Source organism: Maribacter sp. HTCC2170, from assembly GCF_000153165.2.
Taxonomy (GTDB): Bacteria; Bacteroidota; Bacteroidia; order Flavobacteriales; family Flavobacteriaceae; genus Maribacter_A.
In genome coordinates this window covers 2036095-2151437 of sequence record NC_014472.1, presented here as the reverse complement: position 1 = coordinate 2151437, position 115343 = coordinate 2036095, and the positions used below count along the sequence as shown (strand labels likewise).

Genomic DNA, 115343 nt, shown 5'->3' with positions numbered 1-115343 from the left:
CCAATCGTAGCTGTGTCTGTTTTAACCGATGAATGTGACCCTGAGGATCTACAACCAGTTAATATTCAGGAGATTATTGAAATCGCCGGAAAGACCGAACCAAAGATGATTAAACTTTTCAAAGAATTAATAAAAGAAATATGAGCTATTTAGAAGCCACTAACGACCTATATAAAGAAGCTGCATTAACTCCTGATGTGGGTTTATGTTGTACAACAAATCCCATATGGCAATTCCCAGGTCTATCAATTCCAAAAATCATGCAAGAAATGAATTACGGTTGTGGCAGTACAGTATCTGCCCAAGACCTTGTGAACAACCCCAAAGTATTGTATGTGGGTGTTGGAGGCGGTATGGAACTATTGCAATTTTCCTATTTCTCAAGACAAAAAGGTGGGGTAACCGGTGTAGACGTAGTTGATGAAATGCTGGAAGCTTCAAAACAGAACTTTAAACTGGCGGAAGAAGAAAATGATTGGTTCAAGAGTGAATTTGTTAATCTTGTAAAAGGTGATGCATTGAATTTACCCGTTGAGGATGAAAGTATAGATGTGGCCGCACAAAATTGTTTATTCAACATTTTTAAGACTGAGGACCTTAAGAAAGCAATAAGCGAGATGTACCGTGTACTTAAGCCTCATGGTAGATTGGTGATGAGTGACCCAACTTGTGAGCAACCCATGAACGAAACTTTAAGAAATGATGATAGTCTTAGGGCCTTATGTCTTAGTGGAAGTATCCCCATTAAAGACTATGTAAAGGCATTGACCGATGCTGGTTTTGGTACAATTGAAATAAGGTCAAGAAAATCATATAGGGTTTTATCTCCCAATCATTATCCGACCGATGAATTGGTTTTTATTGAATCTATTGAGATTGCCGCAATAAAAGACCCTATGCCGAAAGACGGCCCATGTATTTTCACAGGCAAAACAGCAATCTATTATGGTGATGAAGAGTATTTTGACGATAATGCCGGTCACGTTCTCATGCAGAACCAGCCTTTGGCAATATGTGATAAAACTGCAAGACAATTAGCCCAGGCCAGCGACCAAATTCACATTAGTGAAAGTACTTGGCATTATAATGGCGGGGGCTGTTGTTAAATTACAATACATAAAACCAAAATATTGTAAGCATAGGCATAAGCATACGTCAAAAGAACGGTCTAACCTTAAGTTCATTTAATGAGTTTAGTTTTTGTTCTTTTAATTCTGGGTGCTTGTTTTTTGGCTTATAGCAACGGTGCCAACGACAACTTCAAAGGAGTGGCCACTCTGTTCGGAAGTGGTATTACCAATTACAAAAAAGCAATAAGTTGGGCTACAATAACCACCTTTTTAGGATCGGTTGTAGCCATATTTTTGGCAGAGGAACTTGTTAAAAATTTCTCAGGTAAGGGCCTTGTACCCAACGAACTTATCCTTGAACCAAATTTTGCGATTGCAATTGCATTGGGTGCTGCCATAACCGTTTACCTCGCCACAAAAATTGGTATGCCCATATCTACTACACACAGTTTGGTGGGAGCTTTATTTGGAGCAGGTATCATGGCTGTTGGGAGTGATTTCAATTTTTTAAAATTGGGTAAGACCTTTCTAATACCTTTAGTTGTTAGTCCGCTAATGGCTGCTGTTCTTAGTCTTATTGCTTATTTGTTTTTTAGATACTTGCGTAAAGTTTTAGACATTACGAAAAATGATGGTTTTACCATTCAAAAGGTTGAAAATTCCCTTGTATCCATTTCAGACAATAAAATGCGTATGGATTCCCACGATGTAATGACAGCTTCTTTAAACAATGAAATAAGCACTAGCTATAATGGCGTTTTGCTTGGAGTTTCTTCACAAAGGATTCTTGACACCTTGCACTATTTGAGTTCCGGGGTCGTCAGCTTCGCAAGAGGGCTTAATGACACTCCAAAAATAGTAGGCCTATTACTAGTAATAAACACGATAGACATTAAATGGGGCATGATCGCTGTGGCAATGGTCATGGCTGTCGGCGGATTAGTGAACGCCAAAAAAGTGGGAATTACAATGAGTAAAAAAATAACCCCCATGAATCCCGGTCAAGGATTCACTGCCAATATGATAACTGGTTTACTGGTTACAACTGCAAGTATTCATGGATTACCAGTTTCAACAACACATGTTTCCGTTGGTTCTATTTTTGGTATTGGTTCTGTTACCAAAAAATCTGATTTTAAAATGATTTCCAAGATAGTTTTATCTTGGATTCTGACCTTACCAATAGCTGCCTTAAGCAGTGCACTTGTTTTTAAGTTATTGGAGGCTTTTGTTTAACCTTATATGATTATGAATATCAATCTATATTTAACATTTCTATATTCCTTTTTTCTCTTGTTATTGGGTTGCCCACCACAATCACATGAACCGATTAAAGTCTCAGGTAATTTAGTACAATCATTGAATCATGATGCTTGGGACCAACTTGTAAAAAAGCATGTAGATGATAAGGGCAATGTTGATTATAAACGTTTTAAAGAAGATGCTGAGCAATTGAATGGTTATATTGATTTTCTTTCCAAGAATCCTATTTCGAGAACCGCAAAAAAAGAAGAGCGATTGGCTTATTACATAAACCTATATAATGCTGGAACAGTACAGTTGATTCTTGAACACTATCCTTTGGAGAGCATTAAAAATATTTTTAGGCCTTGGGGCAAGGACAGGCTTGTGATTGGAGATAACAAGTATTCTTTAGGTGAAATTGAGCATGACATTCTTAGGAAAATGAATGAGCCACGAATCCATTTTGCCATAAATTGCGCTTCCTTTTCCTGTCCAAAACTATTAAACGAAGCCTATACGGCTTCTAAAATGGAGAAGCAATTGCAAAGGGCCACTTTTGAATTCATAAATGATGTTTCAAAAAACAAGATTTCCCAGAACACTGTTTCGTTATCGAAAATCTTCAAATGGTACAAAGGCGATTTCACCAAAAAAAACTCGTTAATTGATTATATTGAAAAGTATTCCGATATTGAATTCTCTGATGACCTGGATATTGAATACCTAACCTACGACTGGCGCTTGAATGAAAAATAATGTTGACTTAAGTATAATCATTCCTACTTTGAATGAGGCCATTAATATTGGCCAACTTATAGATACCTTAAGGGCAAACCTCAGCAACTCAATAAATACAGAACTTTTAATAATTGATGGTGGCAGTAATGATGCTACAGTACATATTGCCCAACAGAAAGCAGTACAAGTTTTTAATGGTGTTCAAGGACGAGCAAGGCAAATGAACCTAGGAGCAGAAAAGGCGAAAGGTAAAATTCTATATTTTCTTCATGCAGACACTACTCCCCCTGTCGACTTTGATAAGTATATTTTGAATGCCATTTCAACAAAATATGAAGCTGGTTGTTTTCAAATGAAATTTGACAGTAAAAGTTGGTTTTTGAATTTCTTTGCTTGGTTTACCAGATATAATTATAAGCTTTGTAGAGGTGGAGATCAGTCCTTGTTCATTACCAAAAAGCTGTTTAATAAAACCAAAGGTTTTAACGAGGACTACATTATTTTCGAAGACAATGAATTTATTGGTCGTTTATACCAACAAACCAGTTTTAATATTCTTCCACAATACGTACGGACATCAGCTAGAAAATATGATGAACTAGGAACTATAAAACTTCAATACCATTTTGGGATTATACACTTAAAGAACTATTTAGGCGCAGGACCAGATAAGCTATATGATTATTACAAAAGAAAAATAGTTGTTTAACGAATACGCCCTATCTCACCACTTTCAAAATCCATAATAACACCCTCAGAAATCCACTTGGCGAGTGCTTGGCGATTATCTGGGACTAATATTCGTTTCTGATCCTTACTGTTTCTAATATTCCCAATTTCTATATAAGCCATCGCGGGATGGGTTTTTCTTACTAGATAAAGTTCAGTTCTATCTCCAAAAGTTCCTGTATAAGTTCGGTTGGGTTGGTACTTCCTATATTTCTGCTGAAAAGTTTTATGAATGCTTTCAGCTAATTTTTTTCCGTTCTTGCTTTTCGCATGATGGTAAAAGAACACATCAATGTTCTGGCCTATACTACGACTATCAACATGAGTTACTATCAGTCTCTGGAATTGTCCCCTATGCTTTTTATGCAACTCATTGACAATATCAACACGTTGTTTTAAACGTGCAAGGTGATTCAATGGAATTCTCTCTCCACCATAGGCAACTTCATCATGATCTATTTTTAAAATGCGTTCATCACGTATCCCGTCATTTTCATCTCTAATGATTATATAAACGGTTGCTTCATGGGCCAATAACTCTTTAGCCAAACGTAATGTAATGTCATAGGCATATTCATCTTCCGCAATTGATTTATTTTCATAATTCGCCATAGCTCCAGGATCAGGACCACCATGTCCCGAAACCAGATAATATACTGCATTGTTTAATTTTGAACTTTTAGGTTTTACATAAGCATGCTTCTTCCCAAAAATAGCATAGGCCGTTCCCATGTCCAATTTGCTCTCTACAGAAACAGGTTCATCAATTTTTAAAATGGAATCATAACTCGGCAGTAGGTAAGCTCTACCTTCATACAAATGAACACTGTCCCTCAAATTCCCCTGATTAAGGGTGATAAAATCATCAAATTTCTCATACGGATTCACTCCTTGCTTTCGCAAAAGAGAGTAAATACCATCCCCTTTTTCTGCTTTTACAGAGATATAGGAATCTTGCGCAGTAGCCATAAAAAAAGCCAAAAACACTACAATAAACAATACACCTTTATATTTCAATACACCCATTTAATTCTCTTCAAAATCTAACTTGGAATAATCCAATAATATACCATTGGTCAAAAGGTTGGCAATATTTTTCTTATTTGAAGACACTTTTAAACTCTTAGTGTCAGAATTTGATTTTTTTCCCATCTCGACAAACGTCAGTGTTGGCAAAAGATTCTTTGCAAATGAAACACTCTCAAAGTCTTTAAAAACACCAACATACTCGTCCAAGGATTTTTGTTTAATTCTATTTTTTCCAATTACCATCAATAAGTTATCTGCCAATTCACGGCCCTCCTTACTTTTGGCGTTATGATATACAGTTACATTGGTATTAGAACTAGATGCCAAGCCTTTGGTATTCAACACCAATACTCTTTGGTAATGACCTTTGTGCTTCAAAAACTTTTTGTTGATTACACTTGTCAGATCCAATAAGTCTAACGAATCACTCCTTTTAAAGTTCATCAAATAAACCCTTGCGTTACGTTGAAGCAATTTTCTTGCCATTCTTTCGGCAATTTCATTTTGCACATTATTTGAGTCACCGGAATTCGTGATTAAATAATAAACAGTATTGCGCATTGTACTATCAATCCGCTTCAAGGAGGCCAACTCATTTTTAAAAATAGCTTCTTCATTTTCATCTGGAAATTGAAGCCGAACCCCCGAATTTTTGAATGAATCAGGTGCAAACGGAATTTTATATTCCTGGCCAACGATGAGATGACTTCCATTTTTGATATTATCTTCATTCAATTTTATAAACTCCTCGTAATACTTAGCTATTTCTATTCCCTCATTTCGTAAAAGTGAGAAAATACCGTCTCCGCTTTTTGCAATGACAGTGCTTTGAACTTCCTGGGAAATTAAGGTTAAGACTGAAAAACAGGTAAATAAAAGTGCTGAAATAATTTTATTGAAAGTCACGAGCCGATGGTTTATACAAATTTTATCAAAAATACTGTCCAATTCCAAATACTATTCCATTAGATCCGTTTTTAGTTACCCCATAACCATAGTCTATCCTGAAAATAGCATTGAAAATACGTTTATGCATAAACCTTAGACCAACTCCTGGATAAACTCTAAGATTGCCCTCATCAGTAAAATCACTAAAATCTCCTCCTGCCAAACGCCATGACCCTCCATCTATAAAAACATTACTCTGAAGTACGAACCAGTCTTTATCTATTAAAGTGTGCCTATATTCAGTATTAAATACAATTGCTGCGGTTCCCCTATCGATTGTATTACCAACTCCCCTAATATTCAAGTTATTATCAACAGAAAATGGAGCGAATGGCGTTTCAAAATTACTTGCCAGACCCAATCTAAATCTATTTGCCCAATTACCTCTATTCCCAATTCTTTTATAAAAAACAAAATCGTTGAAACCTATCAAGAATTTTCTAAGGTTTTCATCCGAGCTCCCTACGTATTGAAAATTCAACGTACTTCTAAATCCGTTCAGATACTGATAATGATATTGAATATCTTCAAAATTATAGATCAGTTTAAACAAATGCTTTTTTACATTCAAACTTTGCGGTATATCTTCTTGGGTTGCACCAGCCAAATATTTATATTTTTCGTTGAACAGACTAAATCCCAATTCGAGCCTATTCTTGAAATCAATTTCGTAAAGACCCATTAACTCAAGTCCTTGATTTCCATATTTGTAATCAGCAGTGGTATTATTGAAAAAAATGGGTTCCTGGGTTTCAAAATCATTGTAACTCAATGATAAACCAAGCTTGTTTGAGAATAAATATGGTGCTCTTAAATTTAATCCATAAGAGCTAAATACATCAAATTGATAAAATGCGCCAATATTAATATTCTTGCCCAATAAATTAAACTCTTGTAATCCAATTCTAAATGCGAAATCATCATTTGAAGAACTAAAAAGATTCGCATAAGGAATCAATGTAAAATTTTCCTCAATATTTATTACTATATCTACTTCCCCATTATTTGCTTCAGAAACTTGATACTTGGCGTTTGAAACCGCCGGCAGTCTTTTCAATCGTGTTACATCTTTTTCTAGTCCCAAAGAGTCAAGAATTTGACCTGATTTTGTATTAATCAATCTCTTAATAAAGGATGTTTTTAACCTTTTGGTCCCGTTGATTTCTATAGTGCTCACCTTAGTTTCCTGCGCAGAGCCAATAGCAATAAACAATAAAAGGATAAATGACAAAAGTGTCTTTGACATAATGGAAGCAATATGCTTAAGGTTTCAAAGATACATATTGAGTATTACAAAATAGTCACAAAATGAACCTCTTACCTGATTTCAAAATCAACTATTGAAAACTGATTTACCCAGTTATCTTCACTAACACCCATTAATGTGAAATTATATGAATCACCTGTTTTCAGTATTGGCGGCACAGTTTTGGTAATGTTCAATACCACATTATCCAGCTCATAATATGTAAACATTTTATCGTAAGTATAAGTGCCAGAAAGTAAATTATCATCAACATCCGATACCACTTGAAAATAAATTTTAGTGTCAGAATACACCCCATCTTGCCAAGAAAACAATGGCATTTCAGAGGCGGTGCCTATACTTATATTTTCAGGCAAGTATTCTGTTGGTTTAGAAATTTGCTTTAGTCGTATTGGATTCGACAAATGGGTTTTTCCTGCTTCCTCATAGGTAACAATCGCCCATTTTTCTGTTTCAGCCTCAATTTCAAATTTCATTAAATACCCATTAAAAATCTCTTTCAATGGATAGGCTTTCTTAATGTAGTTTTCCAAGTCATTTTTGTCACTTAAAGAGGTTTCAGTTTCAAAATATTGAAAATTCATGGCTCCAGTCCTTGGGTAAAAAAATACACTAACTTTTTGGTCATTCAAATTACTGGCAGCACAGGCAATAACATTGTCGAACACCAATTCTTTTTCATTCAAAAAATCATTCAACACATCTGTATCATTCACTTTGTCGGCAGAACACCCCACAAAAACCATAGACAATAAAATGAGGTAAAATCTTGTCATTCTAATACATTTTATAGAACTCTTTGATAACTTCCTGAGCTGGTTTATTCTGAGGGGTAAACCTATTATCCTTCAACCCACCTGCCTTGTCGTGATGAATGAACCATTTCCAGACATACCCTCCTGCAAACCATTTTTCGTTCCAAAATTCCTCGAAAATGGCTTTCTTGGCATTTACCTGACCTTCAAAATTTACCTGCTCTTCATTGCGATCTACCAACCATGGTTTCTTCGCAGTATAGTCCATACTACGATAACCGTATTCTGTGAATATAACTGGCTTATTTTTTTCTTTAGAAAGTGAGTTTATTTTCTCTTTATGTCTTTTCCAGCCTTTTTTTAATTGCTCAACAGAAGGTGTACGCTCCTCCGATAAGGGAAAATAAGCATCAATACCTATATAATCCAACTGTTCCCAAAAAGTAGTTCTTGGAAACTCGTCCCAATTGGCTGCATAGGTTATCTGGCCATAATAAACCGTTCTTACTTTTTCGATAAGTTTTGCCCAATAGTCAGGTCGGTTTTTAACGAATTTCTCCAGCTCGGTCCCAACACATAAAAGGTCTGTTTTCGTTTCTTGGGCCAATTGTGCATAGGCCATAATAAAATCTTCATAGGAAGCTTCGAGTTTTAGCCAATCTTTTTCTGACTGCATTTCCAAGGTTCCTGTAAACTCTCCACGCCATATCCAAATTTGAGGCTTCAACATTACCTTCACTCCATTTTTATGCAACATTTCAATATACTGGCGTGCACCACCTTTGGTTTCACCAAACCATTGTCTATCAGTATCAAAAATAATATCAGGAGAATTGATTTCACGAATAAAACCAAATGGCATTACAGCAGCGTGATTGGCATTCACTTTTAAAATTTCATCTATATGATGTTGACCAACTTTATCGCGGGAAGCAACAAAACTGACGCCATTTATTTTTTCAAACTTTTGGCTAGCACAGGAAAACTGTAAAAAACAGAAAAGCAATACACCCAATGTCCTCATTCAACTGATATTAAGTAATTAAATGTACTGTTTTTGTGTGAAAAGCTAGAAAATAGCTCTTAAACCGAGGTTAAAGGTTTGCCCCAATCCCGTATTACTTCCTCTAAGGAAATTGGTATAGAGCAGTTCCAAATTCAATGCACTTGTCAATTGAAATTTTGCTCCACCGCCCATTGCCGTATAATCTTGATCAAAATTATTGCCCAGGTCCAAGCGCTGAGAATGTTGTATCAGCCCTAATACAGTAAACTTGGAACTTGGAAAATAACTTAAGAACAATCCAGGTGCCAATATCAGGCTGTTATTTGCAAAACTCTCCCCTGCCTCACCAAAATGCAGCTCCGAATTCAACTCAGTAAACAATTGCCATTTATCACCAGGAAAAGTATGGTCGTAAAAAAACCGATTCTGCCAAGTATATCCTTTTTGGTCAAGAAATACGCCATTCTCAGTCTCATTATCCACTAGTGGAATAAAAAATGAGCTCTGAATGGAAAAGTTACCCACCTCTGGAATAGGAACAAACTTAACCGATGGTGCTATGGATGTAATTCCCGAACGGGCAGAACCTTCCTCCCCATCAAATTTAAATACATCAAGAGCCTTACGGTCTTTTATCACATTACTTCGCATTTCGACAATAGCTCCGATATTCCATCTTTTACCATCACCTACACCTGTATACACTTCCAATGTCGAAGTAAAAAACGTCGCCCTAGGAATTCTTCCATCTTCAAAAGTACTTCTAGTTTCAGTATACAGATTATTGAACCATTTTAAATCCCATTGCCCTTCACCTATTAATTTTGACGGGGTATACTGCTGAATATTGCTTTTTTGTGGTTGAGCTTGATCATTATCCTGAGCGTATCCAATGAACGCCAAAAGTAGTGCGAGTATGTGTATTGATTTCTTCATAAAAGTTATATTGATTTTATTTCTTATTTGATTTCGTTCAATGCCCAATTATATGGATAGTAAGACACCTTAGATTTTTCAGGTAATTTTTTGGTTCTAAATTGATTAATGTAATCTAATAAACTCTTTCCTTCTTTAGTAAAATCACCTTTATACCATTCGAAAATCTGTGAGATCTTCACTTTGTTTTTGTTTATCCGAATGAAATTTGGATCATTTAAGGCGTATTTCGTCTGTTCTTCCAATTGGGAATTCAAAGTATTTGGCAGGTAAGCCTTATTTATAATAGGTGGGCAACCCAAGCCAGCGCATACCAGTACAAAATGAAACCTAGGCTCATTAGGGAAAACAGCCCTTAACATTTTATGTTCAATATCATTAAGGGTGATTTGCTCCCCTCCTATATCATGTGACGTCACATCAAAGAAACCCGCTTTGTCCAGAGGTGATTTCACCGGGTAATTATCTATTATACTTTTAATTACTAAGAGGTTGTATCCATTAATCCAAAATGTCTGGTATTCATCTGCATCTTCCTTCGAAACCCTAATCTCCTTGGCCAACAACAAAATTGCATTCAACTCCGAAGGGTTATCCAATATTGATTTATAGTTTACCCTTCCATTTTCAACATTGGTTTTGAAAAAGCTATTCGAGTCCGAAAAAAAAGATTCTTTATCTTGACCAAAGGCAGTGGCCACAGCGAGTAAAAACGTAATTCGAACCAAAATTTTCCTATACATATATATCCAATTATAAATGATTTGCCAAACCTAGGTCGAGTTACCCTAGAATAGCTTACAATTCCTTCACAGTCCAAATTACTACAAAAGATATCACATATTTATAACGGATTAAATTTTATCTAAATGTTAAGTTCCTATATTTAGTAACGACATAAGTCAAGACAATCAACTAAAATCCTATGGAGCACATCGTTATCATTGGCAATGGAATTGCTGGAGTAACCGCAGCAAGGCATATTCGCAAACTCTCAGATAAACGCATTACCATTATTTCTGCCGAGACGGAATACTTTTTTTCTCGCACAGCATTGATGTACGTTTATATGGGACATATGAAGTTCGAACACACTCAGCCTTATGAAAATTGGTTTTGGAAAAAAAATAGGTTTGAGCTCGTAAAGGGGTATGTGGAAAATGTAAATCATCAAGAAAAAATTCTAACGTTGAGAGCGGGACAGCGCATTTCTTATGATAAATTGATTATTGCCACGGGCTCTAAACCCAACAAATTTGGCTGGCCTGGCCAAAATCTAGATGGCGTTCAGGGATTGTACTCCAAACAAGATTTAGAAGGAGTAGAAAAATACGCTCCAAACAACAAAATTTGCAAAAGAGCCGTAATCGTTGGTGGCGGATTAATTGGAATTGAGTTGGCCGAAATACTTCGTAGCCGTGATATTCCTGTTACTTTCCTGGTTAGGGAAAACAGTTTTTGGAATGGTGTCTTACCTGCCGGTGAATCGGAAATGATCAATGAACATATTAGGGAGCATCACATTGATTTGCATTTGGCAACGAATTTGACAGAAATATTATCAGATGAGAATGGTAAAGCAAAAGCGGTTACTACAGAAAAAGGTGATACAATTGAATGTGATTTTGTTGGACTAACCGCTGGTGTTTCGCCCAATATTGATTTTCTAAAAGAAAGCGGAATCACCTTAGGACGAGGAGTAAAAGTAAATCGTCATCTAGAAACGAATATCCCAGACATTTATGCCATAGGTGACTGTGCTGAACAACATGACGCCATTGGTAATCGAAGACCCATAGAAGCCGTTTGGTATACAGGTAGAATGATGGGCGAAACTGTGGCCCAGACAATCTGCAACAATAAAACAGAATATAAACCAGGGCATTGGTTTAATTCTGCCAAGTTTTTGGATATTGAATACCAAACCTATGGATGGGTATTTAGTGAGCGGGGCATGAAAGAATATGAAACCCATTTTCATTGGCGTCATTCAAAAGAAAAAATATGCGTTACAGTTTCCTATCATAAAGACACAAAAGCTTTTTTGGGAATCAATACGTTTGGCATTCGCATGCGTCATGAGATTTTTGACCGTTGGCTTACCGAAAACAGAACCGTTGAATACGTGATGGAACATTTAAAGGATGCGAATTTCGATCCCGAGCTTTATGCTCAATACGAGAAGGATATAGTAAACAGATTCAACACTGAAACGGGCACCAATATCACGCCGAAAAAGAAAAGTTGGAAACGAATATTCAGTAACGCTTACCCTATACTAGAATGAAAACAATTCAAAACATTGGCATAGCCATATTTTTAGTCGGTTTGGGCATTTTCACTGCACTACCTTTTTTAGGAAATTTTAAACTAGATCAAGGCACTTTTGATGAAATGATATCCAATCAAGGAATCAAAAGTGAAATTTTCATTGAGGATTTGCAAAGTAAATTTGTAGATGAAGATTTTACAGGGTTTCAGTCCTTGGCTCCATTAGTAAAGAAATCTAAAGAAAAAGCAAACGCGGTACATACCAAAAACAAAGAATGGGGTAAAAAAGTATATACTAGTAGTTCCGACTTGGCAACCTCAATTCGAAAGAAATCAGGGTATGGATTTATCCCCGAGAACAAAGGTTTGATGTGGTTTTTGACTTTTGGATTAGGCATTTTTGGAGCACTCATGTTCATACTTCCTCAGGTGATAACACTTGGTGAAAAAGGAATTAAAAACGACCATATTTATCACCAGAGCTCTACCAATAGAGGTTGGATCGCATGGTTGGTTTTTATATTTCTTGTCAGTTTTTATTTGATTCTATATTTCAAATCTGAGTTTGCAGTTAATTGGACTTATTTGGTAGACCCAATAAGTGAAAGCTTAAGTGGAAATTCTGCCGGCCATTGGTTCGTATACGGATTTATGTATTGTGTGGTAATGACAGTAATGGCCATTCGCATGTATATCAAATACCGTCATAATATGTACCAAATGGTACGGACCACTTCGGTTTTGTTCTTTCAGATTGTATTCGCATTTCTTATTCCTGAGATTATGGTTCGCTTGCAACTTTCATATTCGAAAGGGTATGATTTTAAAAATGCGTTCCCACTGGATTATGATTTCTTTTTCAATTGGAATTTAAAAGAACTTATGGCTAGTGGTGGTTTAGGTATATTTATTCTTGTTTGGGGAATTTTATTAACAGTGGTCATTGTGCCCGTAATGGTATATTTCTTTGGAAAAAGATGGTACTGTTCTTGGGTATGCGGATGCGGGGGATTGGCCGAAACTTTGGGCGACCCATATCGTCAGCATTCCAGTAAATCATTGTTTTCATGGAAAGTAGAAAGATGGTTGATTCATGGGGTTCTCGTGTTTGCCTTAGTAATGACAGGTTTTACGCTATATGGATTCTTTGCAGAAACAGGCACAGTACTTGGCATAAAAGTCCAAAGTATTATGGACACCTATAGTTTCTTAATTGGGGCCATTTTTGCAGGTGTTATTGGAACAGGTTTCTACCCAATTTTCGGAAATCGTGTGTGGTGTCGTTTTGGTTGCCCTCTTGCTGCTTATTTAGGATTCGTTCAACGTTTTAAATCAAGATTTAGAATCACTACAAATGGCGGTCAATGTATTTCTTGTGGAAATTGCTCAACTTATTGTGAACAAGGTATCGATGTTCGTGCGTATGCCCAAAAAGGAGAGAATATTGTACGTTCTAGTTGTGTGGGTTGCGGTGTTTGTTCAGCGGTTTGTCCAAGGGGAGTTCTAAAATTGGAAAATGGCCCGGAAAAGGGAAGGATAAACCCGACTCAAGTGTTATTAGGTAATGATGTTGACCTTATGGAATTGGTGAACAAAAAATAGAAAATGTCGATTAAATCCCTTCCAATTTTAATTTTGCTCTTTTGGGGTATTGGCTCGAACAATGAAGCTAAATATCATAAAGAATACTACGAATCTGGCAGAACAAAGTCTGAGGGTTGGCTAGAAAATGGAATAAAAAATGGTTATTGGAAGTTCTATCATAAAAACGGAAAAATTGCTGAACAGGGCCATTTCAAAAAAGATGTAAGAGAAAGGTATTGGCATTTTTACAATCCTAATAAAATGCGAATAAAAGAAGGTGGTTATTCCAATGGGGAAATGGCCAATTGGTGGATATTCTATGATACTCAAGGAAGAGTCAATCATAAGTGTCAACTATACAACGGAAAGAAAAATGGGTACTGTTTAAAATATAAAAATGAAAAGTTGATCTCGGCAGAAAAGTATGAAAATGGCACAAAAGTCAAAGAATGGTTTAGCTTTGTCGGTTTTCGACGGGAAAATAAACTATCCGATTTAAAATAATGGCGCAAATCAAAGTTATCATTCCGGCCTTTAACGAAGCTGATTCAATTGCGCATGTGGTGAATGAAATTCCTACATTTGTCAATGAAATCATTGTTGTAAACAACAATTCCACTGATGCCACTGTTGAAAATGCGAAAAGAGCCGGAGCCACAGTTTTAACTGAAAACAAAAAAGGATACGGATATGCATGTCTCTGTGGCATGAACTACATTGCCCAGCAATCTGAACAACCCGATATTATCGTATTTATTGATGGTGATTATTCAGATTATCCTGAAGATTTGACCAAAGTCATTCAACCTATCCTTGATGATAACATCGACCTTGTTATTGGAGCAAGGATAAAGGAACTCAGAGAAGAAGGAAGCATGACACCTCAGCAGATTTTCGGCAATTGGCTGTCCACATTTCTTATGAAATTACTCTTTAAGGCAACATTTACCGACTTAGGCCCGTTTAGGGCTATAAAGTATGACAAGTTATTAACACTTGAAATGGAAGATAAGACTTATGGCTGGACAGTGGAAATGCAGCTTAAGGCGTTGAAAAATAAACTGACATATACCGAAGTACCAGTACGTTACAAAAAAAGAATTGGATTTTCAAAAGTGTCAGGTACAGTAAAAGGTAGTATATTTGCGGGCATTAAAATCCTAGGTTGGATTTTCAAATACAGTTTTAAATAATTATGGGTCTTATAATCTCTTATATAATCATTGCCATTTATAGCATTGCACTGCTGTTGATTTTCTTCTACAGCCTTGCGCAATTGAACCTATTGGTGAATTATTTGGGCAATAAAAGACAAAATCAAAGCGCCCCAAAATTTAATTTATTAGACCCAAAGGAAATCCCTTTTGTGACCATTCAACTTCCCGTGTACAACGAGGAATATGTAATGGAGCGTTTATTGGAAAATATCGCTAAAATTGAATACCCAAAAAGTAAATTGGAAATCCAGGTATTGGATGATTCTACAGACGATACTGTTCATGATACTGCAAAAAGAGTAAAGGCCCTACAAGAAACAGGTCTTGATATTCAACATATTAGAAGAGAAAATCGTCAAGGATTTAAGGCCGGAGCGCTAAAAGAAGGATTATTGACTGCCAAAGGTGATTTCATTGCCATTTTTGATGCTGATTTTTTACCCGATTCGGATTGGTTGAAAAAGACCGTCATATATTTTAAAGATGAGGAAATTGGTGTGGTTCAAACTCGTTGGGGCCATATTAATAGAGATTATTCCACATTAACCAAAATACAGGCATTTGCACTTGATGCTCACTTTACTTTGGAACAGGTTGGACGAAATGCCAAAGGCCACTTCATCAACTTTAATGGTACTGCCGGCATCTGGCGTAAAGATTGTATCCTCGATGCAGGTAACTGGGAAGGAGATACTTTGACCGAAGATTTGGATTTAAGTTATAGAGCACAATTGAAAAACTGGAAATTCAAATATTTGGAAGATGTTGAAACACCGGCGGAATTACCTGTTGTAATCAGTGCTGCTCGTTCACAACAATTTCGATGGAATAAAGGTGGTGCCGAGAACTTTAGAAAATCTGTTTGGAGCGTAGTCAGTGCAAAAAACATTTCTTTTAAAACAAAATTTCATGGTGTAATGCATTTGTTGAACAGCTCAATGTTCCTTTGTGTTTTCCTGGTCTCTTTACTGAGTATTCCGGCGATGTACATTAAGGCAATCTATCCGCAATTAGACTGGGTGTTCCATGTGCTGAGCTTCTTTGTTTTAAGTACAATAATTCTATTTGTGTGCTACTGGTTCACTTACAAAAGTATTCAGGGCAGCAGCTTTGACAATTTTGTAGATTATATAAAACTCTTCTTTACTTTCTTCTCTGTCGCCTTAGGATTCTCTTTACACAATTCAATCGCTGTATTGGAAGGGCATATGGGCAAGAGAAGTGAATTCGTAAGAACTCCAAAATTCAACCTCAACAATATCACAGATAGCTGGAAAGGCAATAAATACCTTTCGAAAAAATTATCTCGTAACATGATATTGGAATTCGCTCTTATGGGCTACTTTCTTTTCGGAATGTATAGTGCAGTTCCGTTAAACGATTTTGGTTTATTCCCATTCCACTTCATGTTGTTCGCTGGTTTTGGCTTTGTTTTTTACAAATCGCTTACTGCAAGAGCGTAAACCTTTTTATTGTTAGAGACTCGGTTTAAATAAAATAGCTTTTTTATTTCGCTTTTTTTCGGTTATTTGTAGTACTCCTAACAGCCGAGACCAATGCCCAATCAAATCATAACTTATTGGAAACTACACAAGGTTTCAATATTATTGGTGATTATAAGTCTTGGGTTCTACTACACATTTGCCTATTATCTTGAACGAACCGATTTTATAAGGCTAATCTCACTTTTCGGAGCATTGTTTTTTTTGTGCTACAAACTCATTCAATTTGAAAAATGGAACTTCAAATTCCTTTTGTTTGTAGGTATACTTTTTAGATTAGTTTTCTTAATTCATGAACCACATTTGTCGCAAGACTTTTATCGGTTTATTTGGGACGGCGAATTAGTCAGTAATTTTATCAACCCTTATCTCTTTACGCCCAATGGATTTCTCAAAGATGGAGTGCCCAGTATTCCTTTACTAAATGAAACCTTTGCAGGAATGGGTGATTTAAGTGCAAGGAATTATAGCAATTACCCCCCTTTGAATCAGGTCATATTTGCATTAAGCACCACTTTTGGTTATAACACCATCCTAGGCTCAGTAGTATCAATGCGCCTTTTTATAATTCTTGCTGATATTGGTATATTCTATTTCGGAAGAAAACTATTAAAAAATCTTAACCTCTCCCCACATCTTATATTTTGGTATTTTCTTAACCCGCTTGTAATTTTAGAACTAACAGGAAACCTGCACTTTGAAGGTGTTATGCTTTCATTTTTTACCATTTCATTGTATTTCCTATCCATTCAAAAGTGGAAATTAGCCGCTGTTCTTATGGCATGTTCAATCTCGATTAAATTAGTTCCTTTGATGTTTCTACCTTTATTTTATAAACATCTAGGGCTTAAAAAAAGTTTACTCTTTTATTCAATAGTTACAACCGTTTCAGTACTGCTATTTGCTCCCTTTTTCTCTTCCGAATTTATTTCGAATTACACTGGTACGATTGCTCTCTGGTTCTCAAACTTTGAGTTTAACGCGGGCATATACAATGCCATTAAATTCATAGCTATAAAGCTTGAGGCAAAACCATGGGAGTTGATAAAAACCTATGGGAAAATCACACCATTCATAATAATCTCCCTTGTTGTTTTATTCACTTTTCTTCGGAAAAATCAAAAATTACCAGTTTTGATAACCTCAATGCTTTGGGTCCTAACAGCATACTTTTTACTTGCCGCCACAGTTCATCCTTGGTACATTGTATTTCTGGTATTGCTAACCATATTCACGGAATACAGGTATTCTTTAGCTTGGTCGTTAGTAGTGGTTTTGAGCTATTATGCATATTCCCAAGATAGTTTCGTTGAACATCTTGGCATCCTATCTATTGAGTATTTAGTTGTATTCGGATTTATATTTTTCGAAATATTCAGGTTAAAGAGTATAAAACAGCTATTTCGCAAAAATTAAGACCCAAACTTTGCTATTTCATTTTAATTTGTACATTTGATTCATAATGAAAAACGAACTATATATATCTACAACTAATTGGGCAGTAGCTCCCAATCGTTCGTTTGCACCCACACGTCGCCGCCCGTAAGGGTGTCATATAGTATGGAAATAGGTGAGTCCATTTCCGCAAAAACAATCAAGTCTTTTCTTATAATTTTATAAATCGAAGTAACAATGGAAATTGTTATTGCCAACGAATCCCATTTTAAATACGCAGATATCATCTGTGATACCATTGCCGAATCTGCTAAGGTTCGAGGAACAGGTATTGCCAAAAGAACACCTGATTATATCCTTAACAAACTTGAAAAAGGTAATGCGGTCATCGCTTTGGATGAGGGTAATTTTGTAGGGTTCTGCTATATTGAAATTTGGGGACATAATAACTACGTTGCCAACTCAGGTCTTATAGTACATCCCAATTATAGACATAAAGGAATGGCGAAGAAAATCAAAAAAGCCATTTTTGACCTTTCCATTAAAAAATTTCCTGAAGCCAAAATATTTGGAATTACCACAGGATTGGCTGTAATGAAAATCAATTATGAATTAGGGTATCAGCCAGTAACGTTTTCAGAATTAACTGATGACCCTCAATTTTGGAAAGGTTGCCAAACTTGTAAGAACTTTGATATTCTTACCCGAACCGAGCAAAAAATGTGTCTTTGTACAGGCATGTTGTATGACCCGAAGAAAAAGGAAAAAGACACAGAAAAAGAAAAAATAAATAGTAAATCGTATAAACGATTAAAAAGCATCAAGGAACAATTATTTCTAAAAAGAAAGAAAAAATGAATAAAGTAGTCTTGGCATATAGTGGAGGTTTGGATACTTCGTACTGTGCAAAATATTTATCTAAAGAAAAGGGATATGAAGTACATGCAGTTAGTGTGAACACTGGTGGGTTCTCAAAAGAAGAAATATCCGAAATTAATTCTAAAGCCATAGAATTGGGAGCAACCACCTATACCTCAATTGATGCTGTTCAAATCTTTTATGACAAAGTCGTGAAATACTTGATTTTTGGTAATGTGTTAAAAAACAACACCTACCCACTATCGGTAAGTGCTGAAAGAATTGTGCAGGCAATTGAAATCGTGAATCATGCAAAAAAAATGGGTGCAGATTATATCGCTCACGGTAGTACGGGAGCAGGAAACGACCAAGTACGTTTTGATATGATTTTTCAAATAATCGCTCCAGAAATTGAAATCATCACCCCTATCAGGGACAACAAACTTTCTAGGGAATATGAGATAGAATATCTTCAAAAAAATGGAGTGGACTATCCTTGGGAAAAAGCAAAATACTCTATTAACAAAGGGCTATGGGGAACATCTGTTGGCGGTGATGAAACCTTGACCTCGAACCTTCCATTGCCTGATAGCGCCTACCCAAGTCAATTACAAGAGAAAGAACCTTCAGAAGTAAAACTAACTTTTGAAAAGGGAGAACTGATTGCTATAAACGGAAAAAAAGATAACCCTGTGGCAAATATCGAAAAGCTTGAAATAATGGCCTCTAAATACGCCATTGGCAGAGACATTCATGTGGGCGATACTATTATTGGAATAAAAGGAAGAGTTGGCTTTGAAGCTGCTGCCGCCTTGATTATAATTAAAGCACACCATTTATTGGAAAAACACACACTAAGTAAATGGCAGCAATACCAGAAAGAACAACAAGGTAATTTCTACGGAATGTTATTGCATGAAGGAAACTATTTAGACGAAGTAATGCGAAATATTGAAGCTTTCTTAACCGATACCCAAAAGAACGTATCTGGAGATGTATTTGTTAGTTTATATCCGTTTCAATTTAGATTGAATGGGATTTCATCTAAACACGATTTGATGAATGCCTCCTTCGGAAGTTATGGTGAAATGCATAAAGGTTGGACTGCTGCCGATGCAAAAGGGTTTATCAAAATTCTTTCGAATTCCAGTAAAATAGCAAACCATGTAAATCAAAGTCATGATTAAAGTAGGAATCATTGGAGGCTCTGGATATACCGGTGGAGAGCTCATCAGAATACTATTGAACCATCCGAATGCTGAGATTGATTTTGTATTCAGTACCACAAGAGCCGGCAAACAAGTTTCGTCTGCGCATGCAGATTTAACCGGGTTGACCAATCTGGAGTTTACCGAAAATGTTAATCTCACGGTTGATTTGGTTTTCTTGTGCTTAGGGCACGGTAATTCTACCAATTTCTTGAATGATCACTCGTTTTCAAATAACACGAAGATCATTGATTTAAGCAATGATTTTAGGCTTAATGACGATGCAGTTTTTCAGGGGAAAGAATTCATATACGGTTTGCCAGAGCTTTTTAAATCCAAAATTCAAAAGGCTCAATATATAGCAAATCCTGGTTGTTTTGCTTCAGCAATTCAATTAGCACTTTTACCCATGGCAAAGGCCGGACTACTTAATGAAGATATCCACGTAAATGCGGTTACTGGAAGCACAGGTGCTGGTGTTAGCCCATCCGGAACCACACATTTTAGTTGGAGAAACAATAATGTTTCTTGGTACAAACCCTTTACCCATCAACATTTAGGAGAAATCAATGAAAGTCTGACTTCGCTACAAGAAAATCCAGGAAAAATAATGTTCTTACCCATTCGTGGTAATTTTTCTAGAGGAATTTTGGCAACTGCCTACACCACGTTTAAAGGGAGTTTGGAAGATGCCTTTTCGTTATTCCAAGATTTTTACAAAGAAGCCAAATTTACCCACGTTACGAAAGAGCCCATTCACTTGAAACAAGTAGTGAATACGAATCAGTGTCACATTCACTTGCATGAACATGAAAATACGCTATTAGTTACATCTGCCGTAGACAACCTATTAAAAGGTGCTTCGGGGCAGGCGATTCAAAACATGAATTTAATGCTCGGGTTTGAAGAAACAGCTGGACTGAATCTGAAAGCAGGAGTGTTTTAAGAGACGAATTTAGAAGTACAAGAAGTAACAAAAAAATAAGCACATGAAAATAGCAATTATAGGAGCAGGAAATTTAGGGTTGTCAATCGCCAAGGGAATTTTATCTTCTGACGGAGCGACCAGCATGTATCTGACAAAAAGGAATACTGGAGAAATTACCGCTTTTTCGAAATATGAGAATGTAACTATAACTTCAGACAATCGGGAGGCCATTAAAAATTCAGACATTCTCATTTTTGCCATTCAACCGAGTCAATTTGGAGCTATTCTTGAAAATTGCAAAGATCTCCTGACTGAGAACCATGTGGTGATTTCAACCATAACTGGTTTTAGTATTTCAATGATCGAAAATATCATTGGAGAGGACCATGACATTATTCGCAGTATGCCCAATACGGCTATTTCAGTTGGCAAATCAATGACCTGTATCTGCAGCAACAATAAAGGAAAATCGAGGATCGATTTGGCCAAGGCTATATTCAATAGAATGGGGCATAGTCTTGAGATTCCTGAGAATCAGATGCAAGCAGCAACCGTAATATGTGCCAGTGGTATCGCATTTTGGATGCGTCTAATCCGGGCTACCACGCAGGGTGCAATTCAGTTAGGGTTTGATGCCAAAGAAGCGCAGGAACTCGCTATGCACACCTGTAATGGTGCTGCAGGTCTTTTAATAGAATCGGGAAGACACCCTGAGGAGGAAATTGACAAGGTGACTACCCCTAAAGGCTGTACTATTCAAGGATTGAATGAAATGGAACACCAAGGGTTAAGTTCTTCGTTGATTCAAGGAATTGTCGCCTCCTATGAAAAAATAAATAAAATAAAAGAGGGCCAATTATGAAGTTGTTTGATGTATATCCCCTCTACAATGTAACGCCAGTTTCTGCCAAGGGAATGGTGGTTGTAGATGACCAGGGGCAAGAATATTTGGATTTTTATGGAGGACATGCCGTAATTTCCATTGGTCATGGACATCCACATTATATAGAAAAGCTAAAGAGCCAATTAGACAAAATTGGTTTTTACAGCAATGCCGTTCAAAATCCATTACAAGTTGAACTTGCCACCAAATTAGGAAAATTATCACATTGTGAGGATTACAACTTGTTCTTATGTAACTCAGGTGCTGAAGCCAATGAAAATGCATTGAAAATGGCCTCTTTTCAAACTGGAAAATCCAGGGTCATTTCCTTTAAAAATGGTTTCCACGGAAGAACTTCTGCAGCAGTGGCCGCAACGGATAATGAAAAAATAAATGCACCACTGAACCAACAGCAAAATGTCACCATCTTACCGTTTAATGATTTTACCGCATTTACCCAAGAAATAACAAAAGGAGATGTTTGTGCTGTTATTCTTGAAGCTATTCAAGGTGTCGGAGGTCTTGATGAACCCACTACTGAATTTTTTCAGCTAGTCGCCAGTTTATGTAAAGATAACGGGGTTCTACTGATTGCTGATGAAGTACAATGTGGCTTTGGGCGAAGTGGAAAATTCTTTGGTTTTCAGCATCATAATATAGATCCCGATATCATATCCATAGCAAAAGGTATGGGCAACGGTTTTCCTGTTGGAGGTATTCTTATTCATGAAAGCATTATAGCCTCATATGGACAACTAGGAACAACCTTTGGAGGAAATCATTTAGCTTGTGCCGCAACCATGGCCGTTCTTGAGGTTTTAGAAAATGAAAACCTTATTGAAAATGCTACAGAAGCTGGAGCATATTTTAAAGAAAAGGCCAAAGAGGTACAAGAAATCAAAAATGTGAAAGGAAGAGGTTTGATGCTAGGAATTGAATTTGATTTCGAAGTTGGAGAATTACGCAAAAAAATGATTTACGACCAACATATGTTTACTGGTGGTGCAACGAATAAAAACCTACTCCGTTTTTTACCAGCATTGAATTGTACCAAAGAACATATCGATTTGTTTTTTAAAGCCCTTAAAGCAGAATTATAGTGAGCATTCTATTGAACATAAAAGACCGAAACGCTGTTTTGCTTAAAATGGCCGATTTAATTGTACAGCACAAAACAGTACTCTTGGAAGCCAATAGCAAAGATATAACTGGATATTCTGGTGATGATTTAGCCATGCGGGACCGATTAAAAGTTGACCAATCCAAGATTGACGGAATGGTCTTATCTCTTCAGCAATTGGCAAATGCAGAAGACCCTTTGGGTGTTGAACGATTCGCTTTTACACATGAGAACGGTATAAATGTGAGCAATAAAACAGCACCATTTGGTACAATTCTGATCATATATGAATCCAGACCAGATGTGACCATTGAGGCCGCAGGAATCGCTTTTAAATCAGGCAACAAAATATTACTGAAAGGTGGAAAGGAATCATTGAACAGTAATCTGGCTTTGGTTGATCTATGGCATAAAGCCTTAGCATCCCAAAATTGCAGTACGGACTGGGTCACTTATTTGCAGTTTGATAGAGAAAAGACACAGCAGTTCTTGGAAAATCCAACCCAAAAAGTGGATTTGATTGTTCCCAGAGGAGGTGAAAGATTAATTGCTTTTGTTAAGCAACATGCAACATGTCCTGTGATTATCAGTGGAAGAGGCAATAATTTTGTCTATGTTGATTCTGAGGCTGATCTTCAGATGGCAATAGACATTATTGTGAATGCAAAAACCACTAAGATTTCGGCTTGTAACGCTTTGGACAAAGTACTGATTGCTTCAGATATTCCAAGAAAACCAGAATTCATCCAACAATTGGTTTTGGAGTTAAAAAAGCGTGATGTTGAGATACTAACTGATGAAGCATTTTCAACGCTTGATGGAACATCGCCTATTGAAGATGAAAGTTCTTGGTATGAAGAGTTTTTGGATTATAAAATAGTTCTTGGTCAGACTGTTTCTTTAGAAGATGCGATTGTAAAAATCAACAAATATGGTGGTGGGCATTCAGCAGCTATTATCACTTCCAACGAAGATAAAGCTAATACCTTTATGCAATCTGTTGATGCAGCCGCGGTTTATCACAACGCCTCAACACGGTTCACAGATGGCGGGCAGTTTGGACTTGGCGGAGAATTGGCTATCAGCACAGATAAACTACACCAAAGAGGGCCAATAGGGTTACAACATTTGGTAACTAATAAATGGTACATTTTAGGAAAAGGACAAACTAGATAGCCATGAAGAAAAAGAGAATTTTACTTAAAATAGGTTCCAATACCTTAACCAAAGAAACTAATCATATTTCTAGGGGTAAGATTGAGGATATTGGTCGACAAATTGCCCATTTAAAGGATGATTACGAGTTTATTATCGTGAGTTCCGGGGCAATCGCTGCAGCAAAACAGTTCGTGAAGTTGGAACATAACGGTGAGGAAATCAATGTAAAACAAGCCTTGGCTGCAATTGGTCAACCACATCTAATGCGCATTTTTCAGGAAAACTTTAGGGAACTAGGATTATTTACCTCTCAGTGCTTATTGTCCTATTCCGACTTTGAAAAAGAAGAGTCAAAAATAAATATAAAGAACACGATCAATGTATTGGTGAGCAATAACTTCATTCCCATAATCAACGAAAATGACACGGTTGCCACTGATGAAATCAAATTTGGGGACAATGATAAATTGGCAGCACTTACTGCATCTTTACTCAAAGTTGATTTGTTATTAATTGCCACCAATACTGATGGGATTTACACCAAAGCCTCAATTAAAAATAACACTCCTGAAACCATAACCTCTGTGAAAAATTTGGCATCCCTGAGCAACGAGGTAAGCATAGGAAAATCGAGTCATGGTACCGGCGGAATGCAATCCAAAATCGAAGCCGCAACTATTGCCCAAAAGGTTGGAATAGAAACTTGGATTGTGAACGGACTCCAGGACAGTTTTATCCTGAATGCTTTAAATAATACCAATAATTTTACAAAAATAATCGCATGAAAAATTACCTTTCCATAAACGATATTGATTCACTAACCACTTTGATGGAAGAGGCAAAGGCACTTAAAGAAAATCCAAGGGCATTTTCAAATTTAGGAACAAATAAGACGATAGGACTTTTGTTTTTTAATAATTCATTACGAACCCGTTTGAGTACTCAAAAAGCTGCAATGAATTTGGGGCTGGAGGTTATTGTTATGAATTTTGGTAGTGAAGGCTGGGCTTTAGAATATGGTGATGGTACTATTATGAACCAAGGAACCTCAGAACACATTAAGGAAGCAGCTCAGGTAATTTCCCAGTATTGCGATATTATCGGGATTAGAGCATTTGCAGGCTTAACTGATAAAGAAAAGGACGAGTCGGAAGTTGTGTTAAACGGATTTAAAAAATATGCTTCTGTACCAATCTTGAATATGGAAAGTTCAGTTGGGCATCCACTACAGGCTTTAGCTGATGCCATTACTATTGCAGAAAACAATACTAAAAAGAGACCAAAAGTAGTATTATCCTGGGCTCCTCATCCAAAAGCATTACCACACGCAGTTGCCAATTCCTTTGTGGAAATGATGAAATTACAGGATGCTGAATTTGTCATTACACATCCAAAAGGATATGAATTGAATCCTGAAATAACTGACGGAATCACTATCGAAACAGATCAAGAAAAAGCATTAGAAAATGCTGATTTTATATCGGTTAAAAATTGGAGTAGTTATGCTGAATACGGCCAGGTTTTGAATCAAGACCCTACTTGGATGATGACCAAGGAAAAGTTGGGGAATGCGAAATTTATGCATTGTTTACCTGTAAGAAGAAATGTTGTGGTAGAAGATGCTGTTTTGGACTGTGACCAGTCTTTAACGATTGAACAAGCCAACAATAGAACTTTTGCAGCACAGATTATACTAAAGAAAATAGTAGAGAACTTATGAAGCTGAAAAACAAAGTCGGGATAATCACAGGAGCCACCAGCGGGATGGGTAAAGCCATTGCTCAGAACTTTGCCAATGAAGGGGCCAAATTGGTGCTTTCAGGTAGAAATATCGAAAGCGGAAACCTGTTAGAAAGTCAGTTAAATGATTCCGTTTTTATATCGGGTGATATTAGCATTCCTAAAACAAACGAATTACTGGTCAACAAAGCCATTGAGAAGTATGGAAAACTTGATTTTATTTCATTGAATGCAGGAATCTTAGGGGTTGGCAATGTAGTTGATTTAAGTATTGAAGAATGGAACAAAACCTTAGAAACCAATCTTAGTTCAATTTTTTATCTAGCAAAATATGCCTTGCCATTTTTAGCGCAGTCGAATTCTGGGAATATTTTAATAAATGCCTCAATTGCCGCTTTCAAGAGTTTTCCCAACCATCCAGCTTATTGTGCTTCAAAAGCAGGGTCATTGGCGTTAATGAAACAAATGGCAGTTGAATATGCTCCTGAAGTTAGGGTAAATGCCATTTGTCCCGGTCCTGTAGACACTCCACTACTTTGGGATTCAGCAAAAGCTTTTGAAAATCCAGATAAGGCAATAGAAAATGCTAAAAACATGACCCTTCTTAAAAGGTTGGGAACGGTAGAAGATATAGCAAAAACTGCCCTTTTTCTAACTTCTGAGGATGCGTCTTGGATTACAGGAAGTGCAATTACCATCGATGGCGGAATAATAAACATTTAAACCATTACCAGTAGAAATGAAACAAAAATTATCCATCATAAAAATTGGCGGCAATGTGATTGAGAATCAAACAGAGTTAGGCAAATTCCTAACCAATTTTTCAAAACTTTCTGGTGCCAAAATATTGGTGCACGGCGGCGGTAAGTTGGCCACGCAATTGGCGTCCAAACTTGGTATCGAATCTAAAATGGTAAATGGAAGAAGAGTTACTGATGCGGAAAGTTTAAAGGTTATTACAATGGTTTATGGCGGACTCACCAACAAAAACATTGTGGCAAAACTACAAGCCTTGGGCACAAATGCAATTGGTTTAAGTGGTGCCGATGGCGATGCCATTCAAGCTCATAAAAGACCGCTAAAAGAAATTGACTATGGTTTTGTGGGTGATGTAGATGGTATAAACGATAAAACGATTAGTACATTGCTCCATGCTGATTTGGTCCCCGTATTTTGTGCAATGACCCACGATGGAAATGGGCAATTACTGAATACCAATGCAGACACAATAGCATCTGAAATCGCTATTGGAATGAGTTCGCAATTCGAGACCACTCTTTACTATTGTTTCGAAAAGAAAGGTGTTTTACGAGATATAACAAATGAAGACTCAGTCGTAAAACATATTAATTCAAAAATTTATAAGGAATTGTTGGATAGTAAGATCATTGCAGATGGTATGCTTCCCAAATTAGAGAATTGCTTTCATGCACTGGATAAGAATGTAGACCAAGTGTGTATCGGAGATGTTTCAATGATTGATTCTGAAACATTATTATATACCACAATAACAAAATAAAATGAGCATAGCAGCACTTACCGAAAAAGCAATAAATTTATTAAAAGAGTTGATATCCATTCAATCTTTTTCAGGAGAGGAAAATCATACCGCAGAAGTCATCGAAAATTGGTTCAATGCGTTTGATATTCCCTTTGAAAGAATAAACAACAACGTATTCGCCAAGAATAAGCATTGGGATGATAGTAAACCTACGCTGCTTTTAAACTCTCATCATGATACGGTGAAACCAAACAAAGCTTATTCCAGAGACCCTTTTGACCCACAAATTGAAGACCGGAAACTCTTTGGTCTAGGCAGTAATGATGCGGGTGGTGCTTTAGTGTCTTTATTAGCAACTTTTACCCATTTCTATTCCTCAGATAACCTCAACCATAATATTTTGATGGTAGCTTCTGCCGAAGAGGAAAATGCAGGGCCTAAAAGTCTTAGAGCCCTCCTACCTTCACTCCCAAAAATTGATGTTGCTATTGTAGGTGAACCTACATTAATGCAATTGGCTATTGCAGAAAAAGGACTTGTGGTTTTTGATGCCGTGGTTAAAGGCACACCTTCCCATGCTGCACATCCAAATGACGATAATTCAATCTATAAAACGATTAAGGTATTGGATTGGTTCAAGAATTTCAAATTTGACAAAACATCTGAATCTTTGGGCAAGGTGAAATTAACTGTTACCCAAATCAATGCTGGTACGCAACACAATGTAGTTCCTGCCCATACCGATTTGGTGATCGACGTGCGAGTAAACGATTGCTATACTAATAAAGAAGTGGCTGAAATGTTGAAAAAAGACGCACCTTGTGAACTTCAGGAACGCTCACTTCGATTGAATTCTTCTTCGATAACCAAGAATCACGAATTGGTTAAATCGGGAATCGATCTAGGTCGTAAAACCTATGGCTCACCAACCCTATCTGACCAAGCAGCGCTGACTTGTCAATCTATGAAATTGGGGCCTGGTGACAGTACTCGTTCGCATTCTGCAGATGAATATATTTATGTGCATGAAATTGAAGAAGGAATTGATTTGTATATTCAATTATTAAACGGGTTTTTAAAAAAATAAACTCAACTCAAGAATCAAATACAAACTCAAGGCTTTTGTATTTGAACTTGAAATTTCAACTTGAAATTTGACACTATGAAACTCTGGGATAAAGGATTCAGTACAGATAAAAAAATAGACCATTTCACGGTAGGTAACGACCGCGAGTTAGATTTATTATTAGCGAAATATGATGTCATCGCCTCAAAGGCACATGCCAAAATGTTGGGGAAGATTGGATTGCTCACTTCTGAAGAAACTGAAGCATTGGTCAATGAATTGAACAACATTACCAAAACAATCGAAGAAGGTTCATTTACCATCGAGGATTCCTTTGAAGACATGCATTCAAAAATTGAGTTTATCCTGACTGAAAAATTGGGAGACACTGGAAAAAAAATACATACCGCTCGATCAAGAAATGACCAAGTTTTAGTAGCGGTGCATTTGTATTTAAAAAATGAACTGACCGAAATAAAAAGTGAGACGATTGAACTATTCAATCTTTTGATGGATTTAGCAGACAAGAACAAAGATATTTTATTACCAGGCTACACCCATTTACAAATTGCCATGCCGTCCTCTTTCGGACTTTGGTTTTCAGCCTATGCCGAAAGTTTGATAGACGACCTTTATTTTATTGATGCAGCCTATAAAGTAGCCGACCAAAACCCACTGGGCAGTGCTGCCGGTTATGGAAGTTCTTTTAATATAGATAGGACATTCACAACAAAAGAAATGGGCTTTGAAACCATGAAATATAATGTAGTAGCTGCTCAAATGGGCCGTGGTAAAGTGGAAAAAGCAACTGCATTCGGAATGAGCAGTATTGCATCAACACTGTCTAAAATGGCCATGGATATTTGTTTGTACATGAGCCAGAACTTTGATTTTATTTCCTTCCCAGATGAATTGACCACTGGCAGCAGTATAATGCCACACAAGAAGAATCCCGATGTTTTTGAACTGGTTCGAGCAAAGTGCAATAAACTGCAGGCGGTTCCCAGTCAACTCACTTTGATTATCAATAATCTTCCGAGCGGCTATCACAGAGATTTGCAATTGGTAAAAGAGATAATTGTTCCCGCGATTCAAGATTTAAAGGCATGTATTGAAATTTTGACATTTAGCTTAAAAGAAGCTAAAGTGAATACGAATATTTTAGAAGATCCTAAATACGATTACCTCTTTAGTGTGGATACTTTGAATGAACTCGTACAAAACGGAATGCCTTTTCGTGATGCCTATAAAAAAATGGGGATGGAAATCAACGAAGGTACATTTACCCCAAAAAGGGATATCAACCATACGCATGAAGGTAGTTTGGGCAATTTGTGTTTGGATGAGATTCGGAGGAAGATGAAAGGTTAAGAATAGCCTTTAGTTACTTATCTTTATTTGTAAAACATTGTAAAATGAAGAATCAATTATTTGGAAATAAGTTATGTCATATCATATTTCTTTTTATTTCAATTGGATACGCCCAAGACCAATATCAAAAACAAGAATCTGTTGATATAAAAGGGTACATATTCAACCTCACCTTAAACGACGAGAGCAATGAAATAAAAGGTGAAACCATCATCAATGTTGATTTCAAATCCTCGACACAAAAATTTGTATTGGACCTAATCGGCAAATCAGGTGATTTTGGGATGTCTGTTTCCCAAGTTTATGAAGGGGATAGTATTACGAATTACACGCATTTAAATAACAAAATAGTTATCCCTCTATCGAACAATGACACATCATCCAGGACATTTAAAGTGGTTTACAAAGGTGTTCCCCGTAAAGGACTGGTAATAGATACCACAAAATTTGGCCGTCGTTCTTTTTTCGGGGATAATTGGCCCAACTTGGCTAGGCATTGGTTGCCTTCAATAGACCACCCATACGATAAAGCATCAATAGAATTTAGGGTTACAGCGCCGGAAGACTACGATGTTGTTGCCACCGGCAAGAAAATTGAGGAAAGTAATCTAGGAAATGGCATTAAGATAACCACTTACAAGGAAAATACTCCTGTTGCCATGAAAGTGGTAACTATTGGAGTTACAAAATTTGCCAGTAAATTATTGGATGTAGTACATGATATTCCCGTTACCGCTTGGGTATATCCCGAAAATAGATTGGATGGTTTTTCCGATTATAACGTGGCTTCAAAAGTCCTTAATTATTTCATTGAAAATATTGGTCCATACCCTTTTGCCAAATTGGCAAATATGCAGGCTAAAACACAGTGGGGCGGTCTCGAAAACGCTGGCACCATCGCGTATTTTGAAGATTCGGTCACGGGTAAGAATACGGTCGAAGGGTTAATTGCCCATGAGATTGCCCATCAATGGTTTGGTAATTCGGCCACCGAGAACAATTGGAACCATGTATGGCTCAGTGAAGGCTTTGCCACTTATTTTTCAATCTTATACTTAGAGCATATATATGGCAATGAGAAACGCAAGGACGAGTTAGCATTAGATAGAAAACAAGTCATTGACTATTACAAACAAAATCCATCACCAATCGTTGATTTAACCATCGAAGACCCCATGAAGGTTTTGAGCCCAAACAGCTATCAAAAAGGAGGTTGGGTTTTGAATATGCTTCGTCATGAATTGGGTGATGCTGTTTTTTGGAAAGGGATAAGAAACTACTATAAAACCTATCGGGATTCAAATGTCATGACCAAAGATTTTCGTCAGGTTATGGAGGAAGTATCAGGGAAAAACTTAGGTCAATTCTTTAACCAATGGCTATTTACCAAAGGGCATCCAGAAATAAAATGGAATTGGGAATATCGGAAAGGGGATGTAATCATCAATCTAAATCAAATCCAAAACCATCATGTTTTTCAATTTCCTTTGGAAATTGGTTTGCTTCAGGACGATGAGTTGATAGTAAAAAAAGTCAATGTAGAATCCGCAAATGAAATTTTTAAATTTAAAACTGTGGAGAAACCCTCATCTGTTCTTTTAGACCCCAACTATTGGTTATTATTTGAGCATTAAACAAACAACATTGATTAACGGATCATACCCAAATTAATAACCTCTTGTTCAGTCAAAAAACGCCAATGACCACGAGGAAGATCTTTCTTGGTAAGTCCGGCGTAAGAAACTCTATCTATTTTGGCAACTTCATACTCCAGTTCTTCAAAAATACGCTCGACAACCTTATTTTTTGAACTGTAAATTTCTATTCCGACCTCTCGTTTTGGAGCATTGTCTATAAAACTTACTTCCTGTACGCGTACCGGCTTTTCATCTAACACAACCCCTTCTTGAATTTTCTTTAGATCAGCACTGCGCAAATCCCGGTTTAAAACTACATGGTAGATTTTACGAAGTCCGTTCTTTGGACTTTTCAGTCTTCTGGTTAAATCACCATCATTGGTAAATAGAAGAAGGCCAGTGGCATTCTTATCCATTTTATCAACTGGCAATAGTTTTGAATTGGATGCACTGGATATTAAACCATTAACATTGCGTTTTCCACGTTCATCCCGAATTGTAGTGGAAAAATCCTTTGGTTTATTTAGAAGTACATATTCTTTCTTTTCAGGGTTCAGCAACCTGCCATCAAATTTTACCTCATCTGTCTTCCTGACCTTATAACCCATTTCAGTAATAGGCTTGCCATTCACGGTAACATTTCCTGCGGAAATATAAATATCGGCATCTCTACGTGAACAGACTCCAGAATTGGCCACATACTTGTTCAAACGAATCAAATCCGGATTTGAAGGTTTTTGAGGTTCAGTTCTCTTTTTAAAAGGGGCTTTACCTTTTTTAAAATCCTGTTTTTTATATTTTCCTCTAGAATTTCCTTTTCTGTCCTTGTTAGAATCTGACCTCCCCATTGTTTCGTAATTTTTTGCAAATGTAATGAATTGAAAACCCGCCCTTGAAGGAATGAGTAATAAAAATCAATCTTTAAAGTTTACAATGGATTGTCGCTCTCTATTTACGGTAAGTTTGGTAACATCGGGCCTTGAATAATGGCCAACAGGGTCAAAATTCTGACGCTCCTCGTACACACGATTAAAATCCAATATATGGTATATCAAACCTTCTTCATCAAGAACTGGTTCTAACAACCATTCTCCGTCTGGACCAGCAATACAGGAACCTCCATTCGCCAATACCTCGGGTGCTTTTTTTAGAATACTTTTTAAATGGGGTGTATTCAATGGAAAATCTTCTTTTTTCATCAAAGAAGAAACCGATATTACAAAGCTTCGAGATTCTCTAGCAATAAACCGAGTAATATCCTTGGTATTATGCTCACTTCCCGGCCATACTGCAATGTGCAGATTCTCTCCTAAGCCATATAAGGCCGTTCTTGGAAGAGGCATCCAATTTTCCCAACAATTGAGTCCGCCAATGGTAAATTGTTTTAAGGCGTGCACTTGTAGACCGTTGCCATCACCAGGAGCCCAAGTTAAACGTTCATCATAAGTTGGTTGTAATTTTCGATGTACGGATTGAATTTTGCCAGTTTCATCAATATAAACTAAGGAACAGTAAATGCTATGGCCACCACGATCTTTGGCTCGCTCAATTATACCTAAATAAATGGCGATTTTATACTCCCTTGCCAATTTACAAATTGAATTTAATTCCCCTGCTTCAACTTGAATGGAATTTCGAACGTAATGAGCATGCAGCTCTTTATTGACCTTGGAATCCCACTCGGCACCGTTGGTCAAAGCCAGCCAAAAAGGATAACCCGGTAGTAGTGCTTCGCCAAAAACGATTAAATCTGCATTCTCACTTGCCGCTTCTTTGATAGCCGATTCTATTTTTTCAATCGTTGCCGATTTATTCAACCAAACTGGGGCAATTTGGGCCAGTGCCACTTTTAATAGATTTTCCATTATAAGATTCGATTTAAAACAAGATCGACATTAATCAGTAAAATACTAAAAACCCCCAAAATTATTATCATTTTCAGGATATTATGAAGTCCTACATAATGCAATTTGACGTTTGACCTCCAAAGCAAAACAAGAAAAACCACGAGTAATACTATACTTCCCATAAAATAGAAATTCATATACCCAATATCAAATTTTTCGATTAGAAGTATAGAGGGAATTAGTGTTAGAGCAACTAAAATTGTAATACATATTTTAGAGAAGTTTGCCCCATACAATATCGGAATGGTCTTGTAATCTTGGGCCATATCACCCACGATATTCTCCAAATCCTTAATCATTTCACGTGCTAAAATCAAAAGAAATAGGAACATAGCATGTACAAAAATTACCGTTTCAAAATTCTTGTAATACACAAATACCGCAAAGAAAGGAGCGATGGCCAAGGTTGCTGAAATAAAATTACCTAAAAACGGTACTTTTTTCAGTTTATGGGAATAGAACCAAATACCAAATATGTATGCTGAGAAAAAGAAAACTGCCCTAAAGGATACATAACTAGCAAAAAAAACTGCTAGGAAATTAAGAACAAAATAAGCAGACAACTTGGTTCGCTGGCTTACCAACCGATCCAACATACTTTTCCTGGGCTTGTTTATCAAATCCTTTTCAGAATCGTAAAAATTGTTGATTATATAACCACTGGCAATTACCAAAGTGGAGGATAGGACTATAAAAAACAAGTTGAGATCAAGAACTACTTTTCTCAAAGGCAGATCAGGTGCCAGAATATAAATTGACGCCAAGTACTGGGCCAAGGCAATCATCAATACATTGTAACCCCTAACAATTGAAAATAGGCTCAATATCTTTAATAGTTTGAGCTTGTTCTTTCTGCTAAGCATTTGTGAAATTCTAGAAGTTATAAACTACTTCTAAATTATATTCCTTGAGTACATTCCTCGCCTTGTCAATATCCTGTGTAAACCCAAGAATATAACCTCCTCCACCAGAACCGCAGAGTTTTAGATAGTAGTCATTGGTTTCGATACCCTGTTTCCATAGTTGATGAAACTTAGCTGGTATCATGGGCTTAAAATTATCCAGAACCACATGGGAAAGTTGTTTTAGATTTCCAAAAAGAGATTTGACATTTCCATTAATGAAATCTTCAACACAAGCATCGGTATGCTTTATGAATTGGTTCTTCAACATTTGTCTAAAACCTTCCTGTTTCATCTTTTCCATGAACAATTGGACCATAGGCGCAGTTTCACCAGTCGAACCACTATCCAATAAGAAGACAGCCCCTTTTCCCTCCATATTTTGTGAAGGAATACTTGTTGACTCAATATTGTCCTGTGAATTTATTAAAATGGGTAAACTCAAATAACTGTTCAAAGGATCAAGTCCTGAAGATTTACCATGAAAAAAAGATTCCATTTTTCCAAAAACGAATTTCAATTTCAATAGCTTTTCACGGGTAAGGTTTTCTAAAACCGTAATTTTCTCAAGAGCATACTTGTCATAAATTGCTGCTACTAGAGCTCCACTACTACCCACCCCGTAACCTTGGGGAATAGAACTATCAAAGTACATTCCGGCATTTACATCATTCTTTAAAGAGTCAAAATCAAAAGAGACCAGATTTGGCTCCTCAACTTCTAAATCCTCTAAATAACTAACAAAATCCTGTAAATAAGAATTCGACTTTTTTGCCACTTGAGAAAGGTTTTCATCCTTTTTTAATGCTCCTTTATAAAAATTATAGGGTATTGAGAGTCCTTTAGAATCCTTAATGATGCCATATTCACCAAAAAGTAAAATTTTAGAATAAAATAAAGGTCCTTTCATAGGTTTTTTAAAGATTCAGAACTGTTAATGAAACGTTCTAAACATCAAATTATGATTAAAAGTTACACTTTTTTAGCCCCGAAACCAATTCTGTCGCAAATATACTGTCCGTTTTCACAAAATGCAACCAACTCATCCTTAATAAATTGGTAAACCGTCTCTTTCTCATTTTCTGGATAAAGTACATGAACATTGGCACCTGCATCTAGGGTAAAACAAACATGGGTATTGGACGTTTTCCTAAACTCCCAGATTTTGTTAATGATCTGGAGCGTATTTGGTTTCATTAAAATAAAATAGGGCATACTTGCCATCATCATTGCGTGAAGTGTCAGAGCCTCACTCTCCACAATTTTTATAAACTCCACTAAATCACCTGAGGCAAAGACATTCTTAAGTTTTGACAGATTGTCGTTGGCTTGGGTAAAACGCTGTTCCGCAAAAGGGTGACCATGCATTAAATCATGACCTATCGTACTACTTACTTGCTTTTGACCTTTATCTACCAATAATATCGTGTCATGATATTTTTGAAATATGTTATGAACGTTATATGGATATTTTATTGCAAATAAATCGGAACTTCCTTTTGTTGGCCCATGGCTTCCCCATTGGATTAAATCGCCCTCTATACTACGACAAGCACTACCTGATCCCAAACGGGCCAAGAATGATGCCTTTCTATTAAAGTATTCTTTGTCGATTTCTGGGTTCAATTCACTTTCAATATGCATGAGACACAATGCCATTGCGGACATTCCGCTTGCCGAAGATGCAATACCACTACTGTGCGGAAAAGAATTTGATGTTACAATTTTTAAATGATAGTCCCTCAAAAAAGGCATATACTTTGCAATGCGCTCAAAAAAAGTTCGGATTTTGGGTTTAAAACTTTCCTTGGATTTGCCTTCAAAAAGCAATTCAAAAGAGAATGATTTTGCTTCTTCCTTAAGTTTTGAATAGGATATTGTGGTGGTTGTGGCACAGGCATCCAATGTAAAACTGATTGATGGATTGGCAGGAATCTGGTCTTCCTTTTTCCCCCAATATTTTACTAAAGCAATATTACTTGGCGCTTTATAAGTTACCTTACCTTCTTCTACCTGTTGGCTATATTTAGTTGGAAGAAAATCATTAATCGTCATTAAACAGAATTTTTGCAAAGATAGTTTTTAAGTGGTTTAGTATACCTCTCATTGTATTTATTCATTACTTTAGAAAGATAATCACCAAACCTTTGAAAAAGAAACTAGTAAAAATCGTTATATCTGTAAGCGTTTGTTTGGTCATTGGCTTTTTATCCAGCTTCGCAACCCAAAGTTCGGTAAATGATTGGTTCTTTACATTGAACAAACCAAGTTTTAATCCTCCTAATTGGATCTTTGCTCCGGTTTGGACCATACTCTACATCTTAATGGGAATTTCGGCCGGAATTGTTTGGGCAAAAGGTTTTCATCACCTTTGGGTAAAAACAGCTTTATATCATTTTGTCTTTCAATTGCTATTGAATGCTTCGTGGAGTATGGTGTTTTTTGGCTTAAAGGAACCTTTTTGGGCCTTAATGGTAATTCTCTGTCTTTTGATACTTCTATGCTTAACCTTTAGATGGTTCAAAATTGTGAGCCAAACCGCCGCATGGCTTCTTTTGCCCTATATTCTTTGGGTGTGTTTTGCCACGATACTGAATTATAAGATCTGGGAGTTGAATTAATTGGACGATAATTCAATTAACTTTTGCAAAGTTCTATAATTTCTAGAAGTTGCCGAGACTTTTAGTTTTGATTCAAAAAAACCAATACCACACTTAGCCTTACCCGCGCCTAATGCACATCTTAGATAAACACAATTGGGAGTGTAGGTAAATGTCTCGTTCTCGAATTTGTAATTTGACAATTCTTTTACCTTATCCTCCTCAGGTGAATCCTGAAGGAGTACAAAGTATATTTTGTTTTCAGAAAGTTCATTCCTGTCCGTATACGGGTTATCTTCTAAAACACGTAAAATTTCATTTCTCGTTTTTATCAATACGGGCACTTCAAAGTCGTAATGCTCTTTTATGGTTTCAGAAATTTGTATTTCAAGGTTTTGCGTGTTTTTTTCTTCCGAATCGAAAACAACATTACCGCTTTGAATATAGGTCCTAACCCTCTCCAAACCAGAATCTTCCAGAATAGACCTTAGGTCTGCCATTTTAATCTTCTTGTGGCCACCTACGTTTATTCCTCTTAAAAGCGCTATATAAGTAGTCATCTACGTTTCGTTGTTGGCTATTCCTTGAGCCGCAATATAACCACTGGTCCAAGCATTTTGAAAATTGAACCCTCCTGTAATAGCATCAACGTTTATTACTTCTCCTGCAAAAAATAAATTTTTATGCAGTTTGCTTTCAAACGTCTTGAAGTTAATTTCTTTAAGATCGATTCCGCCTGCGGTTACAAATTCTTCCTTAAAAGTACTTTTCCCCTCGACCATATATTTACCGCTGGTCAACTCATGTGCAAGATTTTGAAGTTTCTCTTTTGTGACATCTGCCCATTTCTCGTCTTTTGCTATGCCGGAAGCTTTTACCAAATTAGTCCAAAGTCGTCTTGGTATTTCTACTGCTTTGGTCCTTAACACCGTTTTCTTTGCTTCAATCTCTTTTATCTCCATCAACAAGGAAAAAATAGAACCCTTATGATAGTCTGGTAGCCAATTTATTCGAATAGGAAAGTGATATTTAAAATCATTCAACAAGATCGCTCCCCATGCAGATAATTTTAAAATTGCAGGACCACTCAATCCCCAATGCGTAATCAATAAAGGTCCTTCTGCACTCAGCAAAGTTTTTTCAGCCTGTTCGCTTTTTAACTTTAGAGTAATTTCCGGTCTAAACCTGTGCTTAGGGAGAATATCTACTTTTACATACGAACTGACGCCTGGGATACCCGAAATTCGTTCATCCTTAATTTTAAAAGTAAATAGAGATGCTACAGGAGGAATAATCTTATGGCCTAAACTATTCATGAGCTTCCAAATCTTCGGACTACTTCCGGCTGCCATCAGAACCTTTTTACAAATATATGTGCTTTTAATTGTAGTTATTTTCCAATTATAATCATTATTGCTCAGGATTTCAATTGCTGTTACTGAACTTTGCCTCAATATCTTAATATCTAATCGCTCTGCTTCATTCAAAAAACAATCCACGATAGTCTGAGAAGAATTTGATACTGGAAAAACCCTGTTGTCTTTTTCTATTTTCAGCTTTACGCCTCTACTCTCAAAAAAATGAATGGCATCTTGACTGCCATAGGTGTAAAGTGGACCTAAAAGTTCTTTTTCACCACGTGGGTAGTTCTTAACCAGTTCTAGCGGATCAGGTTCTCCATTTGTTACATTACAACGACCACCTCCTGAAATCCTGACTTTTTGAAGCACTTCTTTACCTTTCTCTAAAATTGCGATTTTTAGACTTGGATCAGCTTCCGCTATATTAATTGCCGCAAAAAATCCCGATGCTCCGCCTCCTACAATAATTACATCAAACATTAATTCACGCGTTCTGGAAAATTAGTGATTATGCCATCTACTGACCACGATTTGGCCTTTTCAATATCTTCCGGTTCATTAACGGTCCATGTATACAATTTAAATCCCGCATCTTTGATTTTTTCTGCGATTTCCAAATCAATTTTATTAAAATTGGGATTAACGGCTTCTGCATTCAACTCCTCCGCCACCTCAATAGCATCCAAAGGATTATCTTCTGTTAATATGGCAATTGGAATCTCTTTGTTCAATTTTCTAAATTCCCTTAATTCATCCCATTTAAAACTTGAAATCAAAAAATTATCCAAGGTCCATCCTTTTTTATCTATATAATATTTAAGAATGTGATTGACCCTATCACTTGTCCCTGCCCCTTTCAATTCAATATTCAATCGAACTTTATTATCAATAAGTTTCAAAACATCTTGAAGAAGCGGAATCGAATGATTGCCATCGAGCACCATTTGCTTGACATAGTAAATGTCATATTCTTCAATTTTACCAGTGGCATTAGCCAAACGATCTACCAGTTCATCATGAAAAACTACAATCTCTCCACTCTTTATCTTGAAAACATCAATCTCGATCATATCAACACCTAAATCAAGTGCTTTTTGAACTGATGCCAATGTATTTTCAGTTTCATGACCCATAGCACCGCGATGGCCTATCACTAAAGGTTTTTTATTCATCATTTCACAGTTTTGAAATAAAAAAAAGGAAAGCAAAACTATAATTATTTTTGTAGGATTTTTCATATTTTAATTAAATTAAGGTCAAATATACAAAGGGAATAATAATCTTGAAAATTCAATAAAACACAGAGCTGAGAATAAACGAACAAAACTAGATATGATATATGCTAAAAGGGCGAAAAAACCAATACTATCCCTTTATTAATAATCAGAAAAGGATAGTACTTACAAAAATCATATCGACTATTATGACTTCTTACTTAAGTTTGAATATAAAAGATTTTAAAGGTTTAATTTCAACATTCATTTTACCAATACCATTTGTCACGGTCAAGGTTTTATTGTTCACCTTATACAATTGATCCGTTGTTTCATAGGACCCGTCTTTCAACTTCCATTTTGAAATAATCCCTTGAGGAATCTTCAAATCAAATGTATAGCTGTCATTCGAATCGAAGTTGGAGACAATGATAAGTTTTTCATTTCCTGACCATCTAACATATGACAGTACTCGGTGATTATAATTTTGGGTATTATCTTTATTATAGTAATGAATATCTTCATAACTGCCCATTAAGGCATCACTATTAATGGTGAAATTTAGTAGTCTTTTGTAAAAATCGCGAAGTTCTTGTTCCTCAGTTGACAATTGGGCTCCATCAAACTTCTTGTCATTTACCCAACGTTGGTGATGCGGTACCCCGACATAATCAAAAATTGATGTACGCGTAGGTTGTCCAAATCCAGCATTTTCGTTTCCTGGCTCTCCTACCTCCTGTCCAAAATAAATCATGGTCGGTGAAGTGCTCATGGTTGCCGAAACCACCATTGCCGGTTTCCCTTTTTTCGCATTACCGGCAAAATCCTCACTGGCTATTCGCTGTTCGTCATGATTTTCGAGGAAATGAAGCATATGATGTTCAATATCTTTTAGACCTTTCTTCACAACGGGAATATGATCTGTCCACCCATGCCCCTGCATTATATGTTTTAAAGAATCATACATCTCAACCTTATCATAGAGATAGTCCATTTTTCCTTTATGTATATAGTCACGATATAGTTGAGGATTATAAACCTCAGCCAATAGAAATGCATCAGCGTTTTTCATTTTAATATTCGAATTCATGTAACTCCAGAACTCAACGGGAACCATTTCGGCCATATCAAAACGAAAGCCATCTACACCAATATCAAGCCAATAAAGGGCAATATCTTTGAATTTTACCCATGAATTTGGCACGTCTTTGTTTGACCAAAAAGTGAAGTGTTCATTATAATCCTTACTTGTAAAGTCATTGGGCAAGGTATCAAAATCATAGGAACCATCAGGTCGAACGCCATAATTGATTTTTACAGTTTCATACCAATCATTCATATTGGGCTGTGCCAAACGAGAGCCGTTTCCTGTCCATTTTGCAGGATTTTCATCGAATTCACCGTCGGACAGTTTATGTGGATTGCCTCCTAAAGGCTTGTAGCTATTTTGCCATTCAGGAACCCTGAATTGCTCATTTGGAATGTAATAGAAATTATTGTTCCTCTCATATTCCAATGTCGTATCATCATTTACACCAAATGGCAAAAAACCGTCTGGGGTTGTCTTGCCTTCATAATTTCTTGCAACATGGTTTGGAACAATATCAATAAGTAATTTTAAACCGGCATTATGCGTTCGCTGTATTAGATCTTTGAACTCGGCCAACCTATTTTTTGGATTATCTGCCAAATCGGGATTTACATTATAGTAGTCCTTTACTGCATAAGGTGACCCAGCCCTTCCTTTAACAATATCAGGATCGTCATTTGAAATCCCGATTGCCGAATAATCAGTAATCACATCATGATGGGGCACACCGGTATACCAAATATAGGTTACACCCAAGTCCTTAATTTCGTTTAGCGCTTTTTCTGAAAAATCAGAAAACTTCCCCACTCCGTTTTCCTCAATTGTTCCCCAAGGTTTATTGGTTGTATTGGTATTACCAAAGAGTCTTGGAAACACCTGATAAATAACATCTTTTTTCTTTTTTACTTTCTGGTATGTCATGTTGGAATCTTCTTTAATGGAATTACATCCTTGAAGAATCAAGACTGTAAAAATTAGGGGGTATACTTTGAAATTTATCATTAAGCTGAAATTTCCTCATGCGGTCGTAATTCCAATCGTTTGCCATTGAGACGTATTGACATCTCCTCTCTGCCTTCTAATTCAAATTTGGTCTCTTTTGGAGTAACACTGACTCTAAGTATTCTATTCCTGAAGTTCACCTTAAAAGAGTAAGAGTCCCATTCCTTGGGAATTCTCGGAGTAAATGATAGTTTATCCTCAAGAACCCGCATTCCTCCAAAGCCTTCGACTATACTCATCCAAGTACCTGCCATTGAAGTAATATGAAGTCCCTCTTCAACCTCCTTGTTATAGTCATCTAGATCCAACCTTGAAGTTCTAAGGTAAAACTGATAGGCCTGTTCCATCCTATCTAACTTAGCAGCCTGTATACTATGAACACATGGTGAAAGCGAGGATTCATGGACCGTAAAAGGTTCATAAAAATCAAAATGTTTTTGTAGCTCAGGCAAGGTGAAGCGGTCTTCAAAAAGGTAAAAGCCTTGAAGAATATCCGCCTGTTTTATATAAGGGGATCTAAGGATTCTGTCCCAACTCCACTTTTGATTGATTGGTCGTTCAGATTTTTCCAAGTTCTCAACCGTAGTAAGTTCCTTATCCAAAAAACCGTCCTGCTGTAAATAAACATCATAGTTTTCTGAATAGGGGAAATACATTTTTTTCGCAACGTTGTTCCATTCATCAGTTTCATTAGACGTTAAATTGGTATGACCAATTATTCGCGCATAATCATCAGGATAACCATCTTTAACCTTTTGTAATTGTTCTATAGTATACTCAATACACCATTTGGCCAGATAATTAGTGTACCAGTTATTATTCACATTATTTTCATATTCATTAGGTCCAGTAACACCAAGTATTACAAACTTTTCTTTTTGTTCAGAATAGTTGGCCCTCTGATGCCAAAACCGGGAAATTCCTATTAAAACTTCCAATCCCATATCCGGGATGTATGAATAATCACCTGTAAACCGGTAATAATTATAAATTGCAAATGCAATTGCTCCGTTCCTATGTATCTCTTCAAAGGTGATTTCCCACTCGTTATGACATTCCTCACCATTCATGGTCACCATTGGATAAAGAGCTGCTCCATTACCAAATCCCAATTTTTGGGCATTTTCCATTGCTTTTTCCAAATGCTCGTAGCGATACTTCAATAAGTTTCTTGCCACTTTTTGATCCTTGGTAGCCATATAGAATGGAATACAATAAGCCTCGGTATCCCAATACGTACTACCACCATATTTTTCTCCCGTGAACCCTTTTGGCCCAATATTCAATCGAGAATCTTTCCCTAAATAAGTTTGATTCAATTGAAAAATATTGAAACGAATACCTTGTTGGGCTTTTACATCTCCTTCAATGGTAATGTCGCTCATGTCCCAAATAGACTTCCATGCCTCTTTCTGGTTTTCCAACAAGGTTTCAAAGCCCATATTCAAAGCCTTTGTAAGCACATTCTTCGATGCACTTATCAACTCACTTGATTTATGATTTATTGAAACAGTATAGCCGCCATACTTGCATAGTGATAAAGTCTGTCCTTTTTTCACTAAATATGAATAAGAATGGCCAATCCAACTATCTTTTTTTATTTCCTCTCTAGGGGTTTCCATTTTTTCTCCATCAAGAAATAACTGAGAATCCATATAAGTGCAGGTCTCAAAATTCGTCTTCATGGTATGGGCCTCTATAAAAGCTTTGCTACCCTCTGAACTTACCGAAGTTGTATTCCAAAACTTATCATCCCAGTTACTGTCTTCATTTGTGATGGAACTGTCCAAATACGGAATAAATGTTATTTCGGCATCCGTATTGACTAAACGAACCTCATATTTTATGGCTCCCAATTCATCCAAATCAAGGCTTAAAAACCTAGTGATCTTAGCCTCCAGAACAATTTTATTTGGCAAGGTTGCCTTAAATGTTCGTTGATACCAACCTTCCTTCATGTTTAATTCCCGACGAAAATCTGTAATTTTTGAACAAGTGAACAAATCTAACATCTCACCGTTTATCAATACTTTTATACCAATCCAATTTGGTGCATTCAAAACTTTGGCAAAATATTCTGGGTAACCATTTTTCCACCAGCCTACTCGTGTTTTGTCTGGATAATAAACACCTGCAATATAACTACCTTGAAATGTAGGGCCTGAATAGGTTTCCTCGAAATTCGCGCGCTGACCCATAGCACCATTTCCTAGGCTAAACAAACTCTCGGAAGATTTGACCGTTTCTTGATCAAACCCTTCCTCAATAATGGACCAACTATCCGCTTTTATATATTCTTGATTCATATTTATCTATACTAATTCTTTTAAAAAACCCTGTTTAATCTCAGTGAAATCTTTAAAATTGAAATCGGCATGGGTAAGCACATTGGCATCACCGATCCCAATACTTGTCATGCCAGCATTGTTTGCAGCCTCTATGCCTGCCAAGGCATCTTCAAAAACGACACAGTTGTTTGGTTCTACATTCAAATTTTTAGCTGCAATCAAAAAAACCTCAGGGTCAGGTTTTGCCTTTGTCACATTATTGCCGTCTACAATACTGTCAAAATAGGGTAACAAATTAACCTTTTCCAATATTGGCCTGGCATTTTTGCTTGCAGAGCCCAAAGCTATTGGGATGCCTCGTTCTTTCAGAAAATCAAGTATTCTTTGAACATCAGGTAAAACTTCAGAATCATCCATCCTATCTATATATTCAAGATAATCTTTGTTCTTGTCAACCATCCATTTATCAAATTGTTCCTTGGTAGCTTTGATTTTACCTATATCGAGTAATATTTCAAGGCATCGTTTTCGACTCACTCCTTTAAACAGTTCATTTTGTTCATGGGTGAATTCAAATCCCAAATCACTTGCAAGTTTTTTCCATGCGAGGTAGTGATATTTGGCTGTATCCACTATGACACCATCCAAATCGAAAATAAATCCAATTTTATGCATTTAACAGTAAATTAATTGATTGTTGAGCCTCGTTCTATTATAGTAGAGTTGATTACCTCAGTATGATAAACTTCTTGTTCTTCTTCATCTTCAGTTTCATATTCTACTTTCTCTATGAGCATGCGAGCAGCGACTTCACCCATTTTTTCTCCATGTTGGGCAATTGATGTTAAACCTGGATTCGCGTATTTCGATAAAATACCATCGGTGAATCCTATAAATGAAATATCCCCGGGGATATTCTTTGCCATATTTTGTACTAAATTCATACAGTGTATTGCAAAAATCTCATTTACACAAAGTACTGCATCAACTTCTTGAGTGTTGAAAAATTCCTGTATCGCATTTTCATCAACCTCCATATTTGGCAACTTTAATATGTGATTTTCGTTTATTTTAATTTTCGCCTCACCTAGTGCTTCTCTATACCCAGCTTCACGTTCATTGCTTACGCTAAAATAATTCTCAGTGGTAACAAGGGCAATTCTTTTTTTATCATTGTTAATGAACTTTTTAACCGCTAATTTGGCTCCTTCTTTGTCGTCTATTATTACTTTGTCACATTGTATGACATCGGTAGTCCTATCAAACAATACTAAAGGTATTCCTTGATCGGTAACTTCCTTTAAATGATTATAGTCGTTTAGCCTTTGTGTTTCTGCGGACAATGACATGATAAAACCATCAACACTCCCATTGGCCAACATCTCCATATTTATTACCTCTTTGTCAAAAGATTCATCTGAGACGCAAACAACAACATTGTAACCAAGTTTATTCGCGTATTGCTCTATTCCCCTAAATACCGTGGTGAAAAAGTGATGTACAATATCCGGAATAATAACCCCAATGTTTTTGGTACGCTTGTTTTTAAGACTAATCGCTACATTATTGGGCTTATAATTATAAAGTTTTGCAAAGGCTTGAACTTTTTCTTTTGTATCAACACTTATTTCTGGACTATTCTTAAGTGCTTTGGAAACCGTTGAAATAGATACATCCAACTCTCTTGCTATGTGTTTTAACGTTATTTTTCTTTTCATCATCCTTTTCTATTATTTGAATACACCTCAATAATCGAAGAATGAGCATTCTTTCCAAACTGGATATATTACATATATCAGTAAATGTACTCCATCTCAATGAACCATGAGAATTGAATGCAAAGATATGCTCTACAATTCAACTTTCAATACCGGAGCTTGTAAATAATAGCCCTAAAATCATATCAGTTTTTGACAAAATACGATTTTAATCACAAGTAATATTGGCATATTTTTGTGAAATTCTTACATGAATGTTTGGTTTTTATTAACACGAAACCGTTTTCGTAAGGTATTAACAGGTTCAAACGTGTGTGTTAACATTTTTTTATATATTTTTAAAACTTGGAATTAAATTTAACTCAACTAAAATTAACTCTTTATGAAGATTACATTGCTAAAAAGCTTTATGCTTTTCGGAGCATTTTTATGCTTTGGTATTGCTCAAGCTCAAGAAGTATCAGGAACCGTTTCTGATGCAAATGGTCCCTTACCGGGAGCTAGTGTTGTGGAAAAAGGAACCACAAATGGAACTCAAACTGACTTTGATGGGAATTTCACCATAACTGTTAGTGACAATGCGACTTTGGTTATTAGCTATATTGGCTACAGCACTACAGAAGTTGCCGTGAATGGACAATCTACAATCAATATTACACTCCAAGAAGATGCCCAGGCATTGGATGAGGTTGTAATTGTAGGTTATGGTTCTCAGAACAAGAAAGAAATCACTTCTGCAGTTGTCCAATTGGATGCTGAGGAATTCAACAAAGGTGTTGTTAACTCACCAGCCCAATTGCTTCAAGGTAAAGTGGCCGGTCTTACAATTTCTAACAGAGGTGGTGACCCTAACTCGAACGGTACTATTCGTTTAAGAGGTTTGAACACTATTGGTGCCAACACGGAGCCTCTAGTTGTTGTGGATGGAGTTATTGGTGCTTCATTAAACAATATAGACCCTAATGATATTCAGAATATCAACGTACTTAAAGATGGTTCTGCCGCTGCAATCTATGGTTCTCGTGGTTCAAGTGGTGTAATTTTGGTAACTACGAAAAAAGGTACCGGAGAAGCTACTAGTTTTGAATACAGTGGTCAAGCTTCAGTATCATCAGTAGCTAAAACTGTGGATGTAATGACTCCTGCTGAATTCAGAGCTGCAGGTGGTGTAGATTTAGGTTTTAGTAATGATTGGTTAGATTTAGTGACACAAAATGGAACTACTTACGTCAATAATTTTGCTGTTTCTGGATCATCAGGAAATACCAGCTACCGTGTTTCTGCCAACTTCAGAAATGTAGATGGAATATTACAAAATAGTGGATTTGATCAATTCAATACACGTGCGAATATTTCGACTTCTATTTTGAATGACAAATTAAAAATTGGATTCAATAGCTCGTTGACCAACAGAAAAAGTGAATTTGGCTTTTATGAAGCATTAAGATATGGTGTATTGTATAACCCAACGGCTCCAGTTAATGGTGCTGATTCACCTTTTGCTTTTAACGCTGCACAATTCGGGGGCTACTTCGAAGCCTTAGGATTGTTTGATTCTTTTAACCCAGTATCTATTGTTGAGCAAAATTCAAATACTGGAAGAAGAACCGAATTCTTGGCGGGAGTTGATTTAAAATATGCACTTACTGATAATATTTCATTGACTGCGACATATTCAAAACAACTTAATAGAAATAATAACAGACAGTATTACTCTCCTACTTCGCACTTTAGAGGTGAGGCGGCATCAACAATAAAAGGTAGAGCAGACGTATTTAATGATGACTATGAGTGATGACTATGAGTCTGATTTGTTTGAAGCTTATGCCACAATCACTCCACAATTAGGTGGCAACTCTAGCTTGGTTGCAACAGTTGGTTATTCTTGGCAGGAGCAAGTATGGCAAAATAACAGCATTACTTTACGTGATTTTCCAAACGATGCGATAGATTGGTCAAATAATTATGGTATTGCCGGTGCTTTTCAGCTTGGTGGTGCAAGTAGAATCGGTGGCGGTAGTTGGTTATCTCCGGAAGATAGGATCATCGCATTCTTTGGTCGTGTGAACTATACTTGGGATAATGCAATTTTCTTAAATGCATCTGTTCGTCATGAAGGTTCTACACGATTGGGTGAAGAAAACAAGTGGGGTACCTTCCCAGCTGTAGGTTTAGGTGTAGACTTGAACAACTATCTAGAATTGCCTAACGTAAATCTCTTAAAACTTCGAGTAGGTTATGGTGTCACAGGAGCATTACCTGGTGGTAATGGGTACTCTCGTGAAATCTATGGTTATACAGGTAATAGCTCTGAAACGGGATGGGCTACAACCTTTGACGGTGGGCGTGCTCCAAACCCCGATTTAAAATGGGAAGAAAAAGCAGAAATAAACTTTGGTCTTGAATTTGCTACTGACCGTTTAAGTGCGACTGTTGATGTTTACAGCAGAAACAATACAGATTTTATTATTCCATTTACTATTGAAGCTTCAGAACATCCTTCTGGAACTAAATTCAGTAATGCAGGAAAAATCCAAACAAATGGTGTTGAATTGGCTGCCAATTATGATTTTATCCAAAATGATAAGTTGAATTATAATTCAGGAATTGTTCTTTCATCTTACAAATCTACTCTTAAAGAATATCTTAACCCTATTGAATTAAGAGGAAGCTTAGGTGCTCCTGGTCAAAATGACACCGAGGTTGTTTTAGTGCAGGAAGGTGAGCAAATTGGTCAAATAGTTGGTTCGGTATGGTCAGGTGAAGTTGATGCAGATGGAAGCCAGATATTCGAAGATGTTGATGGTGATGGTACAATCGAAACTGATCAAACAAAAGAAAACTTTACCGATGGTGATTTAGCAGTATTAGGTAACGGTATTCCAGATTTCGAATTAGGATGGACGAATCAACTGACCGTAGGCAATTGGAATGTAAACGCTTTCTTTAGAGGGCAGTTTGGCCATAGCTTAGTAAACAACTATAGAGTTTTCTTTGAGCCTAGAGTTGGATCACAAACCGGTTACAATTTTGTTAATACCGAGTTGGCAGATGAGAACATCAAAACAGCTAAATTCAGTTCTCATTATGTAGAAAAAGCTGATTTCTTTAGACTGGACAACCTCAGCGTTTCTTACTCATTCAATTTAGGTGAAAACTTGTCTAAATACCTTAAAAGCTTAACAGCAAATGTAGCTGGCCAGAACTTGTTTACGATTACGAGCTATACAGGTAATGATCCTGAAGCTTCATTGCAAGATGTTGGTAATGCTGATAATGGCAGTGATCCAGGCACCAATGCAGATCCTTTGACTCCTGGTATCGACCGGCGTAACAACTACTTTACCCAAAGAACCTTTAGTTTGGGTCTAGTTGCAAAGTTTTAATATAGCTATGAAAATTCTAAAAAATAAACAAATGAAATTTCCAAATAAAAGTATACTTCTCAAGGGGTTGGTCTCTGGTCTCTTGGTTTTCGGTGCAGCATGTACTGATTTAGAGGAAGAATTACAAAACGAGATAACAGAACAATTTAGTGTAGACGGCAATGCTGCGAGTGCAGAAGGTAATGGTAATGGTGGTAACGGGGGTGGATCAGCTTCTTTGCTGGGCCCTTATTCAAAACTACGTGATGGTAGTGCGAACCATGGTGGTTACTGGTCAGTACAATCAGTATCAACCGACGAGATGGCAATTACCCAAAAAGGTGGTGACTGGTACGATGGTGGTATATGGTTAGATGTTCACCGTCACACTGCAGGACCAACTAACGGACCAATTGGTGGTGCTTGGGGTAACCTTTATGGTGGTGTTGCAGAATGTAATGACAAAATTGCAAACGGAGGATTAAACGCTAATGAACTAGCTCAGGTTAAAGCATTACGTGCTTTCTTTTACCTAAGACTTTGTGATCTATATGGTAACGTTAAAATAGTAACTACTCCAGGTGGTGATGCTCCTCAATCGAATAGAGCTGCGGTATTTGCTTTCGTTGAAAGCGAATTACTGAGTACATTGGGAATAGCCTCAGTTAGCCCAGCAATGGACTTATCGGGTAGTGATTTAACTGTAGCTGATGACAAATATCGTATCAATCAATTTGCTGCTTTGGGTGTTTTGGCAAAATTGTACCTGAATGCTGAAGTATATACGGGTACTGCTCGTTGGCAAGAAGCTCACGATGCAGCTGATTACATTATTAGTAATGGTGGTTATACCTTGGTTGATTCAAGTTTTGAAAAGAACAACTTAGGAAAACGCCCTGGTGTTGACACGGATCCAGAAATGCTTAGTGGGTATGCGACGGTTTTTGCACCTAACAATCAAAACAATCCAGAAATAATCTGGTCAATAGAATATGATGATGTTACTGCTAGCGGTATGAACTATACTCAAATGACCTTACATTATTCTAGTCAGTTTTCATGGAATCTTCAAGCTCAGCCTTGGAATGGTTATGTGGCCTTAGAAGAATTTTACAATTCATATGAAGATGGTGACGCTAGAAAGTCCATTAACTTTATAGCAGGGCCTCAACTAGATGCAGGTGGTAACCAAATTGTGGATTACTCAGATTCTGCAGATCCACCACTTAACTATACAACTAATGTAAATGAATTGGAACCAAATGCTCAACGAGATGGTGGTACCCGTTTGGGTAAATTCAGTTTCCAACAATATGGGAAGAACGAAATGAACAACGACTGGCCTATAGTTCGTTTAGGTGAGATGTACTTGGTTCGTGGAGAAGCTGCCGCTCGTAACGCTGCCGATTGGTCTATGGCCTTGGCTGATGTTAACATAATTCGCCAAAGAGCAGGTGTAGCTGCATTAGCTAGTGTTGATGCCGATAGTTTCTTAGCCGAGAGAGGAAGAGAAATGTTCATGGAAACAACAAGAAGAAGAGATTTAATTCGCTTTGGGAAATGGGCTGATGCCTGGTGGGAAAAGCCAGTTGATGCTGGTGCTCATACTGAGTTAATGCCTATTCCGCAAGATCAAATTGATGCAGCTGGTGGTTCATTGACCCAGAACCCCGGGTACTAATCAAATAATATTCATAAATTTAAAAGAGGGTCACTTTTATAAGTTACCCTCTTTGTATTTTTAAATGGTTGATAATGTGTAGGCGCCATTCCCTTCTTCTTTTTACAATTCTTTTGTTTATACTTTCGTGCAAAAAGGAAGAAATACCCAGTTCTTTGTTTAAACTGTATACCAATGAAACGGGTATACTCTTCGAGAATACGCTTACTTATACCGAAAATTTCAATCCTTACATTTATCGGAATTTTTACAATGGAGGCGGAGTCGCTCTAGGAGATATCAATAACGATGGCCTATTGGACATTTACTTCACAGGAAATCTCGTAAACAACAAACTTTATTTAAACAAAGGCAACTGGCAATTTGAAGATATAACAAGTGCCGCTGGGGTTGCCTGTCCGAATATTTGGTCTTCAGGCGCTACTTTTGTAGATATAAACGCCGATGGCCTTTTAGATATTTACGTCTGTAAATCTGGACAGCCAGGAGGAATAAATAGACACAATGAGCTATTTATCAACAATGGTCAATCCAAAGACTCAGGACAAATTACATTTACCGAAAAAAGTAAGGAATACAACTTGGATGTAACTGGTTTATCTGTACAATCCGCTTTTTTTGATTACGACAAAGATGGGGATTTGGACTGCTACCTTTTAAACAATTCCATACGGTCTGTTGGCGGATATGATTTAATAAAAGATCAGCGAGAAATCCCGTCCCCTAATGGCAATAAGCTTATGGAGAACAGAAATGGAAAGTTCTATGACGTTTCTACGGAGAAAGGTATTTATTCGAGTGCAATTGGCTTTGGCCTTGGGATTACACTCTCAGATTTCAATAATGATAATTGGACCGATCTGTTCATTTCCAATGACTACTTTGAAAAAGATTATTTATACCTCAATGACAAGGGTGTTAAATTCAATGAAAAATCAGACGATTCTTTTACATCCCAATCTATGGGAAGTATGGGTGCTGATGCCGGTGATCTAGACAACGATGGCTTAGCTGAAATAATGGTAGCCGAAATGCTGCCAACCTCCCAGGCACGAAAAAAGACCAAAGCCACATTTGAATCTTGGGACAAACATTCCTTAGCCGTTAAAAATGGATATGCTTCCCAATACCCTAGAAATGTTCTTCAAAAAAATATGGGTGCCAATGGTTTTTTTGAACTATCAAGAATAACGGGTGTTGATGCTACCGAATGGAGTTGGAGCACACTCTTTTTTGACATGAACAATGATGGGTTAAAAGACATCTTCATCAGTAATGGCATTTATAAGGATTTACTTGATCGGGATTATTTGAATTATATGTCGAACACCAACACGGTAAAAGCGTTAATGGAAAATAATAGCGAAGCTATTATGAAAATGATAGACTTAATACCGTCAAAGGCTATCCCAAATGCAGCATTTCTCAATAAAGGGAATTTGGTTTTTAAACAGAATTCCGACTCTTTAGGTCTTGGAAAACCAAGTTTTAGTAATGGTAGCGCTTACGGCGACTTAGATAATGATGGTGATTTAGACCTTGTTGTAAACAATGTGAATATGCCGTCTTTTATTTATGAAAACAACTCCGAAAAGCTTGATAACCATTATATAAAGCTTCGATTCAAAGGTCTAAATAAGAATACCCAGGGCATAGGGGCTAAAATCTATGCTTATTGCCCAGATGGATCGGTAGTGTTTTCTGAGAATTATTCTTCTAGAGGGTTTCAAAGCTCTACCCCTGCAGAAACTGTTATTGGTTTGGGTTTAAACAAGACCATTGATAGTTTAAAAATAATTTGGCCAAGTGATGACGTTACCAACTTATTAAATCTAGTTGTCGACACAACACTGGTAATAGAGCAAAGTAATGCCCTGCCCGTAAATTTCAACTTCCAAAAAGAAACCGAAAATGTAGTTAAAGAAATAAATCCTCTTTTTGATTATGTTCACATTGAAAACAATGCCATCGATTTTAAAAAGGAACAACTATTAGATCGCATGGTGAGCAATGAAGGACCTGCTTTTGACATTGCAGACATTAATAAGGATGGAAAACAAGATTACTTTTTAGGTGGTTCAAAAGGAAAAGGCGGCAAATTATTCATTAGCACTTCTAAGGGGTATGAGGCTAAAGAAAACCCTTTTGCCAAAGATATCGGAAGTGAAGACACGAACTCAATCTTTTTTGATAGTGATAATGATGGTGACCTGGATCTTTATGTATGTAGCGGCGGCAAATCATTTTCAAAATACGACAGCAAACTTAACGACCGCCTTTATATTAATGAAGGAAAAGGGAATTTTGTAGAAGCGAGTATTAAGTTGCCCTTTGAAAAAACAATAAGTTCATCTACAGTTAGTGCTGCTGACTATGACAAAGATGGTGACCTTGACCTATTTGTAGGGGAGCGTTTTAATCCAGATTCTTACGGAGAGCCTGTAAATGGTTATTTGTTAAAGAATAATGGTGACAATACGTTTGAATTGGATAATTCCCAACCATTCTCAAATCTTGGAATGATTACATCATCCTATTGGGTAGATATCAACAAGGATTCTTGGTTAGATTTAATCGTGGTAGGAGAATGGATGCCAATATCCATTTTCATCAACAAAAGTGGCACATTTACGAATGCCACTGATTCATATGGTCTCAAAGACACCAACGGCATATGGTCTTCCCTACATATCGCAGATATTGATAAAGACGGAGACTTTGATATAATCGCAGGTAATATCGGCAACAATTATGTCTATAAAAAAGGGACTTCAATCTTTGTTAATGATTTTGACAGTAATGGTAAATCGGAACAAATTCTTTGTCAAAATGTAAATGGAAAGTACTTTCCATTATTAGATAAAGATGAACTTATTTCGCAACTGCCTTCCCTTAAAAAGAAATTACTTTACTATAAAGACTATGCAAATTTTGATCTACAAGAAATCATAGATCCAGAAATATTTTCCAAGTCTTATCACGCCGAATTAAATATTACAGAAACGTCTGTCTTTATTAATAATGGTGACGTCTTTGAAACAATGAGTTTACCTAAAGAAATACAGTATAGTAATATCTACGCTATCGAAAGTGCAGATTTCAATAATGATGGATATTTAGATCTAATTTTAGGAGGAAACCAAGAGCTCGTCAAGCCCCAATTTGGTAAATTAGATGCCTCAAAAGGATGGTTGGTATTTGGTAATCCTGACGTCAAATCCATTCAATACCAAAAGCCTGAAATTCTAGGTGTTTCAGGTCAAATTAGAGATATGAGAGTGATAAAAGAAGCCGAAAGAAAAACAATTATCGTTGTACTGAACAATGATAAAGTAAAATTTTACCAGTATGAATCTCATTAAAAAAACAATCTTAATATGCTCTTTGGCAATTATTACAATTAATTGCCAATCTGACTATAGTAAAATGGTGAAAACCGAACTAAAGAAAGGAATACAAAAAGATTCATTATTGTTCGGTCTAAAGTTTGGGGATCACAAGCAAGTTTTTTTTGATAGATGCTTAGAATTAAATAAGAAAGGTCTCGTAATACAAGGGCCGAGCAATAAATATGCCCAATATAACCTAAAACCAGGTGCCGACAGCACCAATATAATCATGCTTTTCTACGCCACCAATCAAGATAATGGCATCATAGATGGTATGGACATTAAATTTTACCATTCTGGTTGGGCCCCATGGAATAAGCAATTATACAACTATGTGCTAGCGCCTAAAGTAAAGGACTCTCTTTTAACTTGGTTCCCAGGTAACGACTTTCTCAAAGTGAATCTTGAAAATGGACAAATAGTACATATAAAAGTTGATGGCAATAGACAGATAAAGGTTTATAATGACCCCAACAATAAAGACGTTTCAGTTCAAATTGAAAATCTAAATAATAAATACGATGCGAAGGAATTGTAATAACAATACGCTGTTTTTTTTAATTTTTTCCATATTCTTCTTGTCATGCAATCAAAAAAAAGAAGAAGAAAAATCGGTTAATGAACCCCTCTTCTCTTTAGTAAATTCTGAAGATTCAGGAATTAGCTTTAACAATACCCTTCCTTTTAACAATGCCTTTAATGTGTATACCTATCGCAATTATTATAATGGCGGTGGAGTTGCTTTAGGCGATGTTGACAATGATGGTTTAATAGATATGTATTTAACGGCCAATGCAACTGAAAACAAATTGTTTTTGAATAAGGGTGATTTCAAATTCGAAGACGTTACCAATGTTGCCAAAGTTGCAGGGAACAAAGCATGGTCTACGGGAGTAACCATGGTAGACATTAATTCTGACGGATTTTTAGACATTTATGTTTGTAATTCTGGTGATGTTAAAGGCGACAACAAGCAAAATGAACTTTTCATAAATAACGGTGACCTCACATTTACTGAGAGTGCTGAACAATACGGCCTTGCCGATAAAGGATATTCTACACATGCTTCATTTTTTGATTATGACAAGGATGGCGATCTAGATGCTTATCTTTTGAATAATTCGTATCAGGCGATCGGTAGTTTTAATCTCAGAAAAAACGAAAGGCCAAAACGTGATGAGGAAGGTGGCGACAAGCTCATGGAAAACAGAAATGGGAAATTTGTTGACGTTAGCGAAAAAGCCGGCATTTATGGTAGTGTTATCGGGTTTGGACTAGGAGTAACCGTTGGTGATACAAATAATGATGGCTGGGAAGATATTTATGTATCCAATGATTTCTTTGAAAGAGACTATTTATACCTTAACAAGCAAGATGGAACCTTTGAAGAGGTTTTGGTTGATCAAATAAAATCTTTAAGTGGTGCTTCTATGGGAGCCGATTTAGCAGATGTTGACAATGACGGTCATAAAGAGATTTTTGTGACCGAAATGTTACCAAGTGATTACAAGAGACTTAAAACCGTCACCACTTTCGAAGATTGGAACAAATACCAATACAACGTTAAGAATGGATATTATCATCAATTCACACGAAATATGTTACAGCGTAATAATGGTAATGGTACTTTTAGTGAGATTGGTCGTTTTAGCGGCGTTGAGGCTTCTGATTGGAGTTGGGGAGCACTTTTTTTTGATATGGACAATGATGGTTTAAAGGATCTTTATATTGCTAATGGAGTGTACCAAGATCTAACCGACCAGGACTATTTGAATTATATTTCGAACGAAGAGATTGTAAAAAGTATTGTAATCAATAATGAGATCGATTATAAAAAATTAATTGAAATCATCCCTTCGAATAAAGTACCCAATCAAGCTTATCATAATAAAGGCCAATTAAGTTTTGACCTTTATAAAGAATCTGGATTGTTAGAGCCAAGTTTCTCCAATGGATCGGCCTATGGCGATCTTGATAATGATGGTGATTTAGATCTTGTGGTCAATAATGTTAATTCAGAAATGTTCTTATATAAGAACAACGCGAACGAAATATATCAAAACAACTATTTAAAATTAATATTGAAGGGGACTGAAGGCAATCCTTTCGCAATTGGATCACAGATAGAGGTCTATTTACCAAATGACACATTGTATTATGAGCAACAGCCTATAAGAGGATTCCAATCAAGTATGGATCTTCGTCCAAATATAGGTGTTGGCAGTGCTAAAAGTGCTTCGGTAAGAATCATTTGGCCCGACGGGAAAACTACATTGAGTGAAAATGTGAACACTTCCTCGACATTGACATTTTCTCAAGATGAGGCCTTGAACAACTATAAGAAACCAATTGAAGATGAAATGGTTCTTTTCCAAACTGATGGCACAAAAATTCCATTTGTTCATGAGGAAAATAATTATGTTGATTTTAATAGGGATCGTCTGTTGAACAGTATGATGAGTACAGAAGGTCCCAATATTGCCGTTGGCGATATTAATAATGATGGGATTGAAGATGTTTTCATTGGGGGAGCAAAAGGTCAGGTTTCTTCATTACTTCTAGGAACTGGATCAGGCTTTGTTCAAAGTAATCAACCCGCATTTATAAAACACTCGGCCTCTGAAGATGTTAATGCTGTATTTTTTGATGCAGATAAGGACAATGACCTGGATTTATATGTTTGTAGTGGCGGTGTAGAATTCACCCCTTTCTCATCCAATTATCATGATAGGCTATATATTAATGATGGCCATGGTAAATTTGACCTTTCTGACCAAATACTACCTCAGGAGAATTCACATAATAGTTCGAGTACAGTTACCGCTGCAGATATTGACCTTGATGGTGATATTGACCTTTTTGTTGGGGAAAGGGTTATCCCAAGTAAATATGGCGTTAAGGCATCCGGTTTTATTCTAGTGAATGATGGGGAAGGAAATTTTAAAGAGTCAACTATTGACCTAGCACCTGATTTAATCAATATGGGAATGATCACAGATGCCAGATTTGTTGATTTAGATGGGAATGAACTCTTAGACTTAGTGGTTGTAGGCGAGTTTATGGATATTAGTATTTTCAGTAATCAAAATGGTAGCTTTAAAAAAATATCAGAAGACAAAGTTCCTCAACTCTCAGGTTGGTGGAACACTGTGGAAAGTGCAGATATTGATGGTGATGGCGACCAAGACCTAATTATTGGTAATCATGGGTTAAACAGTAGGTTCACAGCAACTACGCAAAGCCCAACAAAGCTTTATGTCAACGATTTTGATAACAATGGTCGTATTGATCCTATTATGACCTTTACATCCGAAAACGGTAAAGACTATCCTTATGCATTGCGTCACGACCTAATTGATCAGATTAAAGAGCTCAAAAAGAAATTTCCTGATTATGATTCATTTCAAGATGCAACAATCAATGATATGTTTGATGAGGCACAAATGCAGAGCGTTACTATTTTAGAGGCAAATACATTGGCCACTACCCTATTGATAAATGAAGGCGGATTCACATTTAGTAGTCTGGAATTACCGATCGAAGCACAATTAACTCCAATTTTCGCCATAGAAACTGTTGATTTTGACGAAGATGGGGACATGGATATAATAATGGGTGGAAATCTATATAAAACCAAACCTGAAGTGGGTCGTTACGATGCCTCTTATGGTTTATATATTGAAAACAAAGGAAAACTTAAGTTTCAAACACATTTGTCAAATAAGGGATTCTTTATTGATGGTGAAATAAGAAGTATCAAGAAAATACCCAATTCGAACAAACTTCTAGTTGCAAGAAATAATGATTCAGTGGTACAAATCAATTATGGAAAAAAACAATAAAAATATAATTTTCATTCTCGTACTATTCCTTCTTCATTTATCATGTACCAAGGATAAGAGTAAAAATAACGAGTTTAATGGAACCACTCTTTTCGAGGAAGTTCCATTAGATCATAGTAATGTTGATTTTTCCAACACTTTAACTTATGTGGAAAATATTAATATAATAGACTATCTGTATTATTACAATGGTGGGGGTGTTGCCTTAGGAGATATTAATAATGACGGCCTAGATGATATTTATTTTACTGGCAATCAATTGCCGGATAAGCTATACTTGAACAAGGGTAATCTAAAGTTTGAAGATATAACGGCAAAAGCTGGGGTAAAAATAGACTCCACTTGGTCTACGGGAGTAACCATGGAGGATATCAATAATGATGGTCTTATTGATATTTATGTTTCCAAGGTAGGGGTGTTCCATGAAAATTCACGAAACCTTGCATACATAAATCAAGGTAATCTTAAATTCAAGGAAATGGGCAAGGAAATAGGCCTTGGATTTAAAGGCTACAGTACCCAAGCTGCCTTTTTGGATTATGACAACGATGGGGATATGGATATGTATTTACTCAACCATGCCGTTCATACCCTGAGAAGTTATGGCAATACAGATCGCAGAAAAGTAAAAGACAGTCTTTCTGGTGATCAATTCTATGAAAATAAATTGAACGAAGGCCAATTAAACTTTGTGAATATTACAGATGATGTAGGTATCTATTCCAGTGCTCTTGGCTATGGTTTGGGTATTAATGCATCTGATGTAAATGGTGATGGTTTAACTGACATTTATGTAAGCAACGATTTTCATGAAAACGATTACCTGTATATAAACAACGGTCGGGATCCCAAATCACAGAAGGTTACATTCCAAGAACGCTCCAAAGATTTTTTTGGACATACAAGTAGATTTTCAATGGGTATGGATATAGGTGATATCAATGGTGATACCAAACCAGATATCTTCACCTTGGATATGATGCCCTATGATAGGGAAATACACTTAAAATCTGCTGGTGAAGACACAGACAAGGTGACTCAGATAAAATCAAAATTTGGATATCATACCCAATATGCCAGAAATACTTTGCAAATAAACAAGGGTAATGGTTTTGCCGATATAGCCCCATTAACAAAAACCCATGCCACTGACTGGAGTTGGAGCGCATTGATTCAGGATTTTGATAATGATGGCCGCAATGATATTTTCGTAACGAATGGGATTTACAAACGTCCAAATGACCTTGATTATGTTAAATACTTAAGTACGACAGATTTTGCCAAGTTCAGTGAATCGGAACAATCAGGTCTTGAGAAAAAACTCATTGACAAAATGCCAATGGTAAAACTCCCCAATTTCCTGTTTATGAACCAAGGCAATTATTCATTTGAAAAAATGAGCAAAACCGCTGGATTAAAAGCTTCTTATTCAAATGGTGCCGCCTATTCTGATTTAGATAATGATGGAGATTTGGACCTTGTAGTAAACAATATCAATGAGTCTGCAACTATATTGGAAAATAAAACGTCCTCAAATGAAGATGGCAATTATGTCCAATTCCAATTTGCCAATAATCAACTTAATTCCAATGCATTAGGAGTTAAAATTCATGTTTTTTCCGATTCTACCATACAAGAAAAACAACTAGCCGGAAGCAGGGGGTTTCAATCTTCCTCGACAAGAATCCTACATTTTGGTTTGGGTAAAACGGAAACCATTGATTCAATACAAGTTTTCTGGCCAGATGGTACAGTACAGACTGAAAACAAGATTAGGATCAACTCAAAAACAACAATTCATAAGCAGGAAAGTAACATAACTTTTAATCCTTTAAAAACGGCAATTACAAATACTCAAGAAAAATTTCCGTTCCTGCATTTTGAGAATGATTATTTAGATTATGTTCGGGAACCATTAATGCCCGAAAAACTATCAACCGAAGGTCCGGCTGCAGTTTATGAGGATTTAGATGGTGATGGCATTAAGGATTTGTTCATTGGTGGAGCCAGGTATTCAAAACCCACCTTTTTTAAGGGCGAAAAAAACAATGGGTTCGCTTTGGTCGATGTTCCAGCATTCAGTGGCGATGAGCGCTATGAAGATATAGACGCCGTTGCCTTTGATTTGGAAAACGATGGTGACCTTGATTTGTATGTGCAAAGTGGCGGTAATGATATGCCCCAAGGAGATCCATTATTTGAGGATCGTATGTATATAAATCTAGGCGGAGGGAATTTTGAAAGATTACAAGCACAATTGCCAACAACCAATGGTGGTAGTTTAGCTGCCGGGGATTATAACAATGATGGCTTTACGGATCTTTTTGTGGGTGGCAGATCTATGCCTGGTGCGTATGGAGTACCTCCTGTAAGTCTTATACTTAAAAATACTGGTGAAGGAGGTTTCACGGTTGAGGCCCAAGACCAAATGGGTATGGTGACCGATAGTGAGTGGGCGGATATAAATCAAGACGGCTTCCTTGATCTTGTCATTGTAGGTGATTGGATGCCCATTAGCATACTAATGAACCAAAAAAATGGGAAGTTCAAATACGACACCCCAAATCTTGGTCTAACCAAAACAGCTGGTCTTTGGAATACCATTGAAATAGCAGATATAGATGATAATGGATTTCCCGATATCATTGCTGGTAATGTTGGTGAAAATTTTAAATGGCAGGCAAGTGATTCTTTGCCGGTGAAATTATACATCCATGATTTTGATGAAAATGGCCAACCTGATCCTATAATTTTTTATCCCCTATTCGACCAATACGTTCCTTTCGGTAATCGTGACGCTCTTAATGCACAATTACCCTATTTAGCTAAAAGATTTAAAACATATGAACAGTATTCAAAAGTCAAGAATATCGAGGATCTTACCGGTGTACCCAAAAATAAAATAAATATATCCAAGGAAATCCATGAAGTAAGATCCATGATATACATGAATTCAGGTGAATCGCTTAAAGGCCATCCATTACCTAAGATGGCTCAGTCCAGTACAATTAATGATATTGTCAATTCTAAAAATGGTGTTCTATATCTTGGAAACTATTTTGGTTTTGTTACCGAAATCGGAAACAATAATGGTAATCCTGGTGGCATACTCAGCAATTTTAATGGCACTTCATTCAATACGAATAAAGAATTGGATTTACCCAAAAGTTTTGAATTTAGAAAAATAATTAAGATCAACGATGATCAATTCATAGCTATTAGTAATAATAATACGGCTATTAAAATAAACCTAAAATCGATTAAATAATATACTACTAAATAGAAACCCGATGAAGAGAATACTAATGTTTTTGTGTGTTGGTTCACTTATTTTTTCCTGTAATAAAAAAGAAGAGCACATTGAACTTACTCAGGAAGATTTACATACCGTAGTTGATAAAGTTGTGGAGATAATGATACATGACATTTTTTCTCCTCCGGTTGCCAGTAGAATTTTTGCCTATCCAAATATTGCAGCCTACGAAATCATGGCCCAAGAGCATCCTGAATACAAGTCCCTGGCCGGACAAGTAAACGAGCTAACGGCGATTCCCGCAAATTCTGACCCAACCGTTAATCCAGAATTAGCGGCACTAATAGCCCATATGAATATTAGCAAGCAATTGATTTTTTCAGAAGATAAATTTGATGTTCTTCAAGACAGTCTTTTTAACAAGTGGAATGCTCTGAATGAAAAAGAATTTGAAGCCTCAAAAATTTATGGCGACCAGGTAGCGAACCATATTAAAAACTGGATGGAAAAGGACAACTATAACCAAACCCGTACCATGCCTAAATACTCGGTTGACACTGATGACCCCACAAGATGGCAACCTACTCCCCCTGCATACATGGATGGTATAGAACCTCATTGGAATAAAATACGTCCATTTTTTCTTGATTCTGCCGCACAGTTTAAGCCTGTTTCCCCGCCGCCTTTTTCCATGGAGCCCGGTTCAAAATTTTTTCAGGAACTAAAAGAAGTGTATGACATTAGCAAGAAAATAACAGTAAATGGTGATGATTCCGAAGAGATAGCCATTGCCAAATTCTGGGATTGCAACCCTTACGTCTCGGTAACTAGAGGACATCTAATGTTTGCGACAAAAAAGATTACCCCAGGAGCGCATTGGATAGGCATTACAAAAATAGCCAGTAGAAAGACCAATAGTGATTTTGGTGAAGCGGTATTCGCATATGCCAAAACTTCAATTGCCATTGCTGATGCTTTTATTAGTTGTTGGGATGAAAAATATAGAAGTAACCTAATACGGCCAGAGACCTTGATCAATCAACATATAGATGAAAATTGGCAACCAATATTACAAACACCTCCATTTCCAGAATATACAAGTGGACATAGCGTGGTTTCTGGGGCAGCTGGTGTTGCCTTGACCTCTATTTTTGGGGAGAACTTCGCCTTTGAGGATGATACCGAATTACCTTATGGATTGCCTATAAGAAAATTTTCTTCCTTCAACAAAGCTGCCGATGAAGCCGCTATTAGCAGAATGTATGGCGGAATTCATTATCGAGCTGCAGTAGATATTGGAGTTGGTCAAGGGCGCAGTATTGGTGATCTACTCAACAAGAAAATAAAGATGAAAAATTAGTGAACGACGACATTACCAGGAAACTCATGTGGTAATAAAACTCTTTTAAAGTGGCAGAAAGTAGTCTGACCTTTTATTAAACTTGAAATCATCTAGTGAAGTACAATTGAAAATTTAATAACATTTGTGGCTTTTACTGTAATATTTACCATTTGTTGCCTAAAATTAACCAAATTAGATAGTCTAATTATTTAAAAACGTTTATTTTGGTTTATTCAACCAACCAATTACAATAATTATGACCACAGCTTTCGAATTTTGGGATTATTTCATTTTTATTGCCTATGCCCTTTTAATCCTCGGAGTAGGATTATGGGTATCAAGAGATAAAAAAGGGCATCAAAAAAATGCAGAGGATTATTTTTTAGCCAGTAAATCACTCCCATGGTGGGCCATTGGGGCTTCTTTGATTGCTGCCAATATTTCAGCAGAACAGTTTATAGGAATGTCAGGGTCAGGATTTGCTTCTGGATTGGCAATTGCATCCTATGAATGGATGGCAGCCTTGACCCTAATTATTGTAGGTAAATATTTCCTTCCCATTTTTATCGAGAAAGGAATATACACGATTCCAGAATTTGTCGAAAAAAGATTTTCCACAAATTTAAAAACCATATTGGCAGTCTTCTGGATTGCTCTTTATGTATTCGTAAATCTAGCCTCAGTATTATATTTAGGCTCCCTGGCTTTGGAAACTATAATGGGTATTCCAATGATATATGGAGTGATTGGTCTTGCCCTTTTTGCAGCAGCTTACTCCTTATACGGAGGTCTATCGGCAGTTGCTTGGACAGATGTCATCCAAGTTGTTTTCTTGGTTTTGGGCGGTTTGGTAACCACCTATTTGGCCTTGAATACTGTCTCTGGTGGAGAAGGCGTCTTCGCCGGTCTTAAAACAATCTATGAGGCCTCGCCAGAACGGTTTGTAATGATTCTTGATGAGTCTAACCCCGAGTATAAAAATCTTCCCGGAATTGCTGTATTGGTAGGAGGTTTATGGGTTGCTAATTTATATTATTGGGGGTTCAACCAGTATATAATTCAAAGAACATTAGCGGCCAAATCACTGAAAGAGGCACAAAAAGGAATTTTGTTGGCAGCATTCTTGAAATTAGTAATACCGTTGATAATAGTCATCCCAGGAATCGCTGCATATGTTATGATAAATGACCCTGAGATCATGGCAAGATTGGGTGATGCAGGCCTAATGAACCTGCCTTCATTAGAGCAAGCCGATAAGGCCTATCCGTGGCTTTTACAATTTCTGCCAACTGGATTAAAAGGTGTTGCATTCGCGGCTCTAGCTGCAGCAATAGTTTCTTCATTGGCCTCTATGTTAAATTCGACATCTACGATTTTTACAATGGATATTTATAGACAGTATATAAATAAAGATGCCAGTGACAAGGCCACCGTAAATACAGGGAGGCTATCAGCTGGAATTGCATTGATAATTGCTTGCATTATGGCTCCGCTTTTAGGAGGAATTGATCAAGCTTTTCAGTTTATACAGGAATATACCGGTATTGTAAGTCCAGGTATATTGGCCGTGTTCCTCTTGGGATTGTTCTGGAAAAAAACCACGAACAAGGCTGCCATTGTGGGAGCATTATCTTCCATTCCAATCGCAATGTATTTTAAAGTTGCACCAAAAGGAATATCCACAAATTCTTTCTTTGTTGATGTACCTTTTATGGATCAGATGGGATACACTCTGATTTTGACCATGATTGTGATTATTTTATACAGTTTAAAACAACACAAAGGGGCAGATGATGAAAAAGGCATTGAAATAAGCAAAGAGATGTTCAAGACTAGTCCACTATTTAATATTGGCTCTTTTGCCGTTATGATTATTTTGGTAGTGTTGTATTCCCTATTTTGGAATTAAGAAATATTGAAACGATAAAGAAGAGTTGGTTATCCAACTCTTTTTCTTTTATCTTAACCATATGAAGATCAAATTTTTATTGGTATTGGTTTTCGCTTTTGCCGTAGGGTGCAAGAATTATGGCAAGCTCACCTATCTAACAAAACTTCCTGAAAAACTAAGTGAAAACTCAGGCATTGCCACCTTTAACGATTCCACATTATGGGTAATTGAAGATCATGGCAATAATGATAACATTTCTGAAGTTGACCTCAAGGGTAATTTGATCAAGAAATTCAATGTTAAGAATGCCAAAAATGAGGACTGGGAAGATTTAACGACTGATAAAGCTGGTAATTTATACATCGGTGATTTTGGCAATAACCATAATAACAGGAAAGATTTGGTCATCTATAAACTACCCAATCCTGAAAATGAAAAAGGCGATAAGATTGATGCAGAAAAAATTAAGTTCCGATATCCCGAGCAAACCACATTTCCTCCAAAGAATTCAAAATTAAATTTTGATGCTGAGGCTTTCTTTTATCGAAATGGGTTCCTCTATGTTATTACAAAAAATAGGACCATTCCGTTTACGGGTGAGGCTTTTATTTATAAAGTCCCAGCTGTCAAAGGCGAATACGAAGCACAACTGGTCGGAAAGTTCATAACTTGTAAAGAAGAAGTCATCTGCCAAATAACAGCCGCGGATATATCACAAGATGAAAATACCATCGCCCTTCTTGGGTATGGTAAATTATGGATTTTTACTGATTTTAAGAATGATGATTTTTCTAAAGGAACTTTAAAGACCATAGAGCTTGGGGCAACCACCCAACTTGAATCTATCTGTTTTCTGAGCAACGGTATTCTATTGATTTCTGATGAAGAAAGAGCTAATACCGGAGGTAATCTATATTCTCTAAAAATTAAATAATACCTCTAAAATCCAAAACCTAAACCAAAGGTAAACCTGGCCCCATCTGTACTATCAAAGTAAGCAAAGGTCAAAGACATTATTTCAGAAGCATTAAAAAAGAACCCGCCACCGTATGACGTATGCCAAGAATCGGAATCTACGTTTGGCATCCAAACGCGACCATAATCATAGCCCCCGTAAACGCCAAAGGTTACCGGCAACAACCCAGTTTTCATTCTTTTAAGGCTATACCTCAAATCGGTATTTTGATAATATGCTTTTTTCCCAGTAAAACGTTGGTTTCTAAAGCCTCGTAATCCATCCACGCCTCCAATATTGGCGCCTTGATAAAACTCGAATCCATTGCCAATATTAAAGTGGGCCTTCCATTTTGTTGCCAGCACCAACCTGCCGCTGGGCACTAACTTATAATCAAAGGATAAACTTGGGATTATGTAACCAAAGTTCTGTCTTCCTTCCTCCAAATTGCTTTTATAACCAACATGAAGAGAAGTGGCCATACCCATGGTTGGGAATGCGGCATTATCAAAATTTGAATAGGTATACTGGGCATCAGCTCCTACAAAATCTTTACTACTCTCCTCCCCATTGGCCACATAAAAAGTATTTACGAATCGATCTTCCGTCTCTTCAACTTCAATACTCTCATATGTTATACCTAAACGAAATTTAGAACCTAAATCACCGCGCCAAACCAAAGATGGTGTAACCTTAATAGTCTCTAATTTCACACGATTATAATCCAGCTCCAAATCATCATCCAGATTTTCAGAATCATTCCCCAACCCAAAGAAATTTACACTGTAGTTTGGGCTAGTGAACTTAGCATCCAACTCAATATTGGCTTTTCCTATGGCATGGGCAAATTCACCTTTATAACCAAAATCATAACCATTGGTTGCAAAGTAGAAAGAGGTGTTAATCGTATGCTGACTTGTAAAAGGGTTCTGTTTAAAACCGTTGAATGTGTAAATGTTCGTAAACCCTATTTTAAAACCATCATCCGGGTTGGATCCAATTAACGGTGTTAGTTGGTTTGAACTGCTTTTCAATTTTATTGGTTGGTACGTATTGGTTTCATAGTCGTTTGTTAAACGCAACTTGGCACTTTTGATATTTTTGAATGTGTTCTTTTTTGATATATGGTCATAGACATATACTCCCTTACTGTCAACCACGTCATAAACATCATTATTTTGACCACCTACCAAGCGAAGCTTTATTCTTCCTTTTTTCCCATTAACCTCAAATTGATCATCGTCATCCAGCCCATAAATCCAAACCTCTTTGGTTATGTTTTGATCAAAAGACTTGTCAAAGAACACTTCACCTTTTTTTCCATTTTTAATTCTATTACCAACAATCTTGGTAGCGCCGTTTGATAATTGGGTGATGGTAAAATAATCGTCCTTATCGGTTCCAGTGACCACTGCATATTTATTCAACAGTTTGTAATATTCCTCAGCTGTACCAAGCAGATTATCCCTTCTGGCCAAAAGAACCCTTTTTATTTCGTCGATTGTTTCATCTTGAACCTCTTCCGGAAAAGCCTTAAAAGCATCATCAATAACCTCTTCGGTAATATTCTTCTGAATAAAAACAACCTGTTCTTTCCAGATATCAAGAGTGGTTTCCGGCAGCAGCACCATATCCAATGCAAAGGTCTTGGGAGATCCGTTAAAACCTTTAACACTTCTTATTTCATCCTTAAATCCTTCCATTAGTGTAAGGCCAGGAATAATGCGGGTAATTAAATTCATTAAAGGGCCATCACCCATTATTGAAAACGCTTGATCCCTATCTCTGGGAACGGGTTTATAAAGAATTTTATCATTCTTTTTGTCCTTAAATCTGGCCCAACGCCATTGATCTGTATGCCTGTCCCAATCACCGATCATCATATCGAACAAGCGGGCTTTTAAATATGCCGTATTATCAACTGCATACTTTTCATCGGTCCTAAGTTTTTTAAGAATATCATCAGTACTCTCCATAGTATTCGAGTAACCAAAACTCTCTTGATCTCCATGACCGCTATCCGTGCGTTCCTCAATCATATAAAGCTCATCTCCAAATTCATCGGTAAAGTCCTTTATCACATTTTGTTTTGGAATATAATAAAGGGTTGGATTGGTGTGGTAAATACCCACCGCATCTGATAATCTTCCAATGGTAAAAGGTGCATAGGGGTGTGATCCTGTATAAAAATCCTCTAGTAAGCTTTCGGTGAATGTATCCTCAAATTCACCCACAACATACTGCTCCTTAAATGCCATTGACTGTAAATAAATCTCTGCGCTTTTCCGTATTGCCCGCATGACATACTCCTTGCCCTCATTGTTCACAAGCCTAAGCGACCTTGATTGATGCCCTCCTCCCTTACGAATCACTTTCAGGCCTCCGAAAAGGGTATCCAAATCAACTGTTGGGGCCGTAACCTTGGTTGCGTAAACATCACGATAACGCTCTCCCCAAATGGTTTTGAACAATTTACTTTTATCTACCTCATCCTCTGTGTAAATAGAAGCTTTTACTTCGGCAGGGAATTCACTGGAGTATTCTTCACTGCTGGTTTGTTTCTCCTCTTCCAATACTTGACTTGTATACAAAAACTCTTCCGACCCATCATCTTTAACCCCATAAAATCTGACCCTGGATGAACCATCAGTATAAATTTCCAATGTAGCATATCCCATATGTCCTGTTGAAAATTTACTGCCATTCAGCAATCGCGTGGCACCCTTTTTTGCCCCTGCCCCACTAATGATCTGCGGGGTATTCTCTTCAACGATGTACTGTAACGTATGTTCATGGCCAGAAGTGAAAATCACCTTCTCAGAATACTGGGCCAACGTAATGATACGTTTCCTCATATGTTGGTATCTTTTGTTTTGAAGGTCGGCCGGGGAGGCTCCAGTGGTTTCCCGAAGCAAACTAACCAAGGTTCCAATAATAGGTAGTGGCACTTTTCCTGCACTAGGATACAATTGCCTTTTAAGAGAGAACTGCCCACCATGCGGACCATAACTGAACATAGGGTGGTGCAAAGCCAAAACCGTTGTTTTGTCTGCATTCTTTTTAATTAAACCTTCCAACTCCTCAAAAAACTTTTCACGGTCTTTAATCTCACAATCATCATTCATTGTTGGGTGATTATCCCAATTGGTAAGGTACCACTCTGTATCAATAGCAATTACGACAACGTCATCGTTCACATCAATTTTTTGCATTGGGCAACCATCCTGAGGAAAATATACTTTTTTGCTATCCAGTTTCTTTTCAATGTATTTCTGCTGTCTTTCCAGCCCTTTAAGACCTTCGTTGTACCAATCATGGTTTCCAGGAATGAAAATCGTTTTACCCTTAAAATCGTCGAGCGTGTTTATTTGAGCCTTCAAGTGATTCTTTGCGAGTTCGTATTCTTCGGTAGAATCCTTTTTATCAGGCATACCTGCTGGGTAAATATTATCCCCAAGAAAAATCGCAGTACTATTCTTCTCAGCCTGACCCAATCGTTTCTTAAACAATTTTAGGGCAGGGTTCATATCGCCCATGGGTGATTTTCCCGCATCACCAATCAGATAAAAAGTATGGGAAACCTCTTTACTTGTAGGCACATCGTGGGTGCTTTCCAAATTGGCGTATTTTGTTTTATGGGTAGCACAGCTACTAACTAAAAACAATAGTATAAGACAGGAGTAATATTTACGCATATTAATAATATAAGATTTGAATTTTGTAATTTGTGTATTCAATAAAACGCTCCTTATGTCGGAAATAATTGCCAAAACTGAATCTTTTGTATCAGATTTATTGACCACTAAGCTGGATAGTAGATATTTATACCATAATCTTACCCATACCAGACGTGTAGTTAAAAGTACTAAAGAAATCATTAACTCTTTGGATCTTGACCTCAAGGATAGTGAAGACCTTGTTTTAGCAGCCTGGCTGCATGACGTAGGCTATATCAAAGGGAGCGAAAACCATGAGGAAGCCGGTAGTGCAATTGCCCGGGAATATCTTGAAAATGAGAATTATGATAGTGAGCGGATCAAGGATGTGGTTAACATCATTTTATCCACAAAACGGTATCATTCACCCAGCAACTTAAAAGAGGAGATTATTAGAGATGCAGATGCTTCTCATTTTGCTCAAAAAAGTTATACGGAAACCTGTGAGTTGTTACGTTCAGAACTTTCACAACTAGGTCTCGCTGAATATTCGCAAAAAGAATGGGTAAAGGCCAATATGAAAATGCTAGGTAAGGAACATAAGTATTATACCGACTATGCAAAAGAATTTTGGCAACCCAAAAAAGATAAAAACCTAAAAAAATTGGCAAAAGAACAGAAAGCAGAAAAACAAATAGCCAAAAAGGAAGCCCTGAAGGCAAAATATAAAAGTGAAAGTCCTGATCGCGGAATACAAACCCTTTTCAGGGTCACCTTAAAGAATCATTTAACCTTAAGTGATATAGCTGACACCAAGGCAAATATTCTTTTATCGGTAAACGCGATTATAATTTCGTTGGCGCTGTCGAACCTCATCCCAAAATTGGACAACCCGTCAAACCATTATCTTATTGTACCTAGCGTGATTTTTGTGGTTTTTTCGGTAATATCAATGATTTTGGCAGTTTTGGCAACCCGACCAAATGTAACGAGTGGGGAGTTTACAAAGGAAGATGTAAAAAACAAAAAAGTGAATTTATTGTTCTTTGGCAATTTTCATAAAATGAAACTCGAGGATTACCAATGGGCTATTAGCGAACTTGTAAAGGACAAGGAATATATTTATTCCAGTCTAACAAAAGACCTCTACTTTCTAGGATTGGTTCTAAATCGTAAATACAAAATCTTACGGTGGACGTATACAATATTTATGATTGGCACTGTACTATCTGTAATAGCTTTTGCAGTTGCTTTTCAATATTACGGACCAGATCGTATGCCCTTATAATTAGGCTTTAAGTTCTTCCATTAAATCGTCATAGGTATAGGTCTGCTCTTTTTCTTTGCCTTTTGTATAAAGAATTTCGGCCCTAATGGCCTTAAGACCTGTTACCCCTTGTAGACCTTCAAGGTCAACTATTTCAATATTATTGGTAAAATAACCTTTGGATTTTAGGAAACTTATATACCTCAAGTATTCTAACTCATCCTTTTTCTGGGAATATACAATGGCAAGCTTCCCTGTTTGTGTTAAACGTTCGTTGGTACCTTTTATGTACGACTTATCAATTCGCTTTTTAATAACCTCGTATCGGGCATTGTAGGTACCATCAACATCAAAACGTTTTTCATCCATACGAAAACGAATAGAGAGCGATGTACTGTACACCAATAATAAAGATGCTACATCCAAAGGTACGGTGAGATCAGGTTTTAAATTATAGTGTGTATTTTCCATTTCACACATAATCTGCAGTTGCCACAATCGTAAATTGTGTAAGTACAATTGATTGAATGGTAAATGTCCTGAAATAGCCTCACCAATGTACATATTGTGCTCAACACCATCAGTCTTATAACGTTCAAAATAATGAGGGAACATTGCTTGAGCTTCTTCCTGCCTTTGATCAATTACCAAGGCCAATTCTTTATTGATGCGCATTACGCTTTCATCATAATTCTTGCGATGGTCATAGTACGATTCGGTAGTTGCGTCAATACCTTCCTCATATGCCTCAATCCTCTCCACTAGATCAGAATCTGTATTTTTCAAATGATCCAACACTGGTAGCACCTCCTCCTTTACAAAATCAAATATGGCCTGTTCACTATTGGTATTGAGAACTTCTTTGATTTCTTCAAGAAGATTGTTCACTCTATATTGTAGTTCTTCATAAATTGGCAATTCATTCTTTTTCCTAGCCGCAGTGATGATTGCGCTTATAGTTGAAAGTTGAATCATTAAATCATTTTGTATGGCCGCATTACGTGCCCTCGAAGAATCCTTGATGTCAATTTGACCATAAAGAGGATAAACATTCTTAAAAACTATTTCTTCGAAAGAGGGTTGCTTCCCACTAAGGTCATCGACAATAAATCGTCTTGCTTCCTCTTTGAATTTCCAATAGACCGAAGAATGTACCGTTGTACATTCATGTTGAATAATAGCATCAATCAAATTTGCCTCTTCAGCCGCAGAACGAAGAACGGCAGTTACGATATAAGGCATTATATCCTCCAACTTTTGTGCATTTATGCTATTGAGGTCATTTACTTTGTTGGACACAAGTTCTAGAACACCAAGCAAATTACCTTCGTTTGCTATAGGTGCAAAAATTGCACTTTTTATTCCTTGGGCCTTTAACCCTTTGTAAGGTGGATGCCCGTCTGACATTTCAAAAAATTTGTCCACATCGGCAATAGCAAAATAGTCTTTCTCTTTGAGTAATTTCTCATAGGAACCTTGGCACAAGGTACTGTTGCAGGATTCCATTTCTTTGTTGTGCAGAAGGTAACTCTTCATCTGTTTTCCATGCACTTTTTCAAACTTATGCTCGTCAGGATTATAAGTAACAAAACCTACGTTAATATCCGGAATATTAAAGAAAGACCTAAAAACATTTTGGAGGTTCTCAACAAAATTATCGTTGGCTCGTTTATCGTTAGTTATTAAGTTCGATTTTATCTCAGAAATTGAATGTTCCGTGGTCGCATCGAACATATTTGAAATAACAAAGCCTTTTGAAATAAAACTTCCAGGAGGTATCTTTTCTTTCCAAAGGTCAATATCATCAAAATTTTCAAGCAATTCATCAACATCGTTTTGTGTTAGATCCTTTGCTTTATCTGTGGGTATCAATTCAATGAAATCGGCATTATATAAAATGCGGTAATGCTTCATTATTCCTTTTTCATCAGGAATATCATAAAAAAGAGGGCGTTTAAAGTCCAATCTATAGCCGTAATAGAAATTAAGGATTACGGTACACCCCATTATATAACTTAAGCTTTCAGGAACACCCCGCGCTTTCAGCTCAAAATCTTCGCCTGCGGCAGCCAAAATCTCCTCAAAACGGTCAGAGCTGTTAAAGATGATATCATAATAAGGTAATGATGCCGTTTTAATCTCATTTTTGGTTAGTACGTTCGCAAAGGAATCCTGTAAAATCATCCTAATTACCTTCTCATGTTTCTTTACTAATGAAACATCGGAAAAGCCATCACGTAATTCAGGATAAGGCGCTTGGGCGTCCAAAACCTGCTGCGCCCTTTTAGCCAAAAACTCGTCTTCGCCATTAGCCATGCGATCATATTCCTCCAACAGTTTATGAAAACTGATCAAGCGTTGTAACGGAAAATCTTCTTCGTTAATTTTACCCATACCTTTATATTGGTCTATGTTGGACCTGTAAAATTACAAAACATTCCGTAGAATTTTGTTAATGGAAAACCAAGGGTATTCCTCGTTTTTTTGGATATTTATAAAAAATTCGAAAATGTCATCAAACTTCAGACTATCCAGAGCATACGAAAATGCCAAAGTGGTGCCTTTTGATGACAAGACCAAATTCATATTATTTAGTGATTGCCACAGGGGAGACAACAGTTTTGCAGATGACTTTGCCAATAACAGGAACATCTATTTTCATGCTATAAAGCACTACTATAACAATGGTTTTTCTTATTGTGAATTGGGTGATGGCGACGAACTATGGGAAAATCGTTCTTTCGAATCAATATTTGATGCCCATAAAAATGTATTTCAATTACTGAGAAAATACCATTTAGAGAATAGATTGCATATGATTTGGGGAAACCACGACATGGTTTACAAAGACCAGGCATATGTTAAAAAGAATCTATGGCATTACTTTGAACCCATTGATGAAAAAGACAAAGAGCTTTTTGAAGGTATTCAATACCATGAAGGTGTGGTCTTAAAACACAGTGAAACAAATCAAGAAATTTTTCTTACCCATGGGCACCAGGCAGACTGGTGGAACTATACCTTTTGGCGATGGGGCCGTTTTTTGGTTCGTGTTCTATGGAAACCGCTACAGGTCTGGGGAATTGCCGATCCCACAAGCCCGGCAAAAAACTACAAAGAACTTATTAAAGTAGAGCGACGGATCAAACGTTGGATATTGAGCAAAAAGTTAATGATGACCGTTGTAGGCCATACCCATAGACCGCGTTTTCCTGAACCAGGCGACATTCCTCTATTTAATGATGGTAGTTGCGTTCACCCAAGAAGTATAACGGGAATAGAGATTGAGAATGGAACCATTTCCCTCATAAAATGGCAAATTGCCACCAAGGATGATGGCACCCTGCAAATTGTTCGTATTTTACTTGAAGGCCCTCAAAAATTGATAGATTACAAAAAGGCCCAGGATTAATAATCCCAGGCCCTAATTCTTTGGTTAGTATTTTTTTTATTGTATCGCCAACTTAAAGTTTACGGGGATACTGTAAGGTACAGTTACCGCTCTACCCCTTTGCATACCAGGTGTCATTTTTGGTAACGAAGAAACTATACGAGCAGCTTCTTTCTCTAACCCTGGATCTGGACCTCTTGTCCTAATTCCGTCTATATATCCTTTTGAATTTATAGCGAACTGAACAAATACCCGTCCTTGAATACCCATTTCTGCAGCAATTTGGGGGTAACTGAATTCTTTCTTGATGTGCTGTTGTATTTTCTGTTGGAAACAAGCCTTACGTGCGGCATTCCCTTTTGCACTTTCACAACCAGGAAAAATTGGCACATTCTCAATAATTGCAAACGGAACTGAAATATCTTCTTCTTCGTCTCCTACTTCAACATCATCAACATCAACTACCTCTTCTACAATCTGATCTTGACTGGATTCAGTACTTTCAATAACTGTTTCCTCAATCTCTGCGGCATCCTCTACAATCTCAATAATCTCCGGTGCTGACGGAGGCGGAGGCGGAGGCGGTGTTTTAATCTGTTCGGTAATCGGAACATCTTCCTTAAGCTCTTCTACCACGTTCATCATTTCTACAATCTGATCGTTTTTAGGATAAGATTTATATTCCAAGGCTCTCCACGTGAGAAAAAGGACCATGGTTAGGCCAATAACAAAATAGAGGCCACTATTGCGATTTAAATCAACGTTTGGGTTCTTCTTAACTTGCATGACATTTGTTTTATGAATTACCCAAATTTACGGCGGTATTTGAGCACTGAATATGACATTTGTCAGTTTAAATGGGTCTTTTTTTTCAAAATGATAATTTTTGGGCACTTTTCTGGAAATATGAAAATTATCCAACGTTTTCGGTTGTATTATCAAAAAAAAGCATCAAATGAAATAACATTCCCAACAATTGCTTGAAAAAATAATCTGATTAACTAAAAAGCGGACCCATGGGTCCGCTTTTTTCGAATTCAACAAATCATTTGTGATGCAATAACCACAAATTAAATAGAAGCAAGAAGTGCCTCATCAAAGTCAATACCTTCTATAGATTTTAAAGTTTCTGTTTCGTTATCCCATTCGATACGCCTGCCCAATTTATAGGAAAGTCCGGCCATATGGGAAGCAATTGCCTCTTCAAAACCTTCTTTTATTCCACAACTCAGTTTTCCTCCGTTACGGGCACTGCTCAACCATTCACGCATATGCAAGAAAGTAGAATCAACCCGTGCCCCGTTAATATAGGTCCACATTAAACCTTTATCGGCAAAATATTGCGATGTGGCCGATGCTACGGCATCAGGAGAAGATGCACTGGGGTCATATTGATAAATAGGAACCCCTGGGCTCATTTTTCCTTCCTCTACCATATCAGCATATCGGGTAGACCTGCTATCGGGCCAAATGGTCAAACGATTGCCAAGTTCCATGGTTCCGTCATGACCCATAAGGTGTGTAGGACGGCTAAAACCGTTTCCTAAAGTGGCGCTATAAACAAAGGTCATCCCCTTTTCCTTACCAGACTTTTGACTGCTTCCTGTGCTAAAATTGGGATACTCCATATTCACATTAAGCACATCGGGAACATTACGCCCATCTCTATGCGTGTAAATACCACCAGAGGTCATCACCGAATCCGGAATTCCCATTTCGAGAACACAGTTCAAACGATCATAGTCGTGGGACAAAAGATCACCGGAAAGACCGGAGCCATAGGCCCACCATTTACGCCATCTAAAAAAATGATTTTTATTGAAAGGTACTTTGGGTGCTGGGCCTAAGAATAGTTCCCAATCAATGGTTTCAGGACTTGCCTCAGGGTGAATATCATACATCCAAGCGCCATTATCGTCGTTACGGTTTGTATTGGTCTGTATCAACGATATGTGCCCCAGTGTTCCTTTTTGGATAATATCTTTCGCCGTTTGAAAACTTAATGTTTGCCGATGTTGGTGCCCTACTTGAAGTGTGGCTTTAGAATTGCGTGCAGCTTCCCGCAACCTATAGGTCTCTTCAACCGTATGGGTCATTGGTTTCTCAACATACACGTGAATATTGTTCTCCAAAGCATCAATAGACATTGGTGCATGCCAATGGTCGGGAGTGGCTATGACAACGGCATCGATCTTACCGGAACGGATCATCTCTTGATGGGTTCTAAAACGCTCCATTTTGTTATCCTCCGTATTGAATGAACTTAGTGCCCTGTTCGCACGATAGTCAAAAATGTCGCAGATACCTGCTAATTGCACGTTCAATTTATCTTGCGCCTCAAAATCCTTCAAGGCCGAATGTTTGGGGTTTTCTTCTGCTGCCAATCGCATATCATCTTTCCATTCATTGGTGGCAAAACCAAGGGCACGGCAAAGTTGTTCACCACGAATACCAAAACCTATGATACCCACTCGAATGGGTTTTCCACCAATGGCGGGTACCGCAGTTGGTAATGAGGGTTGTATGTTCAATTGTTCCAATATTGCGGAACGTTCTCTTTTCTTGGCAACTGTGTTAGCGGCACCTGCCCACCATACGGCTCCCATCAGCGGAATTCCTCCCAAACCCTTTAATGCGTCTCTTCTTGTAAATTTCATGTTAACTAAGTTTAGGTTCTTCCTTTTTATTGTACAAAATTCGCTGTAGTCCAAAAAACTGCGAAGTGGGTATTTGATAAATCACGACACAGGCAACAAGTTCTATCAAGTTTTTATTGATGAACCAATAGCTACCCTCCACGTTCAATTGGGTTACCCAGGGGAATGAAGGGTGTGCCAGATAGTACAATGCCAATAAACAGGCACCTACCAAAGCACCCCATTTTTCAAAAATACCGAGTACCAAGGAGAGCCCCACAAAGGTTAGGGCGATCATATTGCCCCAATCGGCAATGCTTATGAGCGAATCGCTGGTCATCCATAAAAATAAGGGACGAAAAGGGCCCTGGGCCGATGCCAAGTACCCAAAAGAGGTCCAATCGGGATTATATAGTTTTATTATGCCTTCATATAAGAAGTGCCAACCTATGAACAGCCGCAACAATATCATGCTGTTCTTCAGCTGTTTTTCATTTCTAATTGTTATCATACTACATGGTTTCTTTGTTATGACCTATTTAAAAAATATTCATTTATAAAAATATCGAAATTAGGCTACTTGGGGAATACTTAATATGACTTTTATCAGATTTGAAATAGGGAACCCAAAATTGAATCAAAAAATCATTTTGGCGTTGAAGTTTTGAAATGGCTTTCTTAATCAGAAGAAATACAATCGTGTTCACTACCAACTTTTCTTTGTATGTTCGCATTGGCCTTGTATTTCTGGGCCAGTCTTTTTGTTTTGAAGCGTACTTTTCAAAAGACTTGGCAGTTTATTAAAAGTTCAAATAAACCATCAATGAAAAACTCCCTTCTCTTATTATTACTATTAATCTTCTTACTTGCACTTAGATTGTCAGGTCGAGCGTAGTCGAGACCTAAATTTCAGTTTGCCTTAGTTCTCGACTGCGCTCGAACGTACAAACCTTGGAACATTAAATGACCAGAGATCAATCATAATTGATACGGTCCCTAATAGTACCATCTGACCTATGAATAATCACATCGGCCTTGTGTTTTCTGGCCAGTGTTTTTGCTTTACGAATGGCCGTATCCTGGCGCCGGTGTTTAGAGGTAATACGTTTATTCCCCTCGCGACGTACCGCCCAATCGTCTTCATAGGGTACCACATGTTGGTGCCAGGTTCTACCGCGTTTGCTGCGGCCAGCGCTCTTAAAAAAGACCTCAATCAATTCACTCAAAATATCTATCCAAGATCTGGATCTGTTACTTTTCGGCATATAGTGTTTACTTAATGTTTGCCAAGATACTGTTTTTAGTATTGAGTGCATCAAATGTGTTGCTTCTCAAACCAATACTGCGCTTCGCTCAGAATCACACGAAGTGACGTTTTGTGCAGCATTAATCCCCTTAGGGTCAAAGAGTCTTTTTTGCTTTTAATTATTCTCGTTAGAACGGATGTCAAAATAATTATTGGTGTTTCATTCACAACTACCGAGACTGAATTATCAAATTTTCATTAAAAGCGTGTACTGTTTTTAATTACCTTAGTAGTTGTCTTAAAACAACCTTATGGAATTTAGTATAGCTGAAAAATTGGCCTTGGTAAAGGCAGTGGATGAAGTGATCTACGTAGATGGTAATGTGGACGTAGAGGAAATGGTCTTTATGAGCCAATTAATGGATACCTTGAATTTTGATCGTATACTTGTTGAGGAGGCCCGTGGTATTTCGGCCAAAGAAAGTCTATCGATCCTTAAAAATATGACCTTCGAAAAAAAGCAATCACTATCCAAAGTGCTAAATGAAATGGCAAGTGTTGATGGCGAATTAAACAAGAAAGAATACCGCTTGATCTTTAATATTCTTCATGAAGTAGGTATTGGTCAAGACCTTAAGGAACAATAGTACCCACTCCCATACCTGTAACAAAACCCTCATTTTCACTACACATAGTTATGGGGTATTCAGGTCAACCTATGAAAGTAATCAAAGCCAATAGGGCTTTGCTCAAAAAAAGCAGGTCTTTCACTGAGCTTAGAAAGAAGTATGTGAAATTCTCTGGGGATACTTTTGTGGCGACCAAAAACATCAGTGAGTTTGAGCGGAAAAAAATACGTGATAAAATCATCGCACAAGCCAAAAAAGACAGATTACAAAAAATCAGCCTTTATCTCTTATCATTTATCGTCTCCATAGCATTGATTACCCTACTTATTTGGGCAATAGTTGTATAACATTCTACAATGTTGACTAACTTTAGGGTTTCTAATGAATAAGAAGTCATTTACCGAAAATAGCTACAACAAGGCTGCCGACGCCTATTGGGAAAAGGTGGAAACCGTGGACCAATACAATACATGGTATGATGCTTTTCTAGAATTGTTGCCTCAAAACGCCAACATCTTAGAGCTGGGTTGCGGGCCTGGTAATGTAACCCAATATGTACTGAACAAAAGACCCGACCTTCATATTACCGGAACGGACTTGGCCTCGAAAATGCTTGCTTTGGCCAAAAAAAACAATCCCGATGCCGAGTTTTTTAAGTTGGATTGTCGGGAGATTACTACCCTAAATCAAAAGTTCGATGCAATTGTTGGTGCTTTTGTTATGCCCTATTTGAATTTAGAGGAATCCGCCAAATTGATCTTGGATTGTGCTTCTCTATTGAATAGTAACGGCACACTCTTTATAAGTACTATGGAAGGTGATTACAACCAATCGGGTTTTGAAAACACTACATTTAGCGGTGACGACAAAGTCTATATTCATTACCATCAAGCAGCGGCCATAAAACAAAATTTAAAACGTAATGGTTTTGAAATAGTACACTTTATAAAACAAGCCTGTCCTGAGCCCGATGGTCGTATTTTCACCGATATGATTGTTGTAGCCCGTAAAATTTAAATTTCGATATGCATGTCATAATCCGCAGCGGTTTGAATCACTTTTTGAATAACAGCTGGGTCCACAGATTTTGATTGGGCATTATCATCACCAACAGGTATTCCCGTCTGTTCGAAAAACTTACGAAATCCTTTTGGACTATGAATATTCACCCATTTGCAAATTTGGTCGCTTTTATTCCCAAATGTGTGCAAGGTTTCAGGCGGAATATCAATCGCTTCTCCAGCCCTTACCAATTTAATTTCACCATTCATCATAAATTCCATTTCGCCCTCTACAATCAGAAAAGATTCTTTGTAACTGTGATGTAGATGAGGTGGTGGCCCAGGAACTTGGGGAGGGGTCTCCCCCATCATTAAATCATAATCACCGGTTGTATCGTACGGAGTAACTTTATGCCCCAAGACCCATTGCGTGTTTGATTGTTTCATTTTATGAGATTTTTGTCTCACAAATATAAAAACAAGTTTTGATTTTCCAAATTCTTATAAGATATTTGTCTTATGAATAACAAGTACATAGATTCTGGCCGGAAAAAACAAAAGCTCAAAACAAGGAATTCCATTCTCAACACAGCTCAACAATTCTTGACAAAAGGAATCGATTTTTCTTTGGAAGATGTTGCTAAAGAGGCACAAGTGTCCCGAGCTACTATTTACCGTTATTATTCAAATGTTGATGTACTTTCTTCGGAAGCTGGATTAGACCTAAATACCCAAAGCCCAGTAGAAATAAATAATCAACTTCGAGATGTAGGGCCCATCGAAAAGATTTTGGGAATTCAAGAGTATTTCAACAATTTAACCATAGACAATGAAGCCGCTTTTAGAAAATACTTAAGTGTTGTCTTAGCATCAGCCGCCCCAAAAGCAAAAAGAGGTGCAAGAAGAACGAATACCTTGCAATTGGCCATCGACAGCGAGCAATTTAATATAAACAAGACAGAACTCACCAAACTTACAAATATTGCCACCCTTCTTATGGGTATTGAAGCATTCATCGTAACCAAAGATGTATGTGAATTGTCAGACCAAGCCTCTAAAGAAACATTGCAATGGGGACTTCAAATGATATTAAAAGGGCTGGGGATTCACGGTAAATAATTCAAAAATCTTCCAGAAATTAACCCACTAAAGTGAATTATTTTTATAATATCTTTGGTACTATACATACTAAAATTAAATACCTATGAAATCTAAATTAGTCTGGCTATCACTTATTGCCATTACTTTCACCATCACTACGCAAGCACAACATAATTACCCCAGTACGCCACCAGAGGTTTCCCCTATGCCCATGAAACCGGAAATGACTGAAATATGGGAACCCGAAGTTACGGTGGTTACCCCTGCCAAGGTTTTAGGTGATGCTCCTTCAGATGCCATTATCTTATTCGACGGATCTAACTTAGATCAGTGGGTAAGTCAAATAGATAATACAAAGCCTGCCCCTTGGAAAATTGTAGATAATGATATTATGGAAGTGGTACCGGGTTCTGGTTACATTCAGACCAAAATGAAATTTGGGGATATCCAATTACATATAGAATTCAGTGCTCCTGATAAGGTAGAGAGTGCCGGACAAGGACGTGGTAACAGTGGTGTATTTTTTCAGGACCGCTACGAACTGCAAATTTTGGATTCCTATAACAATCGAACCTATCGCAACGGGCAAGCCGCCAGTATCTATAAAGACCATGCTCCTTTGGTGAACGCAATGCGCAACCCATTGGAATGGAACACCTATGATGTGGTGTACACGGCACCAAGATTCAAGGAAGATGGCCGATTGGACTCACCCGCCCGAATTACAGTTTTGCACAATGGCGTTTTGGTACAGAACAATGTCACTATCGCCGGTTTAACCAATTACATTGGGCTTCATATGTACCCTGATTCGCACGGGGATGACGTTATTAAGCTACAAGATCATGGGAACAAAACACAATTCAGGAATATCTGGCTTCGGAAATTATAGTGGAATTAATTAAGGATTGGGATAAAATAAGAAAACATTTTAGCCAAAGTTTTGGTTCAAGCCTACATGTCGCTATAGCATCAGTCGATGCGGACAACGCACCAACGGTAACTCCAGTTGGTACCGTATTCCTAAATAAAGACCAGACGGGGTTTTATTTTGAAAAGTTCGTTTCTACACTACCAAAGCATGCTACAACCAATAACAATATCTGCATCTTGGCCGTGAACAGCAGCAAACTTTTTTGGTTGAAATCATTGTTCAAAGGGCACTTTAAAACCTATCCTGCTTTTAGATTATATGGTACTCTTGGCAAGCGTAGGGAAGCTACCGAAACTGAAATGAGGGCCTTGAAACGTCGCATGAATTTGACCCGTAGTTTAAAAGGCCATAAATATCTATGGAACGATATGACAATGGTTCGGGAGATTCACTTTAATAAAGGCGAAAAAATGAATATTGGAAAAATGACAAGGGCGCTCTGAGGAGCGTGACAATACAACGTTTATAATCACTAAAGGTATATTTATCCCATGAAAAAAATAGCATCGATTCAACAGATTTCACTTATGATCATCACCCTTGTAGGGTTTCAATTGGCGATGGGCCAAACAAAGTCCATTGTCGAATACGGTGAATTGACAGCCTTGTTCAAAGAATGGCGGACCTTTGAAAACCCTCCATTGAAGGATAGCGCTCCGGATTATACAGCTGAAACTTTCGCAAAACGCTGGCCCAAATTCAAGAAATTGCAAAGTGAGTTGCTCGCTATGGATATTTCCGAATGGTCAATTGAACAACAGGTAGACTGGAATATTGTAAAGGCTGAAATGAATGGGTATGATTTTAACCATCGCATACTAAAGCCGTGGGCGCGCGACCCAGCCTTTTACAAATCGCTCTGGATGTCCCGTAGTGATGTGCCTGCCCATGAAGGACCCACACATCATGGTACCACAGAAATCTGGACGTATGAATTTCCTTTGATCAAAAGCGAAAAAGCCAGATTGCTGTACGACCTTAATGTCATCCCCTCATTGAATGAACAGGCAAAAATAAACCTCACTGGAAACGCTAAAGAACTTTGGATTGCCGGTATACGCGATATAAAATACCAAAGTGAAAACCTAAAGCAACTACTACAATGGCCACATATAAAAAACGACAGAAAACTAATATCGGCAATCCAAGCGGCCATTACCTCTACTGATAGCCTAGTAGTTTGGTTAGAGAAACAAGCACCATCAAAAACAGGCCCATCAGGAATTGGTAAGGAAAACTATACCTGGTATCTGCAAAATGTACATTTGGTTCCCTTGACCTGGGAAGATGAGGTAATGATTCTAAAACGGGAACTGGCACGTGCATGGTCCTCTTTAAAACTTGAGGAACACAGAAACCGAAATTTGCCAGAACTAAAAGATGCCAATTCCCCGAAAATGTATGCTGCAATGGCTGAAAAATCGGCCCAGAGTTTTCTCAACTTTCTTGAAAAGGACGAAATGGTCACCGTTAAGGATTATTTTGAACCTGCGTTACGACCCCATATGGGAAAATACATTCCCGCCGAGAAACGTAATTTCTTCTGGATCGTAACCCATTATGATCAGCGACCATTGTATTCCCATTTTTATCATTGGTTCGAATTGGCACGAATGGATACCGAACCCCATAAAAGTGAGATTCGCCGTGGGCCCTTATTGTACAATATCTTTGATTCACGCAACGAAGGTACTGCCACTGCAGTTGAAGAAATGTTCATGCATGCCGGATTGTATGAAGACAGCCCGAGAGCTCGCGAATTGGTATATATCATGATAGCGCAACGAGCTGCCCGTGGGTTAGGCTCCCTCTATGCCCATGCCAATGAAATGACCATGGAAGAGGCTGGTGGAATACATTCTGAATATACCCCGAGGGGATGGATGAAAACCGAAAAAGAACTCCTTTTGTTTGAACAACACCTGTATCTACGTCAACCTGGCTATGGCAGTAGTTACATCACCGGAAAATACCTACTTGAAAATACCATGGCAGAGTTTGCAAAAATGAAGGAAACAAAAAACGAACCCTTTTTGATGAAGGACTTTTTTGACCAATTGAATGCGATTGGTAATATCCCTATTTCTTTAGGACAATGGCAAATGACCGGAAGCAATAAGGACCTGGAGCAAATCAGAAACTAAGAGCCTATTATTAAGCAGGAGCTCAAAAATTATTATAGAACAATTGTCTAAGCCCTGCTTGCCATAGTTTTCATGGCAGCAACGAAGTGGTCCATTTCATCAATGGTCGTATAGACATTGGGTGTTATCCTGCAGCCTTGTACATTGGAATAGTCAATAGCGACCGTAAACACTTTAAATTCATCCAATAATGTTTTTGCCAAATCTGCTGGCTTCATATGTGAAATGCCCACATTGGCGATTCCGCAAGAACGATGTTCTTCTATGGGTGTATTAATAACAATATGCTTTACATCACGTAATTGATCACTCCAATACCGTTGAATAAAACGCATTCTTTCTTCCTTGCGTTCCATACCGATCATTTCGAGATAATCAATAGCATCATTAATAGCCAGATCCGTATGAACAGGATGGGTTCCCGTGTGGTTCAACCGTTGTATTTTGTCTTCATTCTTGATATAATCTGCCAGTAAGGGCCAGATTTTGGGAATTTTATCCTGGGCAACATAAAGTAGTCCGGCTCCCAATGGCGTACTCAACCATTTATGTAGACTTGAACCATAATAATCACAATTCAATTTGGCAATATTAATATCAAAATGGCCAATGCAATGCGCCCCATCAACCATAACCTCAACTCCGTGTTTATGGGCCATATCACATATCTTTCTGATTGGAAGAATATGACCCGTAATATTAATCATATGACAGACCATGATCAATTTTGTTTTAGGGGTAATCTGTTCTTCATATAATTTAACTATCTCCTCATCATTTTTAGGATGGTTTGGCACAGAAACCACCTTGTTTACTACTCCGTAGCGTTTTGCTATCTGGTTAAAATGGTCTTGCATGGATCCATAATCCTGTACTGCGAATATGGCTTCATCACCTTCTTCCCATGGAAATCCTCCAATAATCATATCCAATGATTCCGTGGTATTTCGAGTAATAATCAATTCTTCTGGCTGTACCCCAACCATTTTTGCCAGTCGGGCTGCCACATTGTTCTTATTGTCCCACTGAACGGTGCGCATATAATGTGATGCTTCGTAATTCACCATTTTTACATGTTCGATGAATTTGTTCAAAGTGGGCTGTGGAGCAAAATTATAGTACCCATTTTCAAGATTAATGTAATCGGGTTTTAAGGCATAATCCTTCCTGATTCGTTTCCAAAACTCCTTATCATTGTCCTTGGGATAGGGTTCATCATTGTATGTGGACTGTGCCTGTAAACCCATTGGTAAAAATGGGGACAATACCGCTGCCTGACCCATTTTTTTTAGAAAGTCTCTCTTCTTCATGATTTATTTGATCTTGTTGGAATTATGGTAAATAAGAAGCGCGGTCAAAAAATAGTTGCCGCGCTTCATTCTTTAATACATTTAATCTACAATTGGTGGTGCCCCAGCATCAAACAATAATTTCTCAACCCTAGGAACATCAGTTTCCATGAATTTGAATAACTCAGGCATAATCCCAGAAAATTGTTTCTTGGCCATCTCTAGACTTTCCATCTGCATTTTTGTTGGCCCGTACGTATTTCCAAAAAAGCCGCGTTGTGCAATCATCATTCGATCACTGACAGTAGGATCTTCTTTTTCACCTACTTCGGCTTTTGCAGAATTACCAAACAAGGTGGTATTCAAAGAATGCATGGTCCTTTTTAACTTGGCAACCTCTTCTTCCAATGCCCCCGGAGCAGCATTGGTTAAATTCAACGCCTTTTCAAAGGCCTTAACCCTCTTGGCCATTTTTTGAAAATCGTGTAACGCCACTTCTAGCTTAGCAGAAAACTCCTTTACATCTTTCTTGTAATTTGTTATGCTACTTTCATTCGGATTAGTAAGTACATTTTCACGTATACGCTCAACTTCAAAATTCTGTGAAGACCCAAGTTGTGTTACATTCCCATCAACTGATTTATATAAGGTCACGCTATGCATTCCTGGATCAATCATCGCCGTTCTTCTAAACCATGGATTTTCAGGTTCATTTTTGGTTGACAATGTTGCTTTCATAGATTGTGTTAAGTCCCAAGAAACTTGTTGGAATCCCTTTTTTAAAGGTCCCTTTACTCGGGCCACGACTGCGTTATCAGAATTTTTCACTACCAAAACAACGGAAGGTTTACTTTGGTTTTTTTCATTTTCCAGGGCTTCCCATCCTGGGAAAGAAATATCCTTTTTGGCTTTCTTTAATTTTTTCTCACTTTCCTTTCTACTTGCCGCATCAGTTTTATCAGCTTTTGATAAATAATAGTTGAACACTGCGCCATATGGCGGATTATCAGCAGTATAAAAATCACCTCCCTGTCTAGTTCTACCTGACTCTTGGGTATACTGTAATGCCTTTCTTGGTTTAAATAGTACACCTTCTTTGCGTAACATTTCCTCAGAAACCTCACGTAACGGACTATAGTCATCAAAAATGTAGAAACCTCTTCCAAAAGATGCCCCGATCAAATCGTTCTCACGTTTTTGAATCGCAAGGTCCCTAAAAGAAATAGTTGGCAATCCGTTGGAGAATTTAATCCACTTTGCCCCTTGATTAAACGAGACATAAATACCATATTCAGTGGCCAAAAACAGAAGGTTTTTATTTACATGATCTTGGACCAATCGCCATGTAACTTCATTTTTTGGTAGCCCATTGTTGATGGCACTCCATGATTTACCTCCATTGGTTGTTTTATAAACATAAGGTTGATAATCCCCGAATTTATGGTTATCCAATACCACATAAGCTTTGTTCGCATCATGCAAATCTGCTTTGATGTCATTTACAAAAGCTGTGCTTGGAACTCCTGGCAGCGCATTTACATTGATCTTGGACCAACTATCACCTCCAGTGGTTGTGTATTGAATATGACCATCATCTGTTCCTGCAAAAATGATATTTTCATCCAATGGGGATTCGGACAATGAGGTTATTGTATTATAGGTAGACATTGCATATACATCCCATACGGCATCCCAGCTTTGTCTTTTCCCCATAATTGGCAATGACAAGCGCTCTTGGTTCTTGGTCAGGTCACCGGAAATAGGCTTCCAGCTATCGCCTTGATCATCGGAACGCCAAACACGTTGAGAACCAAAATAAAGTCGTTTTGGATCGTGATTACTCACTAAAATTGGCGAATCCCAATTATTGCGCTCATATTCCTCGCCTGGTTTTGAATATGGTTTAATATAAACTGCCTCACCTGTGGTACGATCAACCCTATGCAGATTCCCTTGTTGCGATTGGGCATATACAATATTTGGGTCGCCTGGTGTTGTTGCTGGCTGATGACCATCACCGCCTAGCAAAACAAACCAATCTTGATTCGCAATACCCCTTTCATTAAATGTTCTAGACGGACCCCCTTCTGAATTATTGTCCTGAGTACCTCCAAAAACATTATAAAACGGTGCGGCATCGTCAACTGCTACTTTATAAAACTGTGTGATTGGCAAATTGCTCACAAATTTCCAGGTCTCTGAATTGTCAAAGCTTTCGTAAATTCCTCCATCAGAACCCATTAATAAATAATTGGGATCATGGGCCTTGAATGCCAAAGAGTGATTATCACCATGTTTCTTTTCTTCTTTCATCCCGACGAAGGTCTTACCACCATCCTCAGAAATCAAAGCGTTGTTGTTCATTAGATAAATACGATCAAAAACATGGGGTGAAGCAACAAGTTCCTGATAATAATGAGGCCCTGTAGCACCTGATACCGTATCTGACATTTTTGTCCAACTACCTCCCTGATCTGTAGACCGATAAACACCGCCAGTTCTTCTTTGTAATTCAATTGCAGCATATAATACATCTGGTTGCATAGGTGAAATGGCCAAGCCAATTTTACCCATATCTTCTTTTGGAAGTCCAGTTTCCAATTTCTTCCATGTCTCACCTCCATCAGTACTTTTGTATAAAGCCGTACCAGGACCACCACCCATATAAGCAGCAACATTTCTATGGCGTTGCCAAGTGGCGGCGTACATAACATCAGGATTACGAGGATCTATAATCAAATCAGTGACTCCTGTCCATTCATTTATCTTTAGGGTTTGGTTCCATGTCTTCCCACCATCAATAGATTTATATAGTCCCCTATCTCCACCTGAACTCCATAGTGGCCCTTGGGAAGCCACCCATACTATATCAGAATTGTCTGGATGCACTATAATCTTGGAAACATGTTCAGACTTTTTAAGTCCCATGTTTTTCCAAGAATCACCTCCATCCGTGCTTTTGTAAACTCCATGACCTACACCAATATGTCGCCCTCCGTTGTTTTCACCAGTGCCCAACCAAATAACCCCATTATTGTTTGGATCAATGGTAACACATCCTGTGGCGTAAAAAGACTCTTTATCCGTCAAAGGTTTCCATGTAGTACCAGCATTTATAGTTTTCCATAATCCACCTGAAGAAACCGCAGCATACCATACATTTTCATTGGCAGGATCAATTGCGATATCTGAAAGCCTTCCCGACATAAATGCCGGTCCGATACTTCTAAATTTTAATCCTTCAAAGTTCTTTTCATCCCAAATAGATTCGGTCTTATCCTGTGCGGTTCCCACGAGAGACCCTAACACGAAAAAGAACCCAAATACGAGTAACATAGTTTTTTTCATTTTCAATTTAATTAGTCGTTCAAAAAAATCAATTAGCTATCAAAACCGCCCTCTAAAGCAGATTAATCCGTGTGAAATCTCCAAAGAGAATTCCCAATTCGAATTAACTAACAAGATACTGAAAACCTAACTATTTTGTTACCTGAAAACCAATTAAATACAACAGGCCATGTGGTATTAACCAACATTGTTAAACCAATGTTAAAAATTCTTATCTTGGGGTACACTAACATTTAATAATCATTAACTAAAACATTGAAGATGAAAAAATTAGTAGCAGAATTTATTGGTACCCTTTGGCTGGTACTAGGTGGATGCGGTAGTGCCATGCTAGCCGCAGGCATTCCCGAACTTGGAATTGGTTTTGTAGGCGTATCATTGGCGTTTGGCTTAACAGTTGTTACCATGGCCTATGCCATAGGGCATATTTCAGGATGCCATTTGAATCCGGCAGTTTCAATAGGACTCTGGATGGGTGGTCGTTTCGACGGCAAAGAATTAGTACCTTATATTATAGCTCAGGTAATGGGAGGCATCGCGGGTGCTGGAATTCTTTATTTGATAGTCACTGGAAAAGCAGGAGCCACTATTGGAACCTTTGCAGCCAATGGATATGGCGCCCATTCTCCTGACGGATATGGTATGACCGCAGCCTTGGTCACCGAAGTGGTCATGACCTTCATGTTCCTTTTTGTAATACTGGGGGCTACGCATTCCAAAGCTCCAAAATATTTGGCTGGGCTGGCTATAGGACTATGTCTTACTTTGATTCACTTAATCAGTATTCCTGTTACCAATACTTCGGTAAATCCGGCAAGAAGTACAAGTCAGGCACTGTTTGTTGGCGATTGGGCACTTGACCAACTTTGGTTATTTTGGGTTGCCCCTATAATAGGAGCTTTATTGGCCGGACTTATTTATAAATACCTTTCTCCAGAAAAAAATGACTAATGAAAAGGGGCGATGTATCGCCCCTTTTTTTTTCGAACAATTATGGTATATTTAATGAATTGATTTTTGCATCAATAAAACCTAAATATGCCATTACTAATTGTTATCCTAGGGATAGTATTACTGTTCCTACTTATTGCTCGTTTAAAACTCAATGCTTTCATTTCCTTCATCATTGTCTCCCTGTTAGTTGGAGTAGCCGAAGGCATGGATTTACTTCAAGTTCTCAGTTCAATTCAAGATGGTGTAGGAAAGACTTTAGGTAGTTTGATCATGATTCTTGGTTTTGGGGCAATGCTGGGTAAACTTGTAGCTGATAGTGGTGCCGCACAGCGAATTACTACAAAATTGGTCAATAAATTTGGCAAAAAGAACATTCAATGGGCAGTGGTTCTAACTGGTTTTATTGTGGGAATACCTATGTTCTACACCGTAGGTTTTGTAATTCTTATACCATTGGTTTTTACTGTCGCCGCCGCAACTGGCCTTCCATTGATTTATGTAGGATTGCCCATGTTGGCCTCTCTTTCTGTTACCCATGGTTATTTGCCACCGCATCCCGCACCAACAGGAATTGCCGTAATGTTCGACGCTGATATTGGCAAGACCCTATTATATGGAATTATTGTTGCTATTCCTGCTATCGTCGTCGCTGGTCCTTTATTCTCAAGAACCATTAAGAATATAGAAGCAACTCCGCTTAAAGAATTTGTGAACACCAAAGTGTTGAAGGATGATGAAATGCCAAGCACGGCAACGAGCATTATCACTGCTTTACTTCCAGTAATCTTAATTGGCATTGCCGCCTTAGTGAATGTATTGATTCCTGAAGAACATGTTCTGAACAAAATTACTTCGATAATGGGGAATCCTGTTATCGCTATGCTCCTATCTGTTTTAGTTGCTGTTTATACCTTAGGATTAAAACGGGGACGAAACATGAAAGAAGTAATGGATTCTGTTTCGCATGCTGTAGCAGGTATTACTATGGTGCTTCTTATTATCGCTGGGGCTGGAGGTCTAAAGCAGGTATTGATTGATAGTGGTGTTAGCGAATATATTGGTGAAATGCTTAAAGGCTCAACAATATCTCCTCTTATTCTAGCTTGGTTGATTGCAACCGTGATTCGTGTATGTGTTGGGTCAGCGACTGTGGCCGGGCTTACAGCCGCAGGGATTGCCCTTCCCTTATTGTCAACATCAGGTGTTAGTCCAGAATTGATGGTTTTGGCAATTGGGTCAGGAAGTTTAATGCTGTCGCATGTAAATGATGGTGGTTTTTGGCTCTATAAGGAATACTTCAACCTCTCGGTCAAAGATACACTAAGAACCTGGACAGTCATGGAAACTACGGTCGGTGTAATGGGATTACTTGGAGTACTAGTATTGGACATATTCATCTAAAATAATAATAATGGAAAATTTACCTTCGGAAAGAATAAAAGCACTGGGACTCATATTACCACCGGCACCTCCACCAGCAGGTGTATACAAACCCGTACTTGTAGTGGATAATTTCCTCTATGTCTCAGGGCAAGGCCCAGTAAAAACTGACGGATCATTGATGATTGGTCGTGTTGGTGATGATTTAAACCTAGGGCAAGGAAAATTGGCCGCAGAGCAAGTTGGCCTTACAATGCTTTCGACTATCATCACCCATTTTGGCTCAGTGGATAGGATCAAAAGGGTAGTCAAAGTTCTGGGCATGGTAAATTCTACTCCAGAGTTTGGGCAGCACCCTTTGGTTATAAACGGGTTTAGTGAGTTGATGGCAGATGTGTTTGGCAATGAAAACGGAGTTGGCGTACGCAGTGCTGTTGGTATGATGCTTCCTGGAAATATTCCTGTTGAGATTGAGGCTATGTTTGAATTACATAAATAGTAAATATGCAAACTATGGATTGGTATCGATTAAAAGATACTGCAGAAGTGATTTCGCCGTCCTTAATGGTGTATCCCGATAGGATAGAAAAAAATATTCAACTCATGGTCAAAATGGCCGGGGGAACAGAGTTTTTACGTCCCCATATCAAGACGCATAAAATGGCCGAAATCGTAAATATGCAAATGCAACATGGTATTCGCAAGTTCAAATGTGCCACCATTGCTGAAGCAGAATTACTTGCCCAATGTGGCGCTGAAGATATTCTATTGGCCATGCAACCTGTTGGAGCCAATATGACAAGGTATTTTGAACTAATGGATAAATATTCATCTTCGGACTTTTCAACCTTGGTTGATAATCAAAAAACAGCAAACGAATTTATTGAACATTCTAAAAAAAGAGGAATGAAAACATCCCTCTGGTTGGATATTAACAATGGAATGGATCGTACTGGAATAAAGGTCGGCACGGAGGCATTATCAATTTACAAGGTCATTAACAACTCCCCATTTGTTGTGTCCAAAGGGCTACACACTTATGATGGTCACATCAGAAATGAGCAAATCACAGAACGGGAGAATGTATGCAATACTACTTTTAAGCCAGTATTGGAGTTCAAAAAGCTTTTAGAAGAAAAAAGTCTTGGCCCCATTGAAATGGTAGCGGGTGGATCACCATCTTTTCCGATACACTCCAAAAGAAAGGATGTTGAATGCTCACCTGGCACAACATTATTATGGGATGAGCGTTATGGTAGCTCATTTGCAGAGTCGAAATTTCTTACATCTGCTGTATTGATCACCCGATTGATCAGCAAACCAAAAGAAGGCTTACTTTGCTTTGATTTAGGTCATAAATCTATTGCCCCTGAAATGGAGTTTCCTAGAATGAAAATTTTTGGATTGGAGAATTGCGAGCAAATTGGCCATAGTGAGGAGCATTTAGTGGTAAAATGTGAAAATGCTGACGCTCATGAAGTTGGTGATGTTTTTTACGCTATTCCCATGCACATATGCCCTACAGTAGCTAAATATGAAGAAGTTTTCACTGTTTTGAGCAATGAAATTGCTGGCAGTTGGAAAGTGGCTGCCAGAAACCAAAAAATTAATATTTGACATTATGTTCATATTTGATGCCCATTTAGACCTATCGATGAATGCCTTGGAATGGAACCGGAATTTAACCTGGACTGTTGAGGAAATTCGTAAGAGTGAAATAGGAATGAGCGACAAACCTGATCGTTCTAAAAATACGGTTTCTTTAGATGCTATGAGAAAAGGGAATATTGGACTTTGTGTAGCCACGCAAATTGCTCGATATACAAAAAAAGCCAATCCGCTTCCTGGTTGGAAGTCGCCTCAGCAAGCATGGGCCCAAACCCAAGGGCAACTCGCTTGGCACAAAGCAATGGAAGACATTGGTGAAATGGTGCAGATTAGAAATGGTAAAGAACTGAAGGACCACCTTGATTTATGGAAATCGAACAGTAATAAAAAGCCTATTGGCTATATTCTAAGCTTGGAAGGCGCAGATTCGATTATCAACATGGATTATTTGGAGAAATCTTACGAACAAGGGTTAAGGGCCATTGGACCGGCACATTATGGACCAGGAACCTACGCTCAAGGAACTAATGCTACGGGTGGTATTGGCGTTAAGGGAAAAGAATTATTAAAAGAAATAGACCGTTTAGGATTGATTCTCGATGCTACGCATCTTTGTGACGATAGTTTTTGGGAAACCATGGATAATTATAATGGACCTATTTGGGCGAGTCATAATAATTGCCGCACATTGGTAGAGCACAACCGTCAGTTTTCTGATGATCAAATTAAAGAACTTATCAAAAGAGACGCCGTTATTGGCGTGGCCTTGGATGCATGGATGATGACCTCAAACTGGATAAGAGGGCTATCTACCCCTCAAGGTCTTAGTGTAACTCTAAGGCAAATGATAGACAATATTGATCATATTTGTCAAATTGCAGGAAATGCAAATCATGTAGGTATAGGTACCGATCTTGATGGCGGTTTTGGTACAGAACAATGCCCATCAGATCTTGATACTATCGCTGATTTGCAAAAGGTTCCCAAAATGCTCCAACAAAGGGGATATTCACCAGAAGACATTGATGGCATTATGCATAATAATTTCCTTCGGTTTTTACAAAAAACTTGGACCTCAAAATAGGTTTGGGAATCAGAACTAACTGATAATTTTTTCACGCCTTAAAAAGGTATCCAAACTATCGGCGATATCAAAGCACCTACTAAATTCAGATGACTCATTGCAGAATCTAGATTCATCTTTATGGGCATTACACTCAAAACCAGATAAATGTACCTCTTCAAAATGCGGATTTATTTTCTTGCATTTTTCATACATACTATCAACAGATTCATCGTTATTGGCCTCAGTACCATTTTCAATCAGGAATCCTTTCAAATACTTTTCAATCGCATCATGTGAATTACGGCAAACCAAAGATGATACCACATCCTCTTCTGGTCTACACAACTCATCGTTGGCTTCCTTTAATTTTTGAATCGCTTCGGCGTATAAGTTTTTGGCTCTGACATCCATAATCCAATATTTAAGACTTTGTACCATACACCCCGGGTCGTCAAGAACCCAGAATGTATGGTTTCAAAAAACAAAGTCAATTATTAAGGTATTTCTACCCTGCAATTTAAAATTACATATCTCTATAAAGCTCCAAACGTTCCCATTTGGTATCAACCTCTTCCTGCGCTTGTTTTAGAAGTTTAGCTCCTAACTCCGCATTCTCTTTAACAACTCTAGTAAATCTAGTTTCAGTATACATGAATTCCTCAAGAGGTGCAGCTGGTGCTTTCGAATCCAATCTAAACTTCTTTCCTTTTGGTTTAGAAGGATCAAATCTAAATAATGGCCAGTAGCCCGTTTCTACAGCTTTTTCTTGATGTACAGCCCCATCTTTAAGATCGTAGCCATGATCTCCACAATGCGAATATGCAATGATCAAGGATGGCCCATCATACGCTTGAGCTTCTTCGATAGCTTTAAGTGTTTGCAAATCTTTGGCTCCGACCGCTATTTGAGCTACATAAACATTACCATAGGATACTGCTTGTAATGCCAAGCTCTTCTTACCTGTCCGTTTACCAGAAACTGCGAATTTAGCACTTGCACCTAATGGCGTCGCTTTAGACATTTGCCCACCTGTATTGGAATAGATCTCGGTATCCAACACCATAATATTGATGTTTTCTCCAGATGCCAATACGTGGTCAACACCACCATAACCTATATCATAGGCCCAACCATCACCACCTAGTATCCACACAGATTTTTTACGCAAGTACTCGGTCAATTGTGATAGTTTTTTAGCATCGGCATTATCAATACCTGCCAACTTATCTTTAAGCTTATCAAGGTTTGCAAAGTTTTCTTCTTTTTCCCCTTCAGTCTTTTCAGGATTGTTCAATATTGCATCAACTAATTCTGTACCAACTTCAGCTTCTAATCCTTTTAATAGGTTAGCGGAAATTTCCTGTTTTTTAGTAAGTGCCAATTGCATTCCTAAACCGTATTCAGCATTGTCTTCGAACAATGAATTTGCCCAAGCTGGCCCTCTACCAAATTTATTGGTTTTATAAGGTGTTGTTGGTAAGTTTCCACCATAAATAGATGAACAACCAGTTGCGTTAGCAATTAAAATACTATCTCCGTATAATTGGGTCAACAACTTGATGTATGGTGTTTCACCACAACCAGAACAAGCTCCAGAGAATTCAAACAATGGCTCAAGGAACTGAGAACCTTTTACGTTTGTAATATTCAATTCTGTTCTGTCATAATCTGGAAGATCAATAAAGTAATCCCAATTTGGATCTTCAGCACCTTCTACCTTAAGCTTGCTATGCATATTGATAGCTTTAAAGTCTGGATCTTCTTTACTTACAGCGGGACAAACTTCCACACAAAGGTCACAACCTGTACAATCTTGTGGAGATACTTGCAATACATACGATTCTTCTTCTTTATTAAATGGTCTTCCTTTCGCGGGAACCGATTTTAATGTTGAAGGCGCATTTGCCAATTCTCCGTTAGAAACAACTTTTGCCCGAATCGCGGCATGTGGACAAATAACTACACACTTATTACATTGCGTACAGATCTCCTCACCATCCCAAACCGGAACCTTATCGGCAATTCCGCGCTTCTCAAATTGTGTTGTTCCTGTTGGGAATGTACCATCAACTGGGAATGCACTTACTGGAAGCTCATCTCCTTTTCCTGCTAATATTTTTCCTAAAACCTCTTTCACAAATGGGTCTGCATCACCAGTCATCATTGGTTTCAATTCGGTATCACTCGTAACTTGTTTAGGGTAATCAACTCTTTGAAGGTTTTCCAATGATTTATCAACTGCGTTAAAATTCATTTGAACTACAGCATCACCTTTTTTAGAGTATGATTTTACAATGGCTTCTTTAATTTTCTGAATTGCTTCATCTTTTGGTAAAACACCGGAAATGGCAAAGAAACACGTTTGTAAAACCGTATTGGTGCGCTTACCTAAATTTGCTTCTTGAGCCACTTTAGACGCATCAATCACGTAGAATTCCAATTCATTCTCAACAATTTCTTCCTGCATTTTTTTAGGAAGGATTTCCCAAACTGCATCTTTATCAAAAGGAGAGTTCAATAAGAACGTTCCGCCTTTTTTAATGTTCTTAAGAATGTCATATTTTTCAATGAAATTAAATTGATGACAAGCTATAAAATTTGCCTTATGAATGAGATAGGTTGAGTAAATTGGCTCAGGCCCAAAACGTAAATGTGAAACAGTTTGTGCTCCCGCTTTCTTGGAGTCGTAAACAAAATAACCCTGCACGTAATTATCAGTTGTTTCACCAATAATCTTAATAGAGTTTTTATTCGCTCCAACGGTACCATCGGAACCTAAACCATAGAACATACAGTTAAAAGTGTTCTTGACTGTATGCAATCTGCTTCCTACATCTATACTTTTGAAAGATACATCATCATTTATACCAACTGTGAAGTGGTTTAGTGGTTCTTTTTTATCTAATTCGTCATAAACTGCCTTAACCATTGCTGGGTCGAATTCTTTAGAAGATAACCCGTAACGTCCACCAATAATTTCAGGCATGACCCGGTTACTTTCCATGAAAGCAGTAACAACATCTTGATAAAGAGGCTCACCAACACTTCCAGGTTCTTTTGTTCTGTCTAAAACTGCAACTTTATTGACTGTTTCTGGCAAGGCATCAACAAAATGAGAAATAGAGAATGGTCTAAACAAGCGTACTATAATAGCTCCTACTTTTTCACCATTTTTCACCATGGTGTCAACAGCCTCCATTACAGGACCTTGGCCAGAGCCCATAATAACTACAACCTTTTCTGCCTCTGGATGACCCACATAATAGAATAGACTGTATTTTCTTCCCGTGTGCTTGTAGAATTTTTTCATTGTGTCATCTACTATTCCAGGAACTTTATCATAATAAAGGTTTGCCGCTTCCCTTGCTTGGAAGAATACATCTGGATTCTGTGATGTTCCTCTTATTACAGGATTATCTGGATCCAGGGATCTTTTCCTATGCTCCATCATTTCATCCTCTGGCATCATCGCTTTGATGGTCTCATCAGAAATACCATCAATTTTAGAAATCTCATGGGAGGTTCTAAATCCATCAAAAATATTCATGAATGGTATTCTCGATTTTAATGTGGCTACTTGTGAAATCAGCGCCATATCCTGCGCTTCTTGTACAGAACCTCCAAATAACATGGAAAAACCGGTTTGGCGCGCTGCCATTACATCGGAATGATCACCAAAAATTGATAACGCATGCGTTGCTATTGTTCTCGCCGCTACATGTATAACAGATGGTAACAATTCACCAGCCATTTTGTACATATTAGGAATCATCAACAACAATCCTTGTGATGCGGTAAATGTTGTAGTTAAAGCACCTGCTTGCAAAGAACCGTGTACGGCACCCGATGCACCACCTTCGCTTTGCATTTCAACAATCCTGGGAACATTGTTCCATATATTTTTTTGACCTTTGGAGCTGTATACATCTACATGTTCGCCCATAGGTGAGGCCGGGGTAATAGGATAAATGGCACAAACCTCATTCGTTTTATGTGCCACTCTGGCAACCGCTTCATTGGCGTCGCAAATTAATTTTTCAGATTTTTTTTCCATGATAAATATTGCTAATTAACAATACCGGGGCGCATAGAGAAAAAAGAACCCTAAATTGAATGTAACTCAACAATTACAGCGGTATTGGGTTTAAAATTTGGGTTAAAATTACGCACAGTACATACCCTAGACTATGACATTTATCAGGTATTTTAAACCTTGGATTTTACAATTAATAAGAAGGAATTGTATTTGGAAATCTGAAAATTTGCAAGAAGAAGATACGTAACAATTTTTGCAATAATTGTTACGTAAAACTATAGACAGTTAGTGGGGGTTTGGATCCAAACCCCCACTAACTGTCTATTAAAATTTAAAAGAGAATGATTATTCTGCGTGAAGCCAAGCTTTTTTCTCAAGTAAAGTCTCCTCAGTCTCAACATGATCTTCATCTGGAACACAACAGTCAACAGGACAAACCGATGCACATTGAGGTTCGTCATGGAAACCTTTACATTCGGTACACTTGTCAGTAACAATAAAATAGAATTCATCAGAAACTGGTTCATTTTCCTCATCGGCATCAACTTCCCTTCCATCAGGAGTTGTAACCGTACCGGATAAAGCAGTTTCATCAGAATAAGACCATTCTTGATCGGGTTCGTAGATTGCGTTGTTGGGACACTCAGATACACAAGCATCGCAGTTTATACATTCATCTGTGATTATGATAGCCATTTTGCTTATTTTTATATAGCGAACGAAATTAGAGCAAAGATCATTGTCTTTTAATGATATATGTCATGTTTCTTTCCTAAAGGTGAATTTATATTTAACACCTAAATATACCAAAAGTTTATGGTATTTAATCACAAAAAAAATTACCTATTATGATTCCATTAATAGCAGAAAATCAAAATCAGGAAGTCTTAGAAGCGGTAATCATTCGATTCGTTGGAGATTCAGGGGACGGAATGCAATTGACGGGAACCCAGTTCTCAGATACTTCAGCAATGTTCGGTAACGATGTTGCCACTTTCCCCAATTATCCTGCCGAGATAAGGGCCCCTCAAGGAAGTTTATACGGTGTATCAGGATTTCAAGTACATATAGGAAGTGTGGAAATCAGTACACCAGGGGATAATGTTGATCTTTTAGTCGCTATGAACCCGGCTGGATTAAAAACCAACTTACATGCACTCAAGCCTGGGCATACAGTAATTGTTGACACTGATTCTTTTACAAAGAAGAATTTAGAAAAAGCCCTTTATGAGTCAAACCCATTAGAAGATGGTAGCCTAGAGAATTACAGGGTTATTGAAGTAGCTATGACCTCTTTAACAAAAGAATCCTTAAAAGAAGTTGAGGGATTGGATAATAAGAGTATTACTCGAAGTAAAAATATGTTTGCTTTGGGAATGGTTTATTGGATGTATGATCGCTCAACAGAATACACAATTGATTTCTTCAATAAGAAATTCAAGAATAAACCTCAAATCATTGAGGCAAATACTAAGGTATTAAAGGCTGGTCATAATTTTGCGAATACACTCGAATTGATTCCTAATTCATATACAATTGCGCCAGCAAAAATGGAAGCTGGTACATATAGAATAATAATGGGAAACACTGCAACAGCCTGGGGATTTTTGGCAGCTGCTGAAAAGTCAGGTTTGGAGCTGTTCTTAGGTTCATACCCTATTACACCGGCAACCGATATTTTGCATGAATTGGTGAAGCACAAGCATTTTGGCGTAAAAGCTTTTCAGGCAGAAGATGAAATTGCGGGAATCACCTCATCAATTGGCGCTGCATTCGCTGGTGATTTGGCCATTACAACAACATCGGGTCCCGGGTTAGCCTTAAAAGGTGAAGCATTGGGGTTAGCAATGATGATAGAATTACCATTGGTTGTTGTTAATGTACAACGTGGAGGACCTTCGACAGGGCTCCCTACAAAAACGGAACAATCTGATTTATTACAGGCGATGTATGGTAGAAATGGTGAAAGCCCGGTAATCGTTATAGCAGCAAGTACACCGGCCAATTGTTTTGATTTTTCATATATGGCGTCAAAACTTGCCTTAGAGCATATGACACCAGTTGTCTTGTTGACCGATGGTTACATTGCAAACGGTTCTGCTCCTTGGAAAATTCAATCTGTAGAAAGCATGCCAGAAATAAATAATACTATTGTAAAGGAGGTCGACGAGAATTGGCATCCATATGACCGAGACGAAGATACCTTGGCAAGAGGCTGGGCAATACCAGGTTCTGAAGGTTTAGAACATAGAGTCGGAGGTCTTGAAAAGGACAAGACTTCAGGCAACGTTTCTTATGTGCCTGAAAATCATGAGTATATGATTAAAATAAGAGCCGAAAAAGTGGAAAGGGTTAAAAATTATATACCTGATGTTGAAATAGAGTTTGCCCAAGAAGGTGAATTATTGATTATTGGTTGGGGAGGTACTTACGGCAGTTTACATTCTGCTGTGAAACAAATGAATGATGAGGGATATGACAATATAGGTTTTGCACATTTTAACTACATAAACCCACTTCCTAAGAATACGGAGGAAGTATTGAAGAAATTCAAGAAGGTTATAGTATGTGAATTAAACCGTGGTCAATTTGTACAGATATTGAAAATCAATTTCGACGGATTTGATTTCTTACAATTCAACAAAGTTCAAGGGTTACCATTTGCGAATAACGAATTGATTCAAAAATTTAAATCTTTAGTAAAATAATTATGGAAGCAGCAGTAAAAGAATATACATATAAAGATTTTGCCAGTGACCAGGAAGTTAGATGGTGCCCAGGCTGTGATGACTACGTTATTTTACGTGCAATGCAAAAAGCACTTCCCGAAATGGGGGTCAAAAAAGAAGATGTGGTCTTTATTTCAGGAATAGGGTGTTCTTCCAGATTCCCATATTATATGGATACTTACGGTATGCATAGTATTCATGGTAGAGCCCCGGCAATTGCTTCTGGAGTAAAATTGGCCAATCCAGATTTAAGTGTTTGGGTGATTACAGGTGATGGGGATTCAATGGCCATAGGTGGTAATCATTTTATTCACGTATTGCGAAGAAATCTTGACCTGAATGTTGTTTTGTTCAACAATGAAATTTACGGCCTGACCAAGGGACAGTTTTCACCAACCTCATTAGTTGGTCAAAAAACAAAATCATCTCCTTATGGAAACACCCAACCACCATTTTCTGCGGGTGAATTGGCATTAGGGGCACAAGCTAGATTCTTTGCGAGAATTTCGGGGAATACCCCAAAAGAAATGACCCAAATATTCATAGATTCTGAAAAATTCAAAGGAACTTCTTTGATAGAAGTTTTACAAAACTGTCCTATTTTCAACGATGGTTGTTATACAAAATTCACCGATAAGGCAGTACGGGAAGATCGGCAGCTTTTTGTTGAACACGGAAAACCGATGATTTTCGGAAAACAACGTGACAAAGGTTTGGTTCTAAATGGGCTCAAGCTTGAAGTCGTTACCATTGGAGAAGACGGAATAAAAGAAGAAGATTTATTGGTTCATAATGCCAAGGAAGAAGACCCAACATTACATCAAATGTTGGTTCGCTCCGAATACCCAATGGTTACTGGTATTATTAGAAGTTTTGATGATGTTACTCTTGAAGAAAGAGAAGATGCACTTACCGAACAGGTAAAAGCAAATTCAAATTTTTCCAAAACCGACGATTTATTCTTTTCGGGTGATATTTATAATGTATTTTAAATTATAGAAATACTATATGGGATCAGAAGCAATTATTGTATTTCTCATTGCTGGAATTGTATTGGTAGCTGGAGCAAATTTTTTATCAAATTTAATCTCGCACAAATCCGATAATCCTTCAAAAAGAGAACCTTATGAAAGTGGTATGAAGACCATTGGGCCTACTTGGGTGCAATTTAAGGTTGGCTATTATTTATTTGCCATTTTGTTTTTGATTTTTGATGTAGAAGTTGCGTTCTTGATACCTTGGGCAGTAGTGTTCAAGGATTTTGGGGCAATCGCATTTATTGAAGTCCTCATCTTTCTAGTGATTTTGGGATTGGGATTACTTTATGCATGGAAGAAAGGAGCTTTAAAATGGGAATAGACAAACCAGAAATACCTGAAGATTTTCCAGGAAAGGTTATTCCGGCGGGCAATGGTGCAAATGTCATCGTCACCTCGTTGGATAAAATTATAAATTGGGGACGCTCCAATTCACTTTGGTCATTATATTTTGGAACTAGCTGTTGCGCCATCGAAATGATGCAGACTGGAGCGGCAAGACATGATTATTCCCGATTTGGATTTGAAGTGGCCAGACCCTCCCCACGACAAGCTGATTTAATTATTATCGCAGGGACCATTGTGAATAAAATGGCACCTGTTTTAAGGCGTTTGTACGACCAAATGGCAGAGCCTAGATACGTAATTGCGATGGGCGCTTGTGCCATTTCTGGAGGACCATTTTTCTATAACACCTATTCGGTGGTAAAAGGAGCTGATCATGTAATTCCGGTAGATGTTTATGTGCCTGGATGCCCTCCGCGACCAGAAGCACTTTTGGAAGGCATGTTAATGTTGCAGGACAAGATACGCACCGAGAGCATGAAAAATAAAAAGAATCCTATTGAAGGGTTTGATGAAGGACTATGATGATTTAGACGAAGAAATTATGACCAACCAAGAATTACAAGAACTAATAAGTAGCTGGTATCCAAATCCAGATGTTGAAAAGGAATCCAATCAAGTGGAAGCTTCTGACGCAGATGAGAATTCAGAAGAAAAAACAACACCTGTAAAAGTAGTTAATCCCAGTCTTTTAGAATTCAGTGTAGAAGGTTCCCAATTCTTGAACATTACAGTTCAACCCGAACAGTTTTATTACTTGATGACTCAATTGAAGATTGATCAAAATACCCATTTTGATTATCTGTTTTGCTTATCAGGCGTAGACTGGGGAACTGATTTGGGGGTCGTATATCATTTGGAGTCGACCACTCACAGGCATAGCATAGTGATAAAAGTAAAAACATCTGATAGGGAGAACCCTACTCTAGATTCTGTTTGTGATATATGGATGACTGCTGAGTTTCACGAACGCGAGGTATATGACTTTTTTGGCATAAAATTCAATAATCATCCTAATTTGAAAAGACTATTCTTGACCGATGAATGGGACGGATTCCCATTGAGAAAGGATTATGAAGACGAAATAAATATGGTTATCAAATAACTGACCATGGAAACAACTACTGTAGCGAACAACTTTAAATCTGAGGAATATTTCATCAATATGGGACCTCAGCACCCTGCCACACATGGTGTTCTACGTCTTTTATTGACCATTGATGGTGAGATAATCAAAAAAGTTGAGCCAGATTTAGGGTATATACATAGATCCATCGAAAAAATGTGCGAACGGGATAGCTATCAACAAATAGTTCATCTTACGGATCGAATGGATTATCTATCCTCAAACATAAATAATGAAGCGGTCTGCTTAGCTGTGGAAAACGCCCTCGAACTTGAAGTCCCAGATCGTGTTAAAGTTATACGTACCATTATAGGGGAATTGACACGAATTTCTTCCCATTGTTTATGGTGGGGAGTTATGGGAATGGATGTTGGTGCACTGACCACATATTTTTATGGCTTTAGGGACCGAGAAATGATTAACGATATTTTTGAGGAAACCTGTGGAGCACGTTTGACAATGAATTATAACGTTCCAGGTGGATTAATGTTCGATATTCATCCTAATTTTATTAAAAGGGTCAAGGATTTTATTGCTCATTTTAAGACCAAACTTCCTGAATACGATAGATTGTTGACCGGGAATGTCATTTTTCATAAAAGAACCAAGGGAGTGGGGATATTGACCAAAGAAGATGCCATCTCATTTGGTGCATCTGGTCCTGTTGGAAGAGCTTCTGGATATTCTTGCGATGTTAGAAAGCATCACCCGTATAGTGCTTTGGATAAGGTAACGTTCAACGAAGCGCTTAATACAGAGGGCGACACTTTTGCCCGTTATCAAGTGCGTATTCAGGAAATGTGGGAATCTATGTCCATCATCGAACAATTAATAGATAACATACCTGAAGGGGAATTTCGTGTAGACACCAAAGCGGTCATAAAATTACCTAAAGGAGAGTTTTACCAAAGAGTTGAAACAGCCAGAGGAGAACTAGGGGTATATATAATAAGTACAGGGACTAAAAATCCATATCGATTGAAATTCCGCTCACCCGGATTCTCAAATCTGTCCTTGCTGAACCATATAGCTGTTGGCGGTAAGATTGGTGATTTGGTGGCAACCATGGCGACACTGGACCTTGTAATTCCTGATATTGACAGATAATACAATGATAAGAGCATTTAGCATAACAAGAGGTATTCATGATTGGCTTTACAGCGTAATGTCCGAAAATGTCGCCTACGTGGTTGAAATGGTATTGATTGCACTGGTTTATCTAGCAGTTTTTGCTGTTGCAGGTTTGTTTTTGGTATTGATAGAGCGTAGGGTTGCCGCTTGGTTTCAATTGAGAATAGGACCAAATAGAGTTGGTTTTCAAGGGTTGTTACAAACTATGGCCGACGCTCTTAAATTAGTATCCAAGGAGCTTACAGGGACTGTAAAGGCAGATAAGTTTTTGTACAATCTGGCGCCTTATTTTGTGATTATCACGGCTTTAATGGCATTGGCTGTAATCCCTTTTACCCAAGACTTTCAAGCATTTGACATTAATATAGGAATCTTATTCCTCATCGCAATTTCCTCAATAGGTGTTATTGGAATTCTGCTGGGAGGATGGAGCAGTAATAACAAATTTGCTTTGATCGGGGCTATGCGTAGTGGTGTTCAGACCATAAGTTATGAATTGTCAATAGGATTATCACTGCTCACAATGGTTTTAATTACTGGCTCTCTTCAGCTTTCCGAAATTGTTGAGGTTCAGAAAAGTGGATGGTTGATTGTTCAGGGGCACATTCCTGCTATAATTGCCTTTATGATATATATGATTGCAGGTACCGCAGAAACTAACAGGGCTCCTTTTGATATGGCCGAAGCAGAATCTGAATTAGGTGCCGGTTTTCACACTGAATACTCGGGTATGAAATTCGCTTATTTCTTTTTGGCAGAATTCATTAACATGTTCATTATTGCGGCCATAGCGACCACAGTATTTTTTGGAGCATGGTTATCTCCATTTGGAATCACGGAATCTATTCCAATTCTAGGGGTGTTCTGGTTTTTGGCCAAGACTATGTTTTTGGTTTTCTTGATGATGTGGTTTAGGTGGACATTCCCTAGACTGCGTGTAGATCAGTTATTGACTTTGGAATGGAAATACTTACTTCCATTGAATCTGATGAATTTAGTAATAATGGCCTTAATTGTTTGGCAAAACCTAATAATACGATTTTAATGCTATGAGCTATTTTTCAGACATTTTTAAAGGCATTAAAACACTCCTGACCGGTATGAGTGTTACTGGAAAGTACTTTCTACATTCCAGGAAAGGGGCCATAACCCAACAATATCCAGATAATCGGGAAACGTTGAAAATGTTCGACCGGTTTCGTGGTGAAGTAATTATGCCGCATGATGAAGAGAACAGGCACCGATGTACGGGTTGCCAAAAATGTGAGATTGCTTGCCCAAATGGTACCATTGAAATTATCTGGGACAGAGGAATTGATGAAGAAACCGGCAAAAAGAAAAAGAAAATAGATCAGTTTGTATACCATTTAAGTATGTGTACCATGTGTGGGCTCTGTATTGACGTTTGTCCAACGGATGCCATAAAATGGGGGCAAAATTTTGAAAATTCGGTCTATGACAGAACGGCTCTTACACGAGTATTGAATAAACCAGGCTCTAAATTATTACCAGGAGTAGAAGATTAAGAAAATGGAAAGAATAATTTTTTACGTTTTAGCAATTATAATGATTGTCTTCGCAATTGCTTCGGTCACCAGCCGGAAAATGTTACGGTCGGTCATTTATTTGTTGTTTGTACTCTGCGGAATCGCTGGGATTTATTTCTTGATTGACTATAATTTTTTGGCAGCGATTCAACTTACGGTATACGCGGGTGGTATTATTGTACTGATCATATTCTCTGTTTTGCTTGTTCATCACATTGAGATGGAATTGGAAATTGCAAAAACTTCAAAACAGATTCTTACTGCAGTAGCTTGTTTATTAGGTCTGGGAGTGTTCTTGACCACTATTTACGGTCACGAATTCAATGTAGTCGAAAACGCCTTGACCACAACAACTGCAGACATAGGAGCCAAATTATTAAGTTATGGGGAAGGCGGATTTATTTTGCCGTTCGAAGTAATCAGTGTTTTACTTTTAGCAGCCATGATTGGGGCAATCATTATTGCAAAAGGGAAAAAATTAACTGATAAAAATAACGAAACGGTATGATTCCAGGAATTAGCATTTATGAGATCCTAACAGTAACCTCGATTCTGTTTTTTATTGGTATATATGGTTTTATAACACGAAAAAACTTGATTTCAATCTTGATTTCGGTGGAGCTGATTTTGAATGCCTCTATTGTGAACTTTGTAATCATCAATAAATATTTATATCCAGATATGCTTCAGGGAGCACTATTTTCATTATTCATCATTGCAGTTGCAGCTGCAGAAACGGCTTTGGCTGTCTCAATCATAATAGGGCTATATAGACAGATTAGTTCAGTTGAAGTAAAAGATATTGAAACCATGAAACACTAAATTCTGAAGAAATGAACTTTAGTACTATTATATTGATTCCCTTGATTCCTTTTGCAGTATTCCTGCTTTTGGGAATATTCAATAAAAAAATCAAACCTAGTATTTCAGGATATATTGGTGTTGCAGGACTTTTGATATCTACATTATTGTCAATCAATACAGCCTACCAGTACTTCTTTGTTAATGGTAAAACCGATGGCGCTTATCAAACTTTTGTGGAAAAAACGGTTTGGATGAATTTCACCGACACCCTGGCCATTGATATGGGAATACAAATAGACCCAATATCTGTGATGATGCTTATTGTGGTTTCCATAGTTTCTTTAATGGTTCATATATATAGCAGAGGTTATATGAAAGGTGATGATGGGTATACCAAATTTTTTGCCTTTCTGGGTCTGTTCTCTTTTTCAATGTACGGATTGGTATTGGCAACCAACCTCTTTCAAATCTATATTTTCTGGGAATTGGTGGGGGTTTCCTCCTACTTATTGATTGGGTACTATTATACAAAACCATCTGCGGTTTCTGCAGCCAAAAAAGCTTTCATTGTAACTCGTTTTGCAGATTTAGGATTCCTAGTAGGTATATTGATAATGGGTTATTACACCGGAACCTATGATTTTGAAACCTTGAACAATCCGGAAGGAAATGCCATTCTTAATTGGGCATCAACTTCATTTATGGGATTGTCAGTTCTAACATGGGCCTTGATACTCATATTCATAGGAGGTGCGGGTAAATCTGCAATGTTCCCATTACACATTTGGTTGCCTGATGCGATGGAGGGTCCTACTCCCGTTTCAGCATTAATCCACGCCGCGACCATGGTAGTTGCAGGTGTATTTTTAGTAGCCAGATTATTCCCTATGTTCTATTTTGTTGAAGATGGGTTTGCCCTAAATATTGTCGCTTATGTCGGTGCCTTTTCATCCCTGTTCGCTGCCATAATTGCCATCACCCAGACTGATATTAAACGTGTACTAGCATTTTCAACCATGTCACAGTTAGGTTATATGATGTTGGCATTGGGCGTTTCAGGTTATGAAGGTCATGAAGGGCTTGGGTATATGGCCTCAATGTTCCATTTATTTACCCACGCCATGTTCAAGGCGTTATTATTCCTATGTGCAGGTTCAGTAATTCATGCTGTGCACAGTAATTATCTAAAAGACATGGGTGGTTTACGAAAATACATGCCTATTACCAACATTACATTTTTGATAGCAGCTTTGGCTATAGCTGGTGTTCCTCCTTTTTCAGGATTCTTTAGTAAAGACGAAATATTGGTCGCAGCTTTTGAACATAATAAATTGATTTACACTGTCGGAATCTTGGTAGCTGGTCTTACCGCCTTTTATATGTTCAGGATTTACTTTGGCATTTTCTGGGGAAAAGACACAAAATATGAGCATAAACCACATGAATCGCCAATATCTATGACATTTCCCTTAATGTTTCTCGCATTATTGAGTATAGTTGGAGGGTTTATCCCTTTCAGTGAATTTGTTTCCGCAGATAAAGTAGGTTTTGAGGCTCACTTGAATTATCCTTTGGCAGCTATCGCAGTGGGAGTTGGACTGATTGGTATTGTACTAGCCTGGGTATTCTATAAAAAGGAAAACAATCTGGCAGATAAGATGGCGAATTTCTTTGGGCCCTTGTATCAATGGACCAGTGATAAGTTCTATTTCGATGAGATTTATCTTTTTGTGACCAAAAAAATATTGTTCAACCGAGTTTCAGCTCCGATTGCCAAATTTGATAAGAAATATGTTGATGGTACAATGGTGGGGATTGGAAACAAAACGGTACTGACCTCAGAGAAAATAAAAGGACTGCAATCTGGAAAGGTGCAAGACTATGCATACGCATTTATTGCAGGAATAGTGGTCATAGCCTTAGTATTTATTTATTTCTGGACGAATTAAAAATTTGAAATGGATATTCTAACACTCTTTATAACTGTACCAATATTGACCATCATCGCCTTGGTCTTTACCAAAGGTTTGAAACAAGCACGTATTGTTTCGATGATTGGGAGTCTTGTACAGTTAGGTATGGCCATCAATTTAGTATTTGTCTATTTCAAAGAAAAGGCCGTGAATAATGACATCATGGTATTCACCAAAGATGTGGTCTGGTTCAAGGATTTTAACATTCATTACAATATAGGTGTAGATGGTATTTCAGTGGCCCTCTTATTATTGACTGCGATTGTTGTTTTGGCTGGGGTATTCATTTCTTGGAAAATGAATGATCTTCCGAAAGAGTTTTTTGTTTCTTTAATAGTCCTTTCAATAGGTGTTTACGGTTTCTTTATTTCCCTTGATCTGTTCACCATGTTCGTGTTTTTTGAAATTGCTGTGATTCCCATGTATTTATTGATTGGCATTTGGGGAACTGGTCCCAAAGAATATTCGGCGATGAAATTAACCTTGATGTTGATGGGTGCTTCAGCCGTTCTTCTGGTTGCCATTTTAGGGATTTATTTCAACTCTAATGCTGATGGTGGGGCTTTAACTTTTAATATCTTGGAAATCGCCAAAGTCAATATCCCTCTTGAAGCTCAAAAATTATTCTTTCCCTTGGCATTCATAGGGTTTGCGGTTATTGGGGCTTTGTTCCCTTTCCATACTTGGTCTCCCGATGGTCATGCTTCAGCACCAACTGCTGTTTCTATGCTTCATGCTGGGGTATTGATGAAATTAGGGGGTTATGGGGTATTCCGTGTAGCGATGTATTTATTACCTGAAGGTGCACATCACTGGTCTTGGTTCTTTATTATATTGGCGACAATTGGTGTAATCTACGGGGCATTCTCGGCCATCAAACAAACAGATTTAAAATACATTAATGCTTATTCCTCAGTGAGTCATTTGGGAATGGTATTGTTTGCCTTATTGATGTTGAACAAAACCGCTTGGAACGGTGCTATTTTACAGTCACTCTCACACGGCTTCATGACTGCTCTTTTCTTTGCTTTAATTGGGATGATCTATGGCAGGACACATACTAGGGATGTTACCAAACTCGGTGGATTGCTCAAAGTAATCCCATTTATTTCGGTCATTTATGTTATAGCCGGTCTTGCATCCTTGGGGCTTCCAGGATTCAGTGGGTTCGTTGCAGAAATGAACATTTTTGTGGGAGCGTTTCAACATGACGATATGTTCACAAGGATTGCAACAATAATTACAGTCTCAGCAATAGTGGTAACTGCTGTCTATATTTTACGCGTTGTAGGCATCATGCTCATGGGTCCTGTTACAAATGAGAAGTACTTGACTTTGGAAAGGGTCACATGGTATGAGAAATTAGGAATAATGTTATTGTTGATTCCTATAGTGGGGATGGGTGTTGCACCACTTTGGTTAAGTGATATGATTTTGGATAGTTTACAACCTTTTATACAAGGAGTATTATAAATTAAGAAGAATGGATTTTAGCAACTTTTTATCGATGCGTCACGAAATAGTTCTTTTGGCAATAACATTGTTGCTGGTAGTTGCTGAAATATTTATACCTCAAAAAAAGAAACATAGTATTGTTCATTTGGCCATTCTTTTGTTTGGGGTCCACACGTTAATTGGATTTTTACCTACAGGCGAAACAACACTTTTTGGTGGAATGTTCAGAACCAATGGTTTAATTCACTTTTTCAAGAATGTTCTCAATGTCGGTGTCTTGATTCTCTTGCTCCAATCTGCTGATTGGCTTCAGGAAAAAATAGTTGTCCAAAACAAAGGAACCGAATTTTTCATCTTACTTTTTTCTTCCTTATTGGGAATGTACTTTATGATATCCTCGGGAGATTTCTTAATGTTCTATTTGGGACTGGAATTATCAACACTTCCTGTGGCAGCTTTGTCCGCCTATGAAACAGCGAACAGAAAATCAAGTGAGGCCGGCATCAAATTAATTCTTTCATCTGCCTTAGCCTCTGGAGTTTCTTTATTTGGAATTTCCATGCTTTATGCAACTTCGGGGTCAATCTATTTTGATGAGATCATTCAAGTGATTTCGTCCACTGATTTGACCATTCTTGGGATGATACTGTTTTTTGCGGGATTGGGTTTTAAAATCTCTTTGGTCCCATTCCATTTCTGGACGGCTGATGTTTATGAAGGTGCCCCTATTAGTGTAGCGTCTTATTTGTCAGTAATTTCTAAAGGAGCAGCTGTCTTCATCCTAATGATATTATTGTTTACTGTTTTAAAACCGTTGATGCATGTTTGGGAAAACATAATTTATGTGGTGGCGGTACTAACCATGTTCATTGGTAATTTATTCGCATTAAGACAACAAAACATGAAGCGCTTTTTGGCTTTCTCATCGATTGCTCAGGCTGGTTTCATTTTACTGGGCTTAATCGCAGGAAACCAATTAGGAACGACAACGATAGTATATTTTGTGTTGATTTACGTATTCTCGAATTTAGCAGCTTTTGGTGTAGTTCAAGCAATTTCTTTGGAGACAGGAAAAGAAAATATTGATGATTATGAAGGGTTGTACCGTACTAATCCCAATCTAAGTTTGATAATGATGTTGGCTTTGTTCTCATTGGCCGGAATACCTCCGGTTGCTGGTTTCTTTGGAAAGTTCTTTCTATTTACTGCTGCGGCCAGCGAAGGATATTATTTATTAGTATTTCTAGCTGTTGTCAATGTAACCATATCACTTTATTATTACCTCATCGTTGTAAGGGCTATGTTCTTAAGAAAAAGTGATAATCCCATACCATTCTTTAAAAACAAGATTTACATGCGTCTTGGTCTCTTGATTACAGTGATTGGGATACTGGTGCTAGGTCTTTACAGCCCATTGTATGATTATATATATGAATTAAGCGGAATTTTTAATTAGACGTTATGGCACTCGCAGGAAAACATCTTTTTGGAAGCATTGGTGAAACCAGGGTAACTTTTGTTGAAAAGAAAATAGAGGAAAATAGAAAAGACTTTCTTAAAAAACTTTTGGAACATAATGGTTTTGAAGTTGTTATCCAAGAAGAAAAAAGAGCTTCCGAAGATGTGCCTCAACTATATACAGTAGGGGTTACCGATATGGTTTTCAATCCTACAATATGGATTTTCCAACGTAAATTAAAAACCTTTGACGGTCATAAGGTGACCCAAGACTATTGGAATCAAAAAACCGAAGACACCTCCCCTCAATATTGGAACAACGGAGGAAAAACCAGTTGAACATCCTTGATTAGGGCTTAATTATTTTACTTTAGTGCTTTATTGATCAAAATTGGACATTTCGTCCTACTTTATCTATTATGAGTTTTATTAAAATGAGGAGTTTTTCAAAGCTATTTTCTTTTTCCCTCCTATTTAGTGTTCTACTCTCTTGTGGAGATGACAAAAAAGCTGAATATGAAAAAGTTCCTCAGAAAAACCCAAATGCAATTTTTGCGTCTACAGCTCAAATTGCCGATGCAAATTTCTTAGGGGATGATGCATGCAAACAATGCCATCAAGCTGAATTTAAGGATTGGGAGGGTTCACACCATGACAAAGCTATGCAATTGGCTAAAAGGGAAACCATTTTGGCAGACTTTGATGGTGAAAAATTCAACAGTCAAGGTATTACGTCAAAGTTTTATTCCAAAGGTGATGACTTCTTCGTGAATACTGAAGGGCCCGATGGCAATTACCATGACTATAAAATCATATATACATTTGGTATAACCCCCTTACAACAATATATTGTTGAATTCCCTGATGGAAGGTTTCAATGTTTAAGAACAGCTTGGGACACTGAAAAAAACAAATGGTTTGATTTATATCCTGATTTTAAGGTCGTGCATTCAGAATGGTTGCACTGGTCAAGAGGAGGTTTAAACTGGAACACCATGTGTTCTGATTGCCATTCAACCAATGTTCGAAAGAACTATAAAGAGGAAACAAACGGGTATAATACCGAATTCGCTTTAATTAATGTGAGTTGTGAAGCCTGCCATGGTCCTGGAAAAGAACATGCTGATAAGGCTACAAAATTAGGTGAAAATTACAAGGCATCTGGGTCCATGCAAATGATACCTGGAACACAGCCAAAGAAATTAGTGGATCAATGTGCAAGGTGCCATATGCGTAGGGAGCAGATTTCAGAATTATTCAATTTTGAAGGAACCATGCTAGATCATTATTTTCCGCAATTGATAACAGAAAGACTCTACCATTTAGACGGACAGATATTAGACGAGGATTATGTCTACGGCTCTTTTGTACAGAGTAAAATGTACTTGAATGACGTTACTTGTACTGATTGTCACAATGCACATTCCTTAGAGCTCAAATTTGAAGGAAATCAACTCTGTGCACAATGTCATGTTCCCGAGCAATATGATACTCCAAAGCATCATTTTCACGAAGTTGTCTCTGAAGGTGGTCAATGTATTAATTGCCATATGACCGGGCGATTTTATATGGGGAATGATTTTAGAAGAGACCATAGTTTTAGGATTCCAAGACCAGATTTAAGCTTAAAATATGGCACGCCAAATGCATGTACCCAATGCCATGACGACAAAGACGATGAGTGGGCCTGGCAAACTTTCCAAGAACAATATGGTGTTCCTGATTATCAACATTTTTCAGAACTTTTGGCTTCAGGTTTAAGTGGTGACCCCCATGGAAAAGAATCGCTCCTTACTTTAATGAATGATACGCTGCAACCAGAAATCGCAAGAGCTTCAGCAGTTCGAGGGCTACAATATTATATGAATGAAAATGATGTTGCCAACTTAATTACATTCTTGAATGATTCGTCCCCCGTAGTTAGAGCGTCAACTTTGGATGTTTTGGGTGAAATTAACAGTACTGATTATACTACATACTTATTCCCTCTATTAAAAGATCCAAAGAGATCTGTACGGGTCAAAGCATTTTATGCTTTAGGAGGATTGACAGAAAACCAAGTTCCTGCTGACTATAAAGAAGTATATCAAAAAGTCAAAACTGAGTTTCTAACATACTTGGAGGCCACCGCTGAATTTGCAGGCGGAAAAGCCAAGGAAGCCAATTATCATTTAAAGAAGGGAGATGTGGCAAATGCGATTGATAATTATGAAAAGGCTTTGAAAATAGACAACCTCAACAACATGGTGAGAACAAGTTTGGCCAATCTTTATTATAGAAATGGAAAACTGAACGAAGCAGAGACTGCTTTTAAACTCATTATAAAGCAAGAACCGGAATATGGGCCAACTTATTACTCCTTAGCTTTATTACTCGCAGAAACCGGCAGAAACAATGAGGCCATTATACAACTGGAAAAGGCCATGACCCACATGCCAGAAAATCTAAGAGTATATTATAATCTCGGTTTATTGTACGATAGCGTCAATGAAACTAAGAAAGCCAAAGAAGCTATTATCAAAGGTCTTAAGGTGTACCCCTCTAATGAAGAACTGTTATATACGCTCGCTTTTTTCCATTCTAAATACGGAGAAATTGACAGGGCAAGAGAGATAGGTTTACAGCTTGTTCAATTGTTTCCGAACAACACTAATTATTCTAATTTTCTTCGACAATTGCCGGCATTAGATTAAGTATGTTCATGCGATTGACACAAAAAACAGTAAAGTTCTAAAGCGGAAAAACGTTCCCTTTGTATCACTTCAGCGAAATTAACAGGCCTTTAAGTCCGTCTGGCAGGGTAATTGCTATCTTTACGACGAAATTTATGTTCCCTGATGATTATAAAACAAATCTCGATAGTTGTGTTTATTCTAATGCTTTCCTTCTATGGGAATGCACAGACCGACTTACCTAGTGACAATCCTCTTGAAATTGGAACATTGACCACTCCGGATGAAAATAACAATACTTCTCAGGGAAATGCATTGAATATTCCCTCTGTAATAGATGAGAAGCCAAATATAAATTTAAAGGATTCCCTAACAAGGATGCCCGTTCAAATGCTGCCTAATAGAGAGCTATTGCAAGCAGGACATGATTTAAAATTAGACACTAAAGTTGGCAGGTCTGAAAGAAAAGGTGGTAAAAAGGAGAAATTCGGGAATCAATATTTAGGTGACATCAAGAGTAATGGCAAGTTTGTGGGTATAGTTTGCCGAGATCACGAATATGTAGATGGTGATCGTGTAAAAATATCAACCAATGGTCATGTAATAGACCATAACATGCTGCTCACCTCTAGTTTTAAAGGTGTTAACGTAGATTTACATAAAGGATTTAACCGCTTGGATTTTGAGGCACTAAATGAAGGTTCAGCAAGCCCAAATACAGCACAAGTTGATGTTTACGATGAAACCGGTCAGCTCATTTACTCCAACAAATGGCTACTTTCCGAAGGTTCAAAAGCTACTTTGATTATCACTAAAGAATAGTTGGTTATTTTTCTCCAGGCTTATAGGTTCTAACAGCTCTTTTCAAAACATCTTCCTTATAAAAAGGCACATCTTTAAACTGCATATCGGCATAAGGTTGTGCCTGATCATTAAAATGTAGTGAATTGGGATCTCCACTTTGCCCTCCAGCCAACATACTTTTAGCTTTTACCTTCTCTCCAAATTCAACTACCGCCACAAAACTGTTTCCACGAGTACCATAAATCTTTTTGGTGTTGTTGGTATAACGTGCACCATATGCCGCCAGAGCCCCCCAACGCCCGGAGGCAAACCCGACAGGAATACTTGGCTTACTATCGTCAAAGGCTTGTCTAATATCACCATTCAACCTTTGATAACGATTTACTTCTCCCCAAGTAGTATTCCAGCTACCAACATCCTCATTCAGTTGGTCAACAACGGTTTCGAAAATTCTTAGTTTTTCACTATTCGGCGATTCGCTACCCCAAAATGTGACTCTTTCCATGGGTGTTAATCCTTTTTCATATTCTCCTTCGGCATAATATTTCGTTCCATAAAAATGGGCTAAAGTCATCGCCGCTGATTCCTTTGAAGTTTTGAAATCCCACTCCCTAAGTACATCAATCGCCTCTCTAAGTTTTGGGTTTTTATCATCATGAGTATCATAGGCTTTTATAAGCCCCGGAATCAATTTTTCAAAAGCAGGGAGATAAGGGTCATGGGCCAATTCAATCAAATTATCCAAAGTATATCCCTTCCTGTCTTTTAATAGGTCAATCGCATGAATTCCCCTAAAGTTTTCCCTGTCAATTGACATATAATTGGGGTAATTCTCCTTTTTGGGACTGAATTCAAGTGCTGCAGTATAAGGTGTGGAATTGCAATTCTGTAACCACCCGTTTTCAGGATTTAATAAGAGAATATTCTCATCAACCGTATGCAGTCCTTGCCAATCTGTTTTAGGGTTACTACCATCAACAGATTCGGAATAATCGAATTGAGTGTCTCGCTTGGGAACAAAATTTCCATGGAAATAAGCTATGTTGCCTTCAGCATCGGCATATACCGTATTATTGGAAGAGTTTGTTCTAATATCCATCATCTCCCGAAATCCTTTATACCCGTTTTTCTTTGTTCTCACAAAAGATTGTTCCAATGCCTTTACAGGTTCCCACATCATTGCAGACGCCGTCCAATTCCCATTTACCATATGCGTAATTGGGCCGTGATGTGTATGGTAAGCAGGATAGATTTTTTCTTTGAGTACATCACTATCTTTATATTTTAAAGTGATTTCAGAAGTTTCAATAGGTCGAAGTTCCTCACCATATTGATAAAGAAGCTTTTCATCCATTTTGACAATGGTTTCTCTGAATTCATCCATTACATCAGTATAAGTAGAGGTATGCATCCACCCAGTTTTTTCATTGAAGCCTTGATAGACAAAAAACTGTCCCCATGTTACTGCACCGTATGCATTGAGCCCTTCTTCACTTACCACATGTACCTCGCCCCTGAAATAAAAAGACGTATGTGGATTAATAAGAAGCATCGCATTGCCTGATTCCGTTAGTTCACCAGAAATGGCAATACCGTTAGAGCCCTGAGGTTCGG

General features: G+C 37.6%; 97 protein-coding genes (2 of these 97 only partly in view). 65 read left to right on the top strand and 32 right to left on the bottom strand.

The window, feature by feature from the left end; all coding sequences use genetic code 11:
• The 5 genes from FB2170_RS09495 to FB2170_RS09475 all read left to right on the top strand — a co-directional run.
• Positions 1-144: the final stretch of a purine-nucleoside phosphorylase gene (locus FB2170_RS09495; protein WP_013306336.1), read on the top strand. Its footprint begins 678 nt before the window's first position; 144 of the gene's 822 nt are visible here — the last part of the coding sequence; its start codon lies beyond the left edge, outside the window; it ends in the stop codon at positions 142-144.
• A complete protein-coding gene (gene arsM / locus FB2170_RS09490) occupies positions 141-1106 on the top strand; it encodes an arsenosugar biosynthesis arsenite methyltransferase ArsM (protein ID WP_013306335.1) in 966 nt (321 codons plus the stop codon). Before FB2170_RS09495 ends, arsM begins: the two co-directional genes overlap by 4 nt.
• A gap of 81 nt (positions 1107-1187) precedes the next feature.
• On the top strand, positions 1188-2306 hold the full coding sequence (locus tag FB2170_RS09485; RefSeq protein WP_013306334.1) for an inorganic phosphate transporter: 1119 nt from the start codon (positions 1188-1190) through the stop codon (positions 2304-2306).
• A gap of 12 nt (positions 2307-2318) precedes the next feature.
• Positions 2319-3071, top strand: a complete 753-nt coding sequence (locus tag FB2170_RS09480) for a DUF547 domain-containing protein (RefSeq protein WP_148232089.1) — start codon at positions 2319-2321, stop codon at positions 3069-3071.
• Entirely contained in the window at positions 3061-3762 is a 702-nt protein-coding gene (locus tag FB2170_RS09475; RefSeq protein ID WP_013306332.1) for a TIGR04283 family arsenosugar biosynthesis glycosyltransferase, read from the top strand. Before FB2170_RS09480 ends, FB2170_RS09475 begins: the two co-directional genes overlap by 11 nt.
• On the opposite strand, the gene FB2170_RS09470 is transcribed toward FB2170_RS09475, so the two are convergent.
• The 7 genes from FB2170_RS09470 to FB2170_RS09440 all read right to left on the bottom strand — a co-directional run bounded on the left by FB2170_RS09470 (position 3759) and on the right by FB2170_RS09440 (position 10466).
• Positions 3759-4808, bottom strand: a complete 1050-nt coding sequence (locus tag FB2170_RS09470; RefSeq protein ID WP_013306331.1) for an N-acetylmuramoyl-L-alanine amidase — start codon at positions 4806-4808, stop codon at positions 3759-3761. The two genes, FB2170_RS09475 and FB2170_RS09470, sit on opposite strands and share 4 nt — an antisense overlap.
• The gene (locus FB2170_RS09465; protein WP_148232088.1) at positions 4809-5717 is read right to left on the bottom strand and encodes an N-acetylmuramoyl-L-alanine amidase; all 909 of its coding nucleotides are present in this window, start codon (positions 5715-5717) and stop codon (positions 4809-4811) included.
• A gap of 25 nt (positions 5718-5742) precedes the next feature.
• Positions 5743-7005, bottom strand: coding sequence for a POTRA domain-containing protein (locus FB2170_RS09460; RefSeq protein WP_013306329.1), 1263 nt, complete (start codon positions 7003-7005; stop codon positions 5743-5745).
• 71 nt (positions 7006-7076) lie between these two features.
• Entirely contained in the window at positions 7077-7802 is a 726-nt protein-coding gene (locus FB2170_RS09455) for a hypothetical protein (protein ID WP_041632779.1), read from the bottom strand.
• 1 nt (position 7803) lies between these two features.
• Positions 7804-8805: a glycoside hydrolase family 113 gene (locus tag FB2170_RS09450; RefSeq protein WP_013306327.1), complete on the bottom strand. Its 1002-nt coding sequence runs from the start codon at positions 8803-8805 to the stop codon at positions 7804-7806.
• Positions 8806-8850: 45 nt separating this feature from the next.
• Entirely contained in the window at positions 8851-9723 is an 873-nt protein-coding gene (locus FB2170_RS09445; RefSeq protein ID WP_041633148.1) for a hypothetical protein, read from the bottom strand.
• A gap of 23 nt (positions 9724-9746) precedes the next feature.
• Entirely contained in the window at positions 9747-10466 is a 720-nt protein-coding gene (locus FB2170_RS09440) for a DUF547 domain-containing protein (RefSeq protein ID WP_013306325.1), read from the bottom strand.
• 182 nt (positions 10467-10648) lie between these two features.
• On the opposite strand from FB2170_RS09440, the gene FB2170_RS09435 reads away from it, so the two are divergent.
• The 19 genes from FB2170_RS09435 (at position 10649) to FB2170_RS09345 (ending at position 31159) form a co-directional block, all read left to right on the top strand.
• Positions 10649-12010, top strand: coding sequence for an NAD(P)/FAD-dependent oxidoreductase (locus FB2170_RS09435; protein ID WP_013306324.1), 1362 nt, complete (start codon positions 10649-10651; stop codon positions 12008-12010).
• On the top strand, positions 12007-13596 hold the full coding sequence (locus FB2170_RS09430) for a 4Fe-4S binding protein (protein ID WP_013306323.1): 1590 nt from the start codon (positions 12007-12009) through the stop codon (positions 13594-13596). The genes FB2170_RS09435 and FB2170_RS09430 overlap by 4 nt, the downstream gene beginning before the upstream one ends.
• Before the next feature lie 3 nt (positions 13597-13599).
• A complete protein-coding gene (locus tag FB2170_RS09425; protein ID WP_013306322.1) occupies positions 13600-14082 on the top strand; it encodes a toxin-antitoxin system YwqK family antitoxin in 483 nt (160 codons plus the stop codon).
• On the top strand, positions 14082-14771 hold the full coding sequence (locus FB2170_RS09420; RefSeq protein ID WP_013306321.1) for a glycosyltransferase family 2 protein: 690 nt from the start codon (positions 14082-14084) through the stop codon (positions 14769-14771). The genes FB2170_RS09425 and FB2170_RS09420 overlap by 1 nt, the downstream gene beginning before the upstream one ends.
• A gap of 2 nt (positions 14772-14773) precedes the next feature.
• Complete coding sequence (locus FB2170_RS09415; protein ID WP_013306320.1) at positions 14774-16258, top strand: cellulose synthase family protein; 1485 nt, start codon at positions 14774-14776, stop codon at positions 16256-16258.
• A gap of 93 nt (positions 16259-16351) precedes the next feature.
• A complete protein-coding gene (locus FB2170_RS09410; protein WP_013306319.1) occupies positions 16352-17713 on the top strand; it encodes a mannosyltransferase in 1362 nt (453 codons plus the stop codon).
• A gap of 216 nt (positions 17714-17929) precedes the next feature.
• Positions 17930-18550 carry a GNAT family N-acetyltransferase gene (locus FB2170_RS09405; RefSeq protein ID WP_013306317.1) on the top strand — a complete coding sequence of 207 codons (621 nt, stop codon included), beginning with the start codon at positions 17930-17932 and terminating at the stop codon, positions 18548-18550.
• On the top strand, positions 18547-19737 hold the full coding sequence (gene argG, locus FB2170_RS09400; protein WP_013306316.1) for an argininosuccinate synthase: 1191 nt from the start codon (positions 18547-18549) through the stop codon (positions 19735-19737). Before FB2170_RS09405 ends, argG begins: the two co-directional genes overlap by 4 nt.
• Positions 19730-20704, top strand: coding sequence for an N-acetyl-gamma-glutamyl-phosphate reductase (gene argC, locus FB2170_RS09395; protein ID WP_013306315.1), 975 nt, complete (start codon positions 19730-19732; stop codon positions 20702-20704). The genes argG and argC overlap by 8 nt, the downstream gene beginning before the upstream one ends.
• Positions 20705-20747: 43 nt before the next feature.
• On the top strand, positions 20748-21548 hold the full coding sequence (proC, locus tag FB2170_RS09390) for a pyrroline-5-carboxylate reductase (RefSeq protein WP_013306314.1): 801 nt from the start codon (positions 20748-20750) through the stop codon (positions 21546-21548).
• The gene (locus FB2170_RS09385; RefSeq protein WP_013306313.1) at positions 21545-22669 is read left to right on the top strand and encodes an aspartate aminotransferase family protein; all 1125 of its coding nucleotides are present in this window, start codon (positions 21545-21547) and stop codon (positions 22667-22669) included. The genes proC and FB2170_RS09385 overlap by 4 nt, the downstream gene beginning before the upstream one ends.
• Entirely contained in the window at positions 22669-23865 is a 1197-nt protein-coding gene (locus tag FB2170_RS09380) for a glutamate-5-semialdehyde dehydrogenase (protein WP_041632777.1), read from the top strand. Before FB2170_RS09385 ends, FB2170_RS09380 begins: the two co-directional genes overlap by 1 nt.
• 2 nt (positions 23866-23867) lie before the next feature.
• Positions 23868-24632: a glutamate 5-kinase gene (proB, locus tag FB2170_RS09375; RefSeq protein WP_013306311.1), complete on the top strand. Its 765-nt coding sequence runs from the start codon at positions 23868-23870 to the stop codon at positions 24630-24632.
• Complete coding sequence (locus FB2170_RS09370) at positions 24629-25567, top strand: acetylornithine carbamoyltransferase (RefSeq protein ID WP_013306310.1); 939 nt, start codon at positions 24629-24631, stop codon at positions 25565-25567. Before proB ends, FB2170_RS09370 begins: the two co-directional genes overlap by 4 nt.
• The gene (locus FB2170_RS09365; RefSeq protein WP_013306309.1) at positions 25564-26310 is read left to right on the top strand and encodes an SDR family NAD(P)-dependent oxidoreductase; all 747 of its coding nucleotides are present in this window, start codon (positions 25564-25566) and stop codon (positions 26308-26310) included. The genes FB2170_RS09370 and FB2170_RS09365 overlap by 4 nt, the downstream gene beginning before the upstream one ends.
• A 16-nt stretch (positions 26311-26326) precedes the next feature.
• Positions 26327-27106, top strand: coding sequence for an acetylglutamate kinase (gene argB / locus FB2170_RS09360; protein ID WP_013306308.1), 780 nt, complete (start codon positions 26327-26329; stop codon positions 27104-27106).
• A 1-nt stretch (position 27107) separates the two neighbouring features.
• Entirely contained in the window at positions 27108-28175 is a 1068-nt protein-coding gene (locus FB2170_RS09355) for a M20 family metallo-hydrolase (protein ID WP_013306307.1), read from the top strand.
• A gap of 75 nt (positions 28176-28250) precedes the next feature.
• Positions 28251-29525 carry an argininosuccinate lyase gene (gene argH / locus FB2170_RS09350; protein WP_013306306.1) on the top strand — a complete coding sequence of 425 codons (1275 nt, stop codon included), beginning with the start codon at positions 28251-28253 and terminating at the stop codon, positions 29523-29525.
• Between the two features lie 44 nt (positions 29526-29569).
• Complete coding sequence (locus tag FB2170_RS09345; RefSeq protein ID WP_013306305.1) at positions 29570-31159, top strand: M1 family metallopeptidase; 1590 nt, start codon at positions 29570-29572, stop codon at positions 31157-31159.
• Positions 31160-31173: 14 nt separating this feature from the next.
• Here FB2170_RS09345 and FB2170_RS09340 read toward each other — a convergent pair whose 3' ends face one another.
• The 5 genes from FB2170_RS09340 to FB2170_RS09320 all read right to left on the bottom strand — a co-directional run bounded on the left by FB2170_RS09340 (position 31174) and on the right by FB2170_RS09320 (position 36026).
• Positions 31174-32010, bottom strand: a complete 837-nt coding sequence (locus FB2170_RS09340; protein WP_013306304.1) for a pseudouridine synthase — start codon at positions 32008-32010, stop codon at positions 31174-31176.
• A gap of 66 nt (positions 32011-32076) precedes the next feature.
• Positions 32077-33027 carry a carbon-nitrogen hydrolase family protein gene (locus FB2170_RS09335; RefSeq protein ID WP_013306303.1) on the bottom strand — a complete coding sequence of 317 codons (951 nt, stop codon included), beginning with the start codon at positions 33025-33027 and terminating at the stop codon, positions 32077-32079.
• Positions 33027-33932, bottom strand: a complete 906-nt coding sequence (locus tag FB2170_RS09330) for a geranylgeranylglycerol-phosphate geranylgeranyltransferase (RefSeq protein ID WP_041632776.1) — start codon at positions 33930-33932, stop codon at positions 33027-33029. Before FB2170_RS09330 ends, FB2170_RS09335 begins: the two co-directional genes overlap by 1 nt.
• 10 nt (positions 33933-33942) lie before the next feature.
• Entirely contained in the window at positions 33943-34881 is a 939-nt protein-coding gene (locus FB2170_RS09325) for a mevalonate kinase (protein ID WP_013306301.1), read from the bottom strand.
• Between the two features lie 62 nt (positions 34882-34943).
• Entirely contained in the window at positions 34944-36026 is a 1083-nt protein-coding gene (locus tag FB2170_RS09320; protein WP_013306300.1) for a diphosphomevalonate/mevalonate 3,5-bisphosphate decarboxylase family protein, read from the bottom strand.
• Positions 36027-36118: 92 nt separating this feature from the next.
• Between FB2170_RS09320 and FB2170_RS09315 the strand changes: the two genes are divergently transcribed.
• Entirely contained in the window at positions 36119-36592 is a 474-nt protein-coding gene (locus tag FB2170_RS09315; protein WP_041632775.1) for a TspO/MBR family protein, read from the top strand.
• On the opposite strand, the gene FB2170_RS09310 is transcribed toward FB2170_RS09315, so the two are convergent.
• The 7 genes from FB2170_RS09310 to FB2170_RS09280 all read right to left on the bottom strand — a co-directional run bounded on the left by FB2170_RS09310 (position 36589) and on the right by FB2170_RS09280 (position 45244).
• The gene (locus tag FB2170_RS09310) at positions 36589-37131 is read right to left on the bottom strand and encodes a DUF1697 domain-containing protein (RefSeq protein WP_013306297.1); all 543 of its coding nucleotides are present in this window, start codon (positions 37129-37131) and stop codon (positions 36589-36591) included. The two genes, FB2170_RS09315 and FB2170_RS09310, sit on opposite strands and share 4 nt — an antisense overlap.
• Positions 37132-38412: an NAD(P)/FAD-dependent oxidoreductase gene (locus FB2170_RS09305; RefSeq protein ID WP_013306296.1), complete on the bottom strand. Its 1281-nt coding sequence runs from the start codon at positions 38410-38412 to the stop codon at positions 37132-37134.
• Positions 38412-39107, bottom strand: a complete 696-nt coding sequence (locus FB2170_RS09300; RefSeq protein ID WP_148232087.1) for a glycerophosphodiester phosphodiesterase — start codon at positions 39105-39107, stop codon at positions 38412-38414. The genes FB2170_RS09305 and FB2170_RS09300 overlap by 1 nt, the downstream gene beginning before the upstream one ends.
• A gap of 256 nt (positions 39108-39363) precedes the next feature.
• Positions 39364-41238, bottom strand: a complete 1875-nt coding sequence (locus tag FB2170_RS09295; RefSeq protein WP_013306294.1) for an alpha-amylase family glycosyl hydrolase — start codon at positions 41236-41238, stop codon at positions 39364-39366.
• The gene (locus FB2170_RS09290) at positions 41238-43544 is read right to left on the bottom strand and encodes a glycoside hydrolase family 65 protein (RefSeq protein WP_013306293.1); all 2307 of its coding nucleotides are present in this window, start codon (positions 43542-43544) and stop codon (positions 41238-41240) included. Before FB2170_RS09290 ends, FB2170_RS09295 begins: the two co-directional genes overlap by 1 nt.
• A gap of 6 nt (positions 43545-43550) precedes the next feature.
• Positions 43551-44201 carry a beta-phosphoglucomutase gene (pgmB, locus tag FB2170_RS09285; protein WP_013306292.1) on the bottom strand — a complete coding sequence of 217 codons (651 nt, stop codon included), beginning with the start codon at positions 44199-44201 and terminating at the stop codon, positions 43551-43553.
• Between the two features lie 11 nt (positions 44202-44212).
• Complete coding sequence (locus tag FB2170_RS09280; protein WP_041633146.1) at positions 44213-45244, bottom strand: LacI family DNA-binding transcriptional regulator; 1032 nt, start codon at positions 45242-45244, stop codon at positions 44213-44215.
• 382 nt (positions 45245-45626) lie between these two features.
• Here FB2170_RS09280 and FB2170_RS17480 point away from each other — a divergent pair, with 382 nt between their 5' ends.
• From FB2170_RS17480 to FB2170_RS09235, 10 genes are all read left to right on the top strand, one after another.
• On the top strand, positions 45627-47039 hold the full coding sequence (locus tag FB2170_RS17480) for a carboxypeptidase-like regulatory domain-containing protein (protein ID WP_013306290.1): 1413 nt from the start codon (positions 45627-45629) through the stop codon (positions 47037-47039).
• On the top strand, positions 47032-48630 hold the full coding sequence (locus FB2170_RS17475; RefSeq protein WP_013306289.1) for a TonB-dependent receptor domain-containing protein: 1599 nt from the start codon (positions 47032-47034) through the stop codon (positions 48628-48630). Before FB2170_RS17480 ends, FB2170_RS17475 begins: the two co-directional genes overlap by 8 nt.
• Positions 48631-48661: 31 nt before the next feature.
• Positions 48662-50290, top strand: a complete 1629-nt coding sequence (locus tag FB2170_RS09270) for a RagB/SusD family nutrient uptake outer membrane protein (protein WP_041633145.1) — start codon at positions 48662-48664, stop codon at positions 50288-50290.
• 74 nt (positions 50291-50364) lie between these two features.
• The gene (locus FB2170_RS09265; protein ID WP_013306287.1) at positions 50365-53652 is read left to right on the top strand and encodes a VCBS repeat-containing protein; all 3288 of its coding nucleotides are present in this window, start codon (positions 50365-50367) and stop codon (positions 53650-53652) included.
• Positions 53639-54217: a hypothetical protein gene (locus tag FB2170_RS09260; protein ID WP_013306286.1), complete on the top strand. Its 579-nt coding sequence runs from the start codon at positions 53639-53641 to the stop codon at positions 54215-54217. The genes FB2170_RS09265 and FB2170_RS09260 overlap by 14 nt, the downstream gene beginning before the upstream one ends.
• Positions 54201-57521: a VCBS repeat-containing protein gene (locus tag FB2170_RS09255; protein ID WP_013306285.1), complete on the top strand. Its 3321-nt coding sequence runs from the start codon at positions 54201-54203 to the stop codon at positions 57519-57521. The genes FB2170_RS09260 and FB2170_RS09255 overlap by 17 nt, the downstream gene beginning before the upstream one ends.
• Positions 57505-60789, top strand: coding sequence for a VCBS repeat-containing protein (locus FB2170_RS09250; RefSeq protein ID WP_041632774.1), 3285 nt, complete (start codon positions 57505-57507; stop codon positions 60787-60789). The genes FB2170_RS09255 and FB2170_RS09250 overlap by 17 nt, the downstream gene beginning before the upstream one ends.
• 22 nt (positions 60790-60811) lie before the next feature.
• Complete coding sequence (locus tag FB2170_RS09245) at positions 60812-62134, top strand: vanadium-dependent haloperoxidase (RefSeq protein WP_041632773.1); 1323 nt, start codon at positions 60812-60814, stop codon at positions 62132-62134.
• Between the two features lie 238 nt (positions 62135-62372).
• The gene (locus FB2170_RS09240) at positions 62373-64025 is read left to right on the top strand and encodes a sodium/sugar symporter (RefSeq protein WP_013306282.1); all 1653 of its coding nucleotides are present in this window, start codon (positions 62373-62375) and stop codon (positions 64023-64025) included.
• Between the two features lie 61 nt (positions 64026-64086).
• The gene (locus FB2170_RS09235; RefSeq protein WP_013306281.1) at positions 64087-64941 is read left to right on the top strand and encodes a hypothetical protein; all 855 of its coding nucleotides are present in this window, start codon (positions 64087-64089) and stop codon (positions 64939-64941) included.
• Positions 64942-64946: 5 nt separating this feature from the next.
• Here FB2170_RS09235 and FB2170_RS09230 read toward each other — a convergent pair whose 3' ends face one another.
• Positions 64947-68657, bottom strand: a complete 3711-nt coding sequence (locus FB2170_RS09230; protein ID WP_041633144.1) for a metallophosphoesterase — start codon at positions 68655-68657, stop codon at positions 64947-64949.
• 55 nt (positions 68658-68712) lie between these two features.
• On the opposite strand from FB2170_RS09230, the gene FB2170_RS09225 reads away from it, so the two are divergent.
• A complete protein-coding gene (locus FB2170_RS09225; RefSeq protein ID WP_013306279.1) occupies positions 68713-69906 on the top strand; it encodes a Pycsar system effector family protein in 1194 nt (397 codons plus the stop codon).
• Here the strand turns inward: FB2170_RS09225 and FB2170_RS09220 are convergent, their stop codons facing one another.
• Complete coding sequence (locus FB2170_RS09220; RefSeq protein WP_013306278.1) at positions 69907-72279, bottom strand: GAF domain-containing protein; 2373 nt, start codon at positions 72277-72279, stop codon at positions 69907-69909. It lies immediately after the preceding gene.
• Positions 72280-72394: 115 nt separating this feature from the next.
• Between FB2170_RS09220 and FB2170_RS09215 the strand changes: the two genes are divergently transcribed.
• Positions 72395-73297 (top strand): metallophosphoesterase family protein, encoded by a 903-nt coding sequence (locus FB2170_RS09215; RefSeq protein ID WP_041633143.1) that lies wholly within the window; start codon positions 72395-72397, stop codon positions 73295-73297.
• Positions 73298-73333: 36 nt separating this feature from the next.
• On the opposite strand, the gene FB2170_RS09210 is transcribed toward FB2170_RS09215, so the two are convergent.
• The 4 genes from FB2170_RS09210 to FB2170_RS17030 all read right to left on the bottom strand — a co-directional run bounded on the left by FB2170_RS09210 (position 73334) and on the right by FB2170_RS17030 (position 77177).
• On the bottom strand, positions 73334-74062 hold the full coding sequence (locus tag FB2170_RS09210; RefSeq protein ID WP_013306276.1) for an energy transducer TonB: 729 nt from the start codon (positions 74060-74062) through the stop codon (positions 73334-73336).
• A 284-nt stretch (positions 74063-74346) separates the two neighbouring features.
• Positions 74347-75933: a Gfo/Idh/MocA family protein gene (locus tag FB2170_RS09205; protein WP_013306274.1), complete on the bottom strand. Its 1587-nt coding sequence runs from the start codon at positions 75931-75933 to the stop codon at positions 74347-74349.
• Between the two features lies 1 nt (position 75934).
• Complete coding sequence (locus FB2170_RS09200) at positions 75935-76423, bottom strand: DoxX family protein (RefSeq protein WP_013306273.1); 489 nt, start codon at positions 76421-76423, stop codon at positions 75935-75937.
• A gap of 463 nt (positions 76424-76886) precedes the next feature.
• Positions 76887-77177 carry a DUF2188 domain-containing protein gene (locus tag FB2170_RS17030; protein ID WP_013306271.1) on the bottom strand — a complete coding sequence of 97 codons (291 nt, stop codon included), beginning with the start codon at positions 77175-77177 and terminating at the stop codon, positions 76887-76889.
• A gap of 292 nt (positions 77178-77469) precedes the next feature.
• On the opposite strand from FB2170_RS17030, the gene FB2170_RS09190 reads away from it, so the two are divergent.
• The 3 genes from FB2170_RS09190 (at position 77470) to FB2170_RS09180 (ending at position 78804) form a co-directional block, all read left to right on the top strand.
• Positions 77470-77805 carry a TerB family tellurite resistance protein gene (locus FB2170_RS09190; RefSeq protein ID WP_013306270.1) on the top strand — a complete coding sequence of 112 codons (336 nt, stop codon included), beginning with the start codon at positions 77470-77472 and terminating at the stop codon, positions 77803-77805.
• 71 nt (positions 77806-77876) lie between these two features.
• Entirely contained in the window at positions 77877-78134 is a 258-nt protein-coding gene (locus FB2170_RS09185; RefSeq protein WP_148232086.1) for a hypothetical protein, read from the top strand.
• A 34-nt stretch (positions 78135-78168) separates the two neighbouring features.
• Positions 78169-78804, top strand: coding sequence for a class I SAM-dependent DNA methyltransferase (locus FB2170_RS09180; RefSeq protein WP_013306268.1), 636 nt, complete (start codon positions 78169-78171; stop codon positions 78802-78804).
• Here the strand turns inward: FB2170_RS09180 and FB2170_RS09175 are convergent.
• Positions 78801-79235, bottom strand: a complete 435-nt coding sequence (locus FB2170_RS09175) for a cupin domain-containing protein (RefSeq protein ID WP_013306267.1) — start codon at positions 79233-79235, stop codon at positions 78801-78803. The two genes, FB2170_RS09180 and FB2170_RS09175, sit on opposite strands and share 4 nt — an antisense overlap.
• A 72-nt stretch (positions 79236-79307) precedes the next feature.
• Here FB2170_RS09175 and FB2170_RS09170 point away from each other — a divergent pair, with 72 nt between their 5' ends.
• From FB2170_RS09170 to FB2170_RS09155, 4 genes are all read left to right on the top strand, one after another.
• On the top strand, positions 79308-79907 hold the full coding sequence (locus FB2170_RS09170; RefSeq protein WP_013306266.1) for a TetR/AcrR family transcriptional regulator: 600 nt from the start codon (positions 79308-79310) through the stop codon (positions 79905-79907).
• Positions 79908-79992: 85 nt separating this feature from the next.
• Positions 79993-80781 (top strand): DUF1080 domain-containing protein, encoded by a 789-nt coding sequence (locus FB2170_RS09165; RefSeq protein ID WP_013306265.1) that lies wholly within the window; start codon positions 79993-79995, stop codon positions 80779-80781.
• Complete coding sequence (locus FB2170_RS09160; protein WP_013306264.1) at positions 80781-81266, top strand: hypothetical protein; 486 nt, start codon at positions 80781-80783, stop codon at positions 81264-81266. Before FB2170_RS09165 ends, FB2170_RS09160 begins: the two co-directional genes overlap by 1 nt.
• A gap of 48 nt (positions 81267-81314) precedes the next feature.
• A complete protein-coding gene (locus tag FB2170_RS09155; RefSeq protein WP_013306263.1) occupies positions 81315-82967 on the top strand; it encodes a hypothetical protein in 1653 nt (550 codons plus the stop codon).
• Positions 82968-83014: 47 nt separating this feature from the next.
• Here FB2170_RS09155 and FB2170_RS09150 read toward each other — a convergent pair whose 3' ends face one another.
• Both FB2170_RS09150 and FB2170_RS09145 read right to left on the bottom strand, forming a co-directional pair.
• Entirely contained in the window at positions 83015-84277 is a 1263-nt protein-coding gene (locus tag FB2170_RS09150) for an aminotransferase class V-fold PLP-dependent enzyme (protein ID WP_013306262.1), read from the bottom strand.
• 81 nt (positions 84278-84358) lie between these two features.
• Entirely contained in the window at positions 84359-87604 is a 3246-nt protein-coding gene (locus tag FB2170_RS09145; protein WP_013306261.1) for a WD40/YVTN/BNR-like repeat-containing protein, read from the bottom strand.
• 255 nt (positions 87605-87859) lie between these two features.
• On the opposite strand from FB2170_RS09145, the gene aqpZ reads away from it, so the two are divergent.
• The 5 genes from aqpZ to FB2170_RS09120 all read left to right on the top strand — a co-directional run bounded on the left by aqpZ (position 87860) and on the right by FB2170_RS09120 (position 92630).
• The gene (gene aqpZ / locus FB2170_RS09140; protein WP_410503858.1) at positions 87860-88555 is read left to right on the top strand and encodes an aquaporin Z; all 696 of its coding nucleotides are present in this window, start codon (positions 87860-87862) and stop codon (positions 88553-88555) included.
• 87 nt (positions 88556-88642) lie between these two features.
• Positions 88643-89959 carry a gluconate:H+ symporter gene (locus FB2170_RS09135; protein ID WP_013306259.1) on the top strand — a complete coding sequence of 439 codons (1317 nt, stop codon included), beginning with the start codon at positions 88643-88645 and terminating at the stop codon, positions 89957-89959.
• Positions 89960-89969: 10 nt separating this feature from the next.
• Positions 89970-90437, top strand: coding sequence for a RidA family protein (locus tag FB2170_RS09130; protein WP_013306258.1), 468 nt, complete (start codon positions 89970-89972; stop codon positions 90435-90437).
• A gap of 5 nt (positions 90438-90442) precedes the next feature.
• Positions 90443-91555, top strand: coding sequence for a D-TA family PLP-dependent enzyme (locus tag FB2170_RS09125; RefSeq protein ID WP_013306257.1), 1113 nt, complete (start codon positions 90443-90445; stop codon positions 91553-91555).
• A gap of 4 nt (positions 91556-91559) precedes the next feature.
• Positions 91560-92630 carry a dipeptidase gene (locus tag FB2170_RS09120; RefSeq protein WP_041633140.1) on the top strand — a complete coding sequence of 357 codons (1071 nt, stop codon included), beginning with the start codon at positions 91560-91562 and terminating at the stop codon, positions 92628-92630.
• 15 nt (positions 92631-92645) lie between these two features.
• Here FB2170_RS09120 and FB2170_RS09115 read toward each other — a convergent pair whose 3' ends face one another.
• From FB2170_RS09115 to FB2170_RS09105, 3 genes are all read right to left on the bottom strand, one after another.
• On the bottom strand, positions 92646-93023 hold the full coding sequence (locus FB2170_RS09115; protein WP_148232085.1) for a HEPN domain-containing protein: 378 nt from the start codon (positions 93021-93023) through the stop codon (positions 92646-92648).
• A gap of 112 nt (positions 93024-93135) precedes the next feature.
• The gene (nifJ, locus tag FB2170_RS09110) at positions 93136-96666 is read right to left on the bottom strand and encodes a pyruvate:ferredoxin (flavodoxin) oxidoreductase (protein WP_013306254.1); all 3531 of its coding nucleotides are present in this window, start codon (positions 96664-96666) and stop codon (positions 93136-93138) included.
• Positions 96667-96993: 327 nt separating this feature from the next.
• Positions 96994-97344, bottom strand: a complete 351-nt coding sequence (locus FB2170_RS09105) for a 4Fe-4S binding protein (RefSeq protein WP_013306253.1) — start codon at positions 97342-97344, stop codon at positions 96994-96996.
• Positions 97345-97496: 152 nt separating this feature from the next.
• Between FB2170_RS09105 and FB2170_RS09100 the strand changes: the two genes are divergently transcribed.
• From FB2170_RS09100 to FB2170_RS09025, 16 genes are all read left to right on the top strand, one after another.
• The gene (locus tag FB2170_RS09100) at positions 97497-99356 is read left to right on the top strand and encodes a 2-oxoacid:acceptor oxidoreductase subunit alpha (RefSeq protein ID WP_013306252.1); all 1860 of its coding nucleotides are present in this window, start codon (positions 97497-97499) and stop codon (positions 99354-99356) included.
• A gap of 2 nt (positions 99357-99358) precedes the next feature.
• Complete coding sequence (locus tag FB2170_RS09095; RefSeq protein WP_013306251.1) at positions 99359-100369, top strand: 2-oxoacid:ferredoxin oxidoreductase subunit beta; 1011 nt, start codon at positions 99359-99361, stop codon at positions 100367-100369.
• 16 nt (positions 100370-100385) lie between these two features.
• Complete coding sequence (locus FB2170_RS09090) at positions 100386-100736, top strand: NADH-quinone oxidoreductase subunit A (protein ID WP_013306250.1); 351 nt, start codon at positions 100386-100388, stop codon at positions 100734-100736.
• Positions 100727-101284, top strand: a complete 558-nt coding sequence (locus FB2170_RS09085; protein WP_013306249.1) for an NADH-quinone oxidoreductase subunit B — start codon at positions 100727-100729, stop codon at positions 101282-101284. Before FB2170_RS09090 ends, FB2170_RS09085 begins: the two co-directional genes overlap by 10 nt.
• Positions 101259-101864, top strand: a complete 606-nt coding sequence (locus FB2170_RS17470; RefSeq protein WP_237701127.1) for an NADH-quinone oxidoreductase subunit C — start codon at positions 101259-101261, stop codon at positions 101862-101864. Before FB2170_RS09085 ends, FB2170_RS17470 begins: the two co-directional genes overlap by 26 nt.
• A 6-nt stretch (positions 101865-101870) precedes the next feature.
• The gene (locus FB2170_RS09075) at positions 101871-102992 is read left to right on the top strand and encodes an NADH-quinone oxidoreductase subunit D (protein ID WP_013306248.1); all 1122 of its coding nucleotides are present in this window, start codon (positions 101871-101873) and stop codon (positions 102990-102992) included.
• A gap of 4 nt (positions 102993-102996) precedes the next feature.
• Positions 102997-104061 (top strand): NADH-quinone oxidoreductase subunit NuoH, encoded by a 1065-nt coding sequence (gene nuoH / locus FB2170_RS09070; protein WP_013306247.1) that lies wholly within the window; start codon positions 102997-102999, stop codon positions 104059-104061.
• A gap of 4 nt (positions 104062-104065) precedes the next feature.
• Complete coding sequence (locus FB2170_RS09065) at positions 104066-104542, top strand: 4Fe-4S binding protein (protein ID WP_013306246.1); 477 nt, start codon at positions 104066-104068, stop codon at positions 104540-104542.
• A 4-nt stretch (positions 104543-104546) separates the two neighbouring features.
• Positions 104547-105071 carry an NADH-quinone oxidoreductase subunit J gene (locus FB2170_RS09060; protein ID WP_013306245.1) on the top strand — a complete coding sequence of 175 codons (525 nt, stop codon included), beginning with the start codon at positions 104547-104549 and terminating at the stop codon, positions 105069-105071.
• The gene (nuoK, locus tag FB2170_RS09055; protein WP_013306244.1) at positions 105068-105385 is read left to right on the top strand and encodes an NADH-quinone oxidoreductase subunit NuoK; all 318 of its coding nucleotides are present in this window, start codon (positions 105068-105070) and stop codon (positions 105383-105385) included. The genes FB2170_RS09060 and nuoK overlap by 4 nt, the downstream gene beginning before the upstream one ends.
• 11 nt (positions 105386-105396) lie before the next feature.
• Positions 105397-107316, top strand: a complete 1920-nt coding sequence (gene nuoL / locus FB2170_RS09050) for an NADH-quinone oxidoreductase subunit L (RefSeq protein WP_013306243.1) — start codon at positions 105397-105399, stop codon at positions 107314-107316.
• Positions 107317-107325: 9 nt separating this feature from the next.
• Complete coding sequence (locus tag FB2170_RS09045; RefSeq protein WP_013306242.1) at positions 107326-108813, top strand: NuoM family protein; 1488 nt, start codon at positions 107326-107328, stop codon at positions 108811-108813.
• Positions 108814-108823: 10 nt separating this feature from the next.
• Entirely contained in the window at positions 108824-110251 is a 1428-nt protein-coding gene (locus FB2170_RS09040) for an NADH-quinone oxidoreductase subunit N (RefSeq protein WP_013306241.1), read from the top strand.
• A 5-nt stretch (positions 110252-110256) separates the two neighbouring features.
• Positions 110257-110592: a hypothetical protein gene (locus tag FB2170_RS09035; RefSeq protein ID WP_013306240.1), complete on the top strand. Its 336-nt coding sequence runs from the start codon at positions 110257-110259 to the stop codon at positions 110590-110592.
• 80 nt (positions 110593-110672) lie between these two features.
• Positions 110673-112946, top strand: a complete 2274-nt coding sequence (locus FB2170_RS09030) for a tetratricopeptide repeat protein (protein WP_013306239.1) — start codon at positions 110673-110675, stop codon at positions 112944-112946.
• Between the two features lie 144 nt (positions 112947-113090).
• Positions 113091-113747, top strand: a complete 657-nt coding sequence (locus FB2170_RS09025) for a hypothetical protein (protein ID WP_237701126.1) — start codon at positions 113091-113093, stop codon at positions 113745-113747.
• Between the two features lie 4 nt (positions 113748-113751).
• On the opposite strand, the gene FB2170_RS09020 is transcribed toward FB2170_RS09025, so the two are convergent.
• Positions 113752-115343: the 3' portion of an acylase gene (locus tag FB2170_RS09020; RefSeq protein WP_013306237.1), read on the bottom strand. 583 nt of this gene lie beyond the right edge of the window; 1592 of the gene's 2175 nt are visible here — the last part of the coding sequence; its start codon lies off the right edge, out of view; it ends in the stop codon at positions 113752-113754.

Coding starts and splice junctions, on each gene's coding strand:
- arsM (WP_013306335.1), top strand. CDS start 141: ATGAGCTATTTAGAAGCCACTAACGACCTATATAAAGAAGCTGCATTA.
- FB2170_RS09485 (WP_013306334.1), top strand. CDS start 1,188: ATGAGTTTAGTTTTTGTTCTTTTAATTCTGGGTGCTTGTTTTTTGGCT.
- FB2170_RS09480 (WP_148232089.1), top strand. CDS start 2,319: ATGAATATCAATCTATATTTAACATTTCTATATTCCTTTTTTCTCTTG.
- FB2170_RS09475 (WP_013306332.1), top strand. CDS start 3,061: ATGAAAAATAATGTTGACTTAAGTATAATCATTCCTACTTTGAATGAG.
- FB2170_RS09470 (WP_013306331.1), bottom strand. CDS start 4,808: ATGGGTGTATTGAAATATAAAGGTGTATTGTTTATTGTAGTGTTTTTG.
- FB2170_RS09460 (WP_013306329.1), bottom strand. CDS start 7,005: ATGTCAAAGACACTTTTGTCATTTATCCTTTTATTGTTTATTGCTATT.
- FB2170_RS09455 (WP_041632779.1), bottom strand. CDS start 7,802: ATGACAAGATTTTACCTCATTTTATTGTCTATGGTTTTTGTGGGGTGT.
- FB2170_RS09450 (WP_013306327.1), bottom strand. CDS start 8,805: ATGAGGACATTGGGTGTATTGCTTTTCTGTTTTTTACAGTTTTCCTGT.
- FB2170_RS09445 (WP_041633148.1), bottom strand. CDS start 9,723: ATGAAGAAATCAATACACATACTCGCACTACTTTTGGCGTTCATTGGA.
- FB2170_RS09440 (WP_013306325.1), bottom strand. CDS start 10,466: ATGTATAGGAAAATTTTGGTTCGAATTACGTTTTTACTCGCTGTGGCC.
- FB2170_RS09435 (WP_013306324.1), top strand. CDS start 10,649: ATGGAGCACATCGTTATCATTGGCAATGGAATTGCTGGAGTAACCGCA.
- FB2170_RS09430 (WP_013306323.1), top strand. CDS start 12,007: ATGAAAACAATTCAAAACATTGGCATAGCCATATTTTTAGTCGGTTTG.
- FB2170_RS09425 (WP_013306322.1), top strand. CDS start 13,600: ATGTCGATTAAATCCCTTCCAATTTTAATTTTGCTCTTTTGGGGTATT.
- FB2170_RS09420 (WP_013306321.1), top strand. CDS start 14,082: ATGGCGCAAATCAAAGTTATCATTCCGGCCTTTAACGAAGCTGATTCA.
- FB2170_RS09415 (WP_013306320.1), top strand. CDS start 14,774: ATGGGTCTTATAATCTCTTATATAATCATTGCCATTTATAGCATTGCA.
- FB2170_RS09410 (WP_013306319.1), top strand. CDS start 16,352: ATGCCCAATCAAATCATAACTTATTGGAAACTACACAAGGTTTCAATA.
- FB2170_RS09405 (WP_013306317.1), top strand. CDS start 17,930: ATGGAAATTGTTATTGCCAACGAATCCCATTTTAAATACGCAGATATC.
- argG (WP_013306316.1), top strand. CDS start 18,547: ATGAATAAAGTAGTCTTGGCATATAGTGGAGGTTTGGATACTTCGTAC.
- argC (WP_013306315.1), top strand. CDS start 19,730: ATGATTAAAGTAGGAATCATTGGAGGCTCTGGATATACCGGTGGAGAG.
- proC (WP_013306314.1), top strand. CDS start 20,748: ATGAAAATAGCAATTATAGGAGCAGGAAATTTAGGGTTGTCAATCGCC.
- FB2170_RS09385 (WP_013306313.1), top strand. CDS start 21,545: ATGAAGTTGTTTGATGTATATCCCCTCTACAATGTAACGCCAGTTTCT.
- proB (WP_013306311.1), top strand. CDS start 23,868: ATGAAGAAAAAGAGAATTTTACTTAAAATAGGTTCCAATACCTTAACC.
- FB2170_RS09370 (WP_013306310.1), top strand. CDS start 24,629: ATGAAAAATTACCTTTCCATAAACGATATTGATTCACTAACCACTTTG.
- FB2170_RS09365 (WP_013306309.1), top strand. CDS start 25,564: ATGAAGCTGAAAAACAAAGTCGGGATAATCACAGGAGCCACCAGCGGG.
- argB (WP_013306308.1), top strand. CDS start 26,327: ATGAAACAAAAATTATCCATCATAAAAATTGGCGGCAATGTGATTGAG.
- FB2170_RS09355 (WP_013306307.1), top strand. CDS start 27,108: ATGAGCATAGCAGCACTTACCGAAAAAGCAATAAATTTATTAAAAGAG.
- argH (WP_013306306.1), top strand. CDS start 28,251: ATGAAACTCTGGGATAAAGGATTCAGTACAGATAAAAAAATAGACCAT.
- FB2170_RS09345 (WP_013306305.1), top strand. CDS start 29,570: ATGAAGAATCAATTATTTGGAAATAAGTTATGTCATATCATATTTCTT.
- FB2170_RS09340 (WP_013306304.1), bottom strand. CDS start 32,010: ATGGGGAGGTCAGATTCTAACAAGGACAGAAAAGGAAATTCTAGAGGA.
- FB2170_RS09335 (WP_013306303.1), bottom strand. CDS start 33,027: ATGGAAAATCTATTAAAAGTGGCACTGGCCCAAATTGCCCCAGTTTGG.
- FB2170_RS09330 (WP_041632776.1), bottom strand. CDS start 33,932: ATGCTTAGCAGAAAGAACAAGCTCAAACTATTAAAGATATTGAGCCTA.
- FB2170_RS09325 (WP_013306301.1), bottom strand. CDS start 34,881: ATGAAAGGACCTTTATTTTATTCTAAAATTTTACTTTTTGGTGAATAT.
- FB2170_RS09320 (WP_013306300.1), bottom strand. CDS start 36,026: ATGACGATTAATGATTTTCTTCCAACTAAATATAGCCAACAGGTAGAA.
- FB2170_RS09310 (WP_013306297.1), bottom strand. CDS start 37,131: ATGACTACTTATATAGCGCTTTTAAGAGGAATAAACGTAGGTGGCCAC.
- FB2170_RS09305 (WP_013306296.1), bottom strand. CDS start 38,412: ATGTTTGATGTAATTATTGTAGGAGGCGGAGCATCGGGATTTTTTGCG.
- FB2170_RS09300 (WP_148232087.1), bottom strand. CDS start 39,107: ATGATGAATAAAAAACCTTTAGTGATAGGCCATCGCGGTGCTATGGGT.
- FB2170_RS09295 (WP_013306294.1), bottom strand. CDS start 41,238: ATGATAAATTTCAAAGTATACCCCCTAATTTTTACAGTCTTGATTCTT.
- FB2170_RS09290 (WP_013306293.1), bottom strand. CDS start 43,544: ATGAATCAAGAATATATAAAAGCGGATAGTTGGTCCATTATTGAGGAA.
- pgmB (WP_013306292.1), bottom strand. CDS start 44,201: ATGCATAAAATTGGATTTATTTTCGATTTGGATGGTGTCATAGTGGAT.
- FB2170_RS09280 (WP_041633146.1), bottom strand. CDS start 45,244: ATGAAAAGAAAAATAACGTTAAAACACATAGCAAGAGAGTTGGATGTA.
- FB2170_RS17480 (WP_013306290.1), top strand. CDS start 45,627: ATGAAGATTACATTGCTAAAAAGCTTTATGCTTTTCGGAGCATTTTTA.
- FB2170_RS17475 (WP_013306289.1), top strand. CDS start 47,032: ATGAGTGATGACTATGAGTCTGATTTGTTTGAAGCTTATGCCACAATC.
- FB2170_RS09270 (WP_041633145.1), top strand. CDS start 48,662: ATGAAATTTCCAAATAAAAGTATACTTCTCAAGGGGTTGGTCTCTGGT.
- FB2170_RS09265 (WP_013306287.1), top strand. CDS start 50,365: ATGTGTAGGCGCCATTCCCTTCTTCTTTTTACAATTCTTTTGTTTATA.
- FB2170_RS09260 (WP_013306286.1), top strand. CDS start 53,639: ATGAATCTCATTAAAAAAACAATCTTAATATGCTCTTTGGCAATTATT.
- FB2170_RS09255 (WP_013306285.1), top strand. CDS start 54,201: ATGCGAAGGAATTGTAATAACAATACGCTGTTTTTTTTAATTTTTTCC.
- FB2170_RS09250 (WP_041632774.1), top strand. CDS start 57,505: ATGGAAAAAAACAATAAAAATATAATTTTCATTCTCGTACTATTCCTT.
- FB2170_RS09245 (WP_041632773.1), top strand. CDS start 60,812: ATGAAGAGAATACTAATGTTTTTGTGTGTTGGTTCACTTATTTTTTCC.
- FB2170_RS09240 (WP_013306282.1), top strand. CDS start 62,373: ATGACCACAGCTTTCGAATTTTGGGATTATTTCATTTTTATTGCCTAT.
- FB2170_RS09235 (WP_013306281.1), top strand. CDS start 64,087: ATGAAGATCAAATTTTTATTGGTATTGGTTTTCGCTTTTGCCGTAGGG.
- FB2170_RS09230 (WP_041633144.1), bottom strand. CDS start 68,657: ATGCGTAAATATTACTCCTGTCTTATACTATTGTTTTTAGTTAGTAGC.
- FB2170_RS09225 (WP_013306279.1), top strand. CDS start 68,713: ATGTCGGAAATAATTGCCAAAACTGAATCTTTTGTATCAGATTTATTG.
- FB2170_RS09220 (WP_013306278.1), bottom strand. CDS start 72,279: ATGGGTAAAATTAACGAAGAAGATTTTCCGTTACAACGCTTGATCAGT.
- FB2170_RS09215 (WP_041633143.1), top strand. CDS start 72,395: ATGTCATCAAACTTCAGACTATCCAGAGCATACGAAAATGCCAAAGTG.
- FB2170_RS09210 (WP_013306276.1), bottom strand. CDS start 74,062: ATGCAAGTTAAGAAGAACCCAAACGTTGATTTAAATCGCAATAGTGGC.
- FB2170_RS09205 (WP_013306274.1), bottom strand. CDS start 75,933: ATGAAATTTACAAGAAGAGACGCATTAAAGGGTTTGGGAGGAATTCCG.
- FB2170_RS09200 (WP_013306273.1), bottom strand. CDS start 76,423: ATGATAACAATTAGAAATGAAAAACAGCTGAAGAACAGCATGATATTG.
- FB2170_RS17030 (WP_013306271.1), bottom strand. CDS start 77,177: ATGCCGAAAAGTAACAGATCCAGATCTTGGATAGATATTTTGAGTGAA.
- FB2170_RS09190 (WP_013306270.1), top strand. CDS start 77,470: ATGGAATTTAGTATAGCTGAAAAATTGGCCTTGGTAAAGGCAGTGGAT.
- FB2170_RS09185 (WP_148232086.1), top strand. CDS start 77,877: ATGAAAGTAATCAAAGCCAATAGGGCTTTGCTCAAAAAAAGCAGGTCT.
- FB2170_RS09180 (WP_013306268.1), top strand. CDS start 78,169: ATGAATAAGAAGTCATTTACCGAAAATAGCTACAACAAGGCTGCCGAC.
- FB2170_RS09175 (WP_013306267.1), bottom strand. CDS start 79,235: ATGAAACAATCAAACACGCAATGGGTCTTGGGGCATAAAGTTACTCCG.
- FB2170_RS09170 (WP_013306266.1), top strand. CDS start 79,308: ATGAATAACAAGTACATAGATTCTGGCCGGAAAAAACAAAAGCTCAAA.
- FB2170_RS09165 (WP_013306265.1), top strand. CDS start 79,993: ATGAAATCTAAATTAGTCTGGCTATCACTTATTGCCATTACTTTCACC.
- FB2170_RS09155 (WP_013306263.1), top strand. CDS start 81,315: ATGAAAAAAATAGCATCGATTCAACAGATTTCACTTATGATCATCACC.
- FB2170_RS09150 (WP_013306262.1), bottom strand. CDS start 84,277: ATGAAGAAGAGAGACTTTCTAAAAAAAATGGGTCAGGCAGCGGTATTG.
- FB2170_RS09145 (WP_013306261.1), bottom strand. CDS start 87,604: ATGAAAAAAACTATGTTACTCGTATTTGGGTTCTTTTTCGTGTTAGGG.
- FB2170_RS09135 (WP_013306259.1), top strand. CDS start 88,643: ATGCCATTACTAATTGTTATCCTAGGGATAGTATTACTGTTCCTACTT.
- FB2170_RS09130 (WP_013306258.1), top strand. CDS start 89,970: ATGGAAAATTTACCTTCGGAAAGAATAAAAGCACTGGGACTCATATTA.
- FB2170_RS09125 (WP_013306257.1), top strand. CDS start 90,443: ATGCAAACTATGGATTGGTATCGATTAAAAGATACTGCAGAAGTGATT.
- FB2170_RS09120 (WP_041633140.1), top strand. CDS start 91,560: ATGTTCATATTTGATGCCCATTTAGACCTATCGATGAATGCCTTGGAA.
- FB2170_RS09115 (WP_148232085.1), bottom strand. CDS start 93,023: ATGGATGTCAGAGCCAAAAACTTATACGCCGAAGCGATTCAAAAATTA.
- nifJ (WP_013306254.1), bottom strand. CDS start 96,666: ATGGAAAAAAAATCTGAAAAATTAATTTGCGACGCCAATGAAGCGGTT.
- FB2170_RS09105 (WP_013306253.1), bottom strand. CDS start 97,344: ATGGCTATCATAATCACAGATGAATGTATAAACTGCGATGCTTGTGTA.
- FB2170_RS09100 (WP_013306252.1), top strand. CDS start 97,497: ATGATTCCATTAATAGCAGAAAATCAAAATCAGGAAGTCTTAGAAGCG.
- FB2170_RS09095 (WP_013306251.1), top strand. CDS start 99,359: ATGGAAGCAGCAGTAAAAGAATATACATATAAAGATTTTGCCAGTGAC.
- FB2170_RS09090 (WP_013306250.1), top strand. CDS start 100,386: ATGGGATCAGAAGCAATTATTGTATTTCTCATTGCTGGAATTGTATTG.
- FB2170_RS09085 (WP_013306249.1), top strand. CDS start 100,727: ATGGGAATAGACAAACCAGAAATACCTGAAGATTTTCCAGGAAAGGTT.
- FB2170_RS09075 (WP_013306248.1), top strand. CDS start 101,871: ATGGAAACAACTACTGTAGCGAACAACTTTAAATCTGAGGAATATTTC.
- nuoH (WP_013306247.1), top strand. CDS start 102,997: ATGATAAGAGCATTTAGCATAACAAGAGGTATTCATGATTGGCTTTAC.
- FB2170_RS09065 (WP_013306246.1), top strand. CDS start 104,066: ATGAGCTATTTTTCAGACATTTTTAAAGGCATTAAAACACTCCTGACC.
- FB2170_RS09060 (WP_013306245.1), top strand. CDS start 104,547: ATGGAAAGAATAATTTTTTACGTTTTAGCAATTATAATGATTGTCTTC.
- nuoK (WP_013306244.1), top strand. CDS start 105,068: ATGATTCCAGGAATTAGCATTTATGAGATCCTAACAGTAACCTCGATT.
- nuoL (WP_013306243.1), top strand. CDS start 105,397: ATGAACTTTAGTACTATTATATTGATTCCCTTGATTCCTTTTGCAGTA.
- FB2170_RS09045 (WP_013306242.1), top strand. CDS start 107,326: ATGGATATTCTAACACTCTTTATAACTGTACCAATATTGACCATCATC.
- FB2170_RS09040 (WP_013306241.1), top strand. CDS start 108,824: ATGGATTTTAGCAACTTTTTATCGATGCGTCACGAAATAGTTCTTTTG.
- FB2170_RS09035 (WP_013306240.1), top strand. CDS start 110,257: ATGGCACTCGCAGGAAAACATCTTTTTGGAAGCATTGGTGAAACCAGG.
- FB2170_RS09030 (WP_013306239.1), top strand. CDS start 110,673: ATGAGTTTTATTAAAATGAGGAGTTTTTCAAAGCTATTTTCTTTTTCC.
- FB2170_RS09025 (WP_237701126.1), top strand. CDS start 113,091: ATGATTATAAAACAAATCTCGATAGTTGTGTTTATTCTAATGCTTTCC.